This is a genomic window from Vibrio lentus (genome assembly GCF_002875945.1).
GTDB lineage: Bacteria > Pseudomonadota > Gammaproteobacteria > Enterobacterales > Vibrionaceae > Vibrio > Vibrio apostichopi.
The window spans coordinates 1-101,547 of sequence record NZ_MCZK01000160.1 but is presented as its reverse complement, the minus strand read 5'-3'; the positions used below and the strand labels follow the sequence as shown (position 1 = coordinate 101,547).

The 101,547-nt window shown below is 45.5% G+C and carries 83 protein-coding genes, 6 tRNA genes and 1 pseudogene; 34 read left to right on the top strand and 56 right to left on the bottom strand.

The window, feature by feature from the left end; translation table 11 throughout:
* Nucleotides 1-165: 165 nt before the first annotated feature.
* Complete coding sequence (recG, locus tag BCT49_RS20925; RefSeq protein ID WP_102437908.1) at nt 166-2,244, top strand: ATP-dependent DNA helicase RecG; 2,079 nt, start codon at nt 166-168, stop codon at nt 2,242-2,244.
* A 290-nt stretch (nt 2,245-2,534) separates the two neighbouring features.
* Here recG and envZ read toward each other — a convergent pair whose 3' ends face one another.
* Both envZ and ompR read right to left on the bottom strand, forming a co-directional pair.
* Complete coding sequence (gene envZ, locus BCT49_RS20920; protein ID WP_102437906.1) at nt 2,535-3,830, bottom strand: two-component system sensor histidine kinase EnvZ; 1,296 nt, start codon at nt 3,828-3,830, stop codon at nt 2,535-2,537.
* Nucleotides 3,831-3,995: 165 nt separating this feature from the next.
* Complete coding sequence (gene ompR, locus BCT49_RS20915; RefSeq protein ID WP_009848007.1) at nt 3,996-4,715, bottom strand: osmolarity response regulator transcription factor OmpR; 720 nt, start codon at nt 4,713-4,715, stop codon at nt 3,996-3,998.
* 178 nt (nt 4,716-4,893) lie between these two features.
* On the opposite strand from ompR, the gene greB reads away from it, so the two are divergent.
* Both greB and BCT49_RS20905 read left to right on the top strand, forming a co-directional pair.
* On the top strand, nt 4,894-5,373 hold the full coding sequence (gene greB / locus BCT49_RS20910) for a transcription elongation factor GreB (protein ID WP_065113304.1): 480 nt from the start codon (nt 4,894-4,896) through the stop codon (nt 5,371-5,373).
* A gap of 683 nt (nt 5,374-6,056) precedes the next feature.
* Nucleotides 6,057-8,387, top strand: coding sequence for a Tex family protein (locus BCT49_RS20905; protein WP_102437904.1), 2,331 nt, complete (start codon nt 6,057-6,059; stop codon nt 8,385-8,387).
* A gap of 155 nt (nt 8,388-8,542) precedes the next feature.
* Here the strand turns inward: BCT49_RS20905 and BCT49_RS20900 are convergent, their stop codons facing one another.
* Nucleotides 8,543-9,016: an ATP-dependent Lon protease gene (locus BCT49_RS20900; protein WP_102437902.1), complete on the bottom strand. Its 474-nt coding sequence runs from the start codon at nt 9,014-9,016 to the stop codon at nt 8,543-8,545.
* Nucleotides 9,017-9,354: 338 nt separating this feature from the next.
* Nucleotides 9,355-10,131: a pimeloyl-ACP methyl ester esterase BioH gene (bioH, locus tag BCT49_RS20895; protein ID WP_102437900.1), complete on the bottom strand. Its 777-nt coding sequence runs from the start codon at nt 10,129-10,131 to the stop codon at nt 9,355-9,357.
* A 93-nt stretch (nt 10,132-10,224) separates the two neighbouring features.
* Here bioH and BCT49_RS20890 point away from each other — a divergent pair, with 93 nt between their 5' ends.
* The 4 genes from BCT49_RS20890 to cysQ all read left to right on the top strand — a co-directional run bounded on the left by BCT49_RS20890 (nt 10,225) and on the right by cysQ (nt 13,376).
* Entirely contained in the window at nt 10,225-10,938 is a 714-nt protein-coding gene (locus BCT49_RS20890) for a phosphoribosyltransferase family protein (RefSeq protein WP_198595886.1), read from the top strand.
* Between the two features lie 109 nt (nt 10,939-11,047).
* A complete protein-coding gene (gene nfuA, locus BCT49_RS20885; protein ID WP_009848013.1) occupies nt 11,048-11,632 on the top strand; it encodes a Fe-S biogenesis protein NfuA in 585 nt (194 codons plus the stop codon).
* A gap of 328 nt (nt 11,633-11,960) precedes the next feature.
* Nucleotides 11,961-12,512 carry an ADP compounds hydrolase NudE gene (nudE, locus tag BCT49_RS20880; protein ID WP_017079321.1) on the top strand — a complete coding sequence of 184 codons (552 nt, stop codon included), beginning with the start codon at nt 11,961-11,963 and terminating at the stop codon, nt 12,510-12,512.
* Between the two features lie 36 nt (nt 12,513-12,548).
* The gene (gene cysQ, locus BCT49_RS20875) at nt 12,549-13,376 is read left to right on the top strand and encodes a 3'(2'),5'-bisphosphate nucleotidase CysQ (protein WP_102437898.1); all 828 of its coding nucleotides are present in this window, start codon (nt 12,549-12,551) and stop codon (nt 13,374-13,376) included.
* A gap of 151 nt (nt 13,377-13,527) precedes the next feature.
* On the opposite strand, the gene BCT49_RS20870 is transcribed toward cysQ, so the two are convergent.
* From BCT49_RS20870 to gspC, 12 genes are all read right to left on the bottom strand, one after another.
* Nucleotides 13,528-14,307 carry a type II secretion system protein N gene (locus BCT49_RS20870; protein ID WP_102437896.1) on the bottom strand — a complete coding sequence of 260 codons (780 nt, stop codon included), beginning with the start codon at nt 14,305-14,307 and terminating at the stop codon, nt 13,528-13,530.
* Nucleotide 14,308: 1 nt separating this feature from the next.
* Nucleotides 14,309-14,797 carry a type II secretion system protein M gene (locus BCT49_RS20865; RefSeq protein ID WP_017086954.1) on the bottom strand — a complete coding sequence of 163 codons (489 nt, stop codon included), beginning with the start codon at nt 14,795-14,797 and terminating at the stop codon, nt 14,309-14,311.
* A 20-nt stretch (nt 14,798-14,817) separates the two neighbouring features.
* On the bottom strand, nt 14,818-16,047 hold the full coding sequence (gene gspL / locus BCT49_RS20860) for a type II secretion system protein GspL (protein WP_102437894.1): 1,230 nt from the start codon (nt 16,045-16,047) through the stop codon (nt 14,818-14,820).
* The gene (gene gspK / locus BCT49_RS20855; protein WP_102437892.1) at nt 16,016-17,065 is read right to left on the bottom strand and encodes a type II secretion system minor pseudopilin GspK; all 1,050 of its coding nucleotides are present in this window, start codon (nt 17,063-17,065) and stop codon (nt 16,016-16,018) included. Before gspK ends, gspL begins: the two co-directional genes overlap by 32 nt.
* Nucleotides 17,049-17,816: a type II secretion system minor pseudopilin GspJ gene (gene gspJ / locus BCT49_RS20850; RefSeq protein WP_102437890.1), complete on the bottom strand. Its 768-nt coding sequence runs from the start codon at nt 17,814-17,816 to the stop codon at nt 17,049-17,051. Before gspJ ends, gspK begins: the two co-directional genes overlap by 17 nt.
* A complete protein-coding gene (gene gspI, locus BCT49_RS20845; protein ID WP_102437888.1) occupies nt 17,803-18,177 on the bottom strand; it encodes a type II secretion system minor pseudopilin GspI in 375 nt (124 codons plus the stop codon). Before gspI ends, gspJ begins: the two co-directional genes overlap by 14 nt.
* A complete protein-coding gene (gene gspH / locus BCT49_RS20840; RefSeq protein WP_102437886.1) occupies nt 18,164-18,757 on the bottom strand; it encodes a type II secretion system minor pseudopilin GspH in 594 nt (197 codons plus the stop codon). The genes gspI and gspH overlap by 14 nt, the downstream gene beginning before the upstream one ends.
* Before the next feature lie 78 nt (nt 18,758-18,835).
* Entirely contained in the window at nt 18,836-19,279 is a 444-nt protein-coding gene (gspG, locus tag BCT49_RS20835) for a type II secretion system major pseudopilin GspG (RefSeq protein ID WP_004735601.1), read from the bottom strand.
* Nucleotides 19,280-19,367: 88 nt separating this feature from the next.
* Nucleotides 19,368-20,588, bottom strand: a complete 1,221-nt coding sequence (gspF, locus tag BCT49_RS20830; RefSeq protein ID WP_102437884.1) for a type II secretion system inner membrane protein GspF — start codon at nt 20,586-20,588, stop codon at nt 19,368-19,370.
* Nucleotide 20,589: 1 nt separating this feature from the next.
* Nucleotides 20,590-22,092 carry a type II secretion system ATPase GspE gene (gene gspE, locus BCT49_RS20825; RefSeq protein ID WP_017107891.1) on the bottom strand — a complete coding sequence of 501 codons (1,503 nt, stop codon included), beginning with the start codon at nt 22,090-22,092 and terminating at the stop codon, nt 20,590-20,592.
* Nucleotides 22,092-24,116 carry a type II secretion system secretin GspD gene (gene gspD, locus BCT49_RS20820; protein ID WP_102437881.1) on the bottom strand — a complete coding sequence of 675 codons (2,025 nt, stop codon included), beginning with the start codon at nt 24,114-24,116 and terminating at the stop codon, nt 22,092-22,094. The genes gspE and gspD overlap by 1 nt, the downstream gene beginning before the upstream one ends.
* 41 nt (nt 24,117-24,157) lie before the next feature.
* Nucleotides 24,158-25,081 (bottom strand): type II secretion system protein GspC, encoded by a 924-nt coding sequence (gene gspC, locus BCT49_RS20815; protein ID WP_102437879.1) that lies wholly within the window; start codon nt 25,079-25,081, stop codon nt 24,158-24,160.
* A gap of 287 nt (nt 25,082-25,368) precedes the next feature.
* Between gspC and hslR the strand changes: the two genes are divergently transcribed.
* The 4 genes from hslR (at nt 25,369) to BCT49_RS20795 (ending at nt 30,762) form a co-directional block, all read left to right on the top strand.
* Complete coding sequence (gene hslR, locus BCT49_RS20810; RefSeq protein ID WP_004735595.1) at nt 25,369-25,755, top strand: ribosome-associated heat shock protein Hsp15; 387 nt, start codon at nt 25,369-25,371, stop codon at nt 25,753-25,755.
* An 18-nt stretch (nt 25,756-25,773) separates the two neighbouring features.
* Nucleotides 25,774-26,667 carry an Hsp33 family molecular chaperone HslO gene (gene hslO / locus BCT49_RS20805; protein ID WP_017109213.1) on the top strand — a complete coding sequence of 298 codons (894 nt, stop codon included), beginning with the start codon at nt 25,774-25,776 and terminating at the stop codon, nt 26,665-26,667.
* 337 nt (nt 26,668-27,004) lie between these two features.
* A complete protein-coding gene (pckA, locus tag BCT49_RS20800) occupies nt 27,005-28,630 on the top strand; it encodes a phosphoenolpyruvate carboxykinase (ATP) (protein ID WP_009848030.1) in 1,626 nt (541 codons plus the stop codon).
* A 155-nt stretch (nt 28,631-28,785) separates the two neighbouring features.
* Complete coding sequence (locus BCT49_RS20795) at nt 28,786-30,762, top strand: AsmA family protein (protein ID WP_102437877.1); 1,977 nt, start codon at nt 28,786-28,788, stop codon at nt 30,760-30,762.
* A 47-nt stretch (nt 30,763-30,809) separates the two neighbouring features.
* Here BCT49_RS20795 and BCT49_RS20790 read toward each other — a convergent pair whose 3' ends face one another.
* The 3 genes from BCT49_RS20790 to BCT49_RS20780 are packed head-to-tail and all read right to left on the bottom strand — an operon-like array spanning nt 30,810 to nt 33,109.
* Nucleotides 30,810-31,745: a bifunctional GNAT family N-acetyltransferase/hotdog fold thioesterase gene (locus tag BCT49_RS20790; RefSeq protein ID WP_102437875.1), complete on the bottom strand. Its 936-nt coding sequence runs from the start codon at nt 31,743-31,745 to the stop codon at nt 30,810-30,812.
* A gap of 16 nt (nt 31,746-31,761) precedes the next feature.
* A complete protein-coding gene (gene dtd, locus BCT49_RS20785) occupies nt 31,762-32,196 on the bottom strand; it encodes a D-aminoacyl-tRNA deacylase (protein WP_004735590.1) in 435 nt (144 codons plus the stop codon).
* The gene (locus BCT49_RS20780) at nt 32,168-33,109 is read right to left on the bottom strand and encodes a virulence factor BrkB family protein (RefSeq protein ID WP_102437873.1); all 942 of its coding nucleotides are present in this window, start codon (nt 33,107-33,109) and stop codon (nt 32,168-32,170) included. Before BCT49_RS20780 ends, dtd begins: the two co-directional genes overlap by 29 nt.
* A 205-nt stretch (nt 33,110-33,314) precedes the next feature.
* On the opposite strand from BCT49_RS20780, the gene BCT49_RS20775 reads away from it, so the two are divergent.
* Together BCT49_RS20775 and BCT49_RS20770 are read left to right on the top strand one after the other, a co-directional pair.
* The gene (locus BCT49_RS20775) at nt 33,315-33,956 is read left to right on the top strand and encodes a DUF2959 domain-containing protein (RefSeq protein ID WP_017107901.1); all 642 of its coding nucleotides are present in this window, start codon (nt 33,315-33,317) and stop codon (nt 33,954-33,956) included.
* A gap of 20 nt (nt 33,957-33,976) precedes the next feature.
* Nucleotides 33,977-34,507 (top strand): AAA family ATPase, encoded by a 531-nt coding sequence (locus BCT49_RS20770; RefSeq protein ID WP_102437871.1) that lies wholly within the window; start codon nt 33,977-33,979, stop codon nt 34,505-34,507.
* A 569-nt stretch (nt 34,508-35,076) separates the two neighbouring features.
* On the opposite strand, the gene typA is transcribed toward BCT49_RS20770, so the two are convergent.
* Nucleotides 35,077-36,909, bottom strand: coding sequence for a translational GTPase TypA (typA, locus tag BCT49_RS20765; RefSeq protein ID WP_102437869.1), 1,833 nt, complete (start codon nt 36,907-36,909; stop codon nt 35,077-35,079).
* A 564-nt stretch (nt 36,910-37,473) separates the two neighbouring features.
* Here typA and glnA point away from each other — a divergent pair.
* From glnA to BCT49_RS20735, 5 genes are all read left to right on the top strand, one after another.
* Nucleotides 37,474-38,883 carry a glutamate--ammonia ligase gene (gene glnA / locus BCT49_RS20755; RefSeq protein ID WP_017107904.1) on the top strand — a complete coding sequence of 470 codons (1,410 nt, stop codon included), beginning with the start codon at nt 37,474-37,476 and terminating at the stop codon, nt 38,881-38,883.
* A 217-nt stretch (nt 38,884-39,100) separates the two neighbouring features.
* Nucleotides 39,101-39,664, top strand: a complete 564-nt coding sequence (locus BCT49_RS20750) for a DUF4124 domain-containing protein (protein WP_102437867.1) — start codon at nt 39,101-39,103, stop codon at nt 39,662-39,664.
* Between the two features lie 168 nt (nt 39,665-39,832).
* Complete coding sequence (gene glnL / locus BCT49_RS20745) at nt 39,833-40,909, top strand: nitrogen regulation protein NR(II) (protein ID WP_192889725.1); 1,077 nt, start codon at nt 39,833-39,835, stop codon at nt 40,907-40,909.
* A 110-nt stretch (nt 40,910-41,019) separates the two neighbouring features.
* Nucleotides 41,020-42,423 carry a nitrogen regulation protein NR(I) gene (gene glnG / locus BCT49_RS20740; RefSeq protein WP_102437865.1) on the top strand — a complete coding sequence of 468 codons (1,404 nt, stop codon included), beginning with the start codon at nt 41,020-41,022 and terminating at the stop codon, nt 42,421-42,423.
* A gap of 107 nt (nt 42,424-42,530) precedes the next feature.
* The gene (locus BCT49_RS20735) at nt 42,531-45,107 is read left to right on the top strand and encodes a bifunctional diguanylate cyclase/phosphodiesterase (RefSeq protein ID WP_102437863.1); all 2,577 of its coding nucleotides are present in this window, start codon (nt 42,531-42,533) and stop codon (nt 45,105-45,107) included.
* Nucleotides 45,108-45,222: 115 nt separating this feature from the next.
* On the opposite strand, the gene hemN is transcribed toward BCT49_RS20735, so the two are convergent.
* The 5 genes from hemN to BCT49_RS20710 all read right to left on the bottom strand — a co-directional run bounded on the left by hemN (nt 45,223) and on the right by BCT49_RS20710 (nt 49,781).
* Nucleotides 45,223-46,614 carry an oxygen-independent coproporphyrinogen III oxidase gene (gene hemN / locus BCT49_RS20730; RefSeq protein WP_102437861.1) on the bottom strand — a complete coding sequence of 464 codons (1,392 nt, stop codon included), beginning with the start codon at nt 46,612-46,614 and terminating at the stop codon, nt 45,223-45,225.
* A 298-nt stretch (nt 46,615-46,912) separates the two neighbouring features.
* Nucleotides 46,913-47,401 carry a DUF2489 domain-containing protein gene (locus tag BCT49_RS20725; protein ID WP_102437859.1) on the bottom strand — a complete coding sequence of 163 codons (489 nt, stop codon included), beginning with the start codon at nt 47,399-47,401 and terminating at the stop codon, nt 46,913-46,915.
* A gap of 6 nt (nt 47,402-47,407) precedes the next feature.
* Nucleotides 47,408-47,968, bottom strand: a complete 561-nt coding sequence (gene yihI / locus BCT49_RS20720; RefSeq protein WP_017109223.1) for a Der GTPase-activating protein YihI — start codon at nt 47,966-47,968, stop codon at nt 47,408-47,410.
* Nucleotides 47,968-48,606 (bottom strand): class I SAM-dependent methyltransferase, encoded by a 639-nt coding sequence (locus tag BCT49_RS20715; protein ID WP_017107910.1) that lies wholly within the window; start codon nt 48,604-48,606, stop codon nt 47,968-47,970. Before BCT49_RS20715 ends, yihI begins: the two co-directional genes overlap by 1 nt.
* A 557-nt stretch (nt 48,607-49,163) precedes the next feature.
* The gene (locus BCT49_RS20710; protein WP_017109224.1) at nt 49,164-49,781 is read right to left on the bottom strand and encodes a c-type cytochrome; all 618 of its coding nucleotides are present in this window, start codon (nt 49,779-49,781) and stop codon (nt 49,164-49,166) included.
* A gap of 148 nt (nt 49,782-49,929) precedes the next feature.
* Between BCT49_RS20710 and yihA the strand changes: the two genes are divergently transcribed.
* Nucleotides 49,930-50,589, top strand: coding sequence for a ribosome biogenesis GTP-binding protein YihA/YsxC (gene yihA, locus BCT49_RS20705; protein ID WP_102437857.1), 660 nt, complete (start codon nt 49,930-49,932; stop codon nt 50,587-50,589).
* Nucleotides 50,590-50,819: 230 nt separating this feature from the next.
* Nucleotides 50,820-51,425 carry a GTP-binding protein gene (locus BCT49_RS20700; RefSeq protein ID WP_102437855.1) on the top strand — a complete coding sequence of 202 codons (606 nt, stop codon included), beginning with the start codon at nt 50,820-50,822 and terminating at the stop codon, nt 51,423-51,425.
* A gap of 506 nt (nt 51,426-51,931) precedes the next feature.
* On the opposite strand, the gene polA is transcribed toward BCT49_RS20700, so the two are convergent.
* From polA to hemB, 3 genes are all read right to left on the bottom strand, one after another.
* On the bottom strand, nt 51,932-54,730 hold the full coding sequence (polA, locus tag BCT49_RS20695; protein WP_102437853.1) for a DNA polymerase I: 2,799 nt from the start codon (nt 54,728-54,730) through the stop codon (nt 51,932-51,934).
* A 678-nt stretch (nt 54,731-55,408) separates the two neighbouring features.
* A complete protein-coding gene (locus BCT49_RS20690) occupies nt 55,409-55,843 on the bottom strand; it encodes a GNAT family N-acetyltransferase (protein ID WP_102437852.1) in 435 nt (144 codons plus the stop codon).
* 78 nt (nt 55,844-55,921) lie between these two features.
* Nucleotides 55,922-56,965, bottom strand: a complete 1,044-nt coding sequence (hemB, locus tag BCT49_RS20685) for a porphobilinogen synthase (RefSeq protein ID WP_102437850.1) — start codon at nt 56,963-56,965, stop codon at nt 55,922-55,924.
* A gap of 208 nt (nt 56,966-57,173) precedes the next feature.
* Between hemB and BCT49_RS20680 the strand changes: the two genes are divergently transcribed.
* On the top strand, nt 57,174-57,935 hold the full coding sequence (locus tag BCT49_RS20680) for a TatD family hydrolase (RefSeq protein WP_102437849.1): 762 nt from the start codon (nt 57,174-57,176) through the stop codon (nt 57,933-57,935).
* Between the two features lie 315 nt (nt 57,936-58,250).
* Here the strand turns inward: BCT49_RS20680 and tatC are convergent, their stop codons facing one another.
* The 7 genes from tatC to rmuC all read right to left on the bottom strand — a co-directional run bounded on the left by tatC (nt 58,251) and on the right by rmuC (nt 64,587).
* On the bottom strand, nt 58,251-59,006 hold the full coding sequence (gene tatC, locus BCT49_RS20675; RefSeq protein ID WP_017109229.1) for a twin-arginine translocase subunit TatC: 756 nt from the start codon (nt 59,004-59,006) through the stop codon (nt 58,251-58,253).
* Between the two features lie 148 nt (nt 59,007-59,154).
* Nucleotides 59,155-59,562, bottom strand: a complete 408-nt coding sequence (gene tatB, locus BCT49_RS20670; protein WP_048612432.1) for a Sec-independent protein translocase protein TatB — start codon at nt 59,560-59,562, stop codon at nt 59,155-59,157.
* Between the two features lie 3 nt (nt 59,563-59,565).
* Nucleotides 59,566-59,820: a Sec-independent protein translocase subunit TatA gene (tatA, locus tag BCT49_RS20665; protein ID WP_004735565.1), complete on the bottom strand. Its 255-nt coding sequence runs from the start codon at nt 59,818-59,820 to the stop codon at nt 59,566-59,568.
* A gap of 54 nt (nt 59,821-59,874) precedes the next feature.
* Nucleotides 59,875-61,509, bottom strand: a complete 1,635-nt coding sequence (gene ubiB, locus BCT49_RS20660; protein WP_009848053.1) for a ubiquinone biosynthesis regulatory protein kinase UbiB — start codon at nt 61,507-61,509, stop codon at nt 59,875-59,877.
* Nucleotides 61,506-62,111, bottom strand: a complete 606-nt coding sequence (locus tag BCT49_RS20655) for a ubiquinone biosynthesis accessory factor UbiJ (protein WP_102437846.1) — start codon at nt 62,109-62,111, stop codon at nt 61,506-61,508. The genes ubiB and BCT49_RS20655 overlap by 4 nt, the downstream gene beginning before the upstream one ends.
* Nucleotides 62,112-62,209: 98 nt before the next feature.
* Complete coding sequence (ubiE, locus tag BCT49_RS20650) at nt 62,210-62,989, bottom strand: bifunctional demethylmenaquinone methyltransferase/2-methoxy-6-polyprenyl-1,4-benzoquinol methylase UbiE (RefSeq protein ID WP_029222994.1); 780 nt, start codon at nt 62,987-62,989, stop codon at nt 62,210-62,212.
* Between the two features lie 65 nt (nt 62,990-63,054).
* Complete coding sequence (gene rmuC, locus BCT49_RS20645; RefSeq protein ID WP_017103438.1) at nt 63,055-64,587, bottom strand: DNA recombination protein RmuC; 1,533 nt, start codon at nt 64,585-64,587, stop codon at nt 63,055-63,057.
* A 138-nt stretch (nt 64,588-64,725) separates the two neighbouring features.
* Between rmuC and BCT49_RS20640 the strand changes: the two genes are divergently transcribed.
* A complete protein-coding gene (locus BCT49_RS20640) occupies nt 64,726-65,634 on the top strand; it encodes a DMT family transporter (protein ID WP_102437844.1) in 909 nt (302 codons plus the stop codon).
* Between the two features lie 136 nt (nt 65,635-65,770).
* Here the strand turns inward: BCT49_RS20640 and BCT49_RS20635 are convergent, their stop codons facing one another.
* The 3 genes from BCT49_RS20635 to ftnA all read right to left on the bottom strand — a co-directional run bounded on the left by BCT49_RS20635 (nt 65,771) and on the right by ftnA (nt 68,120).
* Nucleotides 65,771-66,964 (bottom strand): NAD(P)/FAD-dependent oxidoreductase, encoded by a 1,194-nt coding sequence (locus tag BCT49_RS20635; protein ID WP_102437842.1) that lies wholly within the window; start codon nt 66,962-66,964, stop codon nt 65,771-65,773.
* 236 nt (nt 66,965-67,200) lie between these two features.
* Entirely contained in the window at nt 67,201-67,524 is a 324-nt protein-coding gene (uspB, locus tag BCT49_RS20630) for a universal stress protein UspB (protein ID WP_102437840.1), read from the bottom strand.
* Nucleotides 67,525-67,592: 68 nt separating this feature from the next.
* A complete protein-coding gene (gene ftnA / locus BCT49_RS20625) occupies nt 67,593-68,120 on the bottom strand; it encodes a non-heme ferritin (protein ID WP_017109234.1) in 528 nt (175 codons plus the stop codon).
* A gap of 187 nt (nt 68,121-68,307) precedes the next feature.
* Here ftnA and uspA point away from each other — a divergent pair, with 187 nt between their 5' ends.
* Both uspA and BCT49_RS20615 read left to right on the top strand, forming a co-directional pair.
* A complete protein-coding gene (gene uspA, locus BCT49_RS20620) occupies nt 68,308-68,742 on the top strand; it encodes a universal stress protein UspA (RefSeq protein WP_102437838.1) in 435 nt (144 codons plus the stop codon).
* A 52-nt stretch (nt 68,743-68,794) separates the two neighbouring features.
* A pseudogene (locus BCT49_RS20615) lies at nt 68,795-69,665 on the top strand (carboxylate/amino acid/amine transporter).
* A 183-nt stretch (nt 69,666-69,848) separates the two neighbouring features.
* Here BCT49_RS20615 and BCT49_RS20610 read toward each other — a convergent pair.
* The 3 genes from BCT49_RS20610 to BCT49_RS20600 form a co-directional block, all read right to left on the bottom strand.
* Nucleotides 69,849-70,424: a hypothetical protein gene (locus BCT49_RS20610; RefSeq protein ID WP_102437836.1), complete on the bottom strand. Its 576-nt coding sequence runs from the start codon at nt 70,422-70,424 to the stop codon at nt 69,849-69,851.
* Between the two features lie 141 nt (nt 70,425-70,565).
* Nucleotides 70,566-71,345: a class I SAM-dependent methyltransferase gene (locus tag BCT49_RS20605; RefSeq protein ID WP_017109237.1), complete on the bottom strand. Its 780-nt coding sequence runs from the start codon at nt 71,343-71,345 to the stop codon at nt 70,566-70,568.
* 226 nt (nt 71,346-71,571) lie between these two features.
* The gene (locus BCT49_RS20600) at nt 71,572-74,694 is read right to left on the bottom strand and encodes an EAL domain-containing protein (RefSeq protein WP_102437910.1); all 3,123 of its coding nucleotides are present in this window, start codon (nt 74,692-74,694) and stop codon (nt 71,572-71,574) included.
* A 126-nt stretch (nt 74,695-74,820) separates the two neighbouring features.
* Between BCT49_RS20600 and asnC the strand changes: the two genes are divergently transcribed.
* On the top strand, nt 74,821-75,285 hold the full coding sequence (gene asnC, locus BCT49_RS20595; RefSeq protein ID WP_009848066.1) for a transcriptional regulator AsnC: 465 nt from the start codon (nt 74,821-74,823) through the stop codon (nt 75,283-75,285).
* Between the two features lie 117 nt (nt 75,286-75,402).
* Here asnC and prlC read toward each other — a convergent pair whose 3' ends face one another.
* Nucleotides 75,403-77,445, bottom strand: a complete 2,043-nt coding sequence (gene prlC, locus BCT49_RS20590; protein WP_102437834.1) for an oligopeptidase A — start codon at nt 77,443-77,445, stop codon at nt 75,403-75,405.
* 278 nt (nt 77,446-77,723) lie between these two features.
* On the opposite strand from prlC, the gene BCT49_RS20585 reads away from it, so the two are divergent.
* The 3 genes from BCT49_RS20585 to BCT49_RS20575 all read left to right on the top strand — a co-directional run bounded on the left by BCT49_RS20585 (nt 77,724) and on the right by BCT49_RS20575 (nt 80,491).
* Nucleotides 77,724-78,563, top strand: coding sequence for a 23S rRNA (adenine(2030)-N(6))-methyltransferase RlmJ (locus tag BCT49_RS20585; RefSeq protein ID WP_029224298.1), 840 nt, complete (start codon nt 77,724-77,726; stop codon nt 78,561-78,563).
* A gap of 188 nt (nt 78,564-78,751) precedes the next feature.
* The gene (gorA, locus tag BCT49_RS20580; RefSeq protein ID WP_102437832.1) at nt 78,752-80,107 is read left to right on the top strand and encodes a glutathione-disulfide reductase; all 1,356 of its coding nucleotides are present in this window, start codon (nt 78,752-78,754) and stop codon (nt 80,105-80,107) included.
* Between the two features lie 132 nt (nt 80,108-80,239).
* Nucleotides 80,240-80,491, top strand: a complete 252-nt coding sequence (locus tag BCT49_RS20575) for a DUF6482 family protein (RefSeq protein WP_102349859.1) — start codon at nt 80,240-80,242, stop codon at nt 80,489-80,491.
* 76 nt (nt 80,492-80,567) lie between these two features.
* Here BCT49_RS20575 and BCT49_RS20570 read toward each other — a convergent pair whose 3' ends face one another.
* The 11 genes from BCT49_RS20570 to BCT49_RS20520 form a co-directional block, all read right to left on the bottom strand.
* Complete coding sequence (locus tag BCT49_RS20570) at nt 80,568-81,809, bottom strand: NADH:ubiquinone reductase (Na(+)-transporting) subunit B (RefSeq protein ID WP_102437830.1); 1,242 nt, start codon at nt 81,807-81,809, stop codon at nt 80,568-80,570.
* 204 nt (nt 81,810-82,013) lie between these two features.
* Nucleotides 82,014-82,982, bottom strand: a complete 969-nt coding sequence (locus BCT49_RS20565) for an SPOR domain-containing protein (protein WP_102437828.1) — start codon at nt 82,980-82,982, stop codon at nt 82,014-82,016.
* Between the two features lie 187 nt (nt 82,983-83,169).
* Nucleotides 83,170-84,108 (bottom strand): ABC transporter permease, encoded by a 939-nt coding sequence (locus BCT49_RS20560; protein WP_017112126.1) that lies wholly within the window; start codon nt 84,106-84,108, stop codon nt 83,170-83,172.
* A 2-nt stretch (nt 84,109-84,110) separates the two neighbouring features.
* Nucleotides 84,111-85,088 (bottom strand): ABC transporter permease, encoded by a 978-nt coding sequence (locus BCT49_RS20555; protein ID WP_017112127.1) that lies wholly within the window; start codon nt 85,086-85,088, stop codon nt 84,111-84,113.
* A gap of 178 nt (nt 85,089-85,266) precedes the next feature.
* Entirely contained in the window at nt 85,267-86,820 is a 1,554-nt protein-coding gene (locus BCT49_RS20550) for an ABC transporter substrate-binding protein (protein ID WP_017112128.1), read from the bottom strand.
* Nucleotides 86,821-86,916: 96 nt separating this feature from the next.
* Nucleotides 86,917-88,644: a dipeptide ABC transporter ATP-binding protein gene (locus tag BCT49_RS20545; RefSeq protein ID WP_102306667.1), complete on the bottom strand. Its 1,728-nt coding sequence runs from the start codon at nt 88,642-88,644 to the stop codon at nt 86,917-86,919.
* 972 nt (nt 88,645-89,616) lie between these two features.
* A tRNA-Pro gene (locus BCT49_RS20540) sits at nt 89,617-89,693 on the bottom strand.
* A 55-nt stretch (nt 89,694-89,748) separates the two neighbouring features.
* A tRNA-His gene (locus BCT49_RS20535) sits at nt 89,749-89,824 on the bottom strand.
* A gap of 44 nt (nt 89,825-89,868) precedes the next feature.
* Nucleotides 89,869-89,945, bottom strand: a tRNA-Pro gene (locus BCT49_RS20530).
* Between the two features lie 77 nt (nt 89,946-90,022).
* Nucleotides 90,023-90,098: transfer RNA gene (locus BCT49_RS20525), tRNA-His, on the bottom strand.
* A gap of 48 nt (nt 90,099-90,146) precedes the next feature.
* Nucleotides 90,147-90,223, bottom strand: a tRNA-Arg gene (locus BCT49_RS20520).
* Nucleotides 90,224-90,520: 297 nt separating this feature from the next.
* On the opposite strand from BCT49_RS20520, the gene BCT49_RS20515 reads away from it, so the two are divergent.
* Complete coding sequence (locus BCT49_RS20515; RefSeq protein ID WP_102437826.1) at nt 90,521-90,934, top strand: c-type cytochrome; 414 nt, start codon at nt 90,521-90,523, stop codon at nt 90,932-90,934.
* A gap of 68 nt (nt 90,935-91,002) precedes the next feature.
* On the opposite strand, the gene rep is transcribed toward BCT49_RS20515, so the two are convergent.
* Entirely contained in the window at nt 91,003-93,021 is a 2,019-nt protein-coding gene (rep, locus tag BCT49_RS20510; RefSeq protein WP_017112130.1) for a DNA helicase Rep, read from the bottom strand.
* 180 nt (nt 93,022-93,201) lie between these two features.
* Here rep and BCT49_RS20505 point away from each other — a divergent pair, with 180 nt between their 5' ends.
* The 4 genes from BCT49_RS20505 (at nt 93,202) to ubiK (ending at nt 98,415) form a co-directional block, all read left to right on the top strand.
* Entirely contained in the window at nt 93,202-93,783 is a 582-nt protein-coding gene (locus BCT49_RS20505; protein ID WP_102437824.1) for a TetR/AcrR family transcriptional regulator, read from the top strand.
* Between the two features lie 18 nt (nt 93,784-93,801).
* Complete coding sequence (locus BCT49_RS20500; protein WP_102437822.1) at nt 93,802-94,908, top strand: efflux RND transporter periplasmic adaptor subunit; 1,107 nt, start codon at nt 93,802-93,804, stop codon at nt 94,906-94,908.
* An 11-nt stretch (nt 94,909-94,919) separates the two neighbouring features.
* Entirely contained in the window at nt 94,920-98,042 is a 3,123-nt protein-coding gene (locus tag BCT49_RS20495) for a multidrug efflux RND transporter permease subunit (protein WP_102437820.1), read from the top strand.
* A 121-nt stretch (nt 98,043-98,163) separates the two neighbouring features.
* Nucleotides 98,164-98,415 (top strand): ubiquinone biosynthesis accessory factor UbiK, encoded by a 252-nt coding sequence (gene ubiK / locus BCT49_RS20490; RefSeq protein WP_009848085.1) that lies wholly within the window; start codon nt 98,164-98,166, stop codon nt 98,413-98,415.
* 278 nt (nt 98,416-98,693) lie between these two features.
* Here the strand turns inward: ubiK and ilvC are convergent, their stop codons facing one another.
* Nucleotides 98,694-100,178, bottom strand: coding sequence for a ketol-acid reductoisomerase (gene ilvC / locus BCT49_RS20485; RefSeq protein ID WP_017105790.1), 1,485 nt, complete (start codon nt 100,176-100,178; stop codon nt 98,694-98,696).
* Nucleotides 100,179-100,324: 146 nt separating this feature from the next.
* Between ilvC and ilvY the strand changes: the two genes are divergently transcribed.
* Nucleotides 100,325-101,215 carry an HTH-type transcriptional activator IlvY gene (ilvY, locus tag BCT49_RS20480; RefSeq protein WP_102437818.1) on the top strand — a complete coding sequence of 297 codons (891 nt, stop codon included), beginning with the start codon at nt 100,325-100,327 and terminating at the stop codon, nt 101,213-101,215.
* 117 nt (nt 101,216-101,332) lie between these two features.
* Here the strand turns inward: ilvY and BCT49_RS20475 are convergent.
* Nucleotides 101,333-101,423, bottom strand: a tRNA-Ser gene (locus tag BCT49_RS20475).
* Nucleotides 101,424-101,547: the final 124 nt, after the last annotated feature.

Below are 101,547 nucleotides of genomic sequence, written 5' to 3'. Positions count from 1 at the left end.
TGCTCTTAATCTTTTCGTATCTCGTTCACCCGCACCCCGTATCTGCTCTTATTCCCTTCGAATCTCGTTCACTCTCATCCCTCATCTGCTTCTAAGCTTTACCCTGTACAAAAATCCAGTAAAATGCTTGAATAGATTATTCCTCTTACGTTTATGAGCCTTGTTATGTCACAGCTTTTATCTGCTATCCCTCTCAACTCTTTGTCTGGAGTCGGCGCAAAAGTCGCAGAGAAACTGGAAAAGGTTGGGCTTAACAATGTACAAGACCTATTGTTTCACCTGCCGCTACGCTATGAAGATCGAACGCGTATCTATCCAATCGTAAAACTGCACGCTGGCCTTTGGGCTGCGGTGCAAGGCAAGGTAATGCACGTCGATACCATTTTCGGCAAACGTAAGATGTTGGCGGTAAAAATCAGTGATGGTAACGGCACCATTACCTTACGCTTTTTCAACTTCACCGCGGGTATGAAGAATAACTTTGCCGAAGGCAAACAAGTCCATGCCTATGGTGAGATCAAGCGCGGTAATATGGGGCTTGAGATCGTTCACCCTGACTACAAATTCTTTGCGCCTAGGCAACAGCCAGATGTTGAAGCCAACCTGACTCCGGTATATCCAACTACCGAAGGACTAAGACAAGTCACGCTGCGTAACCTTACCGATCAAGCTCTAGAGTTAATCGACAAGGCCGCGGTTAATGAGCTTTTACCATCAGGTTTATACGACCACCAAATTACCCTTGCGCAAGCTTTGCATACCATTCATAGGCCACCTCCAGGCATTGACCTAGAGCTGTTTGATGAAGGTAAACACCCCGCGCAACTGCGTCTGATTATGGAAGAGCTACTGGCTCAAAACTTATCGATGCTGTCAGTCCGTAGCAAAGGACAGCAAGACAAAGCAATGCCTTTTCCTCCGGCGAACACCCTCAAAGACAAGCTATTGGCTCAGCTGCCGTTTTCTCCAACCAATGCTCAAGCTCGGGTGACCAAGGAGATCGAGGCTGACCTTGAAAAGCCTCACCCGATGATGCGTTTAGTGCAAGGTGATGTGGGCTCAGGTAAAACCTTGGTTGCTGCATTGGCGGCAGTTCGCGCACTGGAACATGGCCAACAAGTGGCATTGATGGCACCCACCGAACTACTGGCAGAGCAGCACGCAATTAACTTTGCCAACTGGTTTGAAGCTATGGGCATTCAAGTTGGGTGGCTAGCAGGTAAACTCAAAGGCAAAGCTCGTGAGACCGAGCTGGCGCGCATTGCCAGTGGCGAAGCACAAATGGTGGTCGGTACTCATGCGCTATTTCAAGAGCATGTCGAGTTTAACAACCTTGGTTTAGTGATCATTGATGAGCAGCACCGATTTGGCGTCCACCAGCGACTAGAGCTGCGTGAGAAAGGCGCGAAGCAAGGTTATTACCCTCACCAACTGGTGATGACTGCAACCCCAATTCCACGAACGTTAGCGATGACGGCCTATGCCGATCTCGAAACCTCGATTATTGATGAATTACCACCGGGACGAACCCCAATTCAAACCGTCGCGATTCCTGATACCAAACGTGATGACATTGTTGAGCGCGTGCGCAATGCCTGTCTCAATGAAGGTAAACAAGCCTACTGGGTTTGTACTCTGATTGATGAGTCGGAAGTATTAGAAGCACAAGCCGCAGCCGACACAGCAGAAGAGCTGCAACGCACCCTGCCTGAGGTGAAAATAGGTTTAGTTCATGGCCGAATGAAGCCTGCTGAGAAACAAGCGGTGATGCAGGAATTCAAAGACAACAAACTGCATCTATTGGTTGCGACAACCGTGATTGAAGTGGGTGTGGATGTTCCAAATTCGAGCTTAATGATCATCGAGAACCCAGAACGCCTAGGCCTAGCACAACTGCACCAACTACGTGGCCGTGTTGGCCGAGGTTCAGTCGCAAGCCATTGTGTACTGCTGTATCACTCTCCGCTGTCTAAAACAGCTCAGAAGCGCTTAGGTGTGCTGCGTGAAAGTAACGATGGCTTTGTGATAGCTCAACGAGATTTAGAGATTCGTGGCCCCGGTGAATTGCTTGGTACCAAACAAACAGGCTTGGCTGATTTCAAGATTGCCGACTTAGTCCGTGACCAACGCTTAATTCCTGAAGTGCAGCGCATCGCACGTCATATTCACGATAGCTACCCAGACAATGCCAAAGCAATCATCAACCGTTGGTTGGGTGAACGCGATGTTTACTCTAAGGCTTAATGAGCAAAATTAACGTCATCTAAAACGTAAAAAGGCTTCTCTCAAGGAAGCCTTTTTTCTGAGCGTTACTTTCATCAAGCAAGAACGAGATTCCCTATTCGCTCGTTCCTCACGATAGGGAATGACGCAAAGAAAAAATGCGAGTTGTGTAACCCGATTACTCCCGCCAACCTCACTCTGTCGCTATCCCGTTCTCTAGCGTCATCCCCGAGAGGGAAGAATGACCGAGTCGGGGATCTCTTAACAACTCCCCGAACCAAAGTCATCGTAATCACACAAACCGATGACAACTAAGGCTTAACAGGGAAACTGATCTGCGCTTTTAAGCCACCTTCACTGCGATTATTGACCACCACAGCACCTTGGTGCTGACTGACAATACGTTTAACAATAGCTAAACCCAAGCCGGTACCTTCACTGCCACGAGCGGTATCACCACGCGTGAACGGTTCGAACAATTTACCCACTTGGTCTTGTGGGATCCCTGGGCCATTGTCTTCAACGGTTACCCAAGCCAGTTTATTATCGGCCGTCATCCCCGTAGAAACCTTCACCCAACCATTGCCATAACGCAGAGCATTCACCACCAAATTACTCACGGCACGCTTCATCGCAATTGGATTGCCTAATGCGGGTTTCATTGCTTCCGGAATGTCAGTTTCAATCTGTATCTCGTAGCCGCCCTCTGAACTGGAAACTTCACGAGCAATATCATCGACAAATACCGCTTGGAATGAATCTCGATCAACGGGCTTTAGGTAGTCCATAAACTGACTGATGATCTCGTTACACTCTTCGGTATCACTGATGATCCCTTCCGCTAAATAGCTGTCTTCTGGCGACATCATCTCGGTCGCTAAGCGAATACGAGTCAGTGGTGTACGCAGATCATGACTGATACCCGCCATCAGCAAGGCTCTATCTTCTTCGAGTTCTTGAATGCCTTTCGACATCTGATTAAAGGCTCGGGTTACCGAGCGAATTTCTTGCGCACCTTGTACTGGTAGTGGCGGTGGAATGTCGCCACGCCCTACTCCTTGTGCCGCTTTCTCTAGCGCAATCAACGGACGGTTTTGTAATCGGATAAATAGCCAACCACCAGCAACAATCAACAACGCCATGATCAGGCTGTTACGGAATAGAGGTGCAAAGTCTTCCTCTTGTAATTCAGACAGAGGAATGCGAATCAATGAGTTAGGCAGCTGTGCAATGTCCATCCACAGCACATAACTCTCTTTGCCGAGAATCAGCCGAACTTCCGTTTCAGAACCTAACTCTTTGGTCATTTCCTCACTCATTAGGTCAATCGCCATCGCATGGTAATACTCACCCGATGCTTCACTGTCTTTGGCGTGAACGGTCACCCCAAGCTGCTCAAGCACACGCTGGCGCAGTGGCGCATCGATTTCGATATCACTCCCTTGATCCAACACTAGGTTTAACTCGTGAGCCAGAATCTTATTGAACTGCTGCAAACTCGGCATCAAGGCATAGTTGAACACGGCGTAATAAGAAAAAACTTGGCTAGCAACCAGTAAGGTTAAGAAAAGCACTATCGACTGAGTAAAGGAGCTACGTATGCGCATAGGAGACCTAAAGTGAGGGATGATAAAGGGATATAGTGGGAACTATAGCTGTAAACCATTGTGCTGAATACAAAACGGGCCATCACATATTAATGAGATGACCCGTAAATAAAGAATTCTGATTCACAGAATCGATAAAGCGGCTTTTGAGCTTATAAAGCTAGATTACACAGCTTTGCCATCTGGAACGAATACGTAACCCAAGCCCCACACGGTTTGGATGTAGCGAGGTTTACTTGGATCTTCTTCAACAAGACGACGCAGACGAGAAATCTGAACATCGATAGAACGTTCCATTGCTGAATATTCACGGCCACGCGCCATGTTCATCAGCTTATCGCGAGACATTGGCTCACGAGCATTCGTTACCAATGACTTAAGTACCGCAAATTCACCCGAAGTAAGAGGCATAGGCTCTTCACCGCGGAACATTTCACGCGTACCTAGGTTCAGGCGAAACTCACCAAACTCAACCACAGACTCTTCTGTGCTTGGTGCGCCCGGTGCTTCAATCACCTGGCGACGCATTACCGCTTTGATACGAGCAAGCAGTTCACGCGGGTTAAATGGTTTTGGCAGGTAATCATCAGCACCCACTTCCAAACCCACAATACGATCCACTTCGTCACCCTTTGCGGTAAGCATTAGGATTGGCAGCGAGTTGTTTGCGTTTCTTAGACGACGACAGATCGACAGACCGTCTTCGCCCGGTAACATTAAATCCAATACCATCAAGTGAAAATTTTCACGGGTTAACAGGCGGTCCATCTGCTCACTGTTTGCCACGCTACGCACTTGAAAGCCTTGCTCTGACAGATAGCGTTCTAACAATGCACGTAAACGAGCATCGTCATCGACCACTAAAATTTTGTAGTTTTCTTGCATGTAATGGTTCCACCTATTAAAGCTCAAACCTAAGGTTAAGCATTCTTGGTACATTGTATATTGGTATAAGACATTAAAAATGTAACATTATTGGAGAAAAAGTCGCCTAAATAATTGTTAACGTATGTTGCCTTTCTATATATTCTATCTTAGATCATCATTTCATTAAGTCAGATTTATGAAAACCAAACTTATCACCCGAGAAGGTTATAACAAGCTCAAAGCAGAGCATGACCACTTATGGCACGAGAAACGTCCTGAAATAACTAAGATAGTCACTTGGGCTGCAAGCCTTGGAGATCGTTCAGAAAACGCAGATTACACGTTCAATAAGCGTTTACTTCGTCAGATTGATCGCCGAGTACGTTTCCTACGCAAATTCCTACCAGATGTCACCATCGTGGATTACTCGCCACAACAAGAAGGTAAGGTATTTTTCGGTGCTTGGGTCGAAATTGAGAATGATGATGGGGAAATTAAGAAGTTTCGTATTGTAGGACCTGAAGAGATCTACGGCGATGCTAAAGGCTATATCTCTATCGACTCACCAATGGCTAGAGCTCTGCTCAAGAAAGAAGTGGATGATGAGTTTACGGTAACCACACCGGAAGGCGACAAAGAGTGGTTCATTAACGCGATTCACTACGTAGAAAGTTAACCGTCCCGTCCTCTGACTTGCCTACAGCAGCCAACGACAGAAGCTAAAGCACACGCTCTAAAATCACAAACTCCAGATAAAAGAAAACCCCGCTAGGCTTTCGCCTGACGGGGTTAAGTCTCTATCGCAGCAATCCAGCTACTGTTTATCTCTTAGAGATAAGGTGCTCCCTGCATCTTTCCTTGATAGTGGCTAAATCCTTTAACCAATTTCCTTTTTGTTCATCGCCATCCTAGCGGTGTCCATTCTAGCCTGTCATCCTGACTGGCGAATCTCATCCAGAGATTATAACTTCCTTGCTGACCACTCATCCTAAGTAATCAAATCTTCATCCTGAAGATACCTAGTCCATTAGGCTTTTTCCTGTTCCTGCCAACTCCCTGTCGACAAGTTAAATATTACGGTATTTGGGCGACTTTCCTAGACAGTCCCAAAAAACATTTCAGGTGAGAAATACGCCCACAAACACACAACCGATTAAAATCAGCAACTTAGATTCGTTTTAAGACGATTTCATCGATTTAAAGTGACTTAGTCGCACACCACGTGTGAGAGATCTCGCACAAAGTGGGTATCACAAACGGAAATTAGACTTCTGACAGGATAATTACACAGCCAAAGCTAGAAAAAGCGTACGCTCACCCCCATGTATTTGTCATGATATTAAATAAGAGATTCATCGGATGAGCCAAGCTATCTGTCGACTGATTGCTGAAGAACTGAATGTTCGTTCAGAGCAAGTCACCGCCGCAGTCAACCTAATTGACGACGGTAACACCGTTCCCTTTATTGCCCGCTACCGTAAAGAAGTCACGGGTGGCTTAGACGATACCCAACTACGTAACCTTGATAGTCGCCTTTCATACCTTCGCGAACTCGACGATCGTCGCCAAACGATCCTGAAGTCGATCCAAGACCAAGGCAAGCTCACGCCAGAACTGGAGCGTGATATCACTCAAGCCGACAGCAAGACGCGCCTTGAAGATTTATACCTGCCATACAAACCAAAGCGCCGCACCAAAGGTCAGATCGCAATCGAAGCAGGCTTAGAGCCACTCGCCGATACACTTTGGAATGAACCACAGCACGATCCTGAAACCGAAGCCGCTAACTTCATCAGCAGCGATAAAGGCATTGCTGATACTAAAGCCGCGCTAGATGGTGCACGTGCAATCGTGATGGAGCGTATTGCAGAAGACGCAAACCTACTTGAAAAGATTCGCCAACATCTAACACGTAACTCTGAGCTCGTTTCACGTGTCGTGGTAGGCAAAGAGCAAGCTGGCGAAAAGTTCAAAGACTACTTCGAACATAACGAAACGCTAAACAAAGTGCCTTCTCACCGTGCGCTTGCTATGTTGCGAGGCCGTAATGAAGGCTTCCTAACGCTGGCAATGAATGCTGACCCAGAGCAAGAAGAAGGTGTACGTGGTTCTTACTGCGAAAACATCATCTCTGATCACTATGGTATTACTCTAAGCAGCGCTCCTGCAGATGCATGGCGTAAGCAAGTGATTAGCTGGGCATGGCGCATCAAGGTTTCTATGCACATGGAAACTGAGCTTATGGGCGCGATGAAAGAACGCGGTGAAATCGAAGCGATTGAAGTGTTCGCAACCAACCTTAAAGACCTGCTGATGGCGGCACCCGCTGGTCCTCGTGCAACCTTGGGCTTGGACCCGGGTTTACGTACTGGTTCGAAAATCGCCGTGGTGGATTCAACCGGTAAGGTTCTGGCAACAGAGACCATTTACCCTCACCCACCTCAAAAGCAATACGACAAATCGGCACACGTTGTTGAGCAGATGGTTCGCCAGTTCAATGTTGATTTGATTGCGATTGGTAATGGTACGGCTTCACGCGAAACCGACAGCTTTGTTGCTGATGTGATTAAGCGTGGCAACCTAACAGCACAGAAAATCATTGTTAACGAAGCGGGCGCATCGGTTTATTCTGCTTCTGAGCTAGCGGCAAAAGAATTCCCGAATATGGATGTCTCGATTCGTGGTGCGGTGTCTATTGCGCGTCGTCTACAAGATCCACTGGCAGAACTAGTGAAGATAGACCCTAAATCGATCGGTGTGGGCCAATACCAACACGACGTTAGCCAAACTATGCTCGCTAAGCGCCTAGATGCGATTGTCGAAGACTGTGTAAACGCGGTTGGTGTTGATGTGAATACCGCTTCTGCTGCGCTTCTAACCCGCGTAGCTGGTCTTTCTAGCACCATCGCTCAAAACATCGTCGACTTCCGTGATGAAAACGGTCGCTTCGAAGCTCGTACTACGTTGAAGAAAGTCGCACGTTTGGGGCCAAGAGCCTTTGAACAGTGTGCTGGCTTCCTGCGTATCATGGATGGTAAGAACCCGCTAGACGCATCATCGGTTCACCCAGAAGCTTACCCATTGGTAAAAACCATCGCCGAGAAAAACCAAAAAGACATCAAGTCTCTGGTAGGTAACACAGACTTCTTACGTGGTTTGCATGCGGTTGATTACACTAATGATAATTTTGGTGTACCAACAGTAACCGACATCATCAAAGAGCTGGATAAACCGGGTCGAGATCCTCGTCCTGAGTTCAAGACGGCAACGTTCGCCGATGGCGTAAATAGCATGTCTGACTTAGAACCCGGCATGATCTTAGAAGGTGTGGTTTCCAACGTAGCTAACTTTGGTGCGTTCGTTGATATTGGTGTTCACCAAGACGGCTTGGTACACATTTCAGCGCTGACCGATCGCTTTGTCGCTGACCCACGTGAAGTGGTGAAAGCCGGTGATATCGTGAAAGTGAAGGTGATGGAAGTGGATGTTCAACGTAAACGTATTGCACTAAGCATGCGTATGAAAGATGAGCCAGGGCAAGATAACCGAGCGCAACGTTCAAGTACGCCTCGTACGCAAAGCCGACCGAATCAAAACTCACAAGGTGGACAACGCCGTCGTGAGGAGCCGCAACAAAACGCTGCGATGGGCGGTGCTTTCGCTGCTGCCTTTGCTAAAGCGAAGAAATAACTGTTGTTATAACGAAGCAGCGGTTGAAGCGTCAGTTTAATCTTCATCAGAACTGACCCTCCTAAAACAAAAAACCTGCATCCCTTAGGGTATGCAGGTTTTTATTATGTGTTCAAAAAAGACATCGAAGTTTGGTTGGGTCATAAGTTTTCGATTTATAACACGACCAACATTCCTGATGGAGCATGAGGCGCAACAGCATGACCATAATGGTATTTTATGACCTTACGTCGTTTCTCCATCTGTCCCTCTTGGATCGCCGCATCTAAAACATGCTTTGGCAGGCGGAAACGCATGGTATAGCCTTTTCCTTGGTCAGCACTGTATGTCTTCAGTGCCAACAAGCTGAATAACCTATCAAAAGGATCTTGAGGCTCTTCATGGCTAATCGAATTGGCTTCTGACTCATTATCCATTTCATAACCAGGATGGTCTGAAGGATCCCAAGCCGACTGCTGCCTTCGTTTATCGTCCGGTTTTACCTTTCGTTCTGCATTGGTTTTAGCCAATGCTACTGCGGGAGCGACAGGCTCTCGAACTCTATTATCACGCGCAACTTGCTCTGTTTGCACATTAACGGATGGGGCGATCAGTGGCACACTTACTGCAGTTGCAGGTGACACAATCATCGCGAACTCTCCTCAAGAATCGCCCATCGCTATTGCCATAACACTGCTGTGTTGAGTTACACAGCAGGCATAGCCCAAAACTTACCGCAATCAGCTCAGGAGAGAGTGAGGTCTGAGTATCATGCAACGCTTTGGTTATACCAATCGTAGTAAATAACTGCTCATCCTAGCTTGTTAAAATGCTCGATAACGGCGTTAGAATTTTTGATTGTAGAATAACTACTTATCAAAAAGCTCTGCCTTGTTCTCAAACCTTTTTCCTACGCTATCTTTGAACACTTACTTACTGTGATTGGTATTAGGTTATATATCGACCAAGCCGGCGATAAATTTAGCGATTATTTTTGTGCGAAGCTAATCAGTTCACTGCAGAAGGCATCCGCTTCGGTCATAAATGGCGCATGCGAAGACTGAGTAAAGATATATTGCTCGGTATGAGGCAGTGCGGTACCCAAATCTTTGGCGACTTTTATTGGCACCAAACCATCCAGTCGACCATACAAGCGCAGCATCGGTACTGAAATCTGAGGTAACTGTTCACGTAGATCGACATCAGACAGCATCTTTAAGCCTGCCAATAAAGAATCAGGATTCGGCAACGGACGTGAAAGCACCGCTTGCTTGAGTTGTTTGACATCTTGCCTTGCTGAAGGACTGCCCATGGCTTGCAGCGCCATAAAGCGTTCGATGGTGGTTTGGAAGTCTTCAACCAACTGTTCGGTGAATGCGGTTAATACGTTGGGTTGAATGCCTCGCCACAATACGGGTTCTTTTGCCGCAGCGAATTTAGGTGAGCTAGCGACAGTTACCAGTTTGCTCACGTAATCAGGGTGATGCAGAGCCATGTGTGTTGCGACCAAGCCACCTAATGACCAACCCACCCAAATAGCCTGCTTAGGTGCATCAGCGATAAGTTGCTGGGCAATATCTTCGAGATCTTGAGCGTGGCAATGCGCGCTATGTCCATACCCCGGTAAATCCACCACATGTACTCGAAAATCAGCTTCTAGCGCATTCACGGTTTGTTGCCATACTGCACCGTTCATTCCCCAGCCGTGGACCAGTACCAAATCGGGTCCTTGCCCTGAAACATGCCAATATAACGCGTCACTCATTCTCAATATTCCCTACTTATTTCATCCACCATCAAGGGTACGTTTCAGTATGGTGAGTAAAAAGAACACCATAACCCAAAAGCACTGTGAGCTATGTTATCTGATTGGCTACAAAAACACACACCACGGCTGGTCACACCTCAATGTCACCTGTGTAAATTGGATAAATCCCCCCAGGATGCTCATCCGCGATGGTGTAATGATTGTCTCAATCTCTTCAAGCCAGTGCCGCGCTGCCAGCGGTGTGGCTTAAAAACACTGACCACTGTCGAGCAATGTGGTCAGTGTCTAACTAAACCGCCACCGTGGCATCGTCTCTATTGTGTGGGCGATTACACCTTCCCAACCGCGCGCTATATTCAGCAGATGAAGTATTCCGATAAATTTTGGTTTGCTCGCGATCTGTCGAAGTTGTTAGCCTCACGCATTGACCACCCAGCCCCGCTAATTACCAGTGTCCCTTTACATTGGACTCGATACATTCAACGCAGCTTTAACCAAAGCCAATTATTGGCAAACTATACCGCTCAAGAATTAGGGGTGAAAAGTGATGTATTGTTTCGACGAAATCGCGCCACGCTTTCTCAACAAGGGTTAACCAAGTCTATAAGGTTGAGTAACCTGAATGGTGCTTTCACGTTTCTTCATCACGACTTTGAAGCGACTGATTATCCTCACATTGCAATAATTGATGATGTTGTAACCACAGGCAGTACAGTGTATCAATTATGCCAATTACTACTTGAAGTGGGCGTGAAAAGGATTGATATTTACTGTATCTGCCGCACTCCTGAGCCCTCTGGATAAATAGTGAGAATCGCTACTTGTACAGCAATCCAACAAAAAAGGGCTGAATTACAAATCTGACAGGAGTAGAATGGCGCTAATAACCTACAAATCTACTCAGGTATTCGTCGTGTCAAATATTACTATTACAGAAACCGCTCAAACTCATTTTGCCAATCTGCTGTCACAGCAGCCTGAAGGTACAAACATTCGTGTGTTCGTGGTAAACCCAGGTACGCAAAACGCTGAGTGTGGTGTTTCTTACTGCCCTACAGATGCTATCGAAGCGTCTGACACAAAGCTTTCTTTTGAAGCTTTCTCTGCGTATGTAGATGAGCTAAGCCTACCATTCCTAGATGAAGCTGAAATTGACTTCGTTACAGACAAAATGGGCTCTCAACTTACACTTAAAGCACCAAACGCGAAGATGCGTAAAGTATCAGACGACGCAACGTTGATAGAGCGTGTTGAGTATGCAATCCAAACACAAGTGAACCCACAGCTTGCTGGCCACGGCGGTCACGTTAGCCTAGTAGAGATCACTGAAGAAGGTGCGGCTATCGTTGCATTCGGCGGCGGTTGTAACGGCTGTTCTATGGTTGATGTAACGCTTAAAGAAGGCATCGAGAAAGAACTTCTTCAACAATTCGAAGGTGAATTGACTGCCGTTCGTGATGCAACTGAGCACGATCGCGGTGAGCATTCTTACTACTAATCACTTTACAACTAAGTGCTCCTACGACTAAGTACTCATACAGTCTTAGCCAGTAGAAAGTTAAAGATTTAATGAAAAGGTTGATGCGCAAGCATCAACCTTTTTTGTGTTTAAAACAACAAGAGTACTTCCGAAGCGTCTATTTCTCATTCAATGCCAATAATAACGAGCCGTTACCATTTGGAGTAAGGTATTCAAGTGATCGCAATCGGTTCCTGATTCAATAATTTCAGGATATGAAAACTAGGATCTAGGAACTCAACTCTATTTCCCCTATATTAGAATGACTTTATAAGAAAGAATTCCAATGAGCTAAGGAGCGAGCGCAATGACAAAAAGGACCAAGCCAGAAATTTTGGCTCAACAAACTGTCGCTCAATCAAAACTATTCTCTATCGAGTCTCTCGATTTACGCTTTTCCAACGGTGTAGAGCGTACCTACGAACGCATGAAGCCTAGCGGCCGCAACGCAGTAATGATGGTTCCGATTACTGAGCAAGGCGATATCCTGTTGGTGCGTGAATACGCAGCGGGTACTGAACGCTATGAACTCGGCTTCCCCAAAGGGCTGATTGATCCCGGTGAACAGCCAAATCAAGCCGCGGTTCGTGAACTAAAAGAAGAGATTGGCTTTGGCGCTAATAAACTCACGCCTTTAAAAGAAGTGATTCTCGCCCCCTCTTACTTCTCTAGCAAAATGACGCTGTTTATCGCAGAAGAACTCTATCCAGAGAAGCTAGAAGGTGATGAGCCAGAGCCACTAGACATTGTCCGCTGGCCACTTGCTCAAGCCGAAGAACTGTTAACGCATCTCGACTTCTGTGAGGCTCGCAGTATTACAGCCCTACTATTAGCCCTTCGTGTATTAAACAATAATTAGAACATTCAGGCTCACTCGAAGAGTAAGAGAATATTTATGCCAATAACAAAAGATTTGTCTCACCTCCTCCCTCCAGTCATTGAGATTGCTCGATCGGCTGGACAGCTCATCTTAGAGATCTATGAGAAAAAGGATTACGAAGAGTTCACCAAGAGTGATGACACTCCGGTAACCAGTGCTGACCTTGCTGCGCATAAGCTGATATTAAAAAAACTCAGTGAGCTAACGCCTGATATTCCCGTATTATCCGAAGAAGATGCCGACATCAGCCTAGAGCAACGCTCTCAATGGGATCGCTACTGGTTGGTTGACCCACTCGATGGAACACAGGAGTTCATCGCAAGAAGTGGTGATTTCGCAACAATTATCGCCTTAATTGAGCACAACAAACCGGTAATGGGCGTCGTGTACGCGCCCGTTTCAGGTGTGAGCTATTACGCTTACAGTGGCAAAGGCGCTTGGAAGATCCCAGACCTTAATGACAGTGTGAAGATTAAGACACACCGCCATGAACTGCCAAACCAATCCATCGCGATGGCGATCAGTCGTCGCCAAGACATCAATCGCATCACTAACCGCATGAGCTCTGCTTGGAACTACGACTTAGTTCCTCTCGGCTCAGCAGCGCTTAAGGCATGTTTAGTCGCAGAAGGTGCTGTGGATTGTTATCTACGTATTGGACCAACCGGAGAGTGGGATACAGCGGCAACCCAATGCATTGTTGAAGAAGCCGGAGGTCGAATCCTAAGCACTCAATTAGAGCCGCTCTCTTACAATGAAAGGGATACTCTAGAGAATCCAAACTTCATTGTGCTTGGCGATGCAGACTTACCTTGGGCAGAAATCTTACAAGGTAAAGACTAAACTCGACGGCTTTGGTCGCGGTCATGCCGTTAAGTAGTTAAGTAGTTAAGCAGTTAAGCATTCAAACAAAATGGGCACCTCATTGAGGTGCCCATTTTTTATATCTCGTTATTTGTTAACTAGCGAATGCTAGATCAGAAGTCGATCCGGGTTAAAAACGACCTTGGTAGGTAAACTGATATTTACCCTGGCTATCAGGGTTGCCCAGCCACTTAAGCTGGCTCTGCATCGCTGACGGGAATTCAGCACCTGGCTTAAACCATGCCGCCGAGGTGTAGCTTTGATTCGGCGTTACACTCGCTGAGAACTCACTGTCCACTTGCTCGCTCTTTTGGGTGCCTTTAGCTGCAATGGTGTTGTCTTCACAGGTAATGTCCGCAATCACAGGGCCTAGCTCTAACGAACCCACTGGCGAGTCGACTGCGGCACCAGACCAAGCAAGCGTACCTTCGCCCGATTGGCACCAAGGCTGAGCATGAACTGCGTGTTTGATCGTCAGTTCAACTTGTCCTGCAATAGAAACGGGGACTGGGATAGCCGGCGCATATTTCATCACGTTTCTTGCTGGCATGGATGCCACTAAGTTTTCCGCGTAAGCACCGCTCATGCTATACCCGACACGCCCTTTACCAGATAAATTCATATCGCTGTTACGACCAAAGCGAACCGCGAGCTCAGCTTTAGCTTGGAATAATTTAGAGAACTGGAAGTCCCACTGCACAGAGCCGTAATTGACACGCTGCCAAGCAATATTGTTAGCGCGACCTTGCCAAACAGTACCCTCAACGCCTTCGATGCTTAAACCACGCACAGCGGGCGCATGCTTGAGAGCAAAAGCAGCAGGTAAGTGCAGCAACAAGCTTACCGAGAAAAAAACGATAAAAATGACGCTGAATAACAGGCCATATTTGAAAGATAGACCGCGTTTCACATTAACCTCGTTTAAACTGTAGTCGGTTGATCTCAATAACCCCAGGGCTATCAGAGCGATCAATATCCATAAACTCAACCTCAACACCCTGCTTTTCTTTCAGGTATGTCAGCCAGTCAACGAACTTATTAAATGGCACAGGCTTAATCCATACTTGCAGCATCTCACCACGTGGTTGTACGCGTATCAGCTCGATATTAAAACGGCGCATAGAAGCAGGCACAGATTGGTTTAAAGGCTGGCTGGCACTGATGCCACCACTGCCTCGTAGCTCAACCACTTGATTGGCTTTGTCCGTTACCCAAGCAAGAAGCTGCTTCTCACTTTGAATACGGCTTTGTGCAAGTTCAGCTCGCTGACTGAGTGGCTGTAATAACCCCCAATAAACGACACCCAACACCAATAAAACTGAGCACCCAACAACTAATCGTTGCTCTCTTTGACTTATAGAAGTCCACCACGCTTGGAGTGGTTCAATCATATTTCTCATCACTGATCTCCTTACGCAGGTTATTGATGGGGTTTAAGAGTAAAGCTGCCAAATACGGCATCACCATTGCGATTCAATGGCCCTTGCTCAACGACAAACTTCTCTTCGAGTTTCACCCTTGCGGTCTCAAAGTGTTGGAAGTCAGAGCTTTTCGCCTGAAGTCGAACCTCAGAACGGTTACCATCATAACGAATACTTTCAACTTCGATCGACTTCACTTGTCCTAAGGTTTCAGGCAACAATGCTAGCCAACCGAGTAAGGAGTCACCCTCGCCTGAGCCACCGTATTTCTTAGCTTCATCATTCATCTGACGCTTAAGGTAGCTTATTGTCGGAATTCGTTGTTTACCTGGCAGCACTGCTCTAAAAATACGCTCACTCTCAGCTCTGTAAGCTTCGGCTTGCGCTTCATACTGCTGAACCTTCAACACTTGTTGAGTCACAATCACGGCCACCAGCAAACAAGCAGCAATCGCCACTTTCTGCCAAACACGCCAATATTTACTGAATGAAGATTTGGTTTTAAAGGTGCCAGTCAGTAAATTTACGCTGCTTATGATCGCTTGCTGACTCAATAAAGACATCACCAATTCCGCAGGCTTAGCCTGCCAATCCACACCACTTTGCTGCTGAACGTCGTCGCTCGGCATTGCGGTATAGCTGAAAATTGTTGTCGCTTGATCTTCCTCACCAGCGACAACCCAGTCACTTTGCAGGAACATCGGTAACCATGCTTCGCTGATCGATACCGCTTGATAGTTGCCTTGGCGCAGTAGCCAATGCTGGTCGATCTGCAACGCACTGATGCCTTGTTCTTCAAAAGGTACAGCGAGTGTATCTGGCAGCATCTTACGGAAGACAATATTGGCTTCACGAAACTGCTCTAAAGCCTGTTTTAGCCATTCACGATCCACACCACACACGGTAGCGTGACTCGCGTCTTTATCTAAAATGGTCAGATGTAAGTCTTCGATATCTTGTGCCACTTCGTCTTCTAACAAAAACGGCAACATAGAGTCGAACTGGCGAGCAGCACCTTTCGGGATCTCAACACGCTTAATTAAGCATTCATTTCCCGGCAATAAAGCGATACAGCTGCGCTTTTCAGCGTAAGGCGTTAGCACGTCAAGCTGTTCCCAGCTAGACAGCTCACCACTTGCTATCACTTCTTGTTGGCTTGTCGACCAAACTAACCACGGCACAGGGCTTTGTGGTTCGCTACTCAGTCGAACGGTCAGAAACTCGCTCACTGATTCCTCCAAAACGACGGCGTACTACCGTCACTGTTTCTCGATTACTACTATAGAAAAGCGTCCGTATACGTACACGTGACTGCTCAACTAATACCTCTGCATCTAGCTCAAAATAGGCGCTATCTACAGTTAAATATGCTTTCGCTTTTTTGCGGACTTCGGCACTCACGCCAACAATGGCAGGTTCAGCCATAAATGCGTCGACCGTATCCCAGCCATCGAATGGGCGCTTGTCTATCAGCTGTTTGGCATCCGATTCACTTAAGCCTGGAGCAAACATCGCTTCCAATAAAGGCGCTTGTTTTTCCGAGAGTGTATTCACATTCAATCGGAAATCATCAGTGGGTAGCGCACAAACAAATGGGCGAATCTTATTCATCACCTCACCAGTAACCTGATAAACCGCTCGTAACTCAGATTCATCCGCCATTAAGCCATTCGCCGCCAGATAAGATGGCTTCATCGCTTCATAGGTGCTGTCTTCTACGCCGGACGAAGAAGTGGTTCGGGTATCACTATCGACAAACTCCCAGCTGGAATTTGCGATAACCTCAGCCTGATAAGGCTCAACGTCTTGGTTTTCCAATAAGGTTTGCCAAACCGTGATTAAATAAGGTGTCTGGTTACTTGAAGTCGTTGTTACGCCAGCCAAGGCATTGAGATTAAAACACGCCTGAGCGTCAACGATTCGACCTGAGACTTGCCCGTAATCCAATGGGTATACCTGCTCCTCTAACGCCCATGGTTGGCTTAGGTTCACGGTATCACTGTCTTTGTAGCTTTGCCTAATGCCGTCTTGTACAAGCGCTTCCACACCAATGCTATACCAGTAGGCCTGTTGGTAATTCAATTGATTACCAACACGCTTGAATTGGGTAAATAAACGTTCAGACATGCTGCCAGCAATGGTGGCCATGATCGCCAATAGCATCAAAATAATGATCAGCGCGACACCACTCTGTTTGCGTCCTAAGGCTGACCTTGTCGCTATACGCTTGTTAGTTCGATGAGTCATTATTCCCCTCACTACTGCCTGAAGAGTCATTACTTGAAGAATCATCGGCCTGATCTAGGGTGCCACCTAGAGTGAGATAAACACGTTCTATCTCACCATAGTCTTTCAGTGTCAGCTTGAGCCTCACCGCTTTCGGCAGGGACTTATCGGTTTGCCACTCTTTACCCCAACGACTCCCGTCATAAAACTCGATTTCAAAGCTTTCAACATCATCAAGCAGAGGAGTAATCACACCTTCTTGGCCAGCAGGCGTATCGGGGTAACGCCACCATACACGCTCAAGTGTCTCTTCTTTAATGCGGTAGCCAACCTTCGTCACCTCTCCGCGAGGAAACTGCTGTTGTGGGTTGTGCCAACCTAGGCGAGTAAACATGATGCCAACGCTGTCGGAATCCAGTAAATACTCTTTCATTAAGATCAGCTTAGATGATGCTTCTTCACCATTGGTACGAAATTTTCGCACCGCCATCTGGCGAAAATCATTATCTAAAATAACCAAACTACGTTGCAGTTGATTCAAACGGGCACTGCGCTCGATTGAGAGCTCGTTGCTTCGCTGTACCTGATTAACCACCTGATAAGCGGCCATGCTTAGCGTGGCAAAGATCGCAATCGAGACCAAAACTTCAATTAAGGTAAAGCCTCTCCCTTTTGAAGATAGACCTTGTTTACGCGGCGTACGCTTATTTGCCGACATGCTTTTAGTTAGCGACACGATCTTAGTTAACCACATTCTCTTAATTAACCACATAACTGCGCACCGTAACGACTGGAGACGCTTTCTTGCTGGTTGCCGCACTCACATCAAATGCCTTTAACAAATCATCACTTGTATCGATGGGAGTCACCTTCCAGAACCACTCTCTTCCCGCTAACTCTTGCGTGCCCTGCGCTTTTTTAAGCTTCTCAGGATGCAGCATCACCAAGGCCATTTGATTATCAACAACCATCGCAGCGAAGGTTTTTTCTTCTAGATAACTGAGTGTATTGATGTGCTGGGTGACGGCACGAATCACACTGATCGCCGCCGTAGCAAAGATAGCCAGCGCAACTAATACTTCAAGCAGAGTCATTCCTCGAGAACGATAAGGAGAACGTTTATTCCTCTTCATCTTCTTCTCCCGGCTCTAGCAGTCGAATCACACCATTATCTAACACTCGAATACGCCAGCCATCTTGCACGGTATCACCGGTATTCGGGTAGAAAGAAAGCGTAAACGGTGTCGTTTCAGCACTCGACAAGATGTAGATCTGTGGTGGCTTTGGCTTCTTTTCCTCTTCAAGATCCGCAAACATATCTTCATCAAATAAGCTTCCCGGATTAAAAAGGCGATCGTCGTCTTCCCACGCACCACCACCGAGTGTCAGCGTCAGTGCGAGGTCTTCTGGTAATTCAGTTGAAGAGGGGATCTTTTCGAACTCAGTTTCTTGCCAACCATCAGACTTCAATGTCATCAAAACGTAGGTCGATTTCTTTTCATCAACACGAACACCAAAATCTAAGCCACTCAAAATAGCCTCTTCATTGAGTAGCTGAATCCGCTGATAAAAGCTTTGAGCGTATTTTTTAGCAACATCTTTGCTATTGGTAGGGATGGTCGAGATCACCGCAACTGCCGTTACTGACAGTAATACCAACACCAAGAGAATTTCAATCAAGGTGAAACCTGGCTGTATTTGCTTAGTTTTCACCTTGTAGACCCCATCTGTTTACGTCCTACCATCAATAACGTATCAAGCTCAATAACTTATCAAAAAATAAGCCGAAGCTTATTGGAAATCCTGCATGTTCCAGTTACCGATATCTGCAGCGATACCTTCACCGCCTTCTTGACCATCAGCGCCAAGAGTGAAGATATCAATCGTACCGTTGTCACCAGGGCTTAGGTATTGGTACTCATTGCCCCAAGGGTCGTTTGGTAGACGCTTGATGTAGCCACCGTCACGGTAGTTACGAGGCTCTGGGCTGCTTGGCTTTGTTACCAATCCATCAAGGCCTTGATCCGTTGTTGGGTAAACGCTGTTATCCAACTTATACATATCTAACGCGTTTTCTAGCGCCACTATATCTGTAATGGCTTTTTGTTGATCTGCTTTCTCTTTGTTACCCAAAAGGTTAGGTACAACAAAGCTTGCTAAAACACCAAGGATAACGACAACAACCATGACTTCTAGTAGGGTAAAGCCTGACTGTTTTTTCATTTTATTTTTCATTATTTTCTCCAAATTGCAGATAGCGAGTTAAGGGAAATGATGTCCTTCTTCTCGATAATCCAAAAACTAACGTCTGATGAGCAGTACGTTAACCACTCATTAAATTGTTCATTTCAAGCATTGGCATCAGCGTCGCCATCACGATAAACAGCACTAAGCCTGCCATCAACGCGATAAGGGCTGGGGTAAAGATACCTAGGGCGATATTAACCGTCGACTCAAAGCTTTGGTCTTGGTTGTCTGCCGCTCTTGTCAGCATCTGTTCCAACTGACCACTCTGCTCACCACTGGCGATCATATGCAGCATCATCGGTGGAAAAAGTTTGGTTTGATCCAACGCTTTACGTAAGCTCGCGCCTTCTCTAACACTGTCTGAAGCCTGTAACACTTGCTGTTTCACATGATGATTCGACATAACATCAACCGCGACCTTCATCCCTTCGAGGATTGGAATCGCACTCGATGTACAGATAGAAAGTGAGCGTGCAAAACGAGAGGTATTGATCCCTTTCGCTATCTTGCCGATAAGTGGGATACTCAATAGTTTGCGATCCCAACTCATACGAACGCCCGGCTTTTTCAGCGCGGTCTTCACAACAACAATCACACCAAGGGTCAACAACAGTAATTGGATACCCCAATTCTGAATAAATTCACTCGATGCTAATAAAAATTGTGTCGATTGAGGAAGTTCTTGGCCCATCTGAATAATCGGCTCAACGATCTTAGGCACTACAGTGGCGAGCAAGAAGGAGACTATCGTCACTGCAAACACCACCAGCACGATTGGGTAGATCATCGCTTGCAGCAGCTTAGATCGCATTTTCTGACGATTCTCAGCGTAATCTGCCAAGCGTTCGAGGACCGCATCTAAGTGTCCTGACTTTTCCCCTGCAGCGACCATGGCTCTAAACAGCTCATCGAAGATATGAGGGAAATCAGACAGACTGTCCGCTAACGAATAACCTTCCGTCACCTTAGAGCGAACCGCCAACAACATGGTTCGAATACGTGGTTTTTCAGATTGCTCAGCTACCGCTTTCAAGCACTCTTCTAGCGGCATTCCAGATTGGACTAGCGTTGATATCTGACGCGTAATCAAAGCCAAATCAGGTGTACTAATACCACGTTTAAAGCTGGTCGATGGCTGAGCACCTTTCGCTGTTTTTGCTTTAGCCTCAGTCATCTCAACCGGCATCAAGCCAAGCTCTTTTATTCTTTGACGAGCCTGACGAGCATTATCTGCTTCAATAGAGCCTTTTTTACTTTTGCCTTTGGCATCCAATGCTTTGTATTCAAATGCCGCCATACTAGACTTCCTTGGTCACGCGCATCACTTCTTCTAGGGACGTTACCCCTTTCAGAACTTTGCTCAAGCCATCATCGCGAATACTTGGGGTTGTGCCACGAATTGCCTTCTCAATCGCCTGTTCTCCAGACTCACTGTGAATCAACTCTTGTACCGAATCATCAATCATCAATAGCTCATGAATACCAGTACGACCTCGGTAACCTTTGTGGCTACAGTGGTCACAGCCTTTGGCATGATAAAGCGTTAGGCTGTCTTTCTTCTTCAGACCAAACAGCTTTTTCTGTTCTTTGTCGGCTTCGTAGGGTTCTTTACATTCGCTACACAAGGTTCGAACCAAGCGCTGCGCCAGAACACCGAGCAGTGAAGAGGAAATCAAGAAAGGTTCAATACCCATATCACGGAGACGCGTAATCGCACCTATCGCGGTATTGGTATGCAGAGTCGACATAACCAAGTGACCCGTCAAAGAGGCTTGCACTGCAATCTCAGCGGTTTCCAAGTCACGGATTTCACCAATCATAACTACATCGGGGTCTTGACGAAGAATGGCACGTAAACCACGCGCAAAGGTCATATCAACCTTAGGGTTCACTTGTGTTTGACCAATACCATCGATATCGAATTCGATTGGGTCTTCAACGGTTAGGATATTTCGCTCATTGCTGTTGAGCTCTTGCAGACCAGCATACAAGGTCGTTGATTTACCCGAACCTGTAGGACCTGTTACCAAGATAATACCGTGCGGACGTTGAATCAGTTTACGGAAGTTCTCGTGGTTCTCTGCCGTCATGCCCAAGCTGTGTAAATCTAGGCGAGTGGCGTTTTTGTCCAACAGACGCATTACCACACGTTCACCGTGTGAAGACGGCATGGTTGAAACACGCACGTCGACCGCTCGACCACCGATACGCAGAGAAATACGGCCATCTTGTGGCACGCGTTTTTCCGCAATATCCAACTTAGCCATAACCTTGACACGCGAAACCAACAACGGAGCCAGTTTGCGGCTTGGTGCGAGAACATCACGTAATACGCCATCAATACGGAAGCGGATAGACAATGACTTCTCGAAGGTTTCGATATGAATATCCGAAGCACCCTCTTTGATCGCCTCACCCAGCATCGCGTTGATCAACTTAATGATTGGTGCATCGTCTTCTGATTCGAGCAAGTCTTCATCTTGAGGCAGCTCTTCTGCCAGAGAGAAAAAGTCGTCGTTGTCGGCACCAATGTCTTCCATTAGCTGACGAGCTTCCGACGAATCGCGCTGATACGCGTCCGTCAGTTTTTTATCAAATTCGTCTGCGCCGATCGCTTGTGGCGTGAAACCATTTTTCACAACACGGCTTACTTCAATGATCGCCGCCGATTTCAGTGGCTCAACATAATAAAGTATCGGTGCGCGCTCTGGATGTTGATACTCCAACACCATCTTGTAGCGATTCGCAAAGCTAAACGGCAAGCGCTGATAAGTACTTGCCGCCCCTACCAATTCAGCCATTATTCTTGTTCCATTTGATCGATGAAGGCTTGGATCTCAGCCGGGTGATTCATGTCGGCACCAAATTTAGGCAATACCGGGATGTTATCGTCATCCATCAGTTTCAGGCCCTGCTCTGACTTATACAGCTGCTCAGCACGGATGAAGTTGTATTTACGCTGGGTGATACCATCAGCTGTCATACCATCACGAATGATGGTTGGCTTGATGAAAACCATTAGGTTCTTTTTCTCAACCTGAGTACTGGTTGATTTGAACAGGTGCCCAAGTACAGGGATATCACCTAAGAATGGGACCTTAGATTCACTTTCCAGTGCTCGCTCGTCAATCAGACCACCAAGCACGAGCATTTGACCATCTTGAACAATCACTGACGTATTCAGCTGACGCTTGGCAAAACGAACATCGACTGCCCCGTTTGCACCTAATACGTTCGATACTTCTTGTTCTATTTGCAGTTGAACCGAGTCGCCTTCATTGATTTGTGGCACTACTTTCAGCTTGATACCCACTTCTTTACGTTCAACCGTTTGGAATGGATTATCGTTACTTGAACCTGCTGTAGAACCAGTAAGAACAGGCACCTCTTCACCGACAATGAATGAAGCCTCGCCGTTATCCATCACGGTAATACTCGGAGAAGATAGGATGTTAGAGTTTGAATCGGTTGCTACCGCACTGATCAACGCTGTCCAGTCGCCCATAACGACACTCATTGCAGCGCCATTAACGCCAGAAAGTGCAGAAGCTAGAGTTGAATAATCACCGGATTCGGTTGTCGTTTCATTACGTACAAAGGCACCATTATCATCATATACCGCGGTGGTCGTTTCGGTGTCTTTTGCTTCTTCCAAACCAACCATCACACCACCAATCGATGCGCCTGTGTTGCCGTACTGAATCACAGCACCAGTATCAAGGTTACCCCATTGCACACCAAGGTTGATGCCGTCACCCTCTGCCATCTCGACAATTAGGGCTTCAATCAATACTTGAGCACGACGAATATCCAACTGTGCGATCACATCTTGCAGCGCGTTCATGATGTCTGGCTGGGCTGTAATCACCAAAGAGTTGGTGTCACTGTGAGCAGAGATCATTACTTGGTTACGTTGCGATGAACTGCCTTTGGTTGATGTCTGCTTCTCTGATTGCAGGTTGTCCGACACGCCTTTCAGCACATCGACTAAATCTTCTGCTTTTGCGTATTTAAGGTAAATTACTTGGTTGTTACCCTTGGTTGCCATTTCAACATCAAGCTGTTCAATCAGCCTTCTTAAACGGCTACGTACCTTGGGGTCGCCTGAGATAAGAATCGCATTGGTACGCTCATCGGCAACCAATTTAGGTTGTAGAAATGCAGGTGTGTTTTTCGCATCGGTGGTTTTGCTTAATGCATCGACAATACGCACCATTTCTGCCGCAGAAGCATTCTTTAGCTCAACGACTTCGATCTCTTTATCACCCGCTTGGTCAACACGCTTGATGATCTCTGCTAAACGATTTACAACGGCTGCACGGCCAGTAATTAGAATGATATTCGCAGGGTCGTAATGCACCACGTTACCCGCCCCCGCATTGTCATTCAGCTGACGAAGCAAAGGAGAAAGTTCACGTACTGAAACATTGCGAACGGTCACGACACGTGTGACAACATTGTCACCTTTGATCATGTCACTGTCGCCAACGACTGGAATTGCCGACGTTTTAGAATCTTTGGCTTTGATGATCTTAAGAACACCCGAGTCCATTTCGACAACCGCGTAGCCGTAAACCTCTAATACGTTTAAGAAGAAGCTGTAATATTGCTCTTCACTGAGCACATCGTAACTACGAACATCAATTTTCCCGCGCACCGAAGGGTCAACGATGATCGTCTTCTCTAAGTTGCGGCCAACAATATTAATAAACTCTTGAATGTCAGTGCCCTTAAAGCTGGCACTAAAATCACTCGCGATGGCTGCGGGTGTGCAGATTAAGCTTCCTGCCAATAACCATGCACTTTTCTTAAACCAATGCTTCACGTACTTCTCCTACACTTTCGTCCTTCGTTAGACGCAAAGTTTTAAAATTCAATAAACACTTCATGTTGTTGACCATCTCTCTCGACCACCAGATTTAGCTCTGTCAGTTCTGAGATGGAACGGAATATGTTGCCCATAGCAGCAGGGTCTGTCAGGTCTTGTCCATTTAACTGAGTGGCAATATCTCCGTTTTGGAGCCCAACAGAGTTAAAAAGTTCTGAATCTTTGCCAGGGCTCACACGATAACCAATCACTTTATCGTCGCGCTTCACCTGAGACAGTCGAACATATTGGAAGATTTGTTGCGGATCTTTCATTATCTTCGCTTTAATTTCATCAAGCTTCTCTTCTGCAGAAGCGGGGTTGTTGCCACGCACAGAAGAAGAGGCGCGAGGTGGCGCAGGTTCTGAAACGGCCAAACGCTTGTACTCAATGCCTTCAAGCATCAAGGTTTCATCTCGACCTGAGTTATCAATAATCACGCGATCGACTAATACCGCTTTTAACTTAGCTCGCGTGCCTTCAATCTCTTCATTAATGCCGTAGGTTGCTTGTGTGCCGCGATTCGCAATCACAGCTAAGCTTAATTTGGGGTTAGAGCTGGCAACCGCACCCACTAAAACCAGATTCAATCGTGTCTTTGGTGCGTCTTGGATAACTTGTTGCTCAACCACAGGAGCCGTGGTTGGGTTATAGGCACCAAAAAGGTTGCTCTGCTGAAAAGAGGAGATATCAAGAGTCGATTGAGGAGCAGAAGACGATGAAGCGGTTGCTTTCCAAGGCACAACTGTTTGCTCGGCAGGTTCGATAAACCATGCAAGCTGTCCTAAAATCCATGCAGAAGCTGCAATCAACACACAACACGTAGCTAGGCTCAGTTTCTGCTGAAGTACAAATCCATTCTCTAATAAGCGGCTCAACACAGGAGAATTTCCTACGCTATTTCTGAGCTCTAAAAAGTTCACTGTCCTTGCCCCTTTTCATGACGACAAACGCTGCAAATCATTAAACTTTCAGCTTTTTTATTCATTCGTTCGATACCGAGCTTATTTAAGCATAAGATCCTGAACTATATCATAGCAAATCTATAAATCGGCATAACATGGCTATTTTGTAATATGACTTGAAAAAAATGCCACCCGCCTCCACTTAAAGCTTCTACTTAATGTGAAAATCATCATCAAAAACATGTTGCGCACTGTTCATTACAGTTAAACCGCATTCATTTCTAACTGAAAAGGCACTGTCCTATATGAAAACGACTAATGAAGCTGTCAGACTCGATAAATGGTTGTGGGCAGCACGCTTTTATAAGACTCGCTCAATTGCTCGCAACATGGTCGATGGTGGCAAAGTCCACTATAATGGTCAGCGCAGCAAACCCAGCAAAATCGTAGAACTTGGTGCAGTAATTACTCTGCGCCAAGGTAATGAAGAAAAGACGGTCACCATAGAGAAAATATCCGCACACCGTGGCGGAGCGCCGGTCGCTCAAACACTCTATGAAGAAACCACCGAAAGCTTGGCAAAAAGAGAAGAGTTTGCACAACAGCGCAAGCTTAATGCTCATAGCCCAGCACCAGAACGTCGCCCAGACAAAAAGCAACGTCGTGACATCATCAAGTTCAAGACTCAATAAGCTAGAAGGAATAGCCAAATGGCAGACCCAATGTCTACAAGTAATGTTTTAAATCGCTACCTATTTGAAGACCTATCAGTACGTGGTGAATTGGTACAAATGGACGAAGCGTACCAACAGATTATTTCTAGCAAGGAATACCCAGCGCCAGTACAAAAGCTGTTGGGTGAGCTACTGGTTTCAACGACGCTACTAACGGCGACTCTAAAGTTTGAAGGCTCTATCACGATGCAACTGCAAGGTGATGGCCCAGTATCTCTCGCTGTTATTAATGGCGATAACGATCAGAAGATTCGTGGTGTTGCTCGCTTTGACGGTGACATTGCTGACGACGCTGGCCTACACGACCTAATGGGTAAAGGCCACCTAGTGATCACTATCGATCCTAAAAAAGGTGAGCGTTACCAAGGTATCGTTGGTCTTGAAGGTGACACGCTTGCTGAAGTGCTTGAAGGTTACTTCGCAAACTCTGAACAGCTAAAGACTCGTCTATGGCTGCGCACGGGCGAACATGAAGGCAAAGCACACGCTGCTGGTATGCTGCTGCAGGTTATGCCTGACGGTACTGGTACGCCAGATGACTTCGAACACCTAGAACAGTTAACTGACACCGTAAAAAATGAAGAGTTGTTCTCTCTAGAAGCAAATGACCTGTTGTACCGTCTATACAACCAAGAGAAGGTTCAGGTATTTACCCCACAACCGGTTGAGTTTTTCTGTGGTTGTTCTCGTCAACGCAGCGGTGCGGCTATCATTACTGTTGCTCAAGAAGAGATCTACGACATCATCAGCACTGAAGGAAGTGTGGCTCTTCATTGTGATTACTGTGGCACAAACTACTCTTTTGACAAGAACGACGTTGACGCTCTGTACGCAGAAGCAGCAGATAAAGGCGACAATACGGTTCATTAATTTACAGCGTACCAAAAACACGTAATTTACCCCACAAAGGTCAGCGCTCAGCTGGCCTTTTTTGTGATCAAAATAGCGCAAACTCCGTAACATCTCGTAATAAAATCACCGCTTAATTTTAATCAATTAATAATGTTCTCGCCCCTAGCGCAAAGGTTTGCGTACAGGATAGACTAGTTAGGCCAATATGTGACGAGACGCTTAAAACCCCAAGATTAATATGGATACTTTTTGAGCTGTATCCCTGTTTCCCCAGAGTCTCGTTGCTAGCATGGTGAGCAGATAACAATAAAAAATTAATACAAAATCCCTACAAAATATCCTACAAGGAGCACCTATGACCGTTATGGAACATACTAAGGCTGCACAAATTGATCTAACTAAGCACGGACTGACTGGCGTTACTGAAGTTCTTCGTAATCCTAGCTACGAGCAGTTATTCGTTGAAGAGACACTGCCAGGTTTGGAAGGCTACGAAAAAGGCGTAGTAACGGAACTAGGCTCTGTTGCGGTTGACACTGGTATCTTTACTGGCCGCTCACCAAAAGATAAGTACATTGTTAAAGATGACACTACACGCGATACCATGTGGTGGTCAGATCAAGGCAAAAATGACAACAAACCGATTACAACTGAAGTATGGGATGAGCTGAAAGAGCTTGTGACAACTCAGCTATCTGGCAAGCGCCTGTTTGTCATTGACGGTTACTGTGGTGCTAACCCTGATACGCGCTTAAGTGTACGTATTATCACTGAAGTAGCGTGGCAAGCGCACTTCGTTAAGAACATGTTCATTCGTCCAACTGACGAAGAGCTAGCAACGTTCGAACCTGATTTCGTGGTAATGAACGGTGCTAAAACAACGAACCCTAACTGGGAAAAGCAGGGTCTAAACTCTGAAAACTTCGTTGCTTTCAACCTAACAGAGCGCGTTCAAATCATCGGTGGTACTTGGTACGGCGGTGAGATGAAGAAAGGCATGTTCGCAATGATGAACTACCTACTTCCTCTGCAAGGCATTGCTTCAATGCACTGTAGTGCTAACGTCGGTGAAGAAGGCGATGTAGCGATATTCTTCGGCCTATCTGGTACCGGTAAAACAACCCTATCAACGGATCCTAAGCGTGAGCTAATCGGTGATGATGAGCACGGTTGGGACGACGATGGCATCTTCAACTTTGAAGGCGGTTGTTACGCGAAGACGATTCGTCTATCTAAAGAAGCGGAACCAGAAATCTACAATGCAATCCGTCGTGATGCACTACTAGAAAACGTAACGGTTCGTGGTGATGGTTCTATCGATTTTGATGACGGTTCTAAAACAGAGAACACTCGTGTTTCTTACCCGATTCACCACATCGACAACATCGTTAAGCCAGTATCAAAAGCCGGTCATGCTCAAAAAGTTATCTTCTTAACAGCGGATGCGTTTGGTGTGCTACCACCAGTATCTAAGCTGACTCCGGAGCAAACTAAGTACCACTTCCTATCTGGCTTCACAGCTAAGCTAGCAGGTACAGAGCGTGGTATTACTGAGCCAACACCAACGTTCTCTGCGGCATTTGGTGCGGCATTCCTAACTCTTCACCCAACTCAGTACGCTGAAGTGCTTGTGAAGCGTATGGAAGCGGCTGGCGCTGAAGCTTACCTAGTGAACACAGGTTGGAATGGCACAGGCAAACGTATCTCTATTCAAGATACTCGTGGCATCATCGACGCTATCCTAGATGGCTCAATCGACCAAGCCGAAACTAAGGTTATCCCGATGTTTAACCTAGAAGTACCGCTAGCGTTGCACGACGTTGATCCTGCTATTCTTGACCCACGCGATACCTACACTGACCCACTACAATGGGAAAGCAAAGCGAAAGATCTAGCGGAACGCTTCATCAATAACTTTGATAAGTACACAGACAACGCTGAAGGTAAGTCACTGGTTGCTGCTGGTCCACAACTCGACTAACCAAAACATCTGCTCGGGGTTAAGCGAAACGCAAACACCCTGTTTTAAAGTAATATTTTGTAGCAAGCCCCTCTTTTGAGGGGCTTTTTTATTGATGCTTGTCCCTTTTTGTTCCACTCTGTTTTGAGACTAATGAAATTTAAGGCTTTCAGGGAATGAAAAAGGTATTCATGGTGCTTGGTATTGTGGTGGCCATCATCGTTGCGACTATCGCAGCGTTGTTATTGAGCCTTCAAACTCAGTACCGAGCTGACGTTGCTAACTTTTTTATCAAGCAGACGATTGAACAACCTGTGCTAATTGAAGATATTGAGTATCAGGCGCCTTATCACATCACTTTAATGGGTATTACCCTGTCGCAAGCCCAACCTGAAAAGCAGCCACCTCTGTACATCGACAAGATCGATATCTGGTTCAGCCCTTACTCTGTAACGGAAACCAAATTGGTGTTGGATTCTGTTTTGATCAGCGGCCTGCAACTGGATACCAATAACCTAAAGATTCTCGATCCCTTGTTTACGCAGCAACATATCAAGCTCCACCAGCTCGCTCTCCATGACTTAGATTATTCAACGCCCGATTTTAATGCGCGTGGCATCGATCTACAGATCTCCGATCCCACTTGGGATAAGCGCAGTTCAATACTGCCCTACGGAAAAACACAACTCACAGCCGCGCAACTCTATTGGCAAGATGAAGCCTTTGACAACTTATTGATTGACCTCGATCTAAAGCCCAATGACAGCACTCTTTATGGCGCTTCATTTGAATGGCGAGGAGCCAAAATTTCTGGGCAAGCTGAACAATATCAGCAAGGTTGGTCGCTGGTGAATGTAACCGCTGACGGCTTAAGGCTCGATCAACAACAAACCCAAAGCCTATTAAGTAAAAATTGGAACGTAGAAGGCATCCAAATAAACCACATCAACAGTTTAGATATCTTGCGTAGCGATGTGGAATGGAAAAATGGCCACTTAGCTGGCTTCGATGCTTCATTAGAAAATGTTCAGTTACCGTTTCAGCTGTGGCAGCAGCAACAAGCCACCTTTTCCCTACAAGCAGAAGGCGTCACCATTGATGATGACTTGTTCGTCGACCCGAGTATCCAACTAAGCCTCCAGCCTGAGCAGATCCTGATTGAGGATTTCTATACCCAATGGCGACAAGGCAGCATCCAAATGAACGGGGTGTTAACACCAAGCTCGGTTGAACTCACGCAACTTGATGTTCAGGGCATAAAATGGATTACTGAAAGCCAAGATGAAAATCTACCGGTCACTCGTTTAATGCCTTGGCTTACACAGCTACAGCAAGCCTCTATTCATCGACTAAACATAGAGCGTAGCCAACTCATCCAACTTGCAAAAAAACCTTACTGGCAGGTTTCAGGGCTTCATGTCGAGGGGCATCAGGTTCAATTGCTGCAAGATAGAAAGCTAGGGTTGTGGCAAGGCAAGTTAATGGCCAGCGCCAATGATGCCAGCTACCAGAATATTCTCAGCGCTCAGCCTGTAGTTGAAATGAATAGCGAACAAGGAAAATGGACACTGACACGTCTGTTTATGCCGCTAAAACATGGCTATGTTGAAGCGAATGCCACTCTCGACTTTAATCAAATAAGTAAACCGTGGAGCCTAGACATCTCTGCCGATGGCTTGCCTATCTCGCCAATATTGCAACAACTGGAATTACCGCTTGATGCAACCGGTTATGGTGAATTCGAACTTCAAGCCGCAGGTTTGTACGGCGATTCGCTGATGCTGGGCTACTCAACCACAGGTCAACTCAAGGGCAGCGTTCGCCAAGGCGTGATGACCTTTAACGACACGCTGTCTGAAACATCCACCGATAACGTGTTTGAGATCCCTGAACTGAACGCGAATTTTGACCGTGGCCGCTTTACTCTCAAACCAATGCACATTATTGGTGCATCGGCAGAAGAGGAAGGTTCGCAAAGGGTTCAAACACTGAATGGTGAGGTCTCGGGCGAGCTCGATTTGCTAGAACAAGAGCAGCACTCGCTCTCCATTACCCTTTCCGACCCATGCCACCAAGTCTCAGGTAAGCTTGACCAAGTTGAATATTCTGAAATTAACGACTGCCAACAAAAAAGCGCCACTCCACAAGAGTAGCGCTTTTAATCAATATCTTACCAAATCAACAGAGTGCTAGGTGTCAGCTATTCGCTCACATTCGAATCCGTTGAAAGTATCTTTTTGTAGTCAGGGATCAGCATATAGGTTCCCGTAAACTCTACCGCTTCCACGTCGCCACTGTGAATGGTTACGTGAATGATGATACGAGCCTTTCTGCCAGAGGCAAGACGATCTAAGTCTCCACTGATCCCATCCAATGAGGTCGAGGCGACTGGGTTTTGTTCTACCGGGTGACGGTAACGAATATTACTGTCCGCCAACACGATATCACCGGTCAGGCCACGCTCTTTCATCAATAACCAAGTCATACCCCAGCCCGTTAAAGTCGCTAGAGTAAAAGCAGAGCCTGCAAACATGGTGTTATGAGGGTTCAAATTGGGATTCAACTGAGCACTACACTCAAACTGATAACCCGTGTATTGGTTAATCTTGATGCCCATCTTGTCACTGATCGGGATCTGGTGTTCCCAGCGCTGCTGAAGCTCGTTACACCAATCAGGTTTACGCAATACGTCAGCCATTGGGTCAAGGTGCTTGACCATCTGCTGGTGACGCACAGGCCCGCGTTGATCGTTAATCTCACCACGACGCTCAAAGTCATTCTTCTCGTAGAATGAAATCGCATCTTCACGTGCATTACACACCAAGCGCTTTGCGCCCTCTTGGCGAGCCAGTGACTCAAGCGCAACAAGAATCAACGAACCCATACCTTTACTGCGGCGAGAATTCTTAACCGCCATGTAGCGGATCTGACCTTCTAGATCAGGGGTGATATAAAGGCGTCCAATCGCCATAGGGCGACCTCGACCATCGACTATCATGCGATGGTGACTCATTGCGTCATATTCATCGCGTTCTGAGCCTACCGGCATTCGCCAAGGCTCACGGAGCATCTGCCAACGAAAATGGTAATACTTGTTCAGTTGATTTTCGGTGGTTGGGGTTATGAGTTTAAACATGCTTATTCCTTTAAGCCTAAACTTGTAGCCAGAATGTCACTGGACCATCATTAACTAACGACACTTTCATGTCGGCTGCAAATCGGCCACGTTCTGTTGGCAATACTGATTCACATTGGTCAGAGAAATAGTTGTAAAGACGCTCTGCATCTTCGGGGTGAGCACCACGAGAAAAACCCGCTCGCGTACCTTTCTTCGTATCGGCAGGCAAAGTGAATTGAGACACCACTAATACCTTACCTTCAACCTGCTTCACATTGAGGTTCATTTTATCGTCCTCATCTCCAAAGACACGATAAGTGGTCACTCGTTCCATCAAACGTTTGGCTTTGGCTTCGTCATCACCTTTTTCTACGCCTAACAGAACCAATAAGCCTTGCTCAATCTCACCCACTACTTCGCCATCAACACGGACGGCAGCTTCACTTACTCTCTGGATCAGTGCTATCACTGTTGTTTCCTTGCTCTGTAATTTTGTCGTTATCCGTTGAGTGTACCATTTCTTGCGGGTCACTCCACTGTTCGTGCTCACCAAGGGCAGCGGTCACCTCTGCACCCACCAGCACGATCAACCAACACAAATATACCCAGACAAAAAGAATCGGAATCGCCGCTAATGCGCCATAAATCAACTGGTAAGAAGGGAATTGTGTAATGTAGGCTGCAAAGCCTTTCTTACTAAGTTCGAACAACAGAGCCGCAACCAGAGAGCCCGCAGCCGCATGAGAAAAGTGTATCTTTTTGTTGGGAACCAACAGGTACAAGCCGAAGAACGCAAAGAAGGAGAGAATCAAAGGGAGTTTGCGAATCACGGTATTAAAAGCGCCAGAGACAACTTCGTTTTGTAGCAGGCTTAAGGATGTCACATAGGAGGTGGCAGCAATGCTCGCACCAACCAAAATAGGCCCAAGCGTCAGCACCATCCAGTACATAGAGAAAGACAACACCGCACGTCGCTTCTCATTAACACGCCAGATGTAGTTAAGGTTCTTATCGATATTGGAGATCAGCATCAGTGCTGCAATGAACAAGAACACACTACCCACCGCCGTCATCTTACCGGTGTTGGCAACGAACTCGAGCAAGGCACCGTGCACCGCATCCCCTGACGCTGGAACAAAGTTGGTAATAACGAAGTTTTGAATCACGATACCGACATCAGCAAAGATGGAGAATGACGACAAGATCGAGAGCAGAACCGTCAACATCGGGACGATCGAAAGCAAGGTAATGTACGCCAAATAGCCCGCATTCACGTTGACTCTATCGTGCGTCATTCGCGCCAAAAGATAGCGAGAAAACTGAATACTGAGTGTGGCGCCCTTTTTTATCTTCAACTTGTAACTCCCTTGTAACTCGTTCATAGTCCTAATTAATATTCCGTTGTATTAATCACAGTAAGTAAATGTTCAAAAATAGCGTAGGAAAAAGGCTTGAGAACAAGGCAGATTTTTTTGATAAGTAGTTATTCTACAATCAAAAATTCTAACGCTGTTATCGAGCATTTTAACAAGCTAGGTTGAGCAGTTATTTACTACGATTGATATTATTTAACTATAGGAAACTAGGATGCCTTATTTAATAGTTATAGTCCTCTCTATTTTTACTCTTACTGGATGCCAGTCAGCTTATTACTCCGCAATGGAGCAAGTGGGTTACCACAAGCGTGACATTATGGTCGACAGAGTAGAAGACGCGAAAGAGTCGCAGCAGGATGCTCAGGAAGAGTTTACCAGCGCACTTGAAGCCTTAAGTAGCCTGACTAACTTCAGTGGTGGCGACCTTGAAGACATGTACAACAAGATCAATGACAAATACCAAGACAGCGAGAAAGCGGCTCAAAATGTCAGTGACCGCATTGCTGCGATTGAAGATGTGTCCGATGCGCTGTTTGAAGAGTGGCAAGGTGAGTTAGATCTCTACACCAGCGATTCACTGCGTCGTTCAAGTGAGAAGAAGCTGCGTGAAACCAAATCGTCTTACCAGACCATGCTTTCAGCGATGAAACGGGCTGAGAAGAAAATGGATCCGGTACTCAACACTCTTCGCGACAACACGCTTTATCTCAAGCATAACCTCAATGCGAGTGCCGTTGGTTCGTTGCAGGGCGAGTTTATGAGCTTAGAAAAAGACATCGCTTACGCGATAGAACAGATGAATGCGGCGATAGCAGAATCGGATAAATTCTTAGCTCAACTGAACCAGAAGTAGATCTACAGAGAAACAACACGATGCAGCCAATCATTATTACTGGCGGTCCCGGAGCCGGAAAAACAACGCTGATTAATGCCTTGGCTGACATGGGTTACCCGACCTTCGCGGAATCTTCTCGACAGTTAATTGAACAGCAGAGTCAACTGGCCGATGGTATCCTACCTTGGTTAGACCTTCCGGGCTTTGCTCGCCTGTGTCTGACCGTCATGAGCGAGCAAAAGGAACAGGCTAACCAGCATCCGATTGCGTTTCTCGATCGTGCTATCCCAGATATCTGCGGTTACTTAGCTCAGGCGAACCTCGATATTGATGAGAACTACCGAGAAGCGAGTAAAGGCTATCACTCTCAAGCCCTATTCTGCCGCCCTGAAGCTTCTATCTATGTTCAAGATGAAGTGCGCCCCTACCCGTTTGAAGAAGCATTAGAGATTCACCACGCGTTAGTTAGAATCTATCAAGAGCTTGGCTATGAGATTGTCGAGGTTCCATTTATGTCAGTCGAAAAACGGGTTCTATTTGTTAAAAGCCACTTAGGTATCAAAAGCTAGCTCCCCAACTCGGTCGTCCCTCCCTATTGAGGATCACGAATACTTGAACGCTCTTCGTATCTCGCATCTCGTTTACTCGAATCTAAACAAACCACCGTCATTCCCTACAGCGAGGAACGAGCGTGATAGGGAATCTCTTATATGCCGTAAAAGAAAGATTCCAGATATCTCGTCCCTCGATTCTGGAATGACGACTCGATGAGTAGAAATGGATGAAAGAGAACAGGTATCGAAGATCTCACCTTCTTAGTATCTGGCTATATCCAATCTAAACACGCTCTTCGAATCTCGCATCTCGTTAACTCGAATCTAAACAAACCCACAGTCATTCCCTACAGCGAGGAACGAGCGTGATAGGGAATCTCTTGGACGCCTTAAAAGAAAGATTACAGATATTTCGTCCCTCGATTCTTGAATGACGACTCGATGCATAGATATGGAACATGCTCTTCGTATCTCGCATCTCGTTTACCCGTATCTATGCTAACGCCACATAAAACAAAAGCCCCGAGCAGCTAGGCTACTCGGGGCTTTCTTATCTACTTAGCTAGAAGCTAGTCAGCTGGCAATTAAGCCTTAGCTGGACGTGCTGCACGCTTACGTTCGTTCTCAGTAAGAAGTTTCTTACGGATACGTACGTTTAGTGGCGTTACTTCTACTAATTCATCTTCATCGATAAACTCAAGAGCTTGCTCTAGAGTGTGCTTGATCGGTGGAGAAAGAACTTGTGCTTCATCAGTACCAGATGCACGAACGTTCGTTAGTTGCTTACCTTTCAGACAGTTTACTGTCAGGTCGTTTGAACGGTTGTGAATACCAATTACTTGACCTTCATAAACTTCATCAGCGTGCTCTGTGAATAGACGACCACGAGCTTGAAGGAAGAATAGAGCGTAAGTAAGAGCTTTACCCGTTGCGTTCGAAATTAGAACACCGTTGTTACGTTGACCAATGATACCGCCTTTGTAAGGACCGTAGTGATCGAACGAGTGGTAAATAAGACCAGAACCAGACGTCATTGTAAGGAATTCAGTTTGGAAACCGATAAGACCACGAGAAGGCATCATGAAGTCCATGCGAACACGGCCTTTACCATCTGGTGCCATATCTGTTAGCTCACCCTTACGTAGACCGATGCTTTCCATGATCGCACCTTGGTGCTCTTCAACTACATCGATAGTAACCGTTTCGAACGGTTCCATTTTCTGACCATCTTCTTCTTTGATGATTACTTCTGGACGAGATACTGCTAGCTCGAAACCTTCACGACGCATGTTTTCGATCAGGATAGAAAGGTGAAGCTCACCACGGCCTGATACGCGGAAACGGTCTGGACTTTCAGTTTCTTCAACACGTAGTGCAACGTTATGAACCAATTCTTTTTCAAGACGCTCAAGGATGTTACGTGAAGTTACAAACTTACCTTCTTTACCCGCGAACGGAGAAGTGTTTACTTGGAAAGTCATTGTTACTGTTGGTTCATCAACAGATAGAGGTTCCATTGCTTCAACATTGTTTACGTCACAGATAGTGTCTGAAATTTTCAGCTCACCAAGACCAGTGATTGCAATGATGTCGCCAGCGTTAGCTTGTTCTACTTCGTGACGCTCAAGACCTAGGTAACCAAGTACAGTACCTACTTTACCGTTACGTTTCTTGCCTTCAGCATTCACGATAGTTACTTGTTGGTTTGGCTTAACCGAACCACGAGTAACACGAGCAACACCGATAACACCTACGTAAGAGCTGTAATCAAGTTGCGAAATTTGCATTTGTAGAGGACCGTCAAGGTCAACTGCAGGAGCGTCTACTGTATCAACAACAGCTTGGAACAGTGGTTCCATGTCTGTGCCAACTTCGCCTTCTTCCATTGTTGCCCAACCGTTTAGAGCTGAAGCGTAAACAACAGTAAAGTCTAGTTGCTCATCAGTAGCACCTAGGTTGTCGAAAAGGTCGAATACTTGATCCATAACCCAATCAGGACGAGCACCAGGACGGTCAATCTTGTTGATAACAACGATTGGTTTAAGGCCGTGTGCGAATGCTTTTTGCGTTACGAAACGAGTTTGAGGCATTGGGCCGTCAACTGCATCTACGATCAGAAGAACTGAATCAACCATAGACATGATACGCTCAACTTCACCGCCGAAGTCCGCGTGTCCCGGAGTATCTACGATGTTGATGCGGTAATCATTCCAGTTGATTGCTGTGTTCTTAGCAAGGATTGTAATGCCACGCTCTTTTTCGATGTCATTCGAATCCATGACACGCTCTTCAGCTTCACCACGAGACTCAAGAGTGCCTGACTGTTGTAGCAGTTTATCAACCAAAGTCGTTTTACCGTGGTCAACGTGCGCGATGATCGCGATATTTCTTAACTTATCAATCTGTGGAGTAGACATGGATTCTCGATTCACTCATAAAAGGTAGCCGTCAATTATCTCAATTGTTTGGATAATAACCGCTAGCTTGATTTAAAAAACGGTCAATAATATACCAGATTTTAGAAAAAAACCCAGAAATATGTGATCTGAACCAAGGCTTTTTTCTCTATTAGCGATTCATATTCGCTTAACATCGATTCAATACAGTATAGAACAGCTAAATTCGTACGATTTTTAAAATCATTGCACGCTAACTTCGAGCCAAATCTACCCCGAAAAAGAAAAGTGGATTGACAACGTACTCAATTCGTTGCTGAATGGTATTCGTTTGTGATTCATCATATTGGTGCACACCAAGCACATTGCACCAATACAGTGCGCACAGAGATCATTTTGGTGCAAAACTCGAATGTAAACGCAAACAAAAACAACTAAGCAATTGAAATTAATGGAATAATTTTTTTGGCACGCTTTTGGCAATAGACAAACCAGCATCGATTAATGCACATACAGACATTAATCAATGCTGGTTTCAACCGAATCGAGCTAATACCGAATTAATAACACTGGAGGTTATCCAAGATGTCAGTAGAAAATGTACTATCCCTGATCCAAGAGAACGAAGTTAAATTTATCGACTTACGTTTTACTGATACAAAAGGTAAAGAGCAGCATATCTCTATTCCTTCTCACCAAGTTGACGCTGACTTCTTTGAAGAAGGTAAAATGTTCGACGGCTCTTCAGTAGCAGGTTGGAAAGGCATTAACGAATCTGACATGGTAATGATGCCTGACGCATCATCTGCAGTTCTTGACCCATTCACAGAAGACGCAACGCTAAACATCCGTTGTGACATTCTTGAGCCTGCAACAATGCAAGGCTACGACCGTGACCCTCGCTCAATCGCTAAACGCTCTGAAGAATACCTACGCTCTACTGGTATCGCAGATACAGTTCTAGTCGGTCCTGAGCCAGAATTCTTCCTATTTGATGATGTTAAATTCTCAAATGACATGTCTGGTTCTTTCTTCAAGATTGATGACGTAGAAGCAGCTTGGAACACAGGTTCTGACATCGAAGGCGGTAACAAAGGTCACCGTCCTGGCGTTAAAGGCGGTTACTTCCCAGTAGCTCCTGTAGATTCTTCTCAAGACATCCGTTCTGCAATGTGTCTAGTAATGGAAGAGATGGGCCTAGTTGTTGAAGCTCACCACCACGAAGTAGCAACTGCGGGTCAAAACGAAATCGCAACTCGCTTCAACACGCTAACAACAAAAGCTGATGAGACTCAAATCTACAAGTACGTTGTACACAACGTTGCTCACGCATTTGGTAAAACAGCGACATTCATGCCTAAGCCACTAGTTGGTGATAACGGTTCTGGTATGCACGTTCACCAATCTCTAGCAAAAGACGGCGTTAACCTGTTTGCTGGTGATAAGTACGGCGGCCTATCTGAAATGGCGCTTTACTACATCGGTGGTGTAATCAAACACGCTCGTGCAATCAACGCATTTGCTAACCCATCAACAAACTCGTACAAGCGTCTTGTACCTGGTTTTGAAGCTCCGGTAATGCTTGCTTACTCAGCACGTAACCGTTCTGCTTCTATCCGTATCCCAGTAGTACCAAGCCCGAAAGCACGTCGTATCGAGCTACGTTTTGGTGACCCAGCAGCGAACCCATATCTATGCTACTCAGCAATGCTGATGGCTGGCCTTGACGGTATCAAGAACAAGATCCACCCAGGCGAAGCTATGGATAAAGATCTATACGACCTTCCAGCAGAAGAAGCGGCTGAAATCCCAACAGTTGCTGAATCTCTAGAAGTAGCGCTTAAAGCTCTAGACGCCGATCGTGAGTTCCTAACAGCTGGCGGCGTATTCTCTGACGATTTCATTGATTCTTACATCACACTGAAATCTGACGATGTACAACGCGTGAACATGGCGACACACCCACTTGAGTTTGAACTGTACTACTCAGTTTAATTTTTAGTCGGTCTTCTTACTGCAATAAGTAAGAAACTCTAGAAAAATATTAGGCTCGCCTCGCAGGTGGGCCTTTTTTCTATTCTCCCTACCTCCCCTTCCTCGTACCATATCTTAAACAAAAGCCCTCAGAGGCTGTTGCTATAAACACAATAAAATCAATAACAAAACCAACGCCAAACGTGAAAACACCTTACGGTGGAAAGAGGCTAACGATATGAAAAACATACTGTTCCTAATCGGGTTAACAGCCGCATTCTCGTGCTCTGCTCAAACGGTATATACCTGGGTGGATGAAGATGGCGTACTCCACTTTAGTGATACCCCTACAGATCAAGGCGCTAAATCACTTCGCCTGCCTGATGTACAAGCATCAGCGCCAGCCCCTAAATTTGAGGCCTCAACGCCTGTTGACACTGCAGCTACATCTAAAACGGCAACGCCAGCCCAAAATCAGCGAGAAACAAAAACTGCGGAACGCGAGGCACCAGCTCAGCTAACACTTACTATGCTGACTCCCATACATGATCAAACCATCCGCAACAACCGTGGCTTAATCCCCATTCAGATCGAACTCAACCGAAAATTAGGTATTGGTGAGCAGTTGCAATTAATGCTCGATGGTCGTCGTTATGGTGCTCCGCAAACCCAGCCAACTTGGGAATTGAAAGGCATCGATCGAGGCACTCACACCATTGCAATTCAAGCACATAGAAGCGGCAAGCTTATTGCATCTACTAGTCCAGTCACCGTGTATTTACATCGAGCGACGCTCAAGTAGGCCAATGTGTTAAAAGAGACTGAATTTCCTCTACTTTTCACCTAATCGAAGCAGCTTTCAGCGACTCTAATGAATTATCTTTAGCTTCTGGTTGATATGCGCCATACTTGAACTTAGCTACGCACCAATTTGGTGCAGTGAGAAAAACACCAGTTCAAGGACGAAATAGTGAATCGATCAGCCCAAAGCGACAGCATAGATACACATCATCTTTCCAACGCCATTCTCGACAATATGGTGACCGCGACCTTGATGCTCGATGAGCAATTGTTCGTGCGATACGCCAACCCTGCGGCTGAACAACTCTTCTCTCAAAGCGCGAGACGCATCGTCGATCACCCACTAAGCCAGTTGATTCAACATGCTTCCCTCGACTTAGCGCTTCTCACTCAGCCTCTACAAAGTGGCCAAAGCATTACTGACAGCGACGTTACCTTTGTCGTCGACAACCGTCCACTGATGTTAGAAGTCACCGTAAGCCCTATTTCATGGCAGCGTGAAACCTTGCTATTAGTAGAGATGCGCAAGATAGACCAACAAAGACGACTCAGCCAAGAGCTTAACCAACACGCACAACAACAAGCGGCGAAGCTACTGGTGCGCGGGTTAGCTCATGAAATCAAAAACCCATTAGGTGGTTTAAGAGGAGCGGCGCAGCTGCTTGGAAAAATGTTGCCAGATCAGTCTCTTAATGAATACACGCAGATCATTATTGAACAAGCCGATCGCTTGAGAGCCTTGGTAGACCGTCTTCTTGGTCCACAAAAACCAGGCAAAAAAACCGAAGAGAACCTTCATCAAATTTTAGAAAAAGTTCGACAGCTAGTTGAGCTTGAAGCGGGCTCAACACTCGCCATCGAAAGAGATTACGACCCTAGCCTGCCAGCGATAGTGATGGACTCTGCTCAAGTTGAACAAGCCATGCTCAATATCGTGAGTAACGCTGCACAGATTTTGAAGGCGCAAGAGTCCGGTAAAATCACCATCCGCACCAGAACGGTGCATCAGGCCAATATCCATGGCAAGCGACACAAACTCGCTGCTCGCATTGAGATCAGCGATAACGGTCCGGGTATCCCGGATGAGTTAAAAGATACCCTCTTTTACCCAATGGTGAGTGGGCGCGAAGGTGGCACTGGTTTAGGGCTATCGATATCTCAAAACCTGATCGATCAGCACAACGGAAAAATAGACGTTGAAAGCTGGCCAGGTAACACCACATTCACGATTTATTTGCCGATATAAGCGAAGCCTTGATTCCCACTGGAAACAACGTTTCATCGGCAACAACGAATACCGAACAATAAAAACAACAATGATTATCACAATAGATTTGGCTGCAAAGGAATTGAATTATGAGTAAGGGATACGTTTGGGTCGTCGATGACGACAGTTCTATACGCTGGGTCGTAGAAAAGACGCTGTCATCTGCGGATATTAAGTGTGAAACATTTGCTGACGCAGAGAGCGTGCTGCTGGCGCTTGAACGCGAAACGCCAGACGTCTTGGTGTCGGACATTCGCATGCCCGGCATTGACGGGATTGAGCTGTTGCATCAAGTTCACCAGCGTTCTCCTGACCTGCCAGTGATCATCATGACCGCGCACTCTGATCTTGATGCTGCGGTGAATGCTTATCAGAAAGGGGCTTTTGAGTATTTGCCGAAGCCGTTTGATATCGATGAGACGCTGACTTTGGTAGAACGAGCAATCGCACACAGTCAAGAACAGAAGCGTGAACAAGCCAGCGAAGTGATCGAAGAGACCAACGCACCCGAAATCATCGGCGAAGCGCCCGCGATGCAAGAAGTTTTCCGCGCCATTGGTCGTTTGTCTCGTTCGTCTATTTCTGTTCTCATTAATGGTGAGTCCGGTACGGGTAAAGAGTTAGTCGCGCACGCCTTACATCGCCACAGCCCAAGAGCAAAGAAGCCATTCATTGCCCTCAACATGGCGGCTATCCCTAAAGACTTGATCGAATCAGAGCTATTTGGCCACGAGAAAGGCGCCTTTACCGGAGCCAACAGTGTTCGCCAAGGACGCTTTGAACAAGCCAACGGCGGCACCCTGTTTTTGGATGAGATCGGGGATATGCCACTCGATATTCAAACCCGCTTGCTACGTGTCTTGTCGGATGGCCAATTTTATCGAGTGGGCGGTCACTCTGCGGTGAAGGTTGATGTACGTATTGTTGCGGCAACCCACCAAGATTTAGAGCGACTGGTGCATGAAGGGGGTTTCCGTGAAGACCTTTTCCATCGACTGAATGTGATTCGAATCCATATTCCTGCGCTGCGTGAACGTAAGCAAGATATTGAGAAACTGACTCATCACTTCTTAGCCTCTGCCGCCGAAGAGCTCGGTGTAGAAGTAAAAACACTGCACCCAGAGACGATCCTAAAACTCAATCAACTGAATTGGCCAGGTAACGTGCGTCAACTGGAAAATATTTGTCGTTGGCTCACTGTGATGGCCAGCGGTAGCGAAATATTACCTTCAGATCTACCTCCTGAGTTATTGGAGGAGAAAGTAGTGACCACTTCAGGCTCTGGTGATAACTGGCAGCAACTGCTGGCTAATTGGGCAAAGTGTGCGCTTGATTCAGGAGAAAAGGAGCTGCTGACTTATGCTCTGCCAGAGTTTGAACGTATACTGCTAGAGGCTGCACTCAACCATACCAATGGTCACAAACAAGATGCTGCCAAGGTTTTAGGCTGGGGAAGAAACACCCTAACCCGTAAACTCAAAGAACTGTACTGACCTGATATGACTTTCGATGCAGCTACTTTTTAACCCAAAAAGGGTCGCTTGGTTTGAATAGTGTCGGTACAATTAAGGTATGCCATTCACTAAAGTTGTAGCTAAAGATGTCTTTGAAAACACAAATTACATTGAGAACCGCGGTGGTTCTCCCATTCGTGATGATTTTTCTGTTCACTATGGGCGTAATGGTTTTCACTCAAAAACAAAGCTACAAAGAGATGGTGAGTGATATTAGTGCACGTCAGCTAGCATCACTCACTGACAATGTTCATAAAAGCCTATCCGAATTTTTAGAAAAGCCGTTTCACGCTAACCTCTCACTAAGCCACAACATTGGCTATCACCACCTTTACCAAGCTGGCAATCTCAGCAAGGTTCAAGATTACATTCTTTATAAGTTTTCCGATCACTTCACGGCAGTTCCGCAACTTGATGTGATTGGTTTTGGTTCTGAAGACGGTAATTATGTGGGTTTTCGTAAAGAAGCAAACGATGGCTATACCCTGATGGTGCAGGATGACCGCACTCAAGATCAGTTGGTTATCTACCGTGGCAGCAAGATAAGTGAAGACATTCGTTCTGTGATTTCAGGGTATGATCCGAGAGTACGTCCTTGGTATACGCCGGTTGTGAACCAGAAAAAAGCCGCGTGGTCGCCCATTTACGCCAATGCCGATGAACGCCAAGAGATCACCTTATCAGCCCTTGCGCCAATTTATGATGACAACGAATTTAAAGCGGTCATTGTCAGTGATATCAAGATCAATACCTTCAACGCGTTCTTGAGAGATCTGAAAAATAATACCGATGCCTCTGTCTACATCATCGACAACCAACAACGTTTAGTTGCTCACTCAGAAGGTGGCAGTGTCGTGTCTTGGGGAACTGGAAAGACCCACAAGGGTCAACGCCTCCTCGCAACAGAAAGCGCTAACCCCGTCATACGAGAGAGTGCCAGCTACGTTGACCAATTCCATTTGATTGAAAACATGAGCGTTCAACGTTTCAGCTTTAATCTCGACGGACAACGCTACTTCAACCAGCTCACACCTTTTGAAGATGAGCATGGCATCACTTGGTTTATTGGCATGTCGATCCCAGAGTCCAACCTGCTCGGTGAACTACCAGAAAACCAAAGAAACAGCTGGCTACTTGGACTCGCGCTCAGCTGTATTGGCATCATCGCTGGGCTGATTGCCTTTAACCGCGTAATTCGACCGATCACCTCAACCGCCGACGCAGCAAAACGCCTAGCCAATGGCGATTGGAATAGCAGCATGCCAAAACCGGGGAATATCTACGAAACCAGCATGCTAGTGGCAGCATTCAATGAGATGGCCAACAACTTAAAGGCCTCTTTCCAGCAATTACAGTCTCAACTGACCTATGACTCACTAACCAAATTGTATAGCCGAGAAGGCTTTATTGATGCCGCCCAAAAAAGCACCGAAACAAAGGAAGGAACGCTTTATTTGGTTGGTATCGATCGTTTCCGCGACATCAATGACAGTCTAGGCCATTACAATGGCGACCAACTGCTGATCATCGCAGCCGCTCGATTGCGTGGCATCCTGCCAACGGAGTACTTGCTGGCTCGTACTGGTGGCGATGAATTCGCGATTTACGCACCCAATGTAACTCAAGACGATGAAGTTCAGCTGCTTGCTAACCGACTACTCCAAACCTTTGCTTCGCCATTTTCCATGGAATCAGAAAGCGTGGTGATTAAGGTCTCCATTGGTGTCGTTCACGTTTCAAATGACCAAGACATTACTCTATGGCTTCGCAACAGCAGTATTGCACTGAGCAATGCCAAGCAGGATAAAGCGCGTGTCAGCATCTACAGTCCAGAAATGGGCAATGCCTCTAGGCACCGAACCAAGATGCTAGCCCGCCTCAACAAAGCGATCGAACTGCAACAATTCGAACCCTTTTATCAACCTATTATCGACCTAGAGTCAGGTTCAACAATTGGCGCTGAAGCCCTAGCCCGCTGGATCACTGATGAAGGCATTATCTCACCATTGGAATTCATTCCACTCGCGGAAGAGACAGGGCTCATCTACGACATTGGTCAGCAAATTCTGCATAAGTCTTGTCGAGATACTGCCATCGCGATCGAATCAGGGAAATGGAGCGAAGACTTCTCTATTCACGTTAACTTGTCTGTCGACCAACTGAGTGAAAGCGGATTCATTGACTTGGTTAAAAACACGCTGCGTGATACCAAGTTACCCGCCCAAAACCTGACGTTGGAGATCACGGAGTCGCGAATCGTCGACAACGACCCGACCATCATCGATAACATGCTGACACTCAAAGTACTGGGGATTTCGATTGCGATTGATGACTTTGGCACCGGTTATTCATCGCTTGCCTACCTGCAGAAGCTGCCATTTGATTGCCTTAAAATTGATCGAAGCTTCGTGTGTAAGCTCGAACAAGAAAGCTTAGACAGCTCAATCGTTGCGGCTATCGTCAACATAACCAAAGGTTTTAAGGTGAACTTGGTTGCGGAAGGTGTGGAAACTCAGCAGCAGGCTGACTTGCTCAAACAGCTGCAATGCCCGCTCGCACAAGGCTTCTTATACAGCCGGCCGGTCCCGTTTGATCAGTGGCCAACCGACCTCATCAATATTCAAAAGAATGCTGAGGCTAAACAAGATACCAAGGACAAATAAAGCACCAAAGAGAAGGTCACCTAGTCAGGTAGGCCTTCTAAGGGTAGCAAGACACAGATACAAAAATGCCAGCACGATGCTGGCATTTTTTATGTTTCTATTCTCAATCGAGCGATTAGATCACGCGAGAGAACTGCTGTTGGCGAGCCTTAGCACGTAGGTATTTATCGAAACACATACAGATATTACGAATCAACAAGCGACCACGTAGAGTCACGCGGATTTCTTTGTCGTCGACTTCAACCAACTCATCGTTAACGAAGGTTTGCAGTAGCCCTAAATCTTCTTTGAAGTAACGATTAAAGTTAACCGAGAACTCAGATTCAATCATGGTTTTATCAAGCTTGAAGTTACAGATAAGCTGCTTGATCACTTCACGACGTAGAAGGTCGTCACTGTCTAGAGCAACACCTTTCCAAAGCGCGTGGCGAAGGTCATTCACTTGAGCGTAATACTTCTTCAGCTCTTTCTGGTTCTGTGCATAGGCATCACCGACCATTGAGATAGCTGAAACACCAAAGCCCACTAAGTCAGCTTCACCTTGGGTCGTGTAGCCTTGGAAGTTACGATGCAGAATACCTTCACGCTGTGCAACGGCTAGCTCGTCTTCTGGTAAAGCAAAGTGATCCATACCAATGAACTGGTAGCCCGCGCCCGTTAAAGTCTCAATGGTATCTTGTAGGATAGCCATCTTCTCTTTCGGCTCAGGTAAGTCTTCATCTTTAATCTTACGCTGCGCAGCAAACAGTTGCGGCATGTGCGCGTAGTTAAACACCGATAAACGACCCGGTTTCATCTCTAGCACTTGCTTCAATGTTTCAGCAAATAACGCTTGAGTCTGCTTTGGTAGACCGTAGATCAAGTCTAGGTTGGTTGAACGGAAACCCAGCTCTTTGGCACGCTGAACCATCGCGATGATGAACTCTTCATCTTGCTCACGGTTAACCAGCTTTTGTACTTCTTTGTTGAAGTCTTGAACACCAATACTCAGGCGGTTAAAACCTTCGCTACGCAGGTGATCAAGGACATCTAATTCAATTTCACGTGGGTCAACTTCGATACTGATTTCAGCATCAGCCGTAAAGTTAAACTCGTCACGTAGGATCAGCATCAAACGGGTAATTTGAGCTTTAGTTAAGAATGTTGGCGTACCACCACCGAAGTGAAGTTGAGTCACTTCGCGGCCATTCAGTAAAGAAGCACGCTGACGAATCTCATGTTCGATCACATCCAAGTACTCATCGGCTTTATGCGAGTGACGAGTAATGACCTTGTTACAACCACAGTAGTAACAAAGCTTGTGACAGAATGGGATATGTACGTAAAGAGAGAGAGGACGCTCTGGGTACTGAGTACACGCCATGTCGTAATCAGCGACGGTAAACGCTTCATGAAACTCCAACGCAGTTGGGTATGACGTGTAACGAGGTCCCGAATAGTTATACTTGTTTAAGATTTCTTGATCCCAAACGATTTGCTGATTCGTTGTTACTGGCTTGCTCGACATAGCGGTAATTCCAATTTAGATCCGCGAGAACCTAAGGTCTCTCAAATCATTTTACATACATTAAAATATAGACGGGTTATTTTGCCACACGACTTGTAAGGACGTTTCAAGACAAAATCTTTTTTTCAGATAAAAACTCAGAACTGCTAGCTTGATCACTAACAATGCACCGAAATAAAAAGGTGCAAAAGGTAAGAAGGCCCATTTAACACTATCTATAAAGATAAGGTGTATTAAGAACAATGCGTCTCAAAAACACCATGTATTAAACAAGCCTCTATATTAAAAGTCTCAGTGACTAGATCATCTGAATATTGATTTGATTGTTGAGAGGCTTAACCTTCTCCTGCAACCTTTTCAAATCTTCGATAACCGCATCATTCAAGCGAGTCTCCGCCTTGTGGCGTGTGAGATTCTGCTGCATGCGTTCTTTCTTGGTCAGTTTCTGCCTTCCGTCTCCGCGCGCCATATCTTTAACGATATGGTACAGCTCAGAAAGAGCAGGATATTCAGAATCAAAATCGACACGCTCATCACCCTGAACGTTATCCATAATGATACACACTCGGATACTGATCTCAGGTAAATCACACTGGCCTTGAATACCCGCTAAACACAAGGTATTTACGTTGTCGTAAATCGTTGCGTTACGTTTTTCAATGGCAAGTGCTTGATGCTGCTTTTGCAACTCCGTCTGCTTCTTCACTTGAAGTAGAAGGTAACCTGCATAAGAGCCCAAGCCGAGAATGATAATTCCACCAGCAATTGCTAATAAGGTTACATTCATTTCGTCTTAACCTTTAAAGCTGTCTAAATCGATATCTTCGAATTGAGACAACAAGTCTTCGTCAGAGCTTGCTTTCTTCTTCTTAGCGACAACAGGAGCTTCTTCGAAGATCTCTTCTTCATCGTCTTCTGGCTCTAGCAGACCTAGACGGCCCATTAGGTGTTCGATACGATCAAGTTTCTCATCAACGAACTTCTGTAGACCAGCACCTAGGTTTTCACCATTTTCGATACGATCTAACAATGTGTTCAGTTGAGCATCATTCTCAAGCATCTCTAACTCTTGTTCGTTAGATAGCTTACGCTCTTGTTTCGTCGGCTTCTTAGCAGGCTCAACAATCAGCGGAATTTTTTTCTTGCTGCCTAAACGAGGGTCACGATCTTGTGCAGCTTTACGCTGTCTCGCTTCGCTACCATCTGAGTGACGGCTGCCAGATTTAAGACCTTTGCGCTTTTTAACACGCTTGCGTTCACGACCTTCAACATCAGATTCACTACGGTTTCTTGTTACCATAGGTTCAGGAGCGCCAAGTGCTCCCGGCTTTCTTGATTTCTTACTACGACCCATTACTGCACTTTCCTCAGTAAAATTACATCACTTCCAAAAAATTCTAGTTCGAGCTTATCCCGCTCGGCCAAAAACTGGAATGTTTGACGACTAAAGAAGACGACATGTGTCGGGTCATTCTTATAGTGCCAACCAGCAAACGCATCTACGTCTATTACTAGCTTAGTCATAAGACCAATCCAGCCCTTGGGTTTAACTAAATTCAACCATTGCTGCCACACTTTGTCTGGGTGATAAAGGTGCTCTATCACTTCGGTAGCAGTCATAAAGTCATACGTTTTCTCCAACACAGAAGTCTCTGGATGGTAATAAATATCGTACAACTCCATGGTGTGTCCGGCTTCTTCTAACATAATAGATAGCGTAGGGCCTGGGCCACAACCAAAATCCAACCCTTGTGAGTTAGATGAAATTTTGTCTGTTAAGGGATCCGCGATGCGAGATAAAAAGCGGCGGTAGCCCGCATCACTAGGATCGTTCTCATGGAGATCATAGTGTGCTTTTTCTTCTTTTGCTTCTAACCTTTGTTCAGGTTTAACAAATACCAGTTCACATTGCTGACATTGTAGATACGCTCTACGTTTGTCTTCAAAATAGTGATTCACGCCTTGGTGATGGCATAAGGGACAAGTATACATAGCACATCCTTAAACAGGGATGCGAAACATACCAGAAACTGCGTTTATAGTGGAGGGGTATTGGGTGTTTTTTCATCAAATCAATAAAAAAAGCGATAGGAAAACCTATCGCTCTCTAAATCTGCCTATATCGGCCAAAATTTGCATACTCAACTTGGTACACAAATCTCCATTTGTTATTGGTGCTTTCCATGCCAAATTTATTTGTTGTTCATCGTCCTGATGAGTTTTGGCTATCCTTTTCTAACACCTTGTTGCTGGGCTGTCCTAGCCTGATCCGTTTCTGTCTATACCGTTAGACTAGATGACCATCCATATCTAAGTCAGCTCCTAGCTGATGGCGGTTACTTTACCGTGTTACAAAAAGACTACAAGAGTGCGACTTCACACTTTCGTACACAAATCGATCACACATTGATAAATTAGACATGAGATAAAAACGCATAAATAAAATCAATACAAAAGAAAACGCCCCAACCATTGCTGATTGGGGCGTCTCTTCAATTTTGCTCGAACGTACATTTCGTTGTTCTGGCTAAGAACAAGAAACCGACATATTAGTGTAAACCACCAACGTACTTCGATAAGGTATCAATATCTGCGTCTGTTAACTTTTTAGCTACATCACGCATCATCGCATTCATGTCGTTATTACGGCTACCATCGCGGAATTTCTCAAGTTGAGCCTTGATGTAATCTGCGTGTTGGCCTGAAATCTTAGGGAAACCAGAAAGCTCGGTACCGTTACCACGTGGACCGTGACAAGCAATACATGCCGTTACGCCACGTTCTGCGTTACCCGCGGTATAAAGAACCTTACCTTCATCTACAACATTTTCAGGTGTAGAGTTGTTCGAGATAGGTAGAGATGCGTAGTATGCCGCTAGGTCAGCCATATCTTCTTCAGATAAAGGCATCGCCATTGCACCCATTACAGGTTCATAACGACCTTGCTTACCACCACTCGTCATACCTAGCTTAAGCTCTTTAAGTTGCTTCTCTAGATACTTCTCATGTTGACCAGCCAGTTTAGGGTACTGCGTGATCAGACTGTTGCCGTCAGCACCGTGGCAGGCAACACATGTTTGTGATTTGGCTTTACCAGCTTCAATACTACCTTGAGCCCATACTGAGCAGCTGGCTAAAAGACTCAAAATTAGCGCTAATTTCTTCATGACATTCCATTATAATTATCAAGCTTCCAGTACCACTCTATGTTGCCACTCATGGTACAATAGGCGACCTTATGCCGAGCACGGTTATTTTACACAAATTCACAAAAAAGTAATCAATCGACTACACAAAGTCGAGATGGAGTTAACAGTGAGCGTAAAAATTCATTATCAAAACACGCATTTCATTACCAGTGCACCTGATATTCGTCACTTACCAGAAGACGAAGGGATCGAAATTGCGTTTGCAGGACGCTCCAATGCTGGTAAATCTAGCGCACTAAACCGCGTTACGAACCAAAAAAGCTTGGCGAAAACCAGTAAAACCCCAGGTCGAACTCAGCTAATTAACCTATTTAAGGTTACCGACGGCTGTCATATTGTTGATTTGCCTGGATATGGCTTCGCTCAAGTACCGCTTGAGATGAAGAAAAAATGGCAGAAGTCGCTAGGTGAATACCTACAACGACGCGAAAGCCTAAAAGGTTTAGTGGTATTGATGGATATCCGTCACCCAATGAAGGACCTTGACCAACAAATGATCTACTGGGCTATCGATAGCCGCATCCCAGTACAGGTTTTGTTAACAAAAGCAGACAAACTGAAGAGTGGCGCGCGTAAAGCACAGCTACTGAAAATCCGTAACGATGCGAAATCTTTCGGTGGTGATGTTGCGGTTGATGTCTTCTCTTCAATGAAGGGCATCGGCGTTGACCAACTGCGTGCCAAGATGGATGAGTGGTTTGCTCCGGTATTTGCCGATCACATCATTGATGAGTTAGCTGACGAAGAGCAAAACGACTCAGAGTAGTTCCTCTATATAGAGCTTTATCTATAATTAGAGGTTAAAGCACCGACAACCCGTGATTTAGCCTTATCAATACCCTGCCTTTTATAGGTGGGGTATTTTTTTACCCACAAATTAGTGAGTTAAACCTAGATCTTGGGCGTTAAAGACAATATTAATCAGTTAGAAGAGAGAGAAGTGAACCATACTAAAAGACAACCTTTGACAAACAAAACAGTGAGAAAGGAATACTCATGTGGAAAAAGCCCTTGGCGACCATCACGCTTATATTAATCTCATTTTCCGGAGCAACGTCTGAAGCGGAACAGCCCAAAACCGAGGCCGCTCTGGTCAATGTTGATATGACCTTAGATCTCGACGGCATGGAGAAGTACGCTCAGGAGGCAAGTGAATCTCTCGAGGTGATATCGCAATCGTTGCAAGCCATCGTCAACAACCCCAACCTCAGCGATGACCAGCAGCAAGCATTGAATCAAACCGTTGAGAGCATTAATAAGCTCGCCAGTTCAACCAAAACATCCCTCAACCAACTGCCGCAAGCCTTAGACAATTCTCGAATCGCCTTTAAGAAAACCAGTCAATTACTGCTAGATGACATCCAAACTAAAATCATTATTGCGTTGGCGGCGGTGATCGCGGTCATTGTTATCGCGTTGACCGCTATCTATCTACTTATCCTTAAACCCATGCAGCAAACCTTGGTGAAAGCGACCCATAACATCTCTTCCATGGCGCACTCAATACAGATCACAGCCGAAGCACTGAAATTCAGTACCGAAAAACAACAAGAAATCATGGATTACATTGAGCATTCACCCACTCAATGTACTGATAAATAAGACGTAAATGATCAATGCATTATGAGTAACTTGTAAAATAAAAGTTATTTCCAACAATAAAACAATCCACTTAGAGACGGATTTAAATTACCAATTGCTGATCAAATTCCAGATTTAAGACAAATCCAGTGATAGAGAGAAGGTTTCGAGAAGAATAGAAAAGGTACTAAAAAGAAGCCGATTAACGAGGGAATTATAGGTTGGAAATATTTTTCTTTCGCACAAGAAAAAACGCCCCAGCCAAATGCTGGCTGGGGCGGCTGAATCAGCCTAATCCAATAACGTGAAACAAAAGGTCTGAAAGATAGAACATCTTACCTCTGTACCCTACGAGATTTAATGTACAACAATTGCTCAGAAATGAAAACATTTTTTGTAGTTTTTTTTCATGAATGTTTTATTAAAACACCTAAACCCTTTCTACAACTCAACTTTATTCGAGGCAAAAAAAAGCCAGTGTTTGTGCACTGGCTCATACTAATTTAGTCAATAAGGTCGAAAACTGATTAGTGGGCTTGATCCCAGTTGTCACCGTGGCCTGCTTCCGCGACTAACGGTACTTCTAGATCAGCGGCTGACTCCATCAATTGTTGTACTTTACTTTCAATTTCGGCTAAAGCTGACTCTTGAACTTCAAATACCAATTCATCGTGTACTTGCATCAATAGCTTCACACGACCATCGCCTTCGGCTTGAATCCACTCATCCACTAACAACATCGCTTTCTTGATGATGTCCGCCGCCGTACCTTGCATTGGCGCATTGATCGCCGCACGCTCAGCGGCTTTACGACGCATGCCATTACGAGATTGGATTTCAGGAAGATGCAAACGACGACCGTAAATGGTTTCAACGAAGCCTTGCTCTGAAGCAGCGCTGCGAGTGTCTTCCATGTACTGCATAACGCCAGGGTAGCGTTCGAAGTAAGTATCCATGTAGTGCTGCGCTTCACCACGAGGAATACCCAGCTGCTTAGCCAAACCAAAGGCACTCATGCCGTAGATAAGACCAAAGTTAACAGCCTTAGCACGACGACGTTGTTCAGTGGTCACACTCTCAATATCAACGCCAATGATCTCAGCAGCGGTTGCCGCGTGGATATCTTTGCCTTGTTGGAATGCTTCCAGTAATGCTTTATCACCGGATAGGTGCGCCATGATACGCAATTCAATTTGAGAGTAATCGACCGCTAGGATCTTCCAACCATGTTGTGCAACGAATGCTTGGCGGATACGACGACCTTCTTCATTACGAATTGGGATGTTCTGTAGGTTTGGATCGGTCGAAGACAAACGGCCCGTCGCGGTCACGGCTTGATGGTAAGACGTATGAACACGACCTGTTTCAGCGTTGATCATCTTCGGCAGCTTATCAGTGTAAGTCGACTTCAGTTTCGCTAGGCCACGATACTCAATGATCAGCTTAGGCAATGGGTAGTCCAACGCTAGCTCTTGCAACACTTCTTCGTTGGTCGAAGCGGCACCAGAAGGCGTTTTCTTGATAACAGGCAGACCCATCTTTTCGAACAAGATCGCTTGCAGCTGTTTTGGCGAGTTCATGTTGAACTCTTGCTCTGCAATCTCGTAAGCTTTTTGTTCTAGCTCATCAAGACGAACCGCAATCTCTTGCGATTGAGCTCCCAACAACATGTCGTCGATGAATACACCGGTGCGCTCAATGCGAGACATCACAGGAATCAGCGGCACCTCGATCTCTTCATAGATCGATTTTAGCTTTTCATCTTTCTCGATGTTTTCCATCAGGCGGTTATGAAGACGTAAAGTCACGTCAGCATCTTCCGCAGCATATGGAGAAGCTTCACCTAGCTCAATCTGGTTGAAAGTCAGTTGCTTCTTACCTTTACCTGCAATTTGCTCAAATGAGATGCAGCTGTGTTGTAGGAAACGCAGCGCTAGGCTGTCCATGTCATGCTTGCCACCTACGCTATTGAAAACGTATGACGCCAACATGGTATCGAACTTAATGCCTTTCATCTCGATACCGTAGCGCGCTAACACACTCATATCGTACTTCAGGTTTTGACCCACTTTTGCTTGTGCGTCATCTTCTAGAATCGGTTTCAGCTGCTCAAGCACCCAATCACGATCCAACTGTTGTGGTGCGTCTAAGTAATCATGAGCGACAGGCACGTAAGCGGCTACGCCTTCTTCCGTTGCGAATGATAGACCCACAAGGTTAGCGACCATGTAATCTAGGCTGTCAGTCTCGGTATCAAAGGCAAACACGTCTGCGGCTTTGAGCTTCTCTAGCCAAACATTGAATGACGCTTCATCTAGAATCGTTTCGTAGTTGCTACGGTCAATCGTCACTGCAGAGGTATTCATTTCTACGGTAGAGGTGGTTGATGCCGTGCTGCTGCGTACCGAGCCAGATTTCTCATCAGCTTCAACTACGCCACTGCCACCTTCAAGTAGCTCGTTCAGCCAAGATTTGAAGACCAATTGGCCATATAGCTTAATGAGTTCATCAGTATTTGGTTGTGCTTTAACAAGAGACTCTGGCGTGTCTTCTAATTCAACATCGAGTTTAATCGTCGCAAGTTCGTAAGACATGTCAGCATTGGCTTTATTATCAGCCAGCTTCTTAGCCATCGTCTTCGAACCACGGAAACCAAGCGCCGCAATATCATCAAGGTTTTGATACAGCTTTTCGATGCTACCAATACCTTGCAGTAATGCCGTTGCTGTCTTATCACCCACACCCGGAACACCTGGGATGTTATCGACTTTATCGCCCATTAGAGCAAGGTAATCGATGATCAACTCAGGTGGGATACCAAACTTCTCGATGACGCCTTCACGATCCATCACGACATTAGTCATGGTATTGATCAAAGTAACGTTCTCATCAACCAGTTGGGCCATATCTTTATCGCCAGTACTGATAAGAACAGGCATGCCCATCGCGGAAGCTTGAGAAGCCAGCGTACCAATCACGTCATCGGCTTCTACGCCAGGGATAGAGATAAGCGGTAGACCCATTGCACGAATTACGTTGTGCAGCGGCTCGATCTGACAACGAAGATCATCAGGCATTGGTGGACGGTTTGCTTTGTACTCTGGGTACATATCATCACGGAACGTTTTCCCTTTCGCATCAAAAATAACCGCAATACGATCAGAAGCAAATTGACGCATCATGCTGCGCAGCATGTTAACCACGCCATAAACAGCATTGGTTGGGATATCACCATTACTCATGGTGCCAGGGTAAGCATGGAACGCGCGATATAGGTAAGAAGAGCCATCGATCAGGATCAATGGATTATCAGGAATACGAGCCATAATGTTTGTGTATCCAGTAAGTACAGAAATAATCTGTTAAGGATGCCACGTCTGCTAATTGGATTCTACGTTGTCGATCCTTATCCGTTGACTCGATTGTGTTCGTTGTAATCAATTTATTGTTATTTTTTGTTCCGCGACAAGGCCCATCTGTGGATAACTCTGTTTATATTATTTATCCACCCTGTTGAGAACTCGACTAAGCCAAGCAAAAAACAGATATAAATACATGAAAATAAAGAACTAATTTACAGATCGAACATATGATCAACGATCTTTTCTCGATCTTGGATTGTGGAAAAGAATGCTGATGGCGTTTTATTCATAAAAATACGTGCCACTAAATATGCATCTTGTTGAAATTGAGATATAAAAAAAGCGACACCCGAAGATGTCGCCTAGCAAAAACCGGTAAAGCTATTCAAATTGAATATCACAGCTTTACCTAAAAGCTATAAATTACACTGGAAGCAATGTGAGCAATGTCGTGTCAAAAAGAACTTAGTACAAGTTCGCGAGAATTCTGTTGGGTAGCCAAGTAGATACTTGAGTACTTAACATCCTTGTGAACATTTCCTCATTCCCTAAGACGAAGTTAATAATAATGATTCTCATTTAATAGTCAACACTTAAATGATAATAAATCTCATTTAATTTATAAACCGTTAACAACAGTGCTCAAATTTGCTTCAAAAAATGAATTCTATGGGCATTAATGTCTTCTTTTTCTTCTAATTTTTCAATTAGGTAACCGTTTCTCAATAACAAACGCAGCATGGCTGGAAACTGATTACGAGATTTAACTTTCAGCTGTTGATAGCCCTGTTGCTTCGCCCACAGTTCTTGAACATCAAGTTGCGCTTGCGCCACACCCTTGTTTCTTGCCAATGATGAAACACCGCCAAACCAGCTATAAAATGTGTTTTCATCCAATTCATAACCGATCTTAAAGCCCAGTAACACACCGGCTTCTTCAGAAACGAGGATCAGGCTTGTTTTACCCGCTAATCGCTCCGATAAAGACGCTACACTCTCTTTTTTGGCAAACTCGGGAATCTGTTCAACAACAGAAACCACCTCTTCTAATGAGCCTTCACGCACAATGACAGACATATTGTTTCATCCTCATAAAACAAAAGGGCTGGCACAACGGCCAACCCTTTGGTGATCATATGGTTTGCTTGTTCGTACTTACTTACCTTGCAGGTGCTCAGCAGCTTGTGCGTTATCTTCAGCAAGCCACTCTGCGACATCTTTAGCGAAGTACGTCAGGATGCCATCAGCACCAGCACGCTTAAAGCACAACAGTGATTCCATTACGGTTTCGCGCTCTTTCAGCCAACCATTTTGGATCGCAGCTTTATGCATCGCATATTCGCCAGACACTTGGTAAGCAAAAGTCGGCGCTTGCAGCTCATGCTTAACACGGCGCACGATGTCTAGGTAAGGCATGCCTGGCTTAACCATCACCATATCCGCACCTTCATTAAGATCCATGGCCACTTCGTGAATCGCTTCATCGCTGTTTGCCGGGTCCATCTGGTAGTTCTTCTTGTTACCACCTTTCAGGTTCGAAGCACTGCCGACCGCATCACGGAACGGACCGTAGTAACACGATGCGTATTTCGCAGAGTAAGCCATGATTTGGGTATGAATATGACCCGCTTCTTCTAGGGCTTCACGGATCTTACCAATACGACCGTCCATCATATCTGATGGTGCAACGACATCTGCGCCCGCTTCAGCATGAGACAGAGCCTGCTTGATCAAGACTTCAGTCGTCTCGTCATTCATCACATAGCCATCTTCATCGATGATGCCGTCTTGGCCATGAGTGGTGAATGGGTCGAGTGCTACATCAGTAATAACGCCCATGTTTGGCACGTGTTCTTTGAGTAAGCGTACTGCACGCTGCACTAAACCTTCAGAGTTATGAGCTTCAGCGGCACATAAGCTTTTCGCATCTTGGTTCACTACCGGAAACAGAGCAATCGCAGGAACACCCAATTTTGACAGGTAATCCGCTTCCTCAAGCATAAGGTCGATAGACAGACGCTCAACACCTAGCATTGACTCTACAGGCTCACGGCGCTCTTTACCCATCAAGATAAACATTGGGTAGATTAGGTCATCTACAGACAATTGATTTTCTGCCATTAAGCGACGGCTAAAGTCATGTTTACGCATACGACGCATACGACGACCTGGGAATTGACCTTGAATTGAAACAGACACTAGATTCTCCTTGCCTAGTCTAAACACCAAAATGCTTAGATATGAAAAGTGCTAAATACTGGCAAAAGCATATCACTGATGGCTCAGGACGCTAGCAGTAAAGCGAAAAACCCATTCAAAAAAAGGGAGAAATGGCAAAAAATGACCTTCTCCTCACACTGCCGTATACTCATGACAACTCAGTACAGACCGCTTTCAGGACAAAATAATGATCGACACCCATGCCCATATTTACGCGAGTGAATTCGACGAAGACCGCGAACAGGTGGTGCAGCGCGCACTTGCCCAAGGTATTGATACGATTCTATTACCTAACATCGATTTAGAATCTATCGAACCCATGTTAGCGACGGAAGCACAATTCCCTGAGGTGTGTCGTTCAATGATGGGCTTACACCCTTGCTATGTCGATGCGAATATCGAGCAGACCCTGAAAACCATTCAAGCTTGGTTTGATAAGCATGATTTTATCGCCGTGGGTGAGATAGGTATCGACCTGTACTGGGACAAAACCTTTAAGGCCGAACAAGAGATGGCGTTTGTGACTCAACTGCAGTGGGCAAAAGATCTAGACCTACCTGTCGTGATCCACACGCGTGATTCTATTGAAGAGACACTTGCCCTGCTTCGCCAAGAACAAGATGGCAGCTTACGTGGTGTGTTCCATTGTTTTGGCAGCAGCTTAGAGGAAGCTCAAGCGATCAACGCGCTCGGCTTTCACTTAGGTTTAGGTGGCGTATCGACCTTTAAGAATTCAGGGATGGATAAGGTGATTCCACATCTGGATATGAATTACGTCATTCTCGAAACAGACTGCCCTTATTTAGCGCCAGCGCCAAATCGAGGTAAACGTAATGAGCCCGCGTACACAGAATTGGTCGCAAAACGCATCGCTGAGCTGCGTGGAATTACCCTTGAAGAAGTCGAAACCATAACCACCACCAATGCTAAGTCATTGTTTAATTTATGATAAAACTATTAATAACTTGATTTTATGAATTTATAGCCTATTTATTTGTTAAAACAAAGTGATGTGTATACTATCAACCACCTGCATATGGAGGTAGTTGATTATGTGTGACCACTCACAACACTTACAACGTCAACATCGAACCCTATGGCATAAAATATTAGGGATTAAAGAGCTCTATATATGTCAGAACTGTGGCTATCAGTTAAAGATTCGATAAACAGACATAATAAAAAAGCGGCCCAAGGCCGCTTTTTTATTATGTGATTTTTGCTGAAAGACTCTAACGCTTGTGCTCTGACAGCACTTTGCGAATTAAGATTCAGTTTCTTCCTCTTCATCGGCATCTGGTTTGCGCACATAGAAACGCGCGAAGAACAGGCCAATCTCAAACAGAATACACATTGGAATCGCCAACAGTGTCTGCGAGATCATATCTGGCGGCGTTAGCATCATGCCGACAATAAACGCACCCACAACAATGTAAGGACGTTTCTCTGCCAGTTCTTTGGGTGTCGTTGCACCCGTCCAACATAGCAAGATAATCGCAACTGGCACTTCAAAGGCAATACCAAAGGCAAAGAACAGCGCGAGTACAAAATCAAGGTAACTCGATATGTCGGTCGCGAACTCTACTCCTCCTAATGATATGGCGGTAAAAAAGCCAAATACCAACGGGAATACAATGAAGTAAGCGAACGCCACACCACAGTAAAACAGCAATGAACTTGAAGCCAATAACGGCATGATCAAGCGCTTCTCATGCTTGTATAAACCCGGAGCGACAAAAGCCCACACCTGATACAAAATGAACGGAACCGCGAGGAATATAGACGCGATCAAGGTCAGTTTTAAAGGTGTGAAAAATGGCGAAGCAACATCGGTTGCGATCATCGTCGCGCCTTCAGGTAAGCGATCTACCAAAGGTGCAGAAACGAACTCATAAATATCATTAGCGAAATAAATTAGCCCAACAAACACCACCAGAACCGCAACAATCGCACGTAGTAAGCGATTACGCAGTTCTAGAAGATGGCTAATTAAAGGCTGTGTCTGCTCAGTCGAAGACATGTCAAACCTCTTAAACAGGAAGATCGAAAAGGAGCCGCGCACCTATCTATCCAGTTGAATTGGTATCCACTTGAATAGATATCGACTTGAATAGCTATCGACTTAAACATCGAACGACTCAAGTATCCGGCGACTCCTCCTTGCGAGACTATTCGGCTTTCTTATCTGACGGTGCTGAAGCTTCGCTGTTAACCTGAATGGTTTCAGATTCAACAGTTTCCGTGACACTAGGTTTAGTCTCACTTGGCTTATCAGACTCAGGCTTAGCATACGGACGTTGAACTTCAGCAGCGGCCTGCTTGAGTTCATCGACTGACGCTTTTAGGTCTGGAGATAAATCTTCCATACCCATTTTTTCCGCCTTGCGTAGGTTTTCTTGCAGTTCTTGCACCTTAAGCTCATGAGAAAGTTCATCTTTCACACTATTTGCCATGCTTTTCGCTTGCCCAACAAACTTGGAGATACTGCGAATTGCAACGGGCAAACGCTCAGGCCCTAAAACCACTAACCCAACGACAGATATTAATACCAGTTCCCAAAAACCGATATCAAACACGATTTACGCCTGCTCTTTGTCTTTCTTTGTTTCAGCAGTTGTTTCAGCGCTAGCTTCTTTCTTCTGCTGTTCAATATTCTTTGGTTCAAAGTCTGCATCTTTCTTATCTGCAGGCTTATCTTCATCGCTCATTGCTTTTTTGAAGCCTTTAACCGCTGAACCTAAGTCACCGCCCATGCCGCGCAGCTTCTTCGTTCCGAATAGCAAAATTACAATTACAGCAATGATTAGAAGTTGCCAAATACTGATACCACCCATTGTCATTGTCCTCGGGTCTGTCTACACATAAAAAATATTAAGGAAGTCTACTGTCTAACGACGGTAAGCTCGCCAACTTAGCAGCCAAAATGTGACACCTGCGATGCCACAGCCCATAGATAGCTGCTCATAAGGGCTTGAAACTAATATTGCGGAGCATACGACTAAAGTTGCTCCAACGCCAAACAAAAACTTTCCAGTTGCTTGCTGACGCTTACTATCTCTATAGCCTTGATAAAGCTGATCCATTCTGTGGTTCATCGCTTTACCTTGGCGCAAGCTGTCATAAAGTAACTCTGGCAGCTCTGGCAGTTTCTCTGCCCAGAATGGCGCACGCTCTTTTACTGCGTTAATCACAGCTTGCGGCCCCACCTGATTCATCATCCAGGTTTCAAGGAAAGGTTTAGCCGTTGCCCACAAATCAAGTTGCGGATACAACTGGCGGCCTAGGCCTTCCACATACAACAAGGTCTTCTGCAGAAGCACCAACTGAGGTTGAACCTCCATGTTGAAACGTCTTGCTGTATTAAATAAGTTTAGCAACACATGGCCAAATGAGATCTCGCCAAGTGGTTTTGCAAAAATCGGCTCACACACCATACGAATCGCGAATTCGAAATCGTTGACGTTGGTGTCATGTGGAACCCAACCCGAATCCACGTGAAGCTCGGCGACCTTACGGTAATCTCGATTAAAGAAAGCCAGCAGGTTTTCGGCTAAATAACGCTTATCTTCGCTGTTAAGCGTGCCGACAATGCCACAATCCAAACCAATCCACTGCGGGTTATCTGGATTTTCTGGGTTAACGAATACGTTGCCTGGGTGCATGTCTGCATGGAAAAAGCTGTCGCGGAACACTTGGGTGAAGAATACCGTCACACCACGTTCAGCCAGCAATTTCATGTTAGTGCCGTTGGCGTTCAGCGTTTCAATATCTGAAACTTGAATACCATAAATTCGCTCTGACACCATTAAGGTTTCACTGCTTAAATCAGGGATAACCTCTGGCACATACAGTTCTTCGCTGCCTTCAAAATTACGTCGTAGTTGAATCGCATTCGCTGCCTCGCGGCGCAGGTCTAGTTCATCAAGTAACGTTTTCTCGTACTCGTGAACCACCTCAACAGGTTTCAAACGACGTGCTTCAGGAAGCGACTTAGCGACTATACGCGCCATTCGGTGCATCAGTTTTAGATCTGCATCAATCACCGGGCGAATATCAGGGCGAATTACCTTCAGAACAATCTCACGACCACTCTCTTTGAGTTTCGCAGTATGCACCTGAGCGATAGAAGCTGAAGCCAGTGGTTCGATATCAAAGTCGGTAAACCAGTTATCTAGGCTGCCACCGAGGGCTTTTTCCATATCTCGCTTAGCCAATTGACCATCAAATGGCGCCACTTGGTCTTGCAGTAGCGCCAGCTGATCAGCGATATGAGGAGGAAATAGGTCGCGACGCGTTGACATCATCTGACCAAACTTAATCCAAACAGGCCCTAATTCTTGCAACGCTAAACGCAAGCGGTGGCCTAATTCTTTATCTTGATGCTTATTCTTGAGCCAAAACAGAGACTTTCGCGCCAACAAAGGGGCTTTGGTCAACTGGTGCTCAGGCATCAATTCATCAAGGCCGTATTCCAACTGTACCTTGATAATATGATAAAGACGTTTCAGTTCTGTTGGGGTCATGCTTTCTCCAACAGAGCGTTCAATTTAGCTTCAAGACGTGCAGCTGAGCTTTTCACGTCATCAACCTGATCGCAAAAATGTGCCACTTCTAATGGCGCAGGTGCAACCTTCCACTCTTCAGTTAATACCTGAGCGAGGTGGTTTTGATGCTTAGTCGCTTGCTTAGCCACAAGGCCGCCGACATTCTTAACGCCTTGTACCAAGGTATGCGCAACTACATCACCAGTCACACGCGATAGCCACTCTTCCAAGTCAGGCTTGCAGTCTGTCATTAGCTGAGCAAATTTCTGAGCCAGCTGAATATCACCTTCTAAGATCAGCTTATCTTGCTTGATCAGTTTGGTGATGTTCGATTGCTCACGCAATTCTGGCAGTACCGATAAATTCAAAGATAGGTAGCAATCAGGCTGCCCTTCGTAGTCAGACAACACATCGATTTGTTGGCTAAAAACGAAAGTGAGAGTTTTATTCAGCTCTTTCAAATTAACTTGAATGATCTGCCCCTTTAAACGAGACAAACGACGAACCAAAGCTGGATCATCGTTCACGAAAGTATTTAAAGAGGTTTCAATAACTGCGGTGACCAATGGATCAAATGGCATGACTGTCCTTACCTTTGAAAACGGATAAGCGTTAACCTATCCGTTCTATCTTTATTCTTATTTTTTAGCACACTCTACGAGCCTGCTACCAAGTTCGACTAGAACTTGTAACCGCGGTGCAGCGCAACAATGCCGCCCGTTAGGTTGAAGTATTTAGTATTTTCAAAACCCGCTTCTTGCATCATGCCTTCCAAGGTTTCTTGGTTAGGGTGCATACGGATTGATTCTGCAAGGTAACGATAGCTGTCTGCATCGTTAGCAATCAGCTCACCCATTTTTGGCAATAGGTGGAAAGAGTATGCATCGTAAACCTTTGATAGTGGCTCAAGCACTGGCTTAGAAAACTCAAGAACCAACAGACGACCACCCGGCTTAAGCACGCGGTACATTGAACGCAGCGCTTGGTCTTTATCGGTTACGTTACGCAGACAGAAGCTGATGGTAATGCAATCAAAGTAGTTGTCTGGGAATGGCAGCTCTTCAGCATTAGCTTGCACGTAATGTACATTGCCAACAATACCGCTATCACGCAGTTTATCGCGGCCAACATTAAGCATTGAGTTGTTGATATCAGCAAGAACCACGTGGCCTTTTTCACCAACGATGCGCGAGAATTTCGCAGTCAGGTCACCAGTACCACCACCAAGATCTAGGATACGTTGACCCGGGCGAACGCCACTGCAATCAATCGTAAATCGCTTCCACAAGCGGTGAACACCACCCGACATTAAGTCATTCATGATGTCGTATTTAGCGGCTACAGAGTGAAATACCTCTGCTACTTTCGCGACTTTCTGGTCTTTCGCGACTGTTTCGAAACCAAAGTGTGTGGTTTCTGACTCTACTGCTGAATTTGTCTGCACGCTTGTGTCCATAATGCTGTTATCTACCATGGTAAGTTCTCGTCGACAGTACACTCTCTATTTAGAGGCGCTGCGGCCGATTAGTTTACTTTATCCTCAGCGGGTTGTCTTTCTACTAAGGAGGCATTTTCTGAAAAAGCCTCATTTTGAGCGATTTCCGCCAAGCCAACCGAGATAGGTTTCTTCACCTCAACACCCAATTGCTTGAAGCTTTCTGCCTGACGAATCACGTTACCACGCCCAGTCACCAGCTTATTCATGGCACCTTGGTAGCTTTGGTTGGCTCTGTCTAATGAGCTACCCAGACCTTCCATATCATCAACAAACAAGCGCAGCTTGTCGTAAAGTTTGCTCGCGCGCTCTGCAATGATTTGTGCATTCTGGTTCTGTCTTTCGTTACGCCACAGGTTATCAATGGTACGCAGTGCCACCAGCAAGGTCGTAGGGCTGACCAAGATAATGTTTTGTTCCATCGCGTCTTTGACCAAGCTAGGGTCAGCTTGAATCGCGACTTGAAACGCGGGTTCTACCGGAATAAACATCAATACATAATCAAGGCTCTGTATACCTTTGAGCTGATGATAATCCTTCTGACTCAAGCCTTTAATATGCGCGCGCAGTGAAGCCAAATGATCACGCAGTGCTGCGTCGCGTTGTTGATCGGTTTCAGCGTTGAAATAGCGCTCAAATGCCACCAAAGCCATTTTCGAATCGACCACTACCTGCTTATCTTGTGGTAAATGGACTATCACATCTGGTTGGTAACGCTTGCCGGCATCGTTTTGCAGGTTCACCTGAGTTTGATATTCATGGCCTTCTCGTAAGCCAGAGTCCGCCAATACACGAGCTAGCACCACTTCGCCCCAATTGCCTTGTTGTTTGTTGTCACCCTTTAACGCCTGAGTCAGGTTAACCGCTTCACGCGTCATGCTCTCATTGAGACGCTGCAGGTTTTTAAGCTCATGAACTAAGGTGTGACGCTCTTTGGCTTCTTGACTGAAGCTGTCATTGACCTGCTTCTTAAAGCCCTCTAACTGTTCTCGCAGCGGCGACAACAAACCTTCGAGACTCTGTTTGTTCTGCTGATCAACCTTGGCGGTTTTGCTCTCAAACAGTTGATTCGCTAACAGTTCAAACTGCTGCTTCAATCGGGACTCAGCCTGCTCTAACAGCTGCAGTTTCTCACTGTTGGCGAGATTTTCTTGGTCGTGCCTAGCTTCTTGCTCGCGCAGCTCGGCTTCTAACTCAGACTTATGCTCCTTAAGAACATTAATATCATCGGCATACTGCTGACGCTCTTGCTTCACGGCTTCAAAATAACGCAGCTTCTCCATCGCAGCCATCACCTTGCCATGTGCCTGCTTAAGTTCAAATGCCGCTTTGTCTCGATCATCATCCAACTCATTGAGCTCTTGTTGCGCCTCTGCAAGTGAAGATTTGAGCTGAGATTGTTGTGACTCATGCAGCAAACGGTCGGACTCTAGTTGCTGTTCAAGAAGTCGCTGCTGAAAAGAGAACTTCTGTTTGATCCACCAGCCCACCACTCCGCCGCTGACGAGCGCGCCGGAAATAGCAGCAATAAGCGTTGCCTGATGTTCGATAATCCATTGCATGATAATGATTTAGCCTAATTGGAGATAACTCATTAAATGGTATTTTGATACTGGATAAATGTCCAGTTTGCCGTATTAAAATTCGACAGATAGACTAGGCGCTCCGTATTCTGTCCCATCAAATTAGAATGAGTTGCTATGAACGAACGTCGTGCCTTGGGCTTTGGCCTTGCTGCGGTATTGCTGTGGTCAACAGTCGCTACTGCTTTTAAGCTGACCCTTGCTGAGTTTTCACCGATTCAAATGCTGACCATCGCCAGCATTGTGTCGTCGATTGCGCTGATCGCCGTTTGCGCGTTTCAAGGTAAGCTCTCTCAACTGAGTACCACGTTTCTTTCAAACCCTTGGTATTACTTACTGCTTGGTTTGGTGAATCCTCTAGCCTATTACCTGATTCTATTCAAAGCCTACGACCTACTGCCCGCTTCTCAAGCACAAGCCATCAACTACAGCTGGGCGATCACGCTGACTCTTATGGCGGCGGTGTTTCTAGGACAAAAGATTCGTAAACAAGATTGGGTGGCGTGTACCTTCAGCTATGCAGGTGTGGTAGTTATTGCCACCAAAGGTGATGTGTTAGGCATGCAGTTCGATAGCCCACTCGGTGTGGCCTTGGCTCTGCTTTCAACGCTACTGTGGGCGGGCTACTGGATTCTCAATACCAAAAATAAAGCAGACCCTGTGGTGGGTGTATTACTTGGGTTCTTAGTGGCACTGCCATTCGCGATTGGTTTAACCATTTACGAAGGCGAGAGTTTTAGCCAAATCACAGCGAAAGGTTGGATGGCCGTGACTTATGTCGGCCTGTTCGAGATGGGCATTACCTTTGTCTTGTGGCTATCAGCACTCAAGTTAACCAACAATACGGCACGCATCAGCAACCTAATTTTCGCCTCACCGTTTATCTCGCTAATGCTACTTTCAACCATTATTGGCGAAGAGATTCACCCGGCAACACTGTTTGGCTTGATGCTGATTATTGCTGGCCTTGTTATCCAGCAGATCAAATGGGGCAAGAAGAAAAACAACCTTAGCCCAGAAAGTTAATACCCAGAAAGATTAGGATTATCGCACTACGCGACTTCCAATATTATCAACGATAACAAGCTTTAAAGACAAAAATGGCGAGTCATATGACTCGCCATTTTTATATAAATTGAAACCTAATCGGTAAGCAAAAAGCTTAAACCCACTGACCTGCTGCGAAGCCTGAGCTCCAGCACCATTGGAAATTATAGCCACCTAACCAACCTGTTACGTCCATGACTTCACCGATGAAGTAGAGGCCAGCGACCGTCTTACATTCCATGGTTTTTGAAGATAGGTGATTGGTGTCCACACCGCCCAGAGTCACTTCGGCAGTTCGATAGCCTTCAGTACCGTTGGGTGCGATTTTCCAGTTCTCTAGATGCTCTACAATTGCATTTAGCTGCTTTTCGTTGAACTGTTTGAGTGGCTTGTCTTCAAGCTCTTTACGGTCAATCAACACCTCAACGAAACGCTTTGGTAATGCTTTCGCTAAGGTATTTTTCAGACTTTGATTTGGGTGTTTCTCGCGAGAATTTTCAAGTAGCTCGGCAACGTCTACTTCTGGCACTAGATTAATAGAAACCGATTGACCCGCTTTCCAGAATGAAGAGATTTGCAGTACCGAAGGACCAGATAGGCCGCGGTGAGTAAACAGCAACGCTTCTTTGAATAAAGTGCCGTCTTGCGCAGTGATCTCCGCAGGGATCGCGATTCCAGAAAGCTCAGCAAAGGCTTCTTTGTCTTCTTTATGCAGAGTAAATGGCACCAAACCTGCGGTTGTTGGCACCACAGATAAACCAAACTGCTCTGCCACTTTATAACCAAATGGCGTCGCGCCCAGTTTTGGCATTGAAAGGCCACCGGTTGCAATCACCAATGAATCACACTCAACTTCATCGGTATTGATATGCATTTTGAAACCAGCGTCTGTTTTCTCAATCGAATGAACATCACAACGGTAACGCTCTTCAACCTTTGCTTGCTTGCACTCTGCTAGCAGCATGGTAACGATATCTTTTGAGTTGTGGTCATTCACACAGAACAGTTGTCCGTGATCGCGTTCTTCAAATTCAATACCGTGCTTGCTCACCATCGAGATAAAATCCCAGTTGGTGTATTGAGAAAGTGCTGATTTTACAAAGTGACTGTTATTACAAAGAAAGTTATTGGCACTAACATCATAGTTAGTAAAGTTACAGCGACCGCCACCAGCAATAAGGATTTTTCTGCCCGGTTTTTTTGCATGATCTACGACGAGCACTCGTCGTCCGCGCTTGCCTGCTTCTGCTGCACACATCAAGCCAGCTGCACCTGCGCCAATTACGATTACGTCAAATTTTTCACTCATTGCGGTTCTGCTTTCTTCACTTTTGCATCACGAAGCACGCCTTGTGCCCATAACGCCACCAATAAAAAAGGATGTGCATAACAGCACATCCTTACTAATTGCTCGCTATTCTAACGGCAATTTTCAACTTTGCAATTGATGTTCATTCGTGCAAATTCCTGTCAGCCCCCACAACCTAAAGTGGATGGCTGATTCAACGAATTGAGATCTAGTTAATCAATCAATTCATCTGGAATTTAAACGATGAATGAAGACAGCAACGTTACACCCAACAGAGCAGAAGAGAGTATAAATAACTGTCTTACACGATCGCACTTCGACGTAAAAACTTCGTCGTGATGATGGTGGTACTCTTTGCTTTTGATGTAACTAAACAGGCGAACCTGCTTGGTCATATTGCCATGAGTTGTGAAGAATCCGCCTCCGTCTACTTGTTGATAAAGTAGAGGATGTGCTTCTCGCATAATATAAATGAGTGTTCTTAGCGCCGTAAAATAACGCGCCCAGTTCAAACATGTCACAACCATTAGTGCAAATAGAATAGTGTCGCCGCTGATCATCCTTTCCTCCCTACATCTTCAAGGGAAGACTCAAAAGAAAAAGATAATCAGTGTCTTTTTCTTACAGCCTAAACTGCAGGAGCTTCCATAATTGAAGATGAACCATCTTTTGCCAATTGCGCTAGGTCTTTATCAATAAAGAACAGTGCTTTACCGTCTTCACCAACGAGCTCTAGCTTATCCAATACACCTTTAAACAACTTCTCTTCTTCGTGTTGCTCTGCAACGTACCATTGCAGGAAGTTAAAGGTTGAGTAATCTTGTGATGTGAAAGCAACGTGAGCCAGTTTGTTGATTTTTTCAGTGATCATTTGCTCATGTTCGTATGTTTCACGGAACACGGCACCAAGGCTGTCGAATTCATGTTTTGGCGCTTCAATCGCACCTAGAATTGGCATTGCACCTGTTTCACTAACGTAAGTGAAAAGACGCTGCATGTGTTCCATTTCTTCTACTGCATGAACACGCAGAAACTCTGCTGCACCTTCAAATCCTTTGTCTTCACACCAAGCACTCATTTGTAAGTATAGGTTGGATGAGAAAAATTCTAGATTAATTTGATCGTTGAGTTGATCAACCATTGTTTTAGACAGCATTTAAGTCTCCTGATTACACCTTAGTTTTCTCTACTATATCACTATTTAATTAATATCTCGCTGACCATTACTTAACCAACAATTTACAGAACCAGTACGCAAGACGATGGATATGAGATCACTTCAGCAAAAAAAGCCATCGCATAGTGCTAATCTTTAATTAGACAATGAATAGGGAGGTAGCAATATGAGTTACAAACATATTTTGGTTGCGGTCGATTTATCTGATGACAGTAAATTGATTGTCGATAAAGCGGTAGCACTGGCTAAGCCATTGGAGGCAAAAGTCTCTTTTATCCATATTGATATTAACTATGCCGAGCTGTATACCGGCCTTATCGACATCAACATGGCAGAAACTCAGCATAACGCGATGGAAGCGTCTCGAGTTCAGCTGCAAAATTTTGCTGAACATGCTCAATACCCTATCACCCACACCTTAGTGGGCAGTGGCGACCTGAGCCATGAGCTGTGTGACACCATCAATGAGTTCAATGTTGATTTAGTGGTTTGTGGTCACCATCAAGATTTCTGGAGCAAGCTACTTTCATCAACACGACAACTGATCAACGCCTCTCCGGTTGATATGCTGGTCGTGCCTCTAAGAGATTCAGAAGACTAATGATTTAAGGTTAGGTAACATACAGCTCATATCTTATTAACGAAGTTTTACTATGAGCTATTTAGCTGGTGTTACCCTCCTATGGGCCTTCTCCTTTAGCCTGATCGGCGTCTACCTTGCTGGTCAGGTTGATGCTTGGTTCTCTGTTTTGATGCGTGTTGCCCTTGCGGGTCTCGTATTCCTTCCTTTTCTTAAGTTTCGTGGTGTCTCACGTAAGCTGATCGCTAAATTGATGGCTATTGGTGGTATTCAGCTTGGGCTGATGTATTGCTTCTATTATCAGTCATTCTTGCTACTGTCGGTGCCTGAAGTCCTTCTGTTTACCGTCTTTACCCCAATTTATGTCACGCTTATTTATGACTTTCTCAAAGGGCAATTCTCACCTTGGTACCTAGTGACCGCTGCTATTGCGGTATTAGGCGCGGTGTTTATTAAATTCGCGGGCATCAACGAAAACTTTTTAATCGGCTTCCTTGTCGTGCAAGGCGCGAACCTATGCTTTGCTATCGGTCAGGTTGGCTACAAGGTGGTGATGGAGAAAGAAGCGACTGAATTGCCTCAACACACGGTGTTTGGCTATTTCTATTTAGGCGCTCTGTGTGTGGCTTCGGTTGCTTTCATGCTACTGGGCAATCCTGAAAAACTGCCTACGACTACCCTTCAATGGGGAATCCTGCTCTACCTCGGTTTAATTGCTTCAGGGCTGGGTTACTTTATGTGGAACAAAGGCGCGTGCATGGTAAACGCTGGCGCACTTGCCGTGATGAACAATGTATTAGTTCCAGCTGGCCTTGTGGTGAACATCCTTATTTGGAATAGAGATGTCGACCTAGTACGACTTTCCATCGGGGGTGGGGTTATCTTTATGGGTTAACGAAACTTGGGTTAAGAAGCGTGTTGCGAAAGATGCTAGCAATGCCTAGCGCGTTGAACTAACAATCTGTATTTAGCTGACAAGCTTTAGTTAACTAAAAAGCTGCATTTAGCTAACAGGCTTTGTTTGACTAGCAAGATTCTTATTTAAAATAATACCCAGAAAGCAAAAGAGCGACCGTAGGTCGCTCTTTTTAAATCATCGGTGTAGCAATAAGCTCTTCGAATCAACTTCAGTGAATGTGATTATGGCTCACGACCTGAGTCTTGGTTTCAGTGAAGACAACGTCATCAAGTTGTAGGTTGATACGTTCAAGGTCACTTTCCAGTTTTTGGCTTTTCTTAAACAGCTTTTGCTGCTTCTTAATCATCTTCGCTAGCTTTTTGTTGTACTTCTCTTGTTTCTTCGCCGCTTTCTTCGCTTGCTTGAGTTCAGCTTTTTCATCACCGCTCGCCTTCGCCATCAGTTTTTTCAGCTTGGCTTTTTTCAACGCGACTTTATCCGCTTTTTCTACGGCAGCAGGATCAAAGATTTGTACCGTTGGCTCAACGCTGTCCATTACCTCGATAAGAGAAACTTCTGGCGTTGGCAATGTTTCAGCAAGTAGACCACACGCGACTTTTTCTTCAGCGGGTTTATTCTGGCAATCAATCGGTGGGATGGCTGTCGGTTTGCATAGATTCGCTTGATCCGACGATGAGCGCGCACAAGAGCGGCACACGAACTTTGGTTCAGTCACCAAACTGTGGATTTCTCCCAAGTGTTCGGTGATATCTCGACGGTTTAACTTACAAAAGCGTTTAGCCATGCTACAACTCCAGCTAAGAATAATAATGATTCTTAGTTAGATATACATCCGTAACGCGACTATCGCAAGTGTTAAATGGCAATTTATCGTATTTATGACGGGAAACTTTCTTAGCGTGTTGCTAAGTTATTGATGCTTTACTTAAGTCATTGATGCTTTCACATAGACATCAAAACGGTTCTTTTTGGTTTCGATCGCCATGCTTGGTTTTTGCTCATCTAACCACGCTGCGTAATCCGGTCTTTTGACCACAACGCGCTTTGATGCCAGCTTCATCGCAGGCTCAAACAAGCCATCGGCATCCAGATCTGCACCAACCAAAGATTGGAACACGCGCATCTCTTTCTTAACCAAAGCCGATTTCTTTTTGTTCTCAGGGTGCGGGTACATAGGGTCGAGATACACTACATCTGGCTGTTCGAAGTCAGGATCGTTGCTGAGCTTATCCAACGCGTCATGACTGGATGCGTGAATCAACTTCATACGTTCGCTCACCCAACCGCCAATGTCTGGGTCTTTTTGTGCTCTCTGCAGGCCGTCATCCAATAATGCAGCCACAACTGGATGTCGCTCTACCATCTGTACTTTACAGCCCAACGAAGCCAACACAAACGCGTCACGCCCTAAGCCTGCAGTACCATCAAGAATAGTTGGCGTTGCGCCTTTGTTTAGACCTGCTGCCTTAGCAATTGCCTGACCTTTACCACCACCAAACTTACGTCTGTGACCGACTGCGCCTCCGACCAAATCAACAAAGATAGCACCAAGCTTAGGTTCATCGACTTTACGTAACTCAAGTCGTTCGCTAGTCAGTACCAAAGCGAAATCGCTGTTTTCATCATGAGATAAATTCCAACGGGTCGCTAAGTCATTTAGATGATCGATTTGGGTGGCATCTTCGCAAATCAGTTGTAGTTGCAAGGTCGTCTCCAACAGACAGTAGTATTCAAAACAAAAGAGGCAACCAGTTTACCTGATTGCCTCAACAATACATATTAGCGGTGCAAACTATTAACTCTGCAAGCCATTAGCCCTGAAAGCCATTAGTTCTGAAAACCATTAACGCAGCAAGCTATTAGCGCTGTAAGTGCTAAAGCTAATACATAAGGCTAAAGCTGAAGAATGGTCATCGTGTCGCTTGGTTCACTTAATCTAAATGCTCTAGCGCTCGCTCTTGCTGTAACTCTTCAACGAGTTCTGCAAGTGGCTTAGGTCGACCAATAATGTAGCCTTGCGCATAGTTAACGCCGAGCTCGATCAGCTTGTCTATGATCTGAGTGTTTTCAACAAACTCTGCCACCGTGTGTTTACCCATCTGCTTGGCCAAGTCATTGATAGAGCGAACCATCACATGATCCATTTCGTTGACATCAATATCACGCACAAACAGACCATCAATCTTCACGATATCGACCGGCAATTTCTTCAGGTAGCCAAACGAAGATAAGCCTGAACCGAAGTCATCGAGCGCAATCATGCAGCCAAGCTCTTTGATGCGAGTGAAGAACTTGATCGCTTGTTTCATGTTGCTCATCGCTGCCGTTTCGGTGATTTCTAGACAAATTTTATGGCAAGGCACTGACGAATTCGCCAAGCTTTCAATCAAGAATTCAACAAACTCTCGGTTACCCATCGAATGACCAGACAGATTGATAGAGCACATTCCAAGTTCATCAATCACCTCAGGTCGATGCTCTAACCAAGCCAGTGTTTGACTCACGACTCGGCGGTCAATCAAGTGCGCAATGTTATAGCGCTCTGAGGCGGGCATGAAGATCCCAGGAGAGATGTACTCACCCTTGATGTTCTTGATTCTGACCAAGATCTCGAAGTGCATTTTCTCACTGTCTTTGTCTAAACCAAGGATACGCTGTGCAAACAACTCTAAACGATCATTCGCCAAGGCCTCATGGACGAGATTGACGCACTCCATTTCTAAGTGACGACGACGAATATCTTCATCATCCTGATGATAAAGGTTATAGCGATTGCGCCCTTCTTCTTTCGCTGCATGACAAGCGGCATCAGCCTGAGCGTGCACCATTTGTGGTGAAGCCGCAGTATGATCAATCAATCGGATACCGATAGAGCTGGTCAGGTTGAGGCGAATATCACCCCACAAGAATGGATTCTCGCTCATCATCGAGATGATACTGCGACATACATTAATCGCATCTCGCTCGGTGCAATCTTTCAGTAAAACCGCGAACTCATCACCGCCCATTCGAGCCAATACCGTGTTGTACGGCAGTACCTCTTCCAATAGTTTGGCGCTAAACAGGATCGCCGCATCGCCCGCTTCATGGCCTGCAGTATCATTGAGAACCTTGAGTTGGTCTAAATCCAAGAACAACATCGCGTGAGTACGCATGTGGCTCTCGACTTCTTTGAGTGCCTTTTGCAGTTCTTGTTCAAAATGATTGCGGTTGAAGGTATCAGTCAGCAAGTCATAGCGAGCCTGATACTCTAGCTTTTCTGAAAGCTCATGAGTCTCGGTGATGTCTTCGCCGACAATCAGCAACTGATCAGACTCAACCAATGGACGAATGTTTTCACGAATCCAGATTGTGCTGCCATCTGCATGACGATATTCAATATCACGACGCCAAACGCCGCGAACCTTGTGCTGGGGTTGCAGCAAGATATGACGCGGGATCATCGCATTTTCATCGACGTAGAACTCTCTTGGACGATGGCCTAGCAATTGCTCCAACGGATAACCTAACACCTCTTCAGCGAACTGGTTTACTTGCTGAATACGGTTGTTGCCATCCAGCGTAATCATCATCACGGGTTGCTTGTCGTAATACAGCTTAAGGTTCGCTTCACGTTGGAACAGTTTATTTTCAGCGAGTTTACGAGAAGTCACATCACGCGCTTCAAATAAGAACTGGGTGTCGTCCTCTTCATTGCCCGGCATCGATTTCAGTGAAATCTCCAATACCATCACACCGCGATCACGACACCACACTTCAGCTTCAAAGCGCAACGCAGGCGGCGTTTCTTTACTCGTAAAATACTCCTTCAAGATTTCACGTGCAGACTCTTCCCAATGCTGATGATTTTGCAGCGGGGTACCAAGCTTGTAGCCTTGGTTGTAGAGAAGCTCATGCAGCTTACTGTTACTCGACAACAGCACCCCATTTTTGTCGATAATGCCCATAAATTGCAGACTTTGATCGAATATCGACTCAAGCAACATTTGGCTTTTTCGGCTTGCCCGTTCACTTTTCTTCAGTCGGTTGAGGTAATACACCAAGGTGGCAATCACGCACGCCATGGCTAAAAATAGCAAACCAATCGTACGAATCTCATCGCGATAGCGCGCGAGGAATGACTTAGGCTTATTTAGGAAAGTCACCGAGGCTTCATTCTCTGCGCCCAGATCCCAACGAGAGATCTGCTGATAATCGATCTTTATTTCCGGAGCGCCAGCCACCACAGCGGGAAGTGGCTTTGTTGGGTTAGCCAACACGTTCAATAGGACACGCCCAGTATCTCGACCTTGCGTCTCACCACTCTGAATTACTCCTCCGATAGCGCCGAACCCAAGCCCCAAGTCATGCACCATATACAGTGGCATTTGAGTCTGTGTATTGAGATCTCGCCAATCTTCATCGCTGCTGACTCGACCATCGGCATCGCGGTAATACGCCCAAAACAGCAAGCTTTTTCCGAGATCGGCACGTTGAGAAAATGTCACGAGCTCTTGATAAGAATCAGGAACATAGTGTTCAACGAGATCGGAAAAATCTGGGTGTTTTCTAACAAACAGGTCGATTTGGGCACGAATGGCTTCGCCCGTTACTGAGTGATCGGTGACAATATAGATTTTTTTGACTGTCGATTGAAGACGCTTGATCAGTTCAATATTACCCGCCAAATCAATATCTTCACTAATACCTGTCGCGTTCAAGCCTTCAATCATTTCAGGAGAGAAGTTGTTGATACCGCCAAAGATAACTGGAGTGCTTTTTAGGTCGGGCGCGAGGCGCTTCATTAAGTTGAGTGCGTTATTGTCACTGACGACAACGGCAGCAAACTCTTCATGCAGTAGTTTGGTGTGATAAAGCTGATAAACACGCTCAAGATATTCCGGATTTTGAGAGCGCTTGCTATCGAGGTAAACGACACGATAAGACAGACCATCTCGGTCAAGTTCTGCCGCTAACCCTTTGTGGAAATCGTCTGTCCAGAAAAAACCTTGATGGTAAGAGTGGATCACCAACACATCTTTTGTCTGCGCTGAAGCAAAAGTACTCCAACACACCACAAGAAATAACAACCAAAATCGCACTGAATTCACCTTAACATCATCGTTGCTGCTAATATTATCACCCTTGGCTATGATATGTACTCTAGCCGGGCTATTTTCATTCGATATAAGGGGTTACGCATGTCCACAACTACTGCTCGTCTGGATGACCTAGACCGTGCCATTCTCAAAACTTTGATGGAAGATGCGCGCACGCCTTATGCTGAAATGGCAAAGAAATTCGATGTCAGCCCCGCGACGATTCACGTTCGTATAGAAAAGATGAGATCGGCCGACATTATTGAGCGAACCGAGGTTGTGGTAAACACAAAAAAACTGGGTTACGACGTGTGTTGTTTTATTGGTATCAACCTCAATGCAGCCCGTGATTACCATTCAGCCATTGCTAAACTAAACGCATTAGACGAAGTGGTTGAGGCTTACTACACCACCGGCGCCTACAACATTTTCGTTAAGCTGATGTGTAAATCGATAGAAGAGTTACAGTTCGTGCTGATTGATAAATTGCAGGCGATCGACGAGGTTCAATCGACTGAAACTCTTATCTCGCTGCAAAACCCAATCAATCGCAATGTGAATCCATAATCTATACACGCACTAGATTATGTTTAGGTGACCCAAAAAGAAAAGGCTGAATGCAATGTTCAGCCTTTAATCTATCTAACTTATGTCGTCTCGAATCTAAGCTATATAAACGAAAACTTAAGCTTGAATGCCCGCGTGACGAAGCATTGCATCAATTTGAGGCTCACGACCACGGAAGCGTTTGAACAGCTCCATTGGTTCTTCACTGCCACCCATCTCAAGAATGTTGTTCAGGAAGCGATTACCGGTTTCAGTGTTGAAGATACCCTCTTCTTCAAATGCCGAGAACGCATCTGCAGACAATACTTCTGCCCATAGGTAGCTGTAGTAACCTGCGCTGTAGCCACCAGCAAAGATGTGGCCAAAGCTGTGTGAGAAGCGGTTCCAGTCAAGGCTTGGCAGTACTGAAACCTTAGACTTCACGTCGGCTAACGTTTCTAGTACACGAGCACCGACTTCTGGATCGTATTCAGTGTGTAGCGTGAAATCGAACAGGCCAAGCTCTAGCTGACGCAGGATAAACATCGCTGACTGGAAGTTCTTCGCCGCTAGCATCTTCTCTAGCATCTCTTTAGGTAAGGCTTCACCGGTTTCGAAGTGACCTGAGATAAACGACAGCGCCTCTTCTTCCCAACACCAGTTTTCTAGGAACTGACTTGGTAGCTCAACGGCATCCCAAGGCACACCGTTGATACCTGCCACAGCACCCGCTTCAACTTGCGTTAGCATGTGGTGGATGCCGTGACCAAATTCATGGAATAACGTAACCACTTCGTCGTGAGTAAACAGTGCTGGTTTATCACCAACAGGCTTGTTGAAGTTACACGTTAGGTAAGCAACAGGCGTTTGTAGCTCGCCAGATTGAGTAATACGACGACCACGACAGTCATCCATCCAAGCACCACCACGTTTATGTTCACGTGCGTATAAATCTAGGTAGAAGCTACCGCGCAGTGCACCTGTAGCATCAAAGATATCAAAGAAGCGCACTGAATCGTGCCATGTATCCACGCCTTCACGCTCAGTCACCGACATACCAAACACACGGTTGAGTACTTCGAACAGACCAGAAACTGCGTTCGACTCAGGGAAGTATGGACGAAGCTCTTCATCAGAGATCTCGAACAGGTTCTGTTTTTGTTTCTCGCTGTAGTAAGCGATGTCCCACAGGTTTAGCTCAGAGACACCAAACTCTTTCTCAGCAAACTGACGTAGCTCTTCTACTTCGCGCTCACCTTGTGGTTTGGCTTTTACTGCTAGGTCGTTAAGGAAACCCAGTACTTGGTCTGGCGTTTCTGCCATCTTAGTCGACAGTGATTTCTCGCTGTAGGTGCTGAAACCTAGCATGCGAGCGATCTCATGACGCAGCTTAAGTTGTTCAGTGATGATCTCAGTGTTGTCCCACTTACCTGCATTTGGACCGCGATCTGAAGCGCGAGTTACGTAAGCTTCGTACAGCTCTTTACGTAGCGCTTGGTTATCACAGTACGTCATCACTGGTAGGTATGATGGGATATCTAGAGTCAGTAGGTAACCTTCCTGCTCTTTAGCTTCCGCCGCGGCTTGTGCTGCTGCCAATGCCGATTCAGGCATACCGGCCAGTTCAGCCACGTCTGTCACCTGCTTGCTCCAACCCATGGTTGCATCAAGCACGTTGTTTGAGAATTGAGAGCCCAGCTCAGATTGGCGCTTGCTGATCTCGCCGTAACGATGCTGCTCGTCTGCTGGCAAGCCAATACCCGACAACTCGAAATCACGCAGTGCGTCAGTAATGGTTTTCTGTTGAGCTTGGTCTAATGCCGAGAATGCTTCACTCGCCTTGATCGCTTTATACGCTTCAAACAAACCTTTGTGCTGACCAACCCAAGTGCCGTACTCAGAAAGCACAGGCAGACAGCTCTCATAAGCGTCACGCAGCTCATCGCTGTTCATCACAGAATTCATATGGCTTACTGGTGACCAAATACGGCCTAAACGATCATCCACTTCTTCAATCGGAGCAACAAGGTTGTCCCAGCTTGGTGAAGTATTACCTTCAAGTACTTGTTCTATCTTGTTGCGACACTCTTCAATCACTTGCTCAACCGCTGGCTTAACGTGCTCAGGTTTGATTTGTGAAAACGGAGGTAAGTCCGTGAAGGTTAATAGCGGATTAGACATATAAACATTCCTTTGGCTTTAGAGACTTTCGTCTTTTTTGTAATGAGGTCGTCTTACAGTCATCAGGCTAGGGGCGCCCTAAAAAATCACCTGCGAATAGTTATTAAATAGTGCCCATGAAGGCAAATTTCAATAGCAGAACCAATAACTAACTGCATATTGCGAACGACTGTTCCTGAATTGATCGAGAATTTATGGTCCATTGAGGGTTATAATAGTCTGATTAACCCCACCTACACTAACCACACTCTAATTCGAGAGTGTTACGAGAGTTTAATTTGTTAAGTTATCGCCACAGCTTCCACGCAGGTAACCATGCCGACGTAGTAAAGCATATCGTACAGAGCCTTATTCTTAATTCTTTGAAACAAAAGGATAAGCCTTTTGTTTATCATGACACTCACTCTGGTGTAGGTCGTTACGACTTAACGCATGAATGGTCTGAAAAAACAGGCGAATACAAACAAGGTATTGCACGCGTTTGGGCACAAACAGAACTTCCTGAAGACATTCAAAGCTACCTTGAGTCTATCTCAGCACTCAACAATGGCGAAAAACTGCGTTTCTACCCGGGCTCTCCACGTGTTGCACGTGCACACCTGCGCGACCAAGACCGCATGGTACTGACTGAACTTCACCCTGCAGACCACCCTCTGCTTGAGCAAGAGTTCCACCGCGATCGTCAGGTGTCTATCTACAAAGAAGATGGCTTCCAACGCTTAAAAGGCAGTCTGCCACCAAAAGAGCGTCGTGGTTTAGTGCTTATCGACCCACCTTATGAGCTGGCAAAAGAGTACCGCGATGTTGTGACTGCGATTGCTCAAAGCCATAAGCGCTGGGCAACCGGTATCTACGCAATTTGGTACCCAGTGGTAAACCGTTGTGATATCGAAGACATGATCGAAGGCCTTGAAGGCTTAGGCATCAACAAGATTCTACAAATAGAACTTGGCGTATCACCAGACACCAACGAGCGTGGCATGACAGCATCAGGCATGATTGTTATCAACCCGCCTTGGAAACTAGAAAGCCAAATGAACGAAATTCTTCCATTCTTGAAGGAAGCAATTGCGCCGGCAACCGGTCACTTCAAAGTAGAGTGGATCGTACCCGAGTAATCTCGAACTTAACGTCATAGTTTGCAGAATCTTCAACAGATTGTGACGTATACGAATAAATTTTAAACAGGGAGATTGAGTTCAACCGATCTGCCCTCAATATAATAATTAGATAATTTAAGAATCTATAGGACGTAGGTATCCAGTGCTCTCACTGTGCCCACAACCCTCAATAAATGGAGAAAGTAATGGCGACTCATTTTGATTACATCTGTATCGGCGGCGGTTCAGGCGGCATCGCATCAGCTAACCGCGCAGCAATGCACGGTGCAAAAGTTGCACTTATCGAAGCTCAAGACCTTGGTGGTACTTGTGTAAACGTTGGTTGTGTTCCTAAAAAGGTTATGTGGCACGGTGCTCAAGTCGCTGAAGCGATCAACCTATATTCAAAAGACTACGGCTTCGACGTTGACGTAAAAGGCTTCAACTGGGGCAAACTGGTTGAAAACCGTCAAGCGTACATTGGTCGTATTCACCAATCTTACGATCGCGTTCTTGGTAACAACAAAATAAACGTAATCAAAGGCTTTGCTAAGTTTGTTGACGAGAAAACCGTTGAAGTTAACGGTGAGCACTACACTGCGGATCACATCCTGATCGCGGTAGGTGGTCGTCCAACCATTCCAAATATCCCAGGCGCAGAGCACGGTATCGACTCAAACGGTTTCTTCGACCTGATGGAGCAACCTAAACGTGTTGCTGTCATCGGCGCAGGCTACATCGCAGTAGAAATCGCAGGTGTACTAAGTGCACTTGGCACAGAAACACACCTGTTCTGCCGTAAAGAGTCACCACTACGTAGCTTCGACCCAATGATCGTTGAGACATTGGTTGAAGTAATGGAAGCGGAAGGCCCAACACTTCACACGTATTCTGTTCCTAAAGAAGTTGTGAAAGAAGCAGACGGCACACTGACTCTGCACCTTGAGAACGGCAACACTCAAAACGTTGACCACCTAATCTGGGCTATCGGCCGTCACCCAGCCACTGACGCTATCAACCTAGCATCAACTGGCGTTGCAACCAACGACCGTGGCTACATCAAAGTAGACGAGTTCCAAGCAACAAACGTTCCTGGCATCTACTGTGTTGGCGACATCATGGAAGGCGGCATCGAGCTAACACCTGTTGCTGTTAAAGCAAGTCGTCAACTTTCTGAGCGCCTATTCAACGGCCAAACAAACGCGAAGATGGACTACGCGCTCGTTCCTACTGTTGTATTCAGCCACCCACCTATCGGCACCATTGGTCTAACGACTCAAGAAGCTGAAGAGCAATACGGCAAAGACAACATCAAGGTCTACACGTCTGGCTTTACTGCAATGTACACCGCAGTCACTCAACACCGTCAACCTTGTAAGATGAAGCTGGTATGCGCTGGCGAAGAAGAGACAGTAGTTGGCCTACACGGCATCGGTTTCACTGTTGATGAAATGATTCAAGGCTTCGGCGTTGCAATGAAGATGGGCGCAACCAAAGCAGACTTCGACTCTGTTGTGGCTATCCACCCAACGGGCTCAGAAGAGTTTGTAACGATGAGATAATCGACGCCTTTTGTTGATAACTCTTAAAAAGCAGGCCTTGTGCCTGCTTTTTTTATGCTCACTCTTGAACCTTCCCTCTCAACTCCACGTAACACAGATACTGACCTATCTAGAACAGCAATGGAGTTTGTGATGAATCTACTAATTGAATCATTTGAAGGCGGGATTTACTTGGCTTACCAAATCATTGGCGAGCAAAAACAGTTAATCAAAGACGACCACCAGCACCCAATGAAGTTTTTGAGTGTTAACCAAGCGCGCGACCACTTTAGTGATCAAGGTGTAGCCTCGGCAACCCTCATTCATAACAGTGCCTACGACGAGATGTGTGGTGAGCACTGTGGTAGTACACAACCGTTCGAGATTGATTTGAAGTGGAGTTAAATTAACTTCAAATCAATCGTGATAAAAATGGAAAGGCTTGCACATCTGCAAGCCTTTTCCGTTGGGGGTTGATTTCTTATCGTGCTGTACGTTTTTGTCTACGTTTGATGTTTTGCTCTTTCACAACAAAGTCGAACAATGGAGCAAACAGGTTGGCGAATAGGATGGCCAACATGATGCCCTCTGGATAAGCGGGGTTGAGCACTCGAATACCGACCGTCATTACACCGATAAGAATCCCGTAAGCCCACTTACTCTGATTGGTAAACGCCGCAGAAACTGGGTCGGTCGCCATGAAGAAGGTACCAAAGGCAACACCACCCAACACAAAGTGCCAGTAAAACGGCATCGAGAACATCGAGTTGGTATCAGAGCCAATCCAGTTCATCAGACTCGAAGTCACGACGAGACCAACAATCACACCGGCGACAATGCGCCAAGAGGCGATCTTCATGACAATCAGAATCAGACCCGTCAACATGATAAGCAATGAAGAAACCTCACCCATTGAGCCCGGTATGTTGCCGATAAACGCGTCCATCCACGTTATCGTCTCGCCAGTCATGTTATTCATAAGCGAAGTGCTGCCACCTTCATACCATTGGCTTAGAGGCGTTGCGCCTGAATAACCATCGGCCGCTACCCATACCAAGCCACCCGACATGTTGGCAGGATAGGCGAAGTAGAGAAAAGCTCGACCAGCCAGTGCTGGGTTTAGGAAGTTGCGTCCTGTACCACCGAACAGCTCCTTCGCGACAACGATACCAAAGGTGATACCTAGCGCTGCTTGCCATAACGGGATGGTCGGCGGAAGAATTAAGGCAAACAAAACCGAGCTAACAAAAAAGCCTTCGTTGACTTCATGTTTACGCACTACGGCGAACAACACCTCCCAGAAACCACCGACAACGAAAACCGTCGCATAAACGGGTAAGAAGTAGAGGGCGCCAAGCAACATCTGACTCCCCCAACCGCTTGCCATTAAGGATTGGGCATCACCAAATGCCCACGACAAGCGCCAGCTGCTCTCGATAACCAAGGTCAGCTCATTGAGTTGATAACTGGATGTTAGTGCCGAGACACTCTGGTGTCCGACGTTATACATCCCCCAGAACATGGCAGGAAAAGTCGCCAGCCACACCAAAATCATAATACGCTTGAGGTCGATACTATCTCGAACGTGGGTCAAGCCTCGGTTTACGTTGCCGGGCGTATAAAAGATGGTGGCAAACGCCTCATAGACTGGGTAAAGCTTTTCGTACTTACCCCCGGCTTCAAAACGCGGGGCTACATCTTCTAATCGTTTCTTCAAACTCATAATCTCAATCACCTTATTGCTTGAGTTATGGTTTTCTACGCACCAACTGCGCTATTTGAACAATTTTTAGCGATTTTTAATCAAATTTGTATTGAAGAAACGGGCCAGCATTCAACAGTAAAACCGACGTTAAGAAAATTAGACGCATAAACAACAAAGCCCCAGCAATGGCTGAGGCTTGTTTAGTCTTATAGCGGGTCGTTGTTACTTAACGCACATCACGTTGAGTAATGAAGAGCCTTTGAGCTGGTTTACGTTGCCGTTAGTGAACAGGCCTTTTTTATCCGCTCCCCAATAAGGTAGGTGCATTGGCCAGTTCTGCTTTTCCATGACTTTTGAGCCAAGAATGCTCTGCCACTGCTGCTCATTCATCAACTTCATGCCGATCTGATTACACACAAGTTCGGCACTACCAAAATCTAGACGACTCCAAGGCTTTCCTTGCTCCATATAGAACTGCTGTTTATGGTCCGACAAATACGGCACTGCATATTTGTTGCCCGCAACATTAGCGGTCACACGGACTTCAATATCGAGATCATTACCCGAACTTGAACCATTGCTAGGAATCGCTTGGATTGCGGCTGCACTCGTTGCGGCTACCGCTGAAGTCGCGACCACAGGTTTAGGTGCAGGCTTTGCTGCTGGTTTGGGTTTTACAGGAGCTTTAGGCTTGACCATTTTTGGCTCTACCGATTTTGCAACGATAGGCTGTGATGAGGTCTGAGACTTATCAACCATACGAATGAAGGCTTCGCTGTATCCAGACACTTTACGTACCTGAGCGAGGTCTTTTCTCGCATCAGAGAATGTCGAATAAGGACCAATCAGACAGCGATAATCACCACCTTCAGGCTTCATCCATACGTTGGTCGAGATCTTTTCATAAAGAGGCTTAGCTCGGCTCAATGACAAAGGCTTATTAAGCAGACCACACTGAACCCAAAACAGTTCATTAGTTGAATGACGTTTAGGCGCCTTGCTGCCCCAAACACCCTTACCAATCGGACATGATTGTTCTAGCTGTGGTAATTGATTAGTGCTTGCTTGAGTAGCATCACATAGAACCGATTCTGCGTTAACCTGGCTCGATGCCAATAGGGATGCAGCAATAAGCCCCATACGATAATTTTTACTCACAGCACGACATACAGCATTCATTGTCAATTTCATAACCACCACTTAAACCCTCTCGGGCTAATTGTTACCGATTCTATGTCGATAAAACATGAATTCCATTTTAAGTATTATTGACCATGTCAATAATACTAAGTTCCAGATCCATTAAGCAAAAAAAGAGCCGTAATTGCTTACGGCTCTTAGTTTAGTGATTTTTTTTACTAAAAATCAAACCGCGCTATCACCCTTTATAAATTTTAGGGTTAAATACGTCACGTAACCAGTCACCTAATAGGTTGATCACTAGAACGAGTGTTACCAAAAGCACACCTGGGAATGCTGTGATCCACCATGCTCCAGAGAAAATGTAGTTAAAGCCGGTACTGATCAGGGCACCCAGTGACGGTTGGTCGACTGGCAAACCTAAACCTAGGAAAGAAAGTGCCGCTTCCGACATGATGGCATTTGCCACCTGTACCGTAGAGATAACCAAAATTGGCGATAAACAGTTCGGTAGAATATGGCGGAACATAATACGTGGCGCTTTAAAGCCCATCACGCGAGCAGCTTCTACATATTCTTTCTTCTTCTCTGCCAATACTGATGCACGAATGGTACGCGCATACTGAGGCCATTCTGCAATACCAATGATGACCACCAGCATGACAACGGCGTATTGCGCATAGAAGTCACTACCAAAGCTTGCCTTAAAGATGGCAGACACAATGATCGCAACCATCATGGTCGAGAAAGAGAGCTGAACATCCGCAAAACGCATCAAGAAGCTATCAATACGGCCACCGAAGTAACCCGCTGACAAGCCAATGATGATACCAAGCGTCAGTTGTAGACCCACCGCTAAGAAACCAATGGTCAGTGATAAACGCGAACCGTAAAGCATGGTCGATAAAATATCACGGCCTTGCTCATCCGTTCCTAGCAAGAAGCGATCTTCGCCGTCTTCCATCCATGATGGTGGAAGTTCTGAGTCCATGATATCAATCGATGTCACGTCGTACGGGTCTGTTGGCGCTAGAATAGGTGCTGCTAGAGCCATCACTAAGAAGATTGAGAAAATGGCGAAACTCACCATTGCCACTTTGTCGCGTAAGAAGTAATACACAATGTCAGATTGCTTAAAACGTTCCCAGCGAGACGGCACTGTCGATGTCTGTTCCATGATTATGCTCCTTTCCCTGTGATGTTAACGGTTGGGTTGATAACACCGTAAAGCAAATCAACAATCGTGTTAGTCACTACGAAAATAAGACCAACAAAAATAACGTATGCGGTAATCAGTGGTGTATCTACACGGTTGATCGCTTCTAAGAATAAGAAGCCTGTACCTGGCCACTGGAAAACCGTTTCAGTAAGAATGGTGTAAGCCACCATAGTACCAATCTGAACACCACCAACGGTAAGTACCGGTAGCATGGTGTTTTTCAATGCATGTTGGTAATAGATTTTGTTTAGCGCTAAGCCTTTCGCTTTACCGAATTTGATGTATTCCGAGCTCAATACTTCCAGCATTTCAGAACGTACGAGACGAATGAACAGCGGTAGCATGATTGAAGCCAAAGCAATACTTGGAAGCACAAGGTGCGCCAAGCCATCAAGTGTTAGGAAACCAGATTCCCAACCAAACCAGTTTGCCGTATCACCACGACCAAAGGACGGTAGCCAGCCTAACTCGATAGAGAAGACATACATCAACATAATGGCCGTCAAGAACACAGGAACCGAGATACCGACACTACTACCCGCCATAATCAGCTTGGTAAAAAAGCTCTTAGGGTGAATAGCGGAGTAAACGCCTAGTGGAATCGACAGACAAACAATAATAATAGAAGCGCCAAACACTAACTCTAGTGTGGCTACTAGCTTATCGAGAATTACGTCCACAGCCGGACGCTTAAAGAAGTACGAAGTACCAAGATCACCCTGTAGAGCAGCGCCTACAAAGCGAGTGTATTTTGTAATGAAGGGATCATTTAAGCCGAGTTCATCACGTAGCGCTTGACGCTCCGATTCTGAAACAGATTGACCGACTAACTCACGCAACGGGTCGCCCAGGTTATCCTGTATGGCAAACGCCACCAAACTGATCACAAACATCACTATCAGTGCCTGAAACAGGCGCTTGACCAGAAACGTAACCATTCCTTGCCCCTTATCTATCCATGACTATCTAATCAAAATCCGCGACTAGATAAAAAATTTCAGTCTTAAAAAAGGTATTTAGCCAGACTGAAGGAAGACCAAATACCGAAACTTAAATCTATTTCTTAATAATTCGAGAGCCTGAAAAGCTTCAGGCTCTCGATTCTAGCAAGCTAGATTATTTTACAACTAGGTCGCCGAAGTAAGGCATAACCATTGGGTTTACTACGTCTGCTGCACCTACGTTAGACTTCGCGCCCCACGCTTCACTTTGCCAGTGAAGAGGAACAAACGCTGCGTCGTTGTAAAGTGTTGCTTCAACGCCTTTCAGCATTTCAGAACGCTTAACTGGGTCAGTTTCAGTGTTAGAAGCTTCTACAATTGCATCCATCTCTGGGTTTGAGTAACCAGAACAGTTGTATTGGCCACGACCCGTTTCTTCGTTACGAGTCATTGTTAGGAACTCACTGAAGTTAGCTGAATCTTCTGTATCTGAGTGCCAACCGATCATCATCATGTCTGCTGAACATAGGTCAAACTCAGGCCAGTATTGCGCTTTAGGCATCGTTTTAAGATCAACTTTGATACCAATCTTAGATAGCATTGCCGCTGACGCTTGAGCCACTTTTGCATCGTTCACGTAACGGTTGTTTGGTGCCATCATCGTTAGCGTAAAGCCATCTTCGTAGCCCGCTTCCTTCATTAGCTCTTTTGCTTTTTTCAGGTCGTAACGAGGTACTAGTGCATCATCGTGACCCGCGTAGCCTGTTGGGCTTTGCTGACCAGCTGCAGTAGCGAAACCTTTCATGATTTTCTTAACAATACCTTCATTGTTAATCGCATGAACGATTGCTTGACGAACGCGAACATCTTTAAGCGCTTCGTTGCTGTTTTGGTTCATTTGGAACGTAATGATACGAGTACCAGGCAGCGTCACTAGATCGATGTTTTTAGCGTTTTTAACACGCTTGTGATCGTTAGGTGCTACTGGGTGAATCATGTCTACATCGCCAGAAAGAAGGGCCGCAACACGTGTTGCATCTTCTTTGATTGGAACCAATGTTAGCTTGTCTACGTTACCTTTCGTTTCTGTATCCCAGTAATCGTTGAAACGCTCAAACGTTACTTTAACGCCTTGCTCACGTTGAGTTACGATGAATGGACCTGTACCTGAAACGTTTGTAGAAGCGAACGAGTTACCGTGCTTAACTAGCTCAGACTTGTCATTACCTTCGGCTGTTTGGCCTGAGTAAAACTTGCTGTCCATTGGGAAGATGTAAGTTGCTGTTTGTAGTACTAGTGGGTAAGCCGCTTTAGAGACTAGTTCAACTGTGTAGTCATCCACTTTTACCATCTTCTCGTAAGGCGTGAAGATAGACTTAAAGTCTGGAGATGCTTGTAGACGTTCGAATGTCCACACAACATCGTCAGCTGTTAGTTCATTGCCTGAGTGGAATTTAACACCCTGACGTAGATTAAAGCGGAAAGTCGTTTCATTGACACGTTCCCAGCTTGTCGCTAGGCGGCCTTCAAAATCCATCTCTTGAGTGAAACGTACTAGAGGGTCAAACACCATGTGAGACATTTGCAGTGTGCCGCCAGATAGCTGCTCGTGCGGGTCAAGTGACACTGGGTCAGCTGCGTAGCCAACAGTAATATCTGCTGCTGCTGCACTAAAGCTTAGGCCAGCTGCCATCAAAGCTACTGCTAATTTGCTTTTCATGGTTTTCATTGCATAACTCCTTCATGCGGGAATCCAGATCCCTAGTTGTTGTATTTGCGTCTGTTATTGTATTTCAGGCAGGCTAAGCCTCTAACCTGCTGAAATTTATATTGCGGCTTGTGCCACTGCTTTTTCTTCTCGTAAGCCCGTAAATTCAGGCATTAAAGAAATTAGGTGTTGGCTATATTCATGCTGTGGAGAGTTAAATAACTGCTCAGTAGGCGCCACTTCCAGTAGCGTACCCATCTGCATCACACCAACACGATCACACATCTGACGAATAACCGGTAAATCATGACTGATGAACAGCATCGTTAGGTTGAGTTCGTCTTGTAGATCTTTTAATAGGTTTAGGATCTGCGCTTGTACCGATACATCTAACGCCGATGTTGGTTCATCACAAATCAATAGGCGAGGTCGCGTTGCCAAAGCACGAGCGATAGAAATACGCTGACGCTGACCACCTGAGAATTCATGCGGGTATTTAACCCCTGCCATTTGTCCAAGGCCAACATGATCCAATAAGTCATGAACAATCTGACGAGTTTCGTTCTCGTTGCGAGTCAGTTTATGGAAACGAATAGGCTCTGCGATGATGTCAAAAATCTTCATACGCGGGTTCATTGACGTATACGGGTTTTGGAAAACCATCTGCATTTGACGACGCATTGGGCGACGTTCTTTTTCAGATTTAAGCCCAGTAAGATCGACACCTTCAAAGGTTACTTTGCCTGAGTTTGGTGCGTATAGGCCTGCGATAACACGTGCAATCGTTGATTTACCAGAACCAGACTCACCCACTAGACCAAAGGTTTCACCTTCATGCACTTCAAAGCTTACGTTGTTTGAAGCTTGCACATACTCGCGACGGCTTTCGAAGAAAGAATCTTTTGTCGTGAATCGTAGGTTAACGTTTTCTACGTTCAGTAGCGGACCTGTGTATTCACGATGATCTTGGCTTTGACCTAACCAGTGATTTTTTACATCTAAGGCTTCCATCTCGTGTGCTTCTTCGATGTAGCTAACAAGAGGGAAGCGGTCGAGTTTACGGTCTGAGCGAGGAACGGCTGAAATCAAGCTGTGCGTGTATGGGTGTTCAGGTGTACCCAATACTTGTTTCGTTGGGCCGAATTCAACCAGATCACCACGGTACATAACCGCAACACGGTCAGTCACGTTAGACACAACACCCATATCGTGGGTTACCAACATACAACCTACGTTTTTCTTAATACATAGATCGCGAATCAGACCTAAGATTTGATCTTGGATAGATACGTCTAGAGCGGTGGTTGGTTCATCGGCGATGATCAGGTCAGGTTCGCCTGCCAATGCAATCGCGATAACCACACGCTGACGCATACCACCAGAGAATTGGTGCGGATACTGTTTAAGGCGGTTTTCAGGTTGTGGGATACCCACTTGGTTCATTAAGTCTAATGAACGCTGATAAGCTTCTGCATCCGTTACCTTCATATTGGCATGGATGGTTTCTTTTAATTGCTGTTCTACGGTAAATAGAGGATTAAGAGAAGTCATTGGATCTTGAAAGATAAATCCAATCTTAGAGCCGCGAACTTTACGCATCTCTTCCGGAGATAAACCCGATACTTTTTCGCCATCAAGGAACACTTCACCGCTCGCAATACGACCAGGAGGGCTTAGCAAATCGATCACAGCATTACCTACTGTTGATTTACCAGCGCCAGATTCACCAACAACACCGACAATCTCGCCGCGTTCAATGCTAAACGACAGTGATTTTACTGCAGCGTGTACACCATGACGTGATGGGTATTCGATACGAAGATTTTTTACTTCTAAAAGTGACATTACCAGACCTCTACTGCTTTGGCAGCTCTCTGCCCTGTCTGCAAAATTGAATCCATTCTTACCAGAATATTGTTCTGATATTTTATACGGTTGACAATTTGGCAAATAATTCACAGAAAAGCAACAAAAATAGGATAAAAAGTCGACATTAAACGCTTAGCAAGCAAAAGCACCACATAAGTATTCACGTAGAGAGCATATAGTAAGAAAAAACAACATCATATTGTTGGTAATAAACACTCACAAATCCCTTACTACTACTTACTTGTAGAGTTAAACCTATGGTTCAAAGCAGATCTCACTGCCAGTCACTAAAAACAAATAATTATTCCAAAAAACAATTAACACTATAGAAACAAACGCTAACTTTATTAATTTAGGCAAATAAAACAACCAGATAGATCTCATTTAGCCATACATTCCACCCCTCCCATTACTTCAACGAATACAAACAAGAAAAACGAAAGGTTTAATAAATTAGAGAAGACTTTGAGCGACTGGGTGCAAAGAAAGTTGTTAAATACAGGCCTTAGTGAGCAAATTTGGGGTCAGTTTTCACTTTTCATAAAAATCTTTAGACCAAACTTATTAACCTGTCGAATAATTGAGTGATTTATTTATATAAAATTAGATATAGATCTGCACATTTCATAAAGCATTGATCTCAATTACGGCGTGAAAATCTAGAAAATCGATGGTGGGTGTTTTATATAGAGAGCGCTGGAGTGAAGTGGTGCCACGCGAGATATCGGAATGAGCGAGTTCCCTGCACTCAAAATCAAAAGTTGAAGAATTTCCGAGACGATAAGTGTAAAAAAGCCCCGTCATTTCTGATGCGACGGTTAGTTGAGGCTTCTTAAGTGATCGGTGAAGAGACATTCTTTGAACATCGGACGAACCCCACTTGGGTTCCAATCTAGTGATCTACAGATGAAAAAAAAGCTCATCATTTCTGATGAGCTTTCTTAAAGGTGGTCGGTGAAGAGGGATTCGAACCCCCGACCCTCTGGTCCCAAACCAGATGCGCTACCAAGCTGCGCTATTCACCGAGACGTTTCGTTTGATTTCTCAAACAGGGAACTTCAAAGAAATTACCAAAATTAATGGGGTGGCTAACGAGATTCGAACTCGCGACCACCGGAATCACAATCCAGGGCTCTACCAACTGAGCTATAGCCACCACTAATTTTTTATATAACCGCTTAAAAGCGATTATTGAAATAGTGGTCGGTGAAGAGGGATTCGAACCCCCGACCCTCTGGTCCCAAACCAGATGCGCTACCAAGCTGCGCTATTCACCGACTAATTTTGTCTCGACTCTTGGGAATAATGAGTCAACACTGGAAGCTGAAGCTACCGTTATTTTGTAAAGAAAGAATGGGGTGGCTAACGAGATTCGAACTCGCGACCACCGGAATCACAATCCAGGGCTCTACCAACTGAGCTATAGCCACCATTGTTTCTTTTTTGCCAATTCTCACTTACCGAAGTAAGAGACCGGATGGCGCGCCTGAAAGGATTCGAACCTTCGGCCTTTGGCTCCGGAGGCCAACGCTCTATCCAGCTGAGCTACAGGCGCATGCCCTGTCGGCGGAGTGGAATAATACGTATATCACCTAAGGTCGTCTAGTACTTTTTTAACTTTTTTTTCTGTTTGGTCTCTTTTTCGACAGTTAATATGTGATAAACCCCTTATTTGAGTACTACAACCCTCTGGAGCTTATAAGTTGTTGTTTATTGCAACAACTTATCAGGATATAATCACCCATTATTTACATTGATTTAACAGTCGCTTTTTGCAACTTAAATCAACACACCCCTCTAACACTATAAATTGGTAAGCACGTACTTACCTTGGGAATGTAAAGTGAGTTTAATGGATATGTCTCGTCGAATTTTAACTGTTGTTATCGCAGCTTTAACCTTTTCTACTGGCGTTATGGCTTCAGGCCTAAGTGAAGCGGAGCAAGATCTTATTGCTGAGCGCATCAAACCAGTTGGTCAAGTATACCTAGTCGGTAGTGAGCCAGTCGTTGCTGAACCAACAGGCCCTCGTGATGGCGCAGCAGTTTACGGAACCTTCTGTATTGCTTGTCACGCATCAGGTGTGAGCGGTGCACCAAAAACTGGTAATGCTGGTGATTGGGCTCCACGAATTGCACAAGGCCGAGACATCCTAGCAGATCACGCAATCAACGGTTTCAATGCAATGCCTGCTAAAGGTTCATGTATGGACTGTTCTGACGATGAAATCAAAGATGCTATAGAGCACATGATTGCTGGCCTGTAAGCCAAAACAGATTGATATAAAAAAGGTGACCATAAGGTCACCTTTTTTGTTACCTGAAACTCTGTCTATTACTTCTTATTAAACATCGCACGAATATTCGCAATGTGTGCCTGACCTTTTTCCATTCTCTCTTCAGCCGACTGCGGCTTTTTCACCGATTCCCACTCCACATCCTCATGAGGCAACTCATCTAGGAAACGGCTTTGTGTTGGCTTGATCAACTCACCGTACTGTCTACGCTCACGACACTTAGTGAAAGTCAGCTCTTTCTGCGCTCGAGTAATGCCTACATACATAAGACGACGTTCTTCTTCTACATTACCTTCATCAACACTGGTTTGGTGTGGAAGAATGCCCTCTTCTGCCCCCATCAGGAATACATACGGAAACTCTAGGCCTTTCGAAGCATGCAGCGTCATCAATTGAACCTGGTCTGCATCGTCGTTATCTTCACCACGTTCCATCATGTCACGTAGGGTTAAACGTTGAACCACTTCGCGAAGTGTCTTCTCTTCTTTATCGTAATTATCACCTTCTAGATCGGCAACAATCCAACTATAGAGATCAGACACGTTCTTCATTCGCATCTCTGCCGCTTTCGGGCTTGGAGAGGTTTCGTAGAGCCAATCTTCATAATTGATATCACGAACCAAGGATCGCACCGCTTCAACGGTGTTTCCACGTTCAGCATTATCGGAGATACGAACAATCCAATCAGAAAAACGACGCAGGTTTTCTAAACCACGACCAGTCAATGTCTGTTCTAACCCCATTTCGAAGCTGGCTTCAAATAGGCTTTTGCCTCGCATATTGGCGTAACTGCCCAGCTTCTCTAGCGTAACAGGGCCAATCTCGCGACGCGGCGTATTCACAATACGTAGGAAGGCATTGTCATCATCCGGATTCACCAATACTCGCAGGTAAGCCATGATGTCTTTTATCTCAGCTCTGGCGAAGAAAGAGGTACCGCCAGAGATTTTGTAAGGCACTCGGTTCTGCATCAGCGCTTTTTCAATCAATCGAGATTGGTGGTTGCCTCGATAAAGCACCGCATAATCTTTGTATTCAGTGCGATTCAAAAATTTATGCGCAATGATTTCGCCAGTAATACGCTCGGCTTCGTGCTCTTCATTCTTGGCGTTAAGTACTTTGAGCTTTTCGCCATCAGGGATCTCAGAGAACAGTGACTTCTCATACACGTGCGGGTTATTGGCGATCAAGATGTTCGCCGCACGCAAGATACGACTGGTTGAGCGGTAGTTTTGCTCAAGCTTAATCAGGCGTAAATTTGGGTAATCTTCGCCAAGTAAAACCAAGTTTTGTGGTTTCGCACCACGCCATGAATAGATAGATTGGTCATCATCGCCAACAACGGTCAAACGACCGCGTTCACCGACAAGCAAGCGAACCAATTCATATTGACTGGTGTTGGTATCTTGATACTCATCGACCAACAGGTAACGAATGCGTGACTGCCAACGCTCACGAACTTCTTGATTGGTTTTCAATAGCAAAACAGGCATTGCGATCAAATCATCGAAGTCTAATGCGTTATAAGCCTTCATTTGTTTTTGATACATCTCAAAACAGAATGCAAATAACTGCTCTTGTTCACCTTGAGCACGTGCTTTCGCCTGATCTGGCGTGAGCATGTCATTTTTCCAATTTGAAATAGTGCTCATCAATGCACGTAACAAATCCTTATCACCATCGATTTGTTTCTCGGTTAGCTCTTTTAATAAAGCTAACTGGTCTTGATCATCAAATAGAGAAAAACCCGCTTTTAAGCCAAGCGCTTTGTACTCACGACGGATGATCGTAAGACCCATGGTATGGAAGGTCGAAACAATAAGTCCTTTCGACTCGCCTTTCCCTAAAGTTTGTCCAACACGCTCTTTCATTTCACGTGCCGCTTTATTAGTAAAAGTTACCGCAGCAATGTTACGAGCTTTATAACCACATTCCTGAACCAAATAAGCGATTTTATTGGTGATTACACGTGTTTTACCTGAGCCTGCGCCCGCTAAAACGAGGCAAGGACCAGAGACGTATTTCACAGCTTCATCTTGTCTTGGGTTCAGTTTCATTACTTTCTCAACATGGTTAAAAGGTCTATTTGTTCACGCGCGCCTATAATAATGGTGCAACGGTACGAATGCTATGCTCTCTTACACAAGAATTTTACTCTATTTATGCAAAACTCTGTTGCACAAATGTACGTAATTCAGGCTATAATGAATGAACGTTCATTCACTAGTGATTAGTCTATGACCAATAATACATCTCAAGATAAACGCTTACAGATACTCTCTGCTGCGGAAAAGTTAATTGCCGAGGTAGGTTTTCAAGGCTTATCAATGCAAAAACTGGCCAAAGAAGCAGGTGTGGCTGCCGGTACTATTTATCGATATTTCGATGATAAAGACCATTTAATTGAAGATGTTCGCATTCAGGTAACTCAAAGAGTCGCGGACGCTGTTCAAAATGGTGTTAATGATTCAGATTCAATAAAGCTACGTTATAGAACTATGTGGTTAAACATATGGAACCTGGCGGGCACGAACCCTGCAGCAATCAAAAACAGGGTTCAGTACGATTCTCTACCTGCAATAAATAGCATGGCATTTAGGGAACTTGAAAGAAAAATGTTTGCCCAAGTTGAGCTACTGTTTAACGAGGGTAAAGAGCAAGGAATTTTTAAACCACTCAATAATGAAATTTTAAGTGGTTTAAGTTTAGCCGCTAGCGTGTCACTTGCACGCAAGCACTCTTTAGGTTTTTACCAAATGGATGAGGCCGCATTAGAAGCAGCCATTGAAGCCAGTTGGGACGCAATAATTACACACTAGATCGGAGTTTTGACCATAATGAAAAAGTGGACTTTCTTCATGTTACTCATCGCTGTACTGCTTTTCGGCAGCGTTATCGGGTTCAACATGTTCAAACAACAAAAAATTGCTGAGTACATGGCAAACCGTCCTGAGCCAGAGTTTCCGGTAACGGTGACTGAAGTTCAGCCGATCGACTGGATTCCAGTGATTGAAGCGATTGGTTTCATCGAACCAAACCAAGGTGTAACACTGGCTAACGAAACCAGCGGTGTCATTGATCAAATCTCTTTCGAATCAGGTACTGACGTTAAAAACGGCCAGCAACTTGTTCGTTTAGATTCAGATGTTGAGAAAGCGAACCTGAAAAGTTCGGAAGCGCGTTTACCTGCTGCAAAAGCAAAGTACAAGCGTTACCAAGGTCTATTCAAGAAAGGCTCTATCTCTAAAGAAGCATACGATGAAGCAGAAGCGAACTACTTCTCTCTATCGGCTGATATTGAAAGCCTGAAAGCGTCGATCGAACGTCGTGAAATCCGTGCACCATTCGACGGTAAAGTCGGCATCCGTAATGTGTATCTAGGTCAATACCTGCAGTCGGGTACTGATATCGTTCGTTTAGAAGACACCAGTGTTATGCGCCTGCGCTTTACGGTTTCTCAAACAGACATCTCACGCATTAATGTAGGTCAAGCTATCGATATCTTCGTTGACGCTTACCCTGAGACGCCTTTCGAAGGTTCTATCAGCGCAATCGAACCTGCAGTAAGTATCCAAAGTGGTTTGATCCAAGTTCAAGCAGACATTCCAAACAATGATGGCAAGCTTCGTAGCGGTATGTTCGCGCGTGCCAACATCATTCTGCCTAAGCTAGAGAACCAAGTAACACTACCTCAAACAGCAATCACCTTCACACTATACGGTGACAATGTTTACATCCTAACGGAAGAAGACGGTGTTCAACGTGTTGCTCAACATGTTGTAAAAGTAGGTGAACGTACCGCTGATATTGCTCACATCCTTGATGGTGTTAAAGCGGGCGATACAGTTGTAACTTCTGGCCAAGTTCGTCTAAGTAACGGTGCCAAAGTTAAGGTTGTGGAAAGTGATGCGATCACGCCACCATCTGAAACACCTAAGCTGTAACTGGAGGCATAATGCGCTTTACTGATGTTTTTATTAAACGTCCAGTTCTAGCGGTATCCATCAGCTTTTTGATTGCGCTGCTTGGTCTACAAGCAATCTTCAAAATGCAGGTGCGTGAATACCCTGAAATGACGAATACCGTGGTAACCGTAACAACGAGTTACTACGGTGCAAGTGCCGATCTTATCCAAGGCTTTATAACCCAGCCCCTCGAACAGGCTGTGGCTCAAGCGGATAACATCGACTATATGACTTCATCTTCTGTACTGGGTAGTTCAACTATCACAGTTAACATGAAGTTAAACACCGACCCGAATGCAGCGCTGTCTGACATACTGGCCAAGACAAACTCGGTACGTTCTCAGCTTCCAAAAGAAGCCGAAGATCCAACCGTAACCATGTCGACTGGTTCAACGACCGCGGTACTTTATATTGGCTTTACCAGTGATGAGCTCGTATCAAGCCAAATTACCGATTATCTAGAGCGTGTAATCAACCCACAGCTATTTACGGTAAATGGTGTATCTAAAGTCGACCTTTATGGTGGTATGAAATACGCACTGCGCGTATGGCTAGATCCGTCAAAAATGGCAGCTGTTAACCTCACCGCGACTGATGTTATGTCGGTATTGGATGCCAACAACTACCAATCAGCGACAGGTCAAGCTACTGGCGAATTCGTTCTTTATAACGGCAGTGCCGATACGCAAGTATCGAACACTGAAGAGCTAGAGAACTTGGTCGTTAAAAGTGGTGAGGGTGAAATTATTCGCCTGTCTGACATCGCTAAGGTTTCTTTAGAGAAAAGCCACGATATTTACCGAGCGAGTGCAAACGGTAAGGAAGCGGTTGTTGCAGCAATTAACGCGGCACCAAGTGCGAACCCTATCAACATTGCCGCTGATGTTCTTGAGCTTCTTCCTCAATTAGAGAAGAACCTTCCAAGTAACATCTCGATGAATATCATGTATGACTCGACCATTGCGATTAATGAATCAATTCAAGAGGTTATTAAAACCATTCTTGAAGCGGCATTAATTGTACTGGTCGTAATTACGTTGTTCTTAGGTTCATTCCGTGCGGTTCTTATCCCAATCGTTACTATCCCACTATCTCTAATTGGTGTGGCTATGGTAATGCAGGCGATGGGCTTCTCTTGGAACCTAATGACGCTACTGGCAATGGTACTGGCTATCGGCTTAGTAGTTGATGATGCCATCGTGGTATTGGAAAACGTCGACCGGCATATAAAATTAGGGGAATCCCCTTTCCGAGCAGCCATCATCGGTACTCGTGAAATTGCAGTACCCGTTATCGCAATGACACTAACGCTAGGTGCGGTATATGCTCCTATCGCAATGATGGGTGGTATCACAGGCTCGTTGTTTAAAGAGTTTGCACTAACCCTTGCTGGTGCTGTTTTTGTATCGGGTATTGTGGCGTTAACGTTATCGCCAATGATGTGTTCAAAAATGCTCAAAGCTCACGCCGAGCCAAGCAAGTTTGAGCAGAAGGTACATAGCGTACTAGACGGCATGACCAATCGCTACGAGCGTATGCTTGGCGCGGTAATGCAGCATCGTCCAGTATTCATTGGCTTCGCTATCATCGTATTTGCAAGTTTGCCACTGTTATTCAAGTTCATCCCTAGTGAGTTAGCGCCTTCAGAAGATAAAGGTGTAATCATGCTGATGGGTACAGCACCTTCGAATGCGAACTTGGACTACATGCAAAACACCATGAATGACGTAAACAGCCTTCTGTCTGATCAGCCAGAAGTAGCGTATGCGCAGGTGTTTACTGGTGTTCCTAATGCAAACCAAGCCTTTGGTATCGCATCAATGGTTCCGTGGAGTGAGCGTGAAGCAAGCCAGTCTGATGTAGCGAACCGTGTTGGTAACTTGGTGAAAGATGTTCCTGGTATGGCCGTAACAGCCTTCCAAATGCCAGAACTTCCAGGTGCAGGTTCAGGCCTTCCTGTTCAGTTTGTTATTACAACACCGAACAGCTTCGAGAGCCTATTCCAAATCACAACAGAGATCTTAGCCGAAGTATCTACTAACCCGCTGTTCGTTTATTCAGATCTTGATTTGAACTACGACTCAGCAACGATGAAGATCCATATCGACAAAGACAAAGCGGGCGCTTACGGCGTGACGATGCAAGACATTGGTATCACTCTAGGTACTATGATGTCTGATGGTTACGTAAACCGTATCGACTTGAATGGTCGTTCTTACGAGGTCATCCCTCAAGTTGAACGTAAATTCCGTCTAAACCCTGAATCAATGAACAACTACTATGTTCGTGGCGCAGATGGTAAAGCAATTCCTCTAGGCAGTTTAATTACGATTGATGTTGTGGCAGAGCCTCGTTCTCTTCCTCACTTCAACCAATTAAACTCAGCAACGATTGGTGCAGTACCAGCTCCTGGCGCAGCCATGGGTGATGCGATCAATTGGTTTGAAGACATTGCAGCAACCAAGCTACCAAGCGGTTACAACCATGACTACATGGGTGAGGCTCGTCAGTACGTAACAGAAGGGAGCGCACTATACGCAACCTTTGGTTTGGCTCTGGCTATTATCTTCTTGGTTCTAGCGATTCAATTTGAATCTCTAAAAGATCCATTGGTTATCATGGTATCTGTACCACTTGCTATCTGTGGGGCACTTATTGCCTTGGCTTGGGGCGCGGCGACCATGAACATCTACTCACAAGTAGGTCTCATAACCTTGGTCGGCTTGATTACCAAGCACGGTATCTTGATCTGTGAAGTAGCAAAAGAAGAGCAACTGCACAATGGCAAGACGCGTATTGAAGCCGTTATGGAAGCTGCGAAGGTTCGTCTTCGTCCAATCCTAATGACTACTGCTGCGATGATTGCGGGTCTAATCCCATTGATGTATGCAACGGGTGCAGGTGCGGCTCAACGTTTCAGTATCGGTATTGTAATCGTTGCTGGTCTAGCGATCGGTACATTGTTTACCTTGTTTGTACTGCCAGTAATCTACAGCTACCTAGCAGAGAAGCACAAACCTCTACCTATATTTGTTGAAGACAAAGACCTAGAAAAACTAGCTCGCGTCGATGAAGCAAAAGCGGCTCACAGAGAATTAGCTGATAATAAGTAATCTCTAAGTCGTAATAACAATTAAAAAGGCTACTTCGGTGGCCTTTTTTTTATACGCTAGAGGCGACTTCTTCGGTGTGATTAAATAGAATGGTAGGAAATATTCAGGAGTTTTAATTGATATGTTTGATCCAAAAAAACTAGAACAGATTGCTAAGCAGATCCACGACTCGATGCCTCAACCAGTAAAAGAGCTAGGTTCAGATGTAGATCAAAAAGTTCGCCAAGTTATCCAAGGCCAACTAAACAAGCTAGACGTTGTGAGCCGTGAAGAGTTTGATGTTCAAACACAAGTACTTCTACGCACTCGTCAAAAGCTGACAGAGATGGAACAGAAGCTAGCGGATTTAGAAGCAAAGATTGCTGACAAGTAAGCCGCAAAGCAATAAAACTGAAAGGGTTGGTGTGAAAACACCAACCCTTTTGTATTTATAAGGCTCAATCAAGAACTGAAATTCGACGTCTAAGACCTATCAAGCCATGTTCATTTGATTGGTTTGTAATACTTTGCGCCTAAAAGCAAAAAGGCTTGGTCAACGGCGACCAAGCCTTTTTATTAGATGTTGTGTTGCTTAATTAAAGCTCCAACCTGTAAGGAGCTAGTGATACTGCTTTGCTTTTTCTACAAATTTATCAGTATCTAAGCGACTAACTAACCGCCTACAGCGATACGCTTCATGTCGCTCATGTAGCTACGTAGCTCTTCACCAATGTACTCTACAGGGTGGTTACGGATAGCTTCGTTTACTTCAATCAACTTAGCGTTATCTACTTGGTTAGATGTTTCACCTAGACCGCGACCGATTACGTCAGTTGCAACTGAAGGCATGAACTGCTCGCGTAGTAGCGGTGTTGCTACGTTAGCGAATAGGTAGTTACCGTATTCAGCTGTATCAGAAATTACTACGTTCATTTCATAAAGACGCTTACGAGCAACTGTGTTTGCGATTAGTGGAAGCTCATGTAGAGACTCGTAGTAAGCAGACTCATCGATGATGCCAGATGCTGTCATTGCTTCGAATGCTAGCTCAACCCCCGCACGAACCATAGCAACCATAAGGATACCGTTATCGAAGTACTCTTGCTCTGAGATTTCTACGTCAGAAGTTGGGTAGTTTTCGAATGCAGTTTCGCCTGTCTCTTCACGCCAGCCTAGTAGGTTCACGTCATCGTTCGCCCAGTCAGCCATCATAGTGCTAGAGAAGTGACCAGAAATAATGTCATCCATGTGCTTGTTGTAAAGCGGACGCATTAGATCTTTTAGCTCTTCAGAAAGCTCAAACGCTTTAACTTTAGCTGGGTTAGATAGACGGTCCATCATGTGAGTTACGCCACCGAACTTAAGTGCTTCAGTAATCGTTTCCCAACCGTATTGTAGAAGTTTACCTGCGTAGCCTGGTTCGATGCCATCAGCAATCATCTTCTCGTAAGATACGATAGAACCTGCTTGTAGCATGCCACATAGAATTGTTTGCTCACCCATAAGGTCAGATTTAACTTCAGCTACGAATGAAGACTCTAGGCAACCTGCACGGTGACCACCAGTACCAGCAGCCCAAGCTTTAGCGATATCCCAGCCTTCGCCTTTAGGGTCATTTTCTGGGTGAACAGCGATCAATGTTGGAACACCGAAGCCACGCTTGTACTCTTCACGTACTTCAGAACCTGGACACTTAGGTGCAACCATTACAACAGTAAGGTCAGCACGTAATTGCATGCCTTCTTCAACAACGTTAAAGCCATGAGAGTAACCAAGAGCAGCGCCTTCTTTCATTAGAGGCATTACTGTCTCAACAACATTAGTGTGTTGCTTATCAGGAGTAAGGTTAATAACTAGGTCTGCTTGCGGGATTAGCGTTTCGTAGCTACCAACTACAAAGCCATTTTCGTCAGCATTCTTGAATGATTGACGCTTCTCATCAATTGCAGCTTGGCGTAGAGCGTAAGATACGTCTAGACCAGAATCACGCATGTTTAGACCTTGGTTTAGGCCTTGAGCACCACAGCCAACAATGACGATCTTCTTACCTTCAAGGTATTCAGCTTCAGTCGTAAATTCTTCACGATCCATGAAACGGCAGCGACCTAATTGGTCTAGTTGCTCACGAAGGTTTAATGTATTGAAATAGTTAGCCATTGTAGGGTACTCCTTTAAAAATAAGTCCGTAAGGTCGATATCTCTCTATCGAATGACTTCATACTAAAACAGACACCCCGTTGCTGAAAGTGATATATTCACAATTAGTTATTGCAATAAATGCAACATGGAAACGATCACAGAACATGAACATAAAATCTCTACAATTATTTATACATTTATGTGATAGCAAGAGTTTCAGTAAAACAGCTGCTGCTATGCACGTTAGTCCTTCAGCCCTTAGTCGTCAGATACAAAAACTAGAAGAAGAAACAGGGCAAGAACTGCTTATCAGGGATAACCGAAGTGTTGACCTCACACCAGCAGGGAAACATCTCTTGCCTGTGGCATTGAGCATCGTTGGCGAGTGGCAGCAATATAATCTTCACCTAAAAGGGGGAGAACAGGAGCTCAAGGGTGAGATCCGTATTTTCTGTTCCGTAACAGCAAGCTATAGTCACCTTCCTGAACTCATTACCGAATTCAGGGCTATTCATCCGTATATTGAGTTTAAGCTCTCTACCGGTGATCCAGCACAATCCATCGACAAGATACTGAATGATGAGGCTGATATTGCTATTTCAGCTAAACCTGACATTTTGCCTTCAAGATTAGAATTCGAAACCATCAGCGATATACCACTGTCAGTGATCATCCCATCCGGTGTAAGTAGCTTTAGTCAGCAACTGCAATCCGAAAAGCCAAATTGGAATGAGGTTCCTTTTATCATTCCCGAAGCAGGTACTGCTCGTGAACGTGCGAATGCTTGGTTCAAAAAGATGAAGATAAAGCCCAGTATTTACGCACAGGTATCTGGACATGAGGCGATTGTAAGTATGGTAGCGCTGGGCTGTGGAGTGGGTATAGCTCCTGATGTCGTCATTAACAACAGTCCAGTGAGAGACAAAGTCGATCGTTTGAAAATAGAGCCGATAAAACCGTTCGAACTAGGTGTCTGCTGTAAACGGTCTCAACTTGAGAACCCACTGATTAGAGCGTTTTGGCAGGTAGCCGAAGGAAAGTATCTCCCTGGCTAGTTAACCTTAGATATGTTGGTTAAGAGAATAATAGAGAGAGCACGTTAGTGCTCTTTTTTGTTTTCTAAATAACAGATATGAAAAAGCCCGCTGATTTCTCAGCGGGCTTTTCAATGGTGGTGGAGGGATAGGGATTTGAACCCTAGAACCGCTATTAACGGTTGCCGGTTTTCAAGACCGGTGCTTTCGACCACTCAGCCATCCCTCCAACAAATTGTCATCAATAGATTAGTACACTAATGATGTTGTTAATTGCTAATGCAAGTAACGATATTTAAAGCCTGGCGATGTCCTACTCTCACATGGGGAAGCCCCACACTACCATCGGCGCT

Coding starts and splice junctions, on each gene's coding strand:
- hemN (WP_102437861.1), bottom strand. CDS start 46,614: ATGTCGAGCAAGCCAGTAACAACGAATCAGCAAATCGTTTGGGATCAA.
- ompR (WP_009848007.1), bottom strand. CDS start 4,715: ATGCAAGAAAACTACAAAATTTTAGTGGTCGATGACGATGCTCGTTTA.
- BCT49_RS20655 (WP_102437846.1), bottom strand. CDS start 62,111: ATGCCATTTGATCCATTGGTCACCGCAGTTATTGAAACCTCTTTAAAT.
- BCT49_RS20900 (WP_102437902.1), bottom strand. CDS start 9,016: ATGATTGTGTCACCTGCAACTGCAGTAAGTGTGCCACTGATCGCCCCA.
- BCT49_RS20635 (WP_102437842.1), bottom strand. CDS start 66,964: ATGAGTGAAAAATTTGACGTAATCGTAATTGGCGCAGGTGCAGCTGGC.
- BCT49_RS20890 (WP_198595886.1), top strand. CDS start 10,225: ATGTTATCTGATTGGCTACAAAAACACACACCACGGCTGGTCACACCT.
- hslO (WP_017109213.1), top strand. CDS start 25,774: ATGGCAGACCCAATGTCTACAAGTAATGTTTTAAATCGCTACCTATTT.
- BCT49_RS20680 (WP_102437849.1), top strand. CDS start 57,174: ATGATCGACACCCATGCCCATATTTACGCGAGTGAATTCGACGAAGAC.
- yihI (WP_017109223.1), bottom strand. CDS start 47,968: ATGGGTCGTAGTAAGAAATCAAGAAAGCCGGGAGCACTTGGCGCTCCT.
- BCT49_RS20550 (WP_017112128.1), bottom strand. CDS start 86,820: ATGAAAACCATGAAAAGCAAATTAGCAGTAGCTTTGATGGCAGCTGGC.
- BCT49_RS20610 (WP_102437836.1), bottom strand. CDS start 70,424: ATGGCTAAACGCTTTTGTAAGTTAAACCGTCGAGATATCACCGAACAC.
- BCT49_RS20560 (WP_017112126.1), bottom strand. CDS start 84,108: ATGGAACAGACATCGACAGTGCCGTCTCGCTGGGAACGTTTTAAGCAA.
- rep (WP_017112130.1), bottom strand. CDS start 93,021: ATGAAACTGAACCCAAGACAAGATGAAGCTGTGAAATACGTCTCTGGT.
- greB (WP_065113304.1), top strand. CDS start 4,894: ATGAAAACCAAACTTATCACCCGAGAAGGTTATAACAAGCTCAAAGCA.
- BCT49_RS20570 (WP_102437830.1), bottom strand. CDS start 81,809: ATGAGTTTGAAGAAACGATTAGAAGATGTAGCCCCGCGTTTTGAAGCC.
- pckA (WP_009848030.1), top strand. CDS start 27,005: ATGACCGTTATGGAACATACTAAGGCTGCACAAATTGATCTAACTAAG.
- rmuC (WP_017103438.1), bottom strand. CDS start 64,587: ATGCAATGGATTATCGAACATCAGGCAACGCTTATTGCTGCTATTTCC.
- BCT49_RS20750 (WP_102437867.1), top strand. CDS start 39,101: ATGAAAAACATACTGTTCCTAATCGGGTTAACAGCCGCATTCTCGTGC.
- gspI (WP_102437888.1), bottom strand. CDS start 18,177: ATGAAGAGGAATAAACGTTCTCCTTATCGTTCTCGAGGAATGACTCTG.
- tatA (WP_004735565.1), bottom strand. CDS start 59,820: ATGGGTGGTATCAGTATTTGGCAACTTCTAATCATTGCTGTAATTGTA.
- polA (WP_102437853.1), bottom strand. CDS start 54,730: ATGGCTCGTATTCCTGATAATCCATTGATCCTGATCGATGGCTCTTCT.
- nudE (WP_017079321.1), top strand. CDS start 11,961: ATGACAAAAAGGACCAAGCCAGAAATTTTGGCTCAACAAACTGTCGCT.
- BCT49_RS20790 (WP_102437875.1), bottom strand. CDS start 31,745: ATGTTTAAACTCATAACCCCAACCACCGAAAATCAACTGAACAAGTAT.
- gspE (WP_017107891.1), bottom strand. CDS start 22,092: ATGGCTGAATTGGTAGGGGCGGCAAGTACTTATCAGCGCTTGCCGTTT.
- asnC (WP_009848066.1), top strand. CDS start 74,821: ATGTCCACAACTACTGCTCGTCTGGATGACCTAGACCGTGCCATTCTC.
- glnG (WP_102437865.1), top strand. CDS start 41,020: ATGAGTAAGGGATACGTTTGGGTCGTCGATGACGACAGTTCTATACGC.
- BCT49_RS20640 (WP_102437844.1), top strand. CDS start 64,726: ATGAACGAACGTCGTGCCTTGGGCTTTGGCCTTGCTGCGGTATTGCTG.
- envZ (WP_102437906.1), bottom strand. CDS start 3,830: ATGCGCATACGTAGCTCCTTTACTCAGTCGATAGTGCTTTTCTTAACC.
- prlC (WP_102437834.1), bottom strand. CDS start 77,445: ATGTCTAATCCGCTATTAACCTTCACGGACTTACCTCCGTTTTCACAA.
- BCT49_RS20495 (WP_102437820.1), top strand. CDS start 94,920: ATGCGCTTTACTGATGTTTTTATTAAACGTCCAGTTCTAGCGGTATCC.
- ftnA (WP_017109234.1), bottom strand. CDS start 68,120: ATGCTGTCTAAAACAATGGTTGATCAACTCAACGATCAAATTAATCTA.
- BCT49_RS20700 (WP_102437855.1), top strand. CDS start 50,820: ATGTGGAAAAAGCCCTTGGCGACCATCACGCTTATATTAATCTCATTT.
- BCT49_RS20515 (WP_102437826.1), top strand. CDS start 90,521: ATGGATATGTCTCGTCGAATTTTAACTGTTGTTATCGCAGCTTTAACC.
- gspG (WP_004735601.1), bottom strand. CDS start 19,279: ATGAAAAATAAAATGAAAAAACAGTCAGGCTTTACCCTACTAGAAGTC.
- typA (WP_102437869.1), bottom strand. CDS start 36,909: ATGTCTACTCCACAGATTGATAAGTTAAGAAATATCGCGATCATCGCG.
- cysQ (WP_102437898.1), top strand. CDS start 12,549: ATGCCAATAACAAAAGATTTGTCTCACCTCCTCCCTCCAGTCATTGAG.
- BCT49_RS20710 (WP_017109224.1), bottom strand. CDS start 49,781: ATGAAGAAATTAGCGCTAATTTTGAGTCTTTTAGCCAGCTGCTCAGTA.
- glnA (WP_017107904.1), top strand. CDS start 37,474: ATGTCAGTAGAAAATGTACTATCCCTGATCCAAGAGAACGAAGTTAAA.
- ubiB (WP_009848053.1), bottom strand. CDS start 61,509: ATGACCCCAACAGAACTGAAACGTCTTTATCATATTATCAAGGTACAG.
- BCT49_RS20795 (WP_102437877.1), top strand. CDS start 28,786: ATGAAAAAGGTATTCATGGTGCTTGGTATTGTGGTGGCCATCATCGTT.
- BCT49_RS20775 (WP_017107901.1), top strand. CDS start 33,315: ATGCCTTATTTAATAGTTATAGTCCTCTCTATTTTTACTCTTACTGGA.
- BCT49_RS20500 (WP_102437822.1), top strand. CDS start 93,802: ATGAAAAAGTGGACTTTCTTCATGTTACTCATCGCTGTACTGCTTTTC.
- ilvC (WP_017105790.1), bottom strand. CDS start 100,178: ATGGCTAACTATTTCAATACATTAAACCTTCGTGAGCAACTAGACCAA.
- BCT49_RS20725 (WP_102437859.1), bottom strand. CDS start 47,401: ATGAATGTAACCTTATTAGCAATTGCTGGTGGAATTATCATTCTCGGC.
- BCT49_RS20735 (WP_102437863.1), top strand. CDS start 42,531: ATGTCTTTGAAAACACAAATTACATTGAGAACCGCGGTGGTTCTCCCA.
- BCT49_RS20715 (WP_017107910.1), bottom strand. CDS start 48,606: ATGTATACTTGTCCCTTATGCCATCACCAAGGCGTGAATCACTATTTT.
- ubiK (WP_009848085.1), top strand. CDS start 98,164: ATGTTTGATCCAAAAAAACTAGAACAGATTGCTAAGCAGATCCACGAC.
- hslR (WP_004735595.1), top strand. CDS start 25,369: ATGAAAACGACTAATGAAGCTGTCAGACTCGATAAATGGTTGTGGGCA.
- BCT49_RS20770 (WP_102437871.1), top strand. CDS start 33,977: ATGCAGCCAATCATTATTACTGGCGGTCCCGGAGCCGGAAAAACAACG.
- ilvY (WP_102437818.1), top strand. CDS start 100,325: ATGAACATAAAATCTCTACAATTATTTATACATTTATGTGATAGCAAG.
- BCT49_RS20780 (WP_102437873.1), bottom strand. CDS start 33,109: ATGAACGAGTTACAAGGGAGTTACAAGTTGAAGATAAAAAAGGGCGCC.
- BCT49_RS20905 (WP_102437904.1), top strand. CDS start 6,057: ATGAGCCAAGCTATCTGTCGACTGATTGCTGAAGAACTGAATGTTCGT.
- gspK (WP_102437892.1), bottom strand. CDS start 17,065: ATGACTCATCGAACTAACAAGCGTATAGCGACAAGGTCAGCCTTAGGA.
- BCT49_RS20545 (WP_102306667.1), bottom strand. CDS start 88,644: ATGTCACTTTTAGAAGTAAAAAATCTTCGTATCGAATACCCATCACGT.
- uspB (WP_102437840.1), bottom strand. CDS start 67,524: ATGATCAGCGGCGACACTATTCTATTTGCACTAATGGTTGTGACATGT.
- BCT49_RS20505 (WP_102437824.1), top strand. CDS start 93,202: ATGACCAATAATACATCTCAAGATAAACGCTTACAGATACTCTCTGCT.
- gorA (WP_102437832.1), top strand. CDS start 78,752: ATGGCGACTCATTTTGATTACATCTGTATCGGCGGCGGTTCAGGCGGC.
- recG (WP_102437908.1), top strand. CDS start 166: ATGTCACAGCTTTTATCTGCTATCCCTCTCAACTCTTTGTCTGGAGTC.
- tatC (WP_017109229.1), bottom strand. CDS start 59,006: ATGTCTTCGACTGAGCAGACACAGCCTTTAATTAGCCATCTTCTAGAA.
- BCT49_RS20865 (WP_017086954.1), bottom strand. CDS start 14,797: ATGAGAAATATGATTGAACCACTCCAAGCGTGGTGGACTTCTATAAGT.
- BCT49_RS20555 (WP_017112127.1), bottom strand. CDS start 85,088: ATGGTTACGTTTCTGGTCAAGCGCCTGTTTCAGGCACTGATAGTGATG.
- gspJ (WP_102437890.1), bottom strand. CDS start 17,816: ATGTGGTTAATTAAGAGAATGTGGTTAACTAAGATCGTGTCGCTAACT.
- bioH (WP_102437900.1), bottom strand. CDS start 10,131: ATGAGTGACGCGTTATATTGGCATGTTTCAGGGCAAGGACCCGATTTG.
- BCT49_RS20575 (WP_102349859.1), top strand. CDS start 80,240: ATGAATCTACTAATTGAATCATTTGAAGGCGGGATTTACTTGGCTTAC.
- gspF (WP_102437884.1), bottom strand. CDS start 20,588: ATGGCGGCATTTGAATACAAAGCATTGGATGCCAAAGGCAAAAGTAAA.
- BCT49_RS20690 (WP_102437852.1), bottom strand. CDS start 55,843: ATGTCTGTCATTGTGCGTGAAGGCTCATTAGAAGAGGTGGTTTCTGTT.
- BCT49_RS20565 (WP_102437828.1), bottom strand. CDS start 82,982: ATGAAATTGACAATGAATGCTGTATGTCGTGCTGTGAGTAAAAATTAT.
- uspA (WP_102437838.1), top strand. CDS start 68,308: ATGAGTTACAAACATATTTTGGTTGCGGTCGATTTATCTGATGACAGT.